Genomic DNA, 115,343 nt, shown 5'->3' with positions numbered 1-115,343 from the left:
ATCGAAATGGTGACCCAAGTATTAAAATCAATACGTTCTAATAATGTGCCATCATGATGTTTGGTTGAATGAATGCCTTTTTCTGCAATATAACGATAAGAACTATTAGGGGCTAAGCTGTCTTTTGCACTATTTAAAGTATCTGCTTCCCAAAAATTACGTTCAGCTTCTATACCATGGCGTTTAACTTTACTTTGTTGGAATACTTTAGAAAAAATGATGTACCACGTACCGATCGACATCAATACCAAAATAAACAGTGTTGTTTTAGCAATAACATCACCTTCACGCCAAAGTGCTTCTAATCCATAAGGGTTATAAGCTTCTTGTTCAGTTGCTGGAAGTGGAGGAGGAGTTACTGTCGTTTGTGTCGTTTCATTCGCCGCAACTGTGGTTATAGCAGTTGTTTGGGTGGTTTCATCTGCCCAGACTGTGCTTAATGGGAGTAAAGTACTCGTTGAAATTAAACCAATAGCCGCGAATCGAGCGATATATTTTGCTGTTTTATTCATCTTAAATTCTCCAAAAATTGTTTAATTCATTTGCTTAATTAGGAAATCGTGAATGTGTATTCGATTTCATACCAGTCTTGTTGAGGAACACCATCTTTCATGGCAGGTGTAAAAGAACACAAGCTGTATGCTTTAGTGGCTGCTCTATCTAGCGCTCTAACACCACTCGATTTGTTCACTTTGGCATCGATGACTTTTCCTGAGCTATCGACCAGTAAACGCATCCGTACCGTACCTTCTTCACCTGCCATTTCCTGTTCACGTGGATAATCAGGCTCCTTACATCCTGCACTACCTTCCGATACTCCACGTGAGATCCCAGCAGGTTTTGGTGCGGGAGCAGGCGCGGCGACCGGTGCTGCAACAGGACTAGGGCTTGGTGTTGCGACAACAGGTGCAGCTGTAGGAGTTGCAACTGTATTTTGTACAGGTGGCGTAGGTGTTGGTTTGGCAACAGGTGTTACTTTTTCCACTTGTTTCGGTGGATCAGGCATTTTTGCCACTTTCTCTACCATTTTGGGTGGTTCAGGTGGTTTTTCCTCTGGCTTGGGCGGAGGTGGTGGAGGGGGCGGTTCAATATCTTGAATAATGAGTAGTTCGACAGGTTTCTCGACAGGCTTGGTCATCTCGGTCGTTAAACTTGTTACTAAAATGTAGGCGATCACAAGATGAAGAAATAAAACCACACCAAGACCAATCAGACGTTTGGCAGATTGATTTTCATTCTCAGCAAAGGGTATGCCCATAATTGCTCCTGAAAATGTAATCGCTGAGTTGTATAAAAGTATTTTGGCTAGATTGAAAATCTTGGTAGCAATTTTTATCTTATATACACATCAGGATTACGTTGAACCACTACAAGATAAAAAAGGAACATCTTGCAGTGGTTAGAGTTTTAGAATTTATAAGTGCCTCTTAGGAAATATGCACGTCCCGTTACGTCGCTATAGCGAGGGTCATAACCATATTGAAAGTTATCGAGCACATTCGAAGCAGAAGGTTCAGCATCAAATAGATTTTTGATACCAGCAGTCAACTCTAGATTTTTAAAACCTTTATACGTTCCTGAAACGTTATATAAGGTGTAATCACTTACGCGGTGGTTATCATATTTCTCATCACCAATTTGGTTTTGATCTTTATAGCCACGGTAGAACTCTTGCTCGAAGACCATTTTCCAGTTTTCGTAGCTCCAGTTAATATTGGCAACGTGTTTCCAACGTAAGATTGCTGGATCATCATATTTACCAACATAGCCTTCCCATGCACCACCTTTCTCTTCTTGACGGTCGTATTTGATAACATATGTGCCATCAATACCGAAGCCAAAGCGACCAGTAGAAGTCATAGGTGAAAGATAATTTAACGCTAAATCAATACCTTCAGTTTTAACTCCACCCATATTTGTTAATGCACTGTTGATATATTCCAATCGACCATCAGCCCCTCGAATGAAACGATTTGCATATTTTTCAGGATCACCGAAAATCATTGCTTCTCCGATGCTGTTAATTAGCCCATCAATTTTGATGTTGTAATAATCAGCCGAGAACACTAAATTTTTGATCGGTTCCACAACAAAACCTGCGGTAATTGAGGTTGATTCTTCGGGTTGTAAGTCTTTTGTTCCACCTTGTGTGCGGTAGAATTGGGTATTACATTCAGTTTGGTATTCTGGTGATATTGCTTTGCCGTTTGGACATAGCATAGGATCATTGTAGCGAGCACCAGTATAAGTTTTACTTTGAGGTGCATTGATATCATATAAGCTAGGTGCACGGAAACCTGTACTGTATGAAGTACGGAACATCAATTGTTTAATTGGTTCCCAGCGGAATGCAATTTTAGGATTAAATGTGTCACCAAAATCACTATAGTCATCATAACGAGCTGCTAGTTGTGCTTCTAAGGTTTTGGTAATTGGAATATGTAACTCTGTAAAAGCTGCAGTAATATCTCTTTTGCCTTTACTTTCAGGTTTACTAGGATCAATACCGCTGCCAGGAACTTGACTGACGATTTCCGAATTCACATTGGCTTTCCAGTCCTGCTTACTAAAACTACCACCAAAGGCAAAGCCTACCTCACCTGCGGGCAAAGTATAAATTGGACGACTAATAGTAAAGTCAAATGTCGTGGCTGTGAGTGTACCCTTGTTGGTATCGCCTTTTACTTCAAAGGACTCCCAAAGTTCTTGATTTTCACTAGGACCGAAAGGGTTGATTGTTCCATTGTTTAAAGCATCTTGGAGTTTACTTTTATTTAAATACCCTCCAGCAAAGCCATCTGTCGCTTCGCTACGCGCATAAGATAAACCTGTGTTTATGTCCCAACCGTAAGCCTCACCTTCTAAAGCAATTAATGCTCGATGTGATTCATTCACTGGATTAGACATACGGTTTCCAGCTTGTGATCTTAAATAAAGCTCAAGGGGTTCACCACTTAATCCTGCAACATCGGGAGTTATGCCTTTACCAGGATAATATTGACTTGTAGAGGGCAGGGTGACAGAACGACTATAAACATCTGGTGCAATTGAAGTAGTAACTTCATTACGTGAATAAATATATTCACCAATTGCATTGAAATTATCATTGAGTTTAAAGGTTCCACGACCTAAGGCGGAGATCGTTTCTGTTTTGGGAACAATACCAATCAAAGCTTGGGTATTTAGATAGCAAAGTCCACCATCAGCAACAGTATTGGGTGCATTATTACAATTGCTATTGCCATAAGGATTACCTAACATCCCGGTTTTGGGGTCACGGAAATTGGCAGGGAAGCCATTTGCTGAACTTCCATCTATACCTAATTCAGGTAATACGCCTCCGCGTCGGCTAGCTTTACGATCCTTTGCCATAATGTCATTGGAGCGACGGTAGTCAACAACCCCCATGAGATTAAAGCCTTGTTCATCTAGATCCCCATACCCCCCAAAAATTGAAATATCTTGTTTGTCACCACCGCTTTGTTCTGGCTGGATAAAGCCTGCGCTAATATTTAATCCTTCAAATGATTTTTTAGTAATGAAGTTAATAACACCAGCAATCGCATCTGCACCGTAAATTGCTGAAGCTCCATCACGTAAAATTTCAATACGATCAACCATTGCCATTGGAATAATATTTAGGTTTGTGGTTGATGTACTAAATGGACTGTACGCTAAACGTCGACCATTCAATAAAATTAATGTTTTATCAGTACCTAATGCTCGAAGATTTGCAGATGAACCCTCGGTATTACTTGCACCAACATTTTGAGCGGTAGAAAATCCTGCTTGATTGGCACTAACTTTAGTTAGTGCTTCCTCGACAGTCGTTACGCCTTGCTTTGCAAGATCATCTGCTCTAATCACCGTAATCGGAGATGCACTCTGTGCTGCTACTCCTTTGATCGATGAGCCCGTAACTGCAACTTTTACAACTTTGGTTGGTTTCTCATCTGTGGGTGATTCTGCTTCGGCCGCATGGGTCATTGTTAAACACAACATACTTAGGCTCAGGGTGCTGAGTTTCAGTATGCTTTTGCTCGCTTTTGGCATAGCACTAGATTGAACGAAATTGGTATTTTTCATTGAATTTATAACCCCTAAATAGATGGTCACTCTACAAGAATGAACAAAATCGATTTAGCAAGACATGTGCCAAATACTATTTTTAGGTCCCAATTTCTTTAAATTTAATTATGTAAAAGCGTTGTAGTTTTATCTAATAAGCGCTTCATATTTTTACTAATTATTAAAAAACAATGAATATACAAAAAATATTTTTATTGTCATTTTTTGACAATAATCATGATTTTTTGTATCGCATTAAAATGTATCAGGATATTTATGTGTTGCTTTGATTTGGTGCGAAACCTGATTTATTTATTTAAAATTATACATTTGTGCTTTTTTATTTTCTAAAGGAAAAATTAATATAAAAGTATGTCGTTTGGCATAATCTTCCGTCTAGTTACTATGACTAAATCTATATTTTTAGAATATTTATTAAAAAATATTTATTTTAGGTTGGTAATTTATTTGAAAAGTGGCATGAATTTGGCAGTGTTTTTTCATCGTGAAATGATTTCTCTTATCTTTGTTATTTATACGAATGGTAAAAATTAATTTTTAGCTTTGTAAAAATATTCGTTGATTCGACAAAGAAGGATAAATCGTTGTGTGACTGGTTGCTATTCGAAAAGACTAGCATTTATTAAAAACAATGATGTGAGCACTGTGTTGAAGTCTAAATTTTCTAGCCTTGCTTTGTTTTCAACGATTATTGCATTTGCCCCAATTGGATATGCTAAAACCCCAGCACAAGCAGATAAAGTGCTTAGGATCGCTTTTGAAGCACCTGATGATGGTTTTGACATGGTCAAAACGTTCAATTTTTATAGTGGCAATGTCGCTGATGTTATTTTTGAAAGGTTGCTACAATATGATTATCTAGCAAATCCCGTCAAGCTTGCCCCATCAACAGCACAAAGCATGCCTGTTATCAAAGAAAATGGGAAAGTTTATATATTTAAAATCAAACCCGGTATTTATTTTACGGCTGATCCAGCATTTAAAGGTCAGCGCAGAGAGTTAATCGCTGAAGACTATGTGTACTCAATCAAACGTATTTTAGATCCTAAAAATCATTCTTCTTCATTTGCCTTTATTGATCAAAAAATTGTAGGTGCAAATGCTTTGGTTGAACAAGCTAAACAGACGGGGCATTTTGATTATGATGCCAAGATCGAGGGACTAAAAGCGCTAGATCGATATACTCTGCAATTTACTTTGACTCAACCTGACTATAATTTTCCTTATATTTTGGCATATAGCACTTTTGGTGCAACTGCTCGAGAGGTCGTTGAATATTATAAAGATCGTTTGGGAATGCATCCTGTAGGGACAGGACCCTATATGCTTAGTAAATATGTGCCACGAAGTAAAATAGAATTAATTGCTAATCCAGATTATCGAGGTTTTGTTTGGGATTTTAAATCTACAGGAACGGCTTGGGATAATCAGTTAGTCAAAGAAATGACTGGCAAAAAGATGCCTCAGATTGGCAAAGTGAATATCAGTATTATCGAAGAAGAGCAATCACGTTGGTTGGCATTTCAGTCGAAACAACTTGATTTCGATAAACTCACTGCAAGCTCCATCCCAAAAGTTTTGGATCACAACAATCAGCTAAAACCAGCAATGCAAACCAAAGGGATTCGACTTTATCCTAATAAAGAGGCTGAGATCACCTATACCATGCTTAATATGCGTGATCCAATCATTGGGGGGACCAGTCTAGAGAAAGTCGCATTACGCCGTGCGATTGCGATGTCATTTAATGTTGATGAATACATTCGTATTTTAAGAAAAGGGCAAGCGGTAAAAGCTGAAATGCTCGTGCCAGCAGGGGTAAATGGGCATAACCCAAATTATAGGAGCAGTATTGGCTATAACCCTGTTTTGGCAAATAAATTACTTGATCATTTTGGATATAAAAAAAGTGCTGATGGTTATCGTACTTTACCTAATGGCAAGGCGTTAACCTTAAAAATCAATACGGAAAGTGGTTCAGCTTCCGTCATGTATTCTGAGTTGTGGAAGAAGAACTTAGATGCAATTGGGATTCGTGTAGATTTCCGAGTAAGCAACTTTGCCGATAATTTAAAAGCAGCTACACAGTGTCAATACATGGTCTGGAGTGGTGCTTGGCATGCTGATTATCCAGAAGGGGAAAATTTCACTCAATTGTTATATGGACCAAATGTTGGGCGAGGCAATCAGTTTTGTTATCGCTCAACGGCATATGATGATTTGTATAAACAAGCGATGCAGCAACCTCCTGAAAAGCGTATGCCATTTTACGAAAAAATGAGCCGGCAGATTGAAGCAGACAATCCACTAATTTTACAAGATACGCGTATTCGAAATTGGGTAATTCAATCCCATGTCCAAGGTTTCAAAGCACATCCGATTATGAACAGTAACTGGCAATATTTAGATATTGCTTCACCACGACAAAAATAAGTGTTGAGTTCAAGATGAAGCAAAATTTTAAACTTTCATTGAAATATTTCAGTTTGGCAATTTGTGTGGGAATCGTCATAAGTTCTACAGTAACTTTTGTTCACGCGAAAAGTCCAGCCGATCCAAATAAAGTATTACGTTATGTTTTTCCTGTTGCAGAAACAGGTTTTGATCCTGCAGGTGTGCACGATTTGTATTCGGCACATGTGAATGGTTCAATTTTTGAGACTTTATATACCTATGATTATTTAGCCTCACCTGCAACGTTAGTCCCTCGTACAGCTGTTGCTTTACCTGAGGTAAGTGCAGATGGACTGACTTATACCATTCGATTACAAAAGGGCATCTATTTTGTCGATGACCCAGTGTTCAAGGGTAAAAAGCGTGAGCTCACGTCTTTTGATTATGCATACACCTTTAAACGTCTACTAGATCCGAACCTGCATTCACCAAACAGTTGGCTGTTGGATGGTCGTATCTTGGGGATGGATGCCATACAGAAGCAAGCTCAAAAGACTGGAAAATTTAATTATGATCAGCCAATTGTGGGTTTGCAGACGCCTGATCGATATACGTTGGTGATTCATCTCACACGACCAGATCCAAATTTTCCAATGCTACTCGCACACCAACCTGCTGGTGCTGTTGCCAGAGAAGTGATTGAAAAATATCGAAACAAAGCTGGTTTCGCGATGGGACATCCCGTGGGCACAGGTCCTTATATGTTGGCACGTTGGACACCTGGGTCACGAATTGTTTTAAAAGCCAATCCTGATTTTCGGAGTTTTGTTTGGAACTTTAAAGCGAGTTCTATTGAAGATCACAAAATTGTTCAAGCTATGCAGGGCAAACAAATGCCGCAAATTGGTGTGATCGATATTCAAGTCATGGAAGAAGGCCAATCTCGTTGGTTATCTTTTAGCAAAGATGAGGTTGATTTATTTCAGCTCGATGGTGAGTTGACTGTTCAAGCTTTGCAGAATGGAGAGTTGAAGCCGGAGTTGGTGAAGAAAGGTGTGCAATTGTCTCGCATCGTTGATCCATCGATTGACTATCATTATTGGAATATGCAGAACCCTGTGGTTGGAGGGCTATCCAAAGACAAAATTGCGCTTCGACGTGCAATTGCGATGGCTTTTTCTGCTGATAACTATATCAATATCTTGCAAAAAGGTGATTCTAAAAAGTTACAAGCCCCAATCCCTGAGGGGATAGTTGGTTACAACCCGAATTATAAATCGAGCACACCTTATTCGGTCAAAGCAGCAAATCTATTATTAGATCGCTATCAATACAAAGTTGGTGCAAATGGCTGGAGAACATTACCAAATGGTAAGCCTTTAGTCATCGAAATGACCGTCAGTGGGAATAGCCTGCGTAGCCAACAACAAGCCGAATTCTGGAAGAAAATTCTGGATAGTCTCAAGATTCAGATGACGACACAATCTTTACCATTTTCAGAAGCACTGAAGTTGGAAAAGCAATGTAAAACCATGTTTAAAGCTTCTGCTTGGGTCGCAGATTATCCAGATGCAGATAATTTCATGCAGTTGTTTTATAGCAAAAATATTCGTGTGACGAACAATAGTTGCATGAATATTCCTGAATTTGACCGTCTTTATGAACAAACTCAAAAAATGATACCCGGTCCAGAGCGTGATGTTTTATATCAGAAAATGTCTCGGATTCTGGAAGTTTATATGCCTGTACAAGTGATAGGTGCACGTTATCGAAATATTTTGGCGCAACCTCGAGTGATTGGTTTTAAAAAGCATCCAATTCTTCCTGCGGAATGGATGTATATCGACATTGATATGAAGAAATAGAAATAAAGAACCGGAGTAATTATGAAATCTAATACTTTTAAATTAACGACATTATGTTTATTGGCGATGGGTATTCACCAGACCGTAATGGCTGAAACTACAAAGCGTCAGATATTGCCAACATTTCAAGCTCAAGATATTGCAGCAATGTGCAATACCAAAATCAATGAGGTAAAAAAACAGTTAAAGTCTGTAGAAACGCGACCATTAAAACAAAATGCACCAGCAGCGCCTGTTCTAGCAGAATGGGATCGTATTTTTGCCGAGTTTGAAGATTTTTATGGTCCGATTGGTTTATATGGAAATGTTTATCCAGATGCGGCTGTTCGCAATGCTGCAGAAGACTGCGAGGTTAAAATTACGCAGTTCCAAACAGATATTTTTCAAAACCCAAAACTTTATCAGCAGTTTAAAAAATTGAAGCCATCTGATGAGATTGATCGCAAGTTTCGGCAAGACATCTTAGATAATTTTGAGGAAAAAGGAATTCTGTTGACCACCAATCAACGAAAACGTTTGAAAGAAATTTTGGATGAACTTGCAACAATTGAACAGGTGTATGCAAGAAATGTACGAGAGAATCCTCAAAAGTTAGAATTTAGTTCTGCTGAGTTAAAAGGTTTACCGCAAAGCTATATTGATGCATTAAACAAAAATGATAAGGGGAATTATCTATTGGGGTTTGAATATCCCGAATACCGTCCATTTATGCAGCTTGCTGAAAGTGATGAGGCACGTAAGCGCTATCAAATTGCATTTAGTCGGCGTGGTGGAGAAAAGAATTTAGCATTGCTTAAACAAGCGATTGATTTGCGTTATGAACTAGCACAGCTCTTTGGCAAATCGAGTTATGCAGAATGGGTTTTGCAAAACCGAATGGCAAAAACACCCGAGGCGGTGAATAAATTCTTAGTAGAAGTTCATACAACAGTAGCACCTTTAGAACGAAAAGAAGTTCAGACCTTACGTGAATTTAAAGCTAAAACCTTAAATATTCCATTACAACAAGCCTCGATTGAGCGCTGGAGCGATGAATATTGGAGTGAAAAACTCCGTCAAGCTAAATACCAAATTGATCAAGAAAAATTGCGTGAATATTTTCCTACACAAGCAACTCAAGATTGGTTGTTTGCTATTTCATCTGATTTATATGGTATTGAATTTAAACCTGTAAATATAGTGGCTTGGCAAGAAGAAGTAGAGTATTACGATGTTATCGATGCAAAAACAAAGCAATTAATTGGCGGGTTGTACATGGATAAATTTCCCCGTGAAGGGAAGTATGGACATGCTGCTGTTTGGAGTGTTTTCGGGCGGAGTCGTTTAACTGAGCGGAAACCAATTTCAGCTCTGGTCACCAATTTTAATCGAAAGGGGCTGAACAGTGATGAGCTTGAAACCTTTGTACATGAGTTTGGACATGCGCTCCATGGCATCTTATCGAATACTCGTTATGCATCACAATCTGGCACTTCAGTAGAGCGAGATTTTGTTGAAGCACCATCACAAATGTATGAAGAGTGGGCGAGACGTAAAGAAACTCTTGCAAAACTCGCAGATTTTTGTAGTCCTGCTTGCCCACGTGTGGATGATGCCTTAATCGCAAAATTAAATGCGGTTCATGGTTATGGACGGGGGCTACATTATGCCCGCCAAACTTTATATGCACAGTATGACATGGCATTGCATGGTAAGGATGCTTTGAAAATACAACCATTAGATGTTTGGAAAAAGATGGAAGCTGCAACTGCACTTGGCTATGTGCCGACTACAGAGTTTCCAGGCCAGTTTGGTCATATTATGGGAGGCTACCAAGTTGGTTACTACGGCTATATGTGGTCTGAAGTTATGGCCTTAGATATGCTGTCAGCCTTTGGTAATAATTTGAACAATTCCGAGGTAGGACAGCGTTATCGTGAAACTATTTTAGCTCAAGGTAGCCAAAAACCAGCACAAGCTTTAGTTGAGGAGTTTCTAGGACGTAAGCCTAGTAACACTGCTTTTTTCAATGAAATTTCAGGTCAACGGATTAAATAAGGGGCATCTTTTATGCTGGCATATATCATACGTCGCATATGGCAGATGATCCCCACAATGCTGGGTGTCGTGCTGCTGATTTTTTTCTTGTTCAATTGGGTGGGGGGCGATCCTGCTTATATTTTGGCAGGAAAAATGTCGAATCCAGAGCAAATTGAAAATATTCGACAACAGTTAGGTGTTGATCAGCCTTATTACATTCAACTTTGGATTTTCATCAAGCAAATTTTGACTTTTGATTATGGCGTGAGTTGGAGTACTGGGGAGTCAGTCTCGCAAATCATAACCACGCGCTTGGGACCATCATTGACGATTTTGATTCCATTGACGATTTTACAAACCGTAATTTCGATCATCTTGGCGTTGGCTATTGCATCTGTACGAGGAAGTTTAACTGATCGTATGGTGATGATGCTTTGTACGATCGGCATGTCGATTAGTATCTTAGTTTATATCATTGTTTTTCAATATTTCTTTGCCTATAAGTTAGGTTGGTTTCCTGTCCAAGGTTGGAGTGATAGCTTCAATGAAAATCTATTCAAGTATGCGTTATTACCTATTCTGATCATGCTTGTTGTGAGTATTGCACCGACTCTAAGACTCTATCGCAGTTTTATTTTGGATGAGGTCAATCAGGATTATGTGCGTACTGCACGTGCCAAAGGTGTGAGTGAGCAACGAGTCTATGGCATACATGTTTTACGTAATGCTTCGATCCCGATTGTGACGGATGTTATGGCGACATTACCTGCTTTGTTGATTGGGGCATTTTTGATAGAACGCTTTTTTGGTATCCCTGGTATTGGTCGAGAGATCATCATTGCTGTTGAGCGTAGTGATTTTCCTGTGATTAAAGCGATAACAGTGTACGTTGCCGCTGCAACCATGTTTTTTAACCTAATTGCGGATCTGATTTATAAGTTAATTGATCCACGTGTAGAGTTGAAATAGGTGACTTATGCTGAGTGTATTATTAAAACGGAAAGCAAATGTTCAACCTAACACTGCATCCTTTGGATTATGGCGTTTGGCTGTACAGCGACTAAAAGCAGATCGTATCGCAATGGCATCATTGCTTGTGGTACTCGGTTATTTCATGGTGTTATTGCTATCGGTTACAGGTGTCATTGCATCCGATTGGAACAAAGAGGTGGCTGTAAGTTACGCACCACCAACGTTTATTGGTGCTGATGCAGAGGATGCTTATCCAACCCCAGTCGCTAAGCAAACGGAAGCTCTGCCTGAAAATCCGGTTGATCCTTTAAAAGATATTCTTCAGGAATTAAATGCTGACATCGTACAACAGCATGCAAACAATACGTCGATTGATGATTACGGTGTAATTGATCCATTAGCTGAAGATATGTGGGCGATCAACCAACAACTCGGAGGACAAATACTCGATCAACAACAAGAATTAAAAACAACTTTGGCATTTGGTGCAGATAAATGGGGACAAGATGTTCTACTCAAAACGATTAAAGGTGCTGAAACATCTATTCTTGTAGGTTTATTATCCGCATTATTAGCAGTTGTAATCGGGACTTTTCTGGGGGCAATCTCTGGCTATTTCGGTGGATGGATAGATGATGTCCTCAACTGGTTCTATAACATTTTTACTTCGATTCCATATTTGTTACTGGTTTTAGCCGTTGCAGCCGTGCTGCAGCAGAAGGGTATTCTTTCGATTGTACTCATTTTAGGGTTAACAGGTTGGACTGGTGTATTCCGACTGATTCGTGCTGAATACATGAAACACAAATCTCGAGAATATGTGTTCGCTGCTAAAGCAATTGGTGTAAGCCATTTCCGCCGTATGTTTGTACATATTTTTCCAAACGTTAGCCATATTGCTTTAGTTCAGATTTCTATCCTTGTTGTCGCTTTTATCAAGTCAGAAGTAATTTTAAGCTTTCTTGGCTTTGGTGTTCCTGTTGGCGTGGTTTCATGGGGCAGTATGTTGAATGAAGCACAAACAGAGTTGATTTTAGGTAAATGGTGGCAATTGGCTGCGGCATCGATTGCGATGGCTGTCTTGGTAACAGCGTTTTCAATGTTTACTGATGCATTACGTGATGCATTAGATCCTAAGTTGAAATAGCGGAGTGAAATATGATGTCAAATACAAATGAAGCGCTGTTATTAAAGGTTGAGAATCTTAAGGTCAGTTTTAAATCAGAGAACAAGCAATGGGTTGAGACCGTCAAAGGGATTTCACTTAGCATTCCAAAGAACAAAACGGTTGCTTTGGTTGGTGAATCAGGTAGTGGTAAATCAGTGACTTCATTGGCAGTGATGGGGTTATTGCCAAAAGAACAGAGTCTAATCTCAGAACAGAGTAGAATTTATTTCGAGGATAAAGACTTACTGACGCTATCTGTTCGAGAACTTCGTGACATTTGTGGAAAGGATATTGCGATGATTTTCCAAGAACCGATGTCATCATTAAATCCCGTTTTTACGGTTGGAGATCAAATTGCAGAAGTTTTGCGTATTCACTTAGGTATGGGACGTAAACAAGCTCGCACACGTGTTTTGGAGTTGTTGAAAGAAGTAGGGATTCCATCTGCTGAAACCAAGATCGATGCCTATCCAAGTCAGTTGTCAGGTGGGCAACAACAACGCGTTATGATTGCGATGGCGATTGCCTGCGAGCCTAAACTTTTGATTGCAGATGAACCGACCACCGCTCTGGATGTAACCATTCAAAAACAAATTATTGAACTATTGGAATCTTTGCGTCAACGTCACGAAATGTCGATGTTGTTTATTACTCATGATTTGGCGTTGGTCGGTGAAATCGCTGATGAAGTGATCGTCATGCGTCATGGTGAAATTCGAGAAAGCGGTGAAACTAAACAAGTTTTAGAACAACCAAATGATGTCTATACACGAGCATTGTTACATTGTCGCCCACAACTGTCTTCTCGCCCATATCGTTTACCTGTCACTAGTGATTTTATGAAGGTAGACAATGGGCATCTTGTTGAAGAAATAAACTTGTCAACGCTTCATTTTCAGGAGCGTACGCGTGGACTGAAGGGGGATGAAAAAATCATTTTGGATGTCAAAGATCTGAAAAAATCATTTTATAGTCGTAAAGGATTATGGGGACGTGATGAATTTCAAGCTGTAAAAGGAGTCTCTTTTAAACTGGCAAAAGGAAAAACATTAGGTCTGGTTGGTGAGTCTGGTTCGGGAAAAACGACCATTGGCTTGTTATTGATGCGGTTACATGAGGCAACAGGTGGACAAGCACTTATTGATGGTAAAGATATTTTTGCTATGTCTGAGAAAGAGTTTGCAAAGTATCAACGTAAAATACAGATCATTTTCCAAAATCCTTATGCTTCATTGAACCCAAGGTTTACGATTGGACAAATTCTACTTGAACCAATGCGTATTCATGGGATTGGTCAGGATGATACAGAACGTAAGAAAATTGCTTTAGAGTTGTTAGAGCGCGTAAGTTTACCTGCCCAAGCTTATGATCGTTACCCACATGAATTTTCAGGAGGACAACGTCAGCGCATTGCAATCGCACGTTGCTTAACTTTAAAGCCTGAGATTTTGATTTGTGACGAATCAGTTTCAGCGTTGGATGTTTCTGTACAGGCGCAGGTATTGAACTTACTTCAAGATTTGCAGGATGAGTTTGGTTTAAGTTATATCTTTATTTCTCATGATTTATCGGTGGTGAAATATATTTCAGATCAGGTCATGGTAATGAATCATGGTGAAGTTGTTGAAATAGCCGATTCGGATGAGTTGTATCTGCACCCTCAACATGAATATACGCAGAAATTGTTGAGTGCGATCCCTAAAGGAATTGCCTAACTGGAAAGTTTGAACAAAAAAAAACGCTCAAATTGAGCGTTTTTCTATTTCTAAATAACAATCAATTAAAACTTCTTAAAGCCTTTATTAAAGCCAATCGTTTTACGACCATTGTTATTATGGTTGCCACCATTGCCGTTTGGACGTTGTTCAGGTTGTTCATCATCACGACGTTGTTGACGTAAATAACCCCCACGACGTGCTGCCATTGGTTTATCCGCCATACGTTCAGTACGACGTTTAGCCATACCAAATAAACCTGTACCTTGGCGTGGTTTTAATTCAACAGATTTTGCTAAGTTATCAATATCCATTTTGTCGAGTTCCATCCAGCGGCCTGTACGTAACTCACGCGGTAAAATCACGGTTCCGTAGCGAGTACGTAATAAACGGCTGACTTTTAGATTCTGCGATTCAAAGATACGACGAACTTCGCGATTACGACCTTCTTTCACGACTACTTGATACCAACGGTTGATTCCATCGCCACCAATTTCAGAGAAAGACTCAAATTTAGCAGGCCCATCTTCAAGTTCAACACCCTTGAGCATGTTATTGCGAATTTGAGGTGTCACTTCACCCATGACACGTACTGCATATTCACGCTCTACTTCGTTTGATGGGTGCATTAAACGGTTCGCAAGTTCACCATCATTGGTGAATAGTAATAAGCCTGTACTGTTGATATCGAGGCGACCGACCATGACCCAACGATCATTGGCGATTTGAGGCAAATGATCAAATACGGTTGGACGTTTTTCAGGGTCATTGCGTGAGCAAATTTCACCCTCTGGCTTATAATAAATTAAAACACGACGACGAATTTCGTCTTCTACTTGGAATTGTACTTTACGTCCATCAATACGAAGTTCATCGCCTGGCTCAATACGTTCACCAACCTGGGCAATACGACCATTGATGCTGACACGACCAGCAGCAATGACTTCCTCCATATAGCGACGTGAGCCAAGCCCAACTCTCGCTAAAACCTTTTGTAATTTTTCACTCATGACAGCACAACCTTAGACATAATGATCAACAGTTCACCTTCTCAAGACTTCGGCGCTTGCGCATCGAGTGTCATGAAAGCTTCCTTGGCGTTCTGCAGGGGAGGCAATTGGCCTAGCGAAGCTAAACCAAATGCATTTAAAAATTGGGGCGTTGTCACTAACAACGCAGGTCTTCCAGGTAAATTTCTGAAACCAGATTCTTTGATCCAGTTCCAGTCAAACAGTGTTCTTAAAATTTGACTGTTATTTGATACACCACGAATTTGCTCAATATCTGCACGTGTTACAGGTTGATGATACGCAATAACTGCGACGGTTTCGAGTAATGAAGGAGATAATTTAGTTGGGCGTTCAGGCCAAACTTGTGCAATGATATTACGATACTTGGCACGTACCTGAAAACGGAAACCTTGAGCTGTTTCGATTAATTCAATAGAACGGCCATGTTGTAACATTGCGAGTTGTTGCAAAAACTGACGTAATTGTTGCTTATTATATTGGTTTTGAAAGGCTTCTTTTAGTCGTGCAAGTGAAACTGGTGAGTCACTGGCGAATAATATCGCTTCAATTTGCAGTAGAACATCATGATGAATATCTTCCAATGACATGCCTTCATTGGAATCAAACTGATCTAAACTCATGCTGAAATTCCTTGAATTGTCAGAGGTGCTTCGATCCCTGTATGAATAATTTGAATCTTTTGTTGACGAGTCAATTCAAGTACTGCCATAAATGTTACGACCATGCCCATACGACCTTGCTTAGGATTAAGCAGCGTGATGAAACTTAAACTTTCACCAGATGCAAGTTGGCTTTCAATATAAGCAATTCGTTCTTCAAGCAAGACAGGCTCTTGAGCAACAACGTGTGTAATGGGTTCTGGACGATTGAATACACAAAATAGTGCATCCCTTAAAACATCAACATCATAACCTTCATAGATCGGGGCAATATGTCCAATACTGACATTCGGACTAAAGGTATCTCGTTCAAAGATGGGCATTTGACCAAGTTTTTCAGCAGCTTGCTTAATGCGGAGGTAAGTTTCTAAACGATCGATGAGTTCTTGTTTAGGATCCTTTTCAAAAGGATCGACAGCAACAGGTTTGGGAAGTAATAAACGTGACTTTAGATCAGCCAGTAATGCAGCCATCACCATATAGTCTGCGGTCAGCTCGATATTCAGCGATTTCATGCTATCCATATATGATAAATATTGTGTCGCAATCGGAGAAATATCTAACTGTAAAAGATCGAAGCCATTCTTTTGAATGAGATAGATTAAGAAGTCCAAAGGACCTTCGAATTGTTCCAATAAAATTTCAAATGCGGCAGGTGGTATATACAAATCTTCAGGTATGGATTCTTGCCACTCGTCAAGCACACGAATGGAAGGAGTTAACTCCAGTGAAGAGGGGAGAATTTGATTCATTACCGTTATATGCCACGCGAATTTTCAAAAGCATGAAAGGATCATTTTTTGTGTTCAAGGGACGACACATGCTACGAGGAGCTTAGCTATTCTAATCGAAATACTTGATTTAATAAATTACTTACTTACAAAAACCTTAATCTTCTCAGGGTATTTTCAGTTTTATATCGAATCCTATGCGATATACAAAAACTTTATGGTTAAATAAGTAATAAGAGTTATATTTTACAGCATTAATAAATTACGATGAAAAACTATTTAAAAACGCAACAGAATGATCTTGGTCAAACCATTGGTGTAGACATTGTGAATTTAAAACCTAGTCAACCAGTTAAAGAAACTATATTTGGGCAAAATGTTCAATTGATCACTATCGATGGAACGATATCTGATTTAGCCCTAGCACAAATTTGGACGTGTGTAAGTTCTGAGCCAAGTGAGGCATGTTGGACTTATTTACCTTATTCAGCACCAACCAGTGCAATGGCATTAAAAGAGGCTTTGCATCATTTATTTGGTTTTTATGGTTCAACACATTTTCTTATTGAGGTAAATGGGGAAGTCCAAGGTTGGATTGCCTTACTTAATCCACGACTTGAACATGGTGCAATTGAAATTGGTAATGTCTATTTTTCTCATAAGATGAAAAAATCCAAAGCTTCGACTGAAACGATATTTCTACTGTTACAACAATGTTTCAAACATGGTTTTAGACGAGTTGAGTGGAAATGTGATAATTGTAATGCTTCCTCTAAAGCCGCAGCCTTACGTTTTGGATTTCAATTTGAAGGCTTGTTCCGCCAAGATCGGATCGTAAAAGGACGCAATCGCAACACAGCATGGTTTTCAATTTTAGATGAAGAATGGGGCGATTTGAAAGGTGCGTATCAAAAATGGTTAAGTCCAGATAATTTTGATGAGCAAGGTTTTCAGAAACGTCGGTTAACTGATTTTACGTAATGGCTTAAGATATTAGGCATCGTGGATTGCATATTCGATAATGTCTTGACATTGATCACGCATACAAAGATTTCGATGCTCAAGACTTTTCAATATTTCTTTTACAATGGAAACCTCTAAAAAATATTCAAAAATTAAGTGATTACTTTCGATTTGGATAAGTCCTATATCTGGTTCTTTTAGAACTTTTGTTTCCGATTCTAATGTCCAAGGTTCAACAACATAAATGGTTTCATCAGCTTGAAAATCATTTATGTTGAGTAAAACTTGAAATAAATCCATTTTATATAACGTTATTCAAATGCACTGACGTCACCAACCCCGCGACGAATAATTTCAGGGTTCTCACCGGACAAATCGACAATACTGGTAGTCGATAAAGTACCAAAACCGCTATCAATAAATACATCAATACGTTTACCGAGCTGATTTTCAATATCATAAGGATCATCAAGTGGATCTTTTTGATCGGGAAGAATCAAAGTACTGGTCAGCAAAGGCTCACCTAATTCTTTCAACAGAGCCTGAGCAACGGGATTACTTGGAATACGTAAACCAATGGTTTTTTTCTTTGGATGCATCAAGCGTTTTGGTACTTCACTGGTCGCGGGCAAAATAAAAGTAGTGACAGCAGGTGTATTATTCTTAAGTAATCGATACATCGCATTATCAACTTTGGCATAAGTTGCAATATCAGATAAATCACAGCACATGATGGCATATTGATGTTTTGGGCCTAAACCACGAATTTGGGCTATACGTTCCATCGCATTTTTATTACCAATCTGGCAACCAATTGCATAGGCAGCGTCAGTCGGATAAACCACGACATCGCCAGCACGAATCCGATCTACAGCCTGAGTGATTAAGCGAGCCTGAGGATTTTCAGGATGAATATGTAAATGCAACATTATTATAACTCCCTGATCTTTATGGCTGAATTTAGTATGAAACGTGATATAGGCATGATGCAAGTACTGGATGTGATAATTTTGTCATTTAATCAAGCTGTTCGCGTTTAAATTCATTGCGTTGTAACGCTAAGCCATTACGCGTACACAAACAGATGTAATAAATAAAATGAGCTGCATCACGTGGCAATTTCGCTTCACCAGAAAAGTAACGTTGAACCTGAGCAAACACATTGTCTTTAAATTGTTGTCCGCTACCGCTGTCACCCGTTAAATTATCTAAAGATACACGAAATTTTCGACCGAAGGCTGTGGCAAATAACCATTCGATCGCTTGTGGTTTGATTTCAACTTGTTCAAATAACGCTTGCTGCTCAGCACTCCGACCATCAGGCGCGTACCAATAACCCAAATCAGGTAACAGTCGACGTTGTGCACCAGAAATCGTCCAATGACTAATTTCATGTAGGGCACTATTAAAAAAACCATGTGCAAATTGGATTCGGGCAGGTTGCTGTTTAGTTGCTGGGAAATATTCTGGTTCAAAATCACCTTTCACAAGTGTCACATTATGGTGGGAAAACCAGTGATTAAAGTGTAAAATAAGCCAATCAACCTGTTCTGATTCTGTTGTTAACTTTTGCCAAGATGAGCGTTGCACTTGATCTGGCGTTAATGCAGGAGCAGAGGTTGAATGGGTGCTTACAAGTAATGAAGTTGTTACTTCAAGTTGCGGCTGCAACAGGTGCATTGCTTAATTTACCCCGAGTTCTGTCTAAAGAAGTGCAAAATTGTATCTTAATCTTTGACAGAGTACCGATGAATTTGTAGAATTGCCGCCTTAATTATGTCAGCAAATACCTTTCCGGCACAGATTGAGCCGTTTAAATGGGCTGAACAGGGCTTTACATGGTCAGGAACACTGCCATTGTCTCGCTTTGCTCGTATTGCCCGTGAAGCTGTTGGATCAATTAATGATCAATTGATCAACATAGACTGTAAGCTATCAATGGATGCCTATCATCGCATTGTATGGTTAGATGGACATATTGATACAAGGGTTCCAATGGAATGCCAACGTTGTTTGGATACTGTTGAAACTGAACTTGTTTCAGATTTTCATTTGGCTTTAATCGATGATGAGTCACTGATAGAGCGCTTGGATGAGGATGCTGATTTCATCGTTTTAGGTGAAAGTGAGTCTTCGAAAAAAGGTGATTTTGATACGCCTGCTTCGATTGATTTGCTCGCATTGCTAGAAGATGAACTGTTATTGTTGATGCCTTTATCTCCTAAGCACGATGCTTGTGAGCATAAACATCGACCTACCATTCAGGATGTTGTCGAAGAAAAACGGGATAATCCGTTTGATGTTTTGGCAAGCTTGAAGGGTAAACTTAACTCATAATTTATGTTATAATGTTGAGTTAAGACAACTGAATTTGTTCTGATCCATTTTTTCGATCTTTGTAAGGAGCCATCATGGCCGTTCAGCAAAACCGTAAAAGTCGCTCTCGCCGTGACATGCGCCGTTCACATGACGCTTTAACCGAGAATGCATTATCTGTAGACCAAACTACTGGTGAAACTCACCGTCGTCACCACGTGACTAAAGACGGTATTTACCGTGGTCGTCAATTATTCGCTAAAGCAGCTGATGCTGAATAATTGAGTCATATGCATTAAGCGTTAGCTTAAAGTATAGAAAAAATGGGAGCGAAAGCTCCCTTTTTTGTTGTTTTTCGCAATTATAAAAAGATTAAATCAATGTTAAATTGCCGCATCGCTAAAGAGTCTATTGTCATTCTCATGTAGAATCATGAACGTTGATCAAATTGGCGATAGACTAATTTAAGGATTTTTATATGTCGACTAAACGACTTGAGCAGGCAGCTCAAGCAACAAAAACTGCATTTGTTTTTCCAGGTCAAGGTTCACAAAAAGTAGGTATGCTTGCTGAACTTGCAGAGCAATTCAGTGTTGTTCAAGAGACTTTTGCTGAGGCATCTGACGCACTCGGTTTTGATCTTTGGCACATTGCTCAAAGTGGTGAAGGCTTAGATCAAACTGAAAATACTCAGCCTGTGTTATTGACTGCCAGTATTGCCTTATGGCGTGTATGGTTAGAGTTAGGTGGTATTACACCGAAATACTTGGCAGGACACTCTTTAGGGGAATATAGCGCGTTGGTTGCTGCGGAAGCGATGACATTGGCCGATGCGGTAAAACTGGTTCATCTACGGGGCAAATTAATGCAGAGTGCCGTTCCTCAGGGTGAGGGCGCAATGGCTGCAATTCTCGGTTTGGTGGACGACAAAGTTGTTGAACTTTGCCAACAAGCCTCTGCGACGGGTCAAGGTTCAGTAGAAGCCGCAAATTATAATGCGCAAGGTCAAGTTGTGATTGCAGGTAGTGCTGCATTGGTTCAACAAGTGATGGCTGAAGCGAAAGAACAATCTGGTAAAGCGATTGCGCTACCAGTATCTGTACCATCGCATTGTTCATTAATGAAGCCAGCTGCAGAAAAGTTTGCTGAAGCTTTGGAACAAACTGCCATTGAGCTACCACGCCTTCCTGTAATACAAAATGTCAACGCGGAAATCGCAACAGATGTGGCTCAATTACGTCAGGCTTTAACGGCTCAATTGTACGAATCAGTACAATGGACGAAAACAATGCAACATCTACAAGAACAAGGTATTCAGTATGTGGTCGAATGTGGACCTGGTACTGTACTAAGTAATCTTGCAAAGCGATTACCGAACATAGAGAAAGCATTTGCCATTGATAGCAAAGCACGTATGGAAGATGCCCTAAACGCAGTGTTAGTGGCAGAAGGAAAAATTGCATGACACAACAACGAAAAGTTGCGTTAGTGACAGGAGCAAGCCGAGGTATTGGCGCTGCTATTGCACAGCAACTCATTCAAGACGGTTTTTTTGTGGTTGGAACCGCGACCTCTGAATCAGGCGCGGAAAAACTGACAGAAAGCTTTGCTGAGCATGGCACAGGTGCTGTACTTGATGTCCGTAACGGCGAAGCAATTGATGCACTTGTTTCAGACATTGAACAGAAATATGGTTCAGTTCTTGTGTTGGTAAACAATGCGGGCATTACCAAAGATAACTTGTTATTGCGTATGTCTGAAGACGATTGGGATGATATTTTGAATATCCATCTGAAAGCCGTTTACCGCTTATCTAAGCGCGTATTGAAAGGCATGACCAAAGCACGCTTTGGGCGCATTATTAACATCAGTTCTGTTGTAGCGCATTTTGCCAATCCGGGCCAAGCAAACTACTCAGCAGCAAAAGCAGGGATTGAAGCATTCAGTCGTAGCTTAGCGAAAGAGATGGGCAGCCGTCAGATTACAGTGAACAGTGTTGCGCCAGGCTTCATTGCGACTGAAATGACGGATCAGTTAAGTGAAGAAATTCGCAAAAAAATGACTGATCAAGTCGCTTTAAATCGTTTAGGTGAGCCTCAAGATATTGCAAATGCAGTGAGTTTCCTTGCCAGCGACAAGGCGAGTTACATTACTGGTACAGTTTTACACGTAAATGGTGGTTTATACATGGCCTAACTGGCGATGTATAAACTTTTAAAAATTTTTATATTCAATTAAACTAGTGGCAAATTAAAACGCCACAAGCAATGAGGAGAATTCCTGTGAGCGATATCGAACAACGCATCAAACAAGCAGTAGCTGAACAATTAGGTATGCGTGCTGAAGAGATTAAGAACGAAGCATCTTTCATGGATGATTTGGGTGCTGACTCTTTAGATTTGGTTGAACTTGTAATGTCTTTTGAAAATGATTTCGACATCACGATTCCTGATGAAGATTCAAATGAAATCACTACGGTTCAATCAGCAATTGATTATGTAACCAAAAAACTTGGTTAATCATATTGCATGATTGAAAAGCCACCGTAAGGTGGCTTTTTCATTGTTTTAATAAGAAAAATTGTAATAACATTGCTCAATATCATTATACATATATTTACAAGACCGCTTTAAATTGAAACCTGTAGCATTTATTTTTTAGGTATAACTAGAAATTAGGTCGATTGAGGCCAATCTTCATAAATAATTACAGAGGAAATAACAATGGGTCTTTTTGATTTTGTAAAAGGTATTGGTAAGAAAAATACAGCACCTGCAGAACCACAAGCTGCACCAACAACATCAGCTGAACCATCAGCTCAAGAGGTTGCAAATAAATTATTAGGTTTAATTAAAAGCTTAGGTTTAGGGGTAGAAGGTCTGTCTGTGACATATAACGGTACAACCGATACTGCTGTGATTAAAGGGCAGGTAAAGAGTCAGGCGGATAAAGAAAAAATCATTCTTGCTGTGGGCAATATCGATCATGTAGCTCAGGTTGATGATCAAATGACAGTTGAAACTGTTGAGCCAGAAAGCAAATTCTATACAGTGAAGTCAGGTGATAATCTGTCAAAGATTTCTAAAGAGTATTACGGTGATCCAAACCAATACAATAAAATTTTTGAAGCAAATCGACCTTTATTGAAAAATGCAGATGATATTTTCCCAGGTCAAGTATTACGTATTCCACAATAATTTGGGAATGTGAAAAAGGCGCTGAATGCGCCTTTTGTTTATTCTGATTCTAGAAATATTTGCTGAAATGCGATTTAAAATGAATAGGTGACGCCAAGTTTGGCAGTACGAGGCTGGCCAGGATAAACATAACGGTTGAATGCACTATCATCATATCTCTTATTAAAGATGTTTTTGATATCGAAACTTAAACGTATATCAGATGTGAGATTGTAATAAGAAATAAAGTCTGTAGTGGCATAGGCACCCATGGTATAGGTGTTATTTGCTGTTTGTCCTTTTCGATTTCCTATATAGCGCTGATTTAGTCCTATTGCTAAACCTTCCAGTGGTTCTGAGTGGAACTCATACATTGTCAAGAAATTGAATGAATCTTTAGGAATATTCGCAAGACGAGTTCCTTTCGCTAAGCTATTGTCCTTGCTCACTGCCGCATCTGTATAGGCATAATTACCAATGACTTTCCATTCAGGGGTGAGGTTACCAACGAGACTGAGCTCAAAACCTTTGCTCGTGACTTCACCTGCAGCAACGCTTTTGGTGCTATCGAGTGGATCTAAGGTGAGAACATTGTCTTTTTTCACATAATACAGGGCATTTTCAAAGGAAAGCTTGTCATCAAACAATGCGAGTTTAGATCCGATTTCATATGAAATACCTTCTTCTGGATCAAAGCCTTGATTGTTTCGATCGGCACCAGAGTTGGGTTTAAATGATTTACTAATATTACTATAGACAGTAAGTTGTTCATTTAAATCATACGTTAAGCCAACACGAGGAATTAGCGTATTGTGTTTGGTTGACCATGAGGTGTTATTCATAAAATTCGTATAATCATGTTGGTATTGTTCAAAACGTAGGCCAATCACGGTGTTAAGTCGGTCTGTAAAACGAATTTGATCTTGGATATAGAACGCTTTGCTGGTGAGCTGCTCATGATCATGTGTCGTGACGTTCTCTAATGCGGGTAATGGTTGTGTACGGTAGGGATGATGGATATTTAAGTCAAATGGGGCAGTGGAACGGATGATGTACGAGCGATAATCATAATCTTCAAACTCTAGTCCAGTGATTAAAGTATGTTGTAGATTAAATAAATCAAACTCACCAACTAAACTTGCTTGGATATTTTTATCATTCCAGTCCAAATTTCGCCAATTATAATTTCGAGTAATGATTTCACCATGACTACCTGCTTTTATCCCATTCGCTTCAACGGCATAGCCATGTAAATTTCCATCTAAATATTGAGTGCCTACATTCAACGTCCATGTGTCATTGAGATGATGTTCGACCCGTAGTTGGAACATATCATTATCGTTATATAAACGGTTTCGATTTTTCCCTGATTCCCACCAATAGTCTTTTGGATTAAAGGATTGTTTTTGTTGACCATCATAGCGGGTAAAGCCTCGATCAAGTGCATGTTGATTTCTTAAAAAGTCCGCCTCTAAGATAACTTTTGTTTGATCTGATGGTGTCCATTGAATTACGGGTGCGATGTTCCATCGTTTTGAGTCCACATGCTCGCGATAAGTATCCCCATTTTCACCCATTAAGTTCAAACGATAGGTAACGCGATCATCTCCAGTGAAAGAACCAGTTGTATCGATGTTACTGCGATAAAGTCCTTTGTCATCAATACTCAGGCCAAGTGTGGTTTTCCGATCGGGTTGAGGTGTCTTACTAACGACATTAAATGTCCCTCCTGGATCACCACGACCATATAAACTCGATGATGCACCTCTTAAAACTTCTACACGCTCAATAGTTGAGCTATCAGGTGCATTAGGATAACCGCGATTGATCGGGAAGCCATTCCGATAATATTCACCACTGGTAAAACCACGAGAGGTGAAGGTGGTGAGACCTTGTCCACCAAAGTTATTTGCTCGTCCCAGTCCTGCTACATCGAGTGCTTCAGATAAGCGAGTTGCTTGAATATCTTCAAGTATCGCTTTATTAATTACAGTAACGGCTTGAGGGGTGTCTTTCAGCAAGGTATTACTACGCATTGCTGCACTTGCAGAAGTCACTTTATAGTCATGTTCTGCATTCTCAGAGGATGCCTGAAAAGTAAGGGTGGGTAGGGTACTGATTTGGTCGTTCCCAAATGCAGTCATAGCACAACTCAGGGGTAACAAACTAGGTAAGATACGGTGCTTCAACATGAGGATTATGATGAAAATTAAAATGATAATTATTATATTTTATTCGTGTGTTTGAATTGATGAATATTTTGCATAAGCGCTCATAAATGAATGACATATTTTCATATAAAACTTAAATTGATTCAAAGCCTTCGGTGAAACTAAAATCAAAAAGTATTTAATGAGCTTTAAGCAAAGCGGTTTAAAACCGCTTTGGAATTTTTTGCCCATGGGCTACTGGTGTTTCAGCATGTTTTAATACGCCGAATAGCCATGTTTCTGCATGTTGTACGGCGATTTTAAGTGAATCACCGAAGGCTAAGCGTCCTGCAATAAAACTTGCCAAAGAGCAACCCGAACCATGATATTCACCATCTAGGCGAGGGCATTGACTTTCAGCAATCATTTTCCCATCAGCATAGAGCACATTACGGATATGATCAGGGGTATCTTCATGCCCACCTTTAACAAGGACTGCTTTTGCACCCATTTCAAATAATGTTTGTGTGGCTTGCTCGATGTCATCAACTCCTGTCAATGCTCTGAGTTCAACTGTATTGGGGGTAATGACTGTTGCTAGGGGAATTAACTCAACAAATGCTTTTACCAAAGTCGCTTGATCTCCCAGTGAACCACCGCTATTGGCAACGAGAACAGGATCTAGTACATATAAATACTCTGGGTGTGCACGTAAAAACTCAGCTAATGCAGCAATATTATCGGTTGTGCCTAACATACCTGATTTTACGCACTTAATCGGTAAATCACCGACCACAGCATTTGCTTGAGCCAATAATAGTTCTTTGGAAGTTGCTTCAAAACCAAATACTTGCTGAGAGTTTTGAATGGTTAAAGCAGTACAGGCAATTGCAGCATGTGCACCACTTTGTCCAATCGCTTCAATATCTGCCTGTAGACCTGCACCGCCTGATGGATCTAAACCTGAAAAACAAAGTACGGTCGGACGCACTACAATTTCCTTTTATGTTTTCATTTACGTTAGTATAGGGGAGTTTCGAGAAACTCTCGACTATGTTGTGTAAGGCTTTAAGAGATTGAACGAATGACGATCAAAAACATACTGATTGATTTAGATGGGACATTAACCGATCCTAAAACAGGAATTCATGGTTCGATTCGTTATGCGTTAGAAAAGCTCAATCAACCATTGGCGGATGAAGTTGATTTAGATTGGACGATTGGCCCACCTTTGAAAGCCTCATTAGCAAAATTATTAGATACTCAAGATGATGATTTGGCCGAACAAGCTTTAGCTGCTTACCGCGAGCGTTTTTCAGTGACAGGCTTATTTGAAAATGAAGTCTATCCAACAGTGGAAGGGACTTTACGGCAGCTACAAACACAAGAATATCAATTATTTCTTGCAACAGCGAAGCCCACAGTTTATGCAAAACAAATTTTGGCTCACTTCCAGTTAGATCAGTATTTTACTGAAATGTATGGTAGTGAGTTAACAGGGGAGCGTACCAATAAAGCAGATTTAATTGCTTATATTCTTGAGCAAGAGCAGTTGAATGCTCAGCACTGCATTATGGTGGGAGATCGTCAATATGATGTCATTGGTGCACGCGCAAACGGGATCGAAACTATTGCTGTGAATTATGGTTATGGAACAACGCAAGAGTTAGCTCAGGTACAACCTGTTGCATATATTTCTGAATTTGGCCAATTGATTGAGGTGGTTGATCAATTAAATATTGAGCGAAAGGTTTCATAACTATATTGATCAAAAAGCCTCGAATGATCGAGGCTTTTATTAATTAAACATTATGTTTTAAGCGGTATTGGACTAATTCTTCAATACTGATCACCGTCAGACCATGGGTTTGTGCATAAGCAAGAACTTGAATGCCAGAGGCCATTGAGCCGTCTGGATTGGTTAATTCGCACAACACACCTGAAGGTTTTAAGCCTGCTAAACGGGCGAGGTCAATCGTTCCCTCAGTATGACCACGACGAGTGAGCACACCACCATCACGTGCTCGTAATGGAAATACATGTCCTGGGCGACTGAGGTCACTTGCTACAGCACCGTCTTGAGTCGCGGCGAAAACAGTCGTCACGCGATCTTTGGCCGAGACACCTGTGGTTACACCTTGAGCTGCTTCAATTGTTACCGTAAATGCGGTTTTGAACTGACTTGAGTTATCCACGACCATAGGCGGAAGAGCTAAATGATCAGCCAATGCTTCAGTTAGGCATAAACAGACGATGCCTGAACCATCACGAATCATTTGTGCCATGACTTCGACTGTTAAAGTTTCAGCAGCAATGATTAAATCGGCCTCATTTTCACGGTCAAAATCATCCATCACCAACACGGGTTTGCCTTGGCGAATGTCTTCTAAAGCTTGTTGAATACGTTGTTCAGCTGGGGAAAGGGCTGAAAAGAAAAGTTCGGGTTGAATTAAACTCGACATAATGAAACGCTCTCGTAAATAAGCTACGGTTGAACATTTCAGGACTGATGTAAAAATAAGCGCGTACCAAAACAAACCAAAAGATTGTTTCGGTGGTTTCGTCTTCTTTCATCCGGACTATACCGTCGGCTTTGGCATCTCACCAAATCTGCGAGTATATAAACATATATACCAGCTCGTGGGCTGATTAGGTCATTTATGTTTAATGCCTAACTTACCACCGGTGGGGAATTTCACCCCGCCCTGAAGCGATGTAATTTGATTATAGCTAAAGTTGCTCTGAAAAAGAGAACTTTTTATAGAATGAATCGTTCTATAAAAATGAAAAAATATGATGATGGGGGGGCAATGTTTTTATTTTTTGCAAAGTTACCAATATTTTTTAATTCAGCTTACACTGAACAGATAAAACAACAATAACACGGAAGAATGGAAGATGAGCAAAGAACCAACAAAAGAACAAACAGTAGCCTTAGAGCAGCTTGCACAGCAACTTAGGCGTCCTGTGATGAGCTTTCAAGATTTTTCACAATTATCTGAGCAGCATCTTGTTTGGCTCAATCAGCAACTACAGCAAACCATTGAAGATGAAAATCGGAAAATCAATCAGCATTTGTTTCAAATGCCTTTTTTTCTTCGAGCCTTGTTTCGATCAAGAAATGACAATCGGTGATGTATATGACTCGATTAGCTGTACATGCAGAAATCATAAAGCTTGCTCATATCTTGAAAGTATCAGAGCAGCAATTGGATTTTTTACAGTCACTTGCACCAGAGAGTTTAAGACAATTTCGTTTTGCAGTTATTGAGTTGCTGCAAGATCAACAAAAAACACGTTTTCGTTATTTGGCATCGTGGGTGAGTTGGTTACCCAATCGATTTAGTGTTTTCTTAGTAAAAAGATTTTTAGATCCTCTGATTGTGGCGCAAATCGCCGTACATTTATCGACGGAAAATTTATATCAGATTGCGAAGCATCTACCTGCAGATACGCTTGCTGCTATTTCAGTGTATTTAGATCCGAGATTGGCGAGAGAGTTGTTGGTCTATTTTACGACACATCAAATTAAGGACATTGCCAATATTCTGTTGCAACAGCGTGATTTTGTCACCATGGGGCGTTTTGTTGGGATGTTAGCAGATGATGTTGTTCAAGATGTTGCGCAGATGATTGAGCAAGAAAGTGATCTGCTTGAGATTGCATTTTATATTGAATCTAGGGAGCGCATAGATCATCTTGTTCATGTCTTACCCAAAGTACGAATTGAGAAAGCACTTTTGATCATTTGTGATCCTGCACAACGGTTGGTTTGGCCTAAGTTATTGGCGTTGATGAGTCATATTGGTTATGAGTTAAAGCGTGATCTAGGCGATTTAGCTGTAAAACAAGGGGAAAAAGTCATCAATGCTATTATTCAGGCAGCGCAAGAAGATCAGTTGTGGGAGGATATGTTACCAGTGGTGGCATGTTTATCTGATCACGCTCAACGTTATGTTGCGAATCTACCCGCACTAAGACAGGCTGATATTATTCAAAGTATTGTGGCTGCAGCGGATCATTGTGACTTATGGCCAGATATGTTGGTTGTTGTAAATTATATGCAAGATGAGGCAAGAGAAGCTGTTGCAAAAGCAATTGCACAGATTGATGAGGAGGTGTTACAACACATTGCATATGCTTCTTTGGTTCGTTCCCAATGGAATGTCACTTTTGATGTTGTACGACGGATGCCACCGGAAAAACAACAGCAGTGTCAAAGGATTTTAGATGCATATATGCAAGAGTTGGATCTGGAAACTTATCAATATTTAGATCAATTGATGGATCATTATCAGATACAAGCACCAAGAATAAATAACATTTAGACATGGGGGAGTGTATCTCGAATCGGGAGTAGTGTTTCTATTGCATGTTGATATCCTCGTTCGACCAGTTCATCGAGTTTATTCCAGTCAAACATGCCAATACCTTCGATGGGCATACGAATATGTAAATGAGCACGTTCAATTGCGGCTGTTTGAATCATGGTGTCGCTTGCCAGAGTTGCAGTACGCATTAAAATTTCAGCGAGTTTAGGTGCTGGTAATAGCTTATCTTTAATTAGTTTATTCCAGTTGAGTAAGGCACTTTGATCAGGTTCATCTAAACCAATTCCTGGGACACGAATGTCATCATTTAAACTGACATTGCTTGCGATAATTGTTCCTCTCTCGAGGTTTTGCATTACATCGGTAGGCAGATTGTTGATCACACCACCATCACATAATAAATTTTCATGCCATGCGACAGGGGGAGCGACACCAGGAACACTCATACTGGTGCCCACCCATGTTGCAAGCTCCCCTTGATCATGGATGACGGCTTGCCCTGTAGACAAATTAGTTGAAATACAATAATAACTTTGTCTGAGTTCTTCGATACGACGTTGCCCAAAAATAGCCTGTAACCGACTATGGAACCTTTGACCGCGTATTAATGACACTCTTGGCATGGTGTAATCATTGAGATAATTGCGTGCAACAAAGGTCTCATAAGCAATATGGGTCATTTCAACACTATCAAAACCGCATGCCACTAAGGCTGCTACAAAGGCTCCCATACTCGTTCCACCGACGATATCAATGGGAATATGCAGTTGTTCCAATGCGCGTATGAGACCAATATGAGCAAAGCCACGAGCACCACCTCCACCCAGAACCAGTCCGAGTCCTTGGCTTGAAATCTGTCGAGCCACAGCACTGATATCAGCTCGTGCCCATGGATGGATAAAATAATGAGCACGGGCTCGATAGAGCCGTTTCCATTCTAGTGTATGTGGAGAGGGATCACCCTCCGAACGTAATACAACCAATTCAATTGGACTTTGCCATTGATGTTGATTTAATACATCCACTAAGGGAGTGTGTATTGGCGTTAAATTTGCTTCGGCGAGAATTAAAATACGGTCTGCTTGATGTAAACAACGCTTTGCCCATTCATCAGAATGACTGTGGGCTGCGTATAACACATAACAATGCTTTTCTTCTAAACTGGCTAACCATAAACGTAATTTTAAATCATCAGCACTGTAATCCAAGGGTGTTTGGCTAAAGCCACTGCCAAATAATGCATCTACATGCGCTGCTGTAATAAGACGAACATGTGGCCAACGTTGCAGATGTTCAGTTAGTTTTTCGGCAAGATGAATTGCGGGTATCTGCGGTGCTGTGGGAACAATTGATAATGTGCGGCTATGACTCATTGCATGGGTATGTTGTAACTCTGGTTGTGAGCGAGCAATGATTAATCGAGATAGCGCCAATAACACATTTGGATGCTTGTAGATAAAATCAATAAACTGTTGTTGAGGTATAGTCAGTAGAGCGGTATCTCGTATTGCATGTACTGTACCGTGATGTGGATGTTCGGAAATGACACCCATTTCTCCGATGATTTCGTGATGTCCTAAGTAGGTTGACAATCCTGTTGTGGATGTGAGTTTGAGACGTCCATAGACAATAATATACACATGATGTGCTGGATCATGCGCTTGATAAAGTCGCTGACCTGTATGTAAATATTTGATTCTACATTCACTTGCTAGGTCTTGCAGTACCGCATCATCAAGCTCTGCAAGTATAGTGACCTTACGGAGTGTTTTAATCATATCCATATATTTAAAATTATCGTTATTTTCTATTTATTTAATAAATACTGATCGCGTATTGCAAGTCTGGTTGAGTAAATTAGCAGGGCATTTGTAGGTGTTTTTGTATGTTGGTCGGGTGATTGAATAAAATCCAATAAAAAAGCCAGTTCATTTTTGACTGGCTCTTTTGGAATCTTTAAAGCTTATGCAATTTGGACAGGAATACAGTTTGCTGTGTGATTTACTGTATTGTCTGGGTTTGCATAAACTAAACGTGGTTTATGTGCATTTGCTTCAACTTCAGTAAAGTCACCAAAAGTTGCAATAATGACTAAGTCGCCTACATCAGCTTGATGTGCTGCACCACCGTTGACTGAAATGATACCTGAATCATCTTCACCACGAATTGCATATGTCGTGAAGCGTTTGCCATTAGTTACGTTCCATACGTGAATTTCTTCGTATTCACGGATCCCTGCTAAATCCATCAACACACCATCAATTGCGCAAGAACCTTCATAATGAAGTTCAGCATGTGTCACAACTGCACGGTGAATTTTACATTTTAATAAACGAGATAGCATGGCTAGCGTCTCCTGAGTAAGACCTAAGATGAATATCTTATGGTTGACTTGTCACGTTTTCCGCAGGCTATAGGCGGTTTGATGCGCATTTTGCGCCTAAATGAGCAATATGGCAAGCGTGATTGTTCAACAATTCAGTTCAAGGTTAAGCGGGTTTGTAAGCATTAATTTGATTCATGGCGAGTGAAACTTGTCCATCAACAAGTAGTTTCACCTTTGACAGTGCATGATCAATAGCAGCATCCATCAAGTGTTGTTCGCTGCTTGGTGCTTTATTCAGCACGTGGCCTGAAACACGCTCTTTGGAGCCTGGGTGTCCAATTCCAATTCGTAAACGATGAAAATTAGCACCAATATGAGGAACAATATCACGTAGACCATTGTGTCCGCCGTGTCCGCCACCTGATTTTAAACGAATTACGCCAGGATCCATATCAAGTTCATCATGAGCAACGAGAATTGATTCAGGAGAAATTTGATAAAATTTAGCGAAAGGGGCAACACTGTGACCAGAACGGTTCATAAACGTTGTTGGTAATAATAAGCGTACGTCATGACCTTCAATCTGACCACGACCGCTGAATCCATGAAATTTTGGATCTGCTTTTAGAGAAATACCATAACGATCAGCAAGTTGTTCGACGAACCAAAAACCTGCATTGTGACGGGTCTGGGCATATTCCTTTCCAGGATTGCCCAAACCAACAATTAGCGAAATTTTTGACACTAATTTACGCCTTTAACACTTATGCGCGTTTGAAGTCAGCGTGCATAGGTGTGTTTTTAGCTGGGTGACGTTGTAACGCTTGGATTTTAACGCTTTCAACTTTGTCACCGATTTTGATTTCGATTACTTCTTCAAAGAAAGCGTTATTTTCTAAAGCTTTAACGATTTCACGAAGTTCTAAAGTGATTGCTACAGGCTCAGCACTACCACCGTAGATGATTGCTGGAATTTGAGCTGCGTGACGAAGGCGGCGGCTCGAACCTTTCCCTTGTTGTGCAGCTTCACGTGCTTGAGCATTTAATACGAAGTTTGCCATGGGCATATCCTCATTGGAGTTTAATGAACTAAACTTGCGACCAGTTTAGTGATAGAAAACCCCGCCAAAAGGCAGGGCTTGAAAAAAGCTGGGCTATTATAGATAACTATCGAACATTGCGCTAATAGATTCTTCGTTATTAATACGACGAATTGTTTCAGCAACCATGCTAGCAACAGAAACTTGGCGAATTTTACCTAAGTTCATTGCTTCATCTGAAAGTGGAATGGTGTCAGTGACAACCAATTCATCAATCACAGAATTTTGTAGGTTTTCAATTGCTTTACCTGATAAAACAGGATGAGTTGCATAAGCAATAACACGGCGTGCACCAAATTGTTTAAGTGCATCAGCAGCTTTGCAAAGCGTTCCTGCGGTATCTACCATATCATCAACGATGACACAGTCACGATCTTTAACATCACCGATCAAATGCATCACTTGTGACTCATTTGCTTTTTGGCGACGCTTATCAATAATTGCTAAATCGATATCACCTAATTGTTTGGCAACAGCACGCGCACGAACAACACCACCAACGTCAGGTGAAACCACCATCAAGTTATCATGTTGTTGTTGACGTAAGTCAGCAAGTAATGCTGGCGTACCGTAGATGTTATCTACAGGGATATCAAAGAAACCTTGAATTTGGTCTGCGTGTAAGTCAATCATTACCACACGGTCAATTCCAACAGTTGTTAGCATGTCAGCTACAACTTTAGCTGTAATTGGTACACGAGCAGAACGTGGACGACGATCTTGGCGTGCATATCCGAAGTAAGGAATAACCGCCGTAATACGACCCGCACTTGCACGACGCAAAGCATCAGCCATGACCAAGATTTCCATCAGGTTATCATTGGTTGGCGCACAAGTAGATTGAACGATAAAAACGTCTTTACCACGTACATTTTCAGTGATTTCAACTGAAATTTCGCCATCAGAGAACTTGCTAACTGAAGCAGCACCTAAAGGGATATGTAAATGACTTACGACTTTTTGAGCAAATTGTGGATGAGCACTTCCACTAAAAACGACAAGATTGGGCATGAAGCACCTGAGCGAGGATTACGTGAAGCAACGCTTCACCCGAGCGCAAGAGAAAAATCTATGATTTTCCAAAGAGGGCTATATGAAGAATACTTCACCCAAGCGCTAAAGAAAAATTAAAAATTTTTCCAACGGGTAGTTTAAAAAGCAATCTATTATATGGCAGGGGCGGCTGGATTCGAACCAACGGATGGCGAGATCAAAACCCGCTGCCTTACCACTTGGCGACGCCCCTAATGCGGCAGAACTTTAATCGTTTTACTTGATATTGTCAATATATTTGATCAAACATCGATATAAAACAAGTCTGTCTAAAGATATGGCAGGGGCGGCTGGATTCGAACCAACGGATGGCGAGATCAAAACCCGCTGCCTTACCACTTGGCGACGCCCCTAAATTTGATGATCTGTAATGGCAGGGGCGGCTGGATTCGAACCAACGGATGGCGAGATCAAAACCCGCTGCCTTACCACTTGGCGACGCCCCTATTACATACATCATTTACAGGTGAAAATTGGCAGGGGCGGCTGGATTCGAACCAACGGATGGCGAGATCAAAACCCGCTGCCTTACCACTTGGCGACGCCCCTAACGTGCAACTTTGAAATGTCTTAACGGTGATTCTGTCAAACTGCTTACCAAGTAAGATTTACAAGGTGCATTTTTCAAGATTAACTCGACATTCATTTCATCAGTTACTTCAGTAAAAACACAAGCACCTGTACCTGTAAGCTTTGCTAGACCAAACTGATCTAAATATTGCATTGCTTCTTCAACTTCGGGATATAACGATCGAGCCAAAGGTTCAAAGTTATTTCCAAAACTGGAAGGTTCTAACTGATAGGCGCAAAATTTAGTGATCTTAGAGTCTCTTGTCAATGTTTTTTGTGAAAATAACAATTGAGTGCTGATAAAACAGTCAGGTTTTAGGATTATGAATTTTTTTTGAGCTAAGTCTATGAATGATAAATGTTCACCGATACCTTCAGCCCATGCATTACGTCCAAACACAAAGATCGGTACATCAGCGCCAAGTTGCACACCATAGTCGGCAAGTTGCTGCTCATTTAAGTCACATTGCCATAGTTGATTCAGTACGATGAGTGTCGTTGCAGCATTGGAAGATCCTCCGCCTAAACCCGCACCCATCGGAATATTTTTTTCAATATGAATCTTCAAGCCACAAGGTTTTTTTGCATGTGGACGTAATAGTTGTGCTGCACGATAGATTAAGTTTTGTTCGAGTTTTACGTCTGCTAAGCCTTCAATTTGAATTGTTTCGCTTACACAGGGTTCAAAACTCATCCAATCATATAAATCAATCAGTTGGAAAATAGTTTGTAGTTCATGATAACCATTTTCACGGCGACCCGTGATGTGCAGAAACAAATTCAGCTTAGCAGGAGAAGGTACTTTAATCATATATCTAAGTTATCGATTTTGAATGACCATTGTAATACGGTTTTCTTTGCTCTCTTCAAGTGCTTGTTTGAGCAAGAGCTTATTTGGCAAGGTTTGACCATCGTTGTAGCTAAAATCAACTGTCCAACCATCTTCGATGATTTGCTTTAAACGATTGGCATCATCTCGTGCTACTTGAGCATGTAGGGTAGCTGGTTTAGCCTGTATCCAATGTGTGAGGTGCATGATTGGAGCTTGCCAGCCTGTTGCTTTTTCTAAAAGCTCTTCAGGTGAGCTTGCTGTGATTAAACCTGTTTTCGAGCTATTGAGTGTAACCTCACCAGGTTTGCCTTGGATCTGAGTTTTTCCAACACCTAAAATTCCTGTCAGTTCAATATCAAACTGTTCTTGCTGCTGGATCCATGTGAAAAATGCGCTACCAGATTGCTGTGGGGTCCGCACACCAATTTTCCCTTGTAAACTGAAATTATTTTCATCTTGGATTTGTGGCGAAATAATCGTTTTTTTAGGTTGGCTTAGATGCTGACAACCTGAGAGTAACAAAATGCTACTGCTACATAATGCAATGCATAATTTAGGGAAAAAACGCATGGATTTAACTCTTTTTTACAGTGACAGGTAAGATTAAGCTATCAAGTTGTTGTAATTGTGGGGCATTCGCATGTTTTTGTTTCAATTGCTGTAACACCTCGCTAAATTCAGTGAGTGACCCTTGCATATAGAGTGCTTTGGCATATCGAACACCGATATTGATATTTTGACTGAGTGAGTATGCTTGTTCGAGTACATTGACTGCTGTATCAAAATCATTTTGTAAAAATGCAATATAACCCAGCGTATCTAAAATAGAGGCTTGTTCGGGTGCATATTCAAGTGCGAGTTCAGCATATTTACGCGCTTCTTTGAGACGGCGGTTTTGTAGTGCTAATGTGTAGGCATATGCATTCAGATAGGTTGGACTATTGGGTTCTATACGTAAAAGCTGTTTGAGTGCTTTATCTAGTTTATCGCGATCAGTGTAAGGATCAAGCAGTAACACTTCCGCGTAAAGTAGCTCTGGATCATCGGGAATATTCTTAATCGCCTCATCAAGTAGCGCTAATGCCGCTTCTTTATTATCCATTTTCTTTAAAATATCAGCTTGTGCCTGATATAAAAAACTCGCATGTTGTGGATAATTAACACGCTCTTGTGTCAAAAATCTTAAAGCATCATTGAGTTGTTGTTGTTGCTCAAAAATTGCAATCATGTTGCGACGAGAAACGATATACAAGTTCCCATCAACCAAGCGATAGTACGCTTTGGCTGTTTCATAGTGCTGTTTACGTTGTGCATTGATAGCAAGGTAGTAATAAGCTTCATTTTGATATTTTTCAGAGTTACGCAATTCAACCAAATATTGTTCAGCAAGCTCGTATTGTTTTAAATCAATACTGGTTAAACCTGCAATAAATAAAGCTTCTTCAGCATGGGGATGATCTTTAATAATTGCTTGCAGCTTATCAAAGGCTTGCTGCTGTTGATTCATTTGAATGTAATAGCGTGCTTCAGCCAAACGAATATCTAAATTATTTTTATTTTTTCTACTGGCGCGGGCCAACCATTTTTGTGTTGCCGTATCATCACCCAAAGCCATCAAAATATTGGCTTTCATTAAGATGAAACTTGTTGACTTTGATCGTTTTCGTAGTGCACGGTTGATATTTTTGAGTGCTTGTTCATACAAATTATCTTGTGCTTCTAGACCCGCAATTAATGCCAAAATCGAGGGATTATTTTTTTCCTTACTCGCACGTAATGCATTAAGTAAGATTTCTCGATCCTGTGCTTGTTCTGGTGCAATCCCTGCTAGAATTTGCTCTAAATCAGCAGTAGCATCAATATTTAAAATCTTGTCTAGGGTTTTCGCAGCGAGTTCATACTCATGTGTTTTTAAAGCGATATGTGATAAGTAGAATAAAGCAGGAACATCTTTTGGTTCTTGTTCTACCCAATGCGTTGCAATATCTAATGCAGCTTGCAAATCATCATATTCCAGTGCAATGTCAAGTGCACGTTGTTTGATCGTGGTGGAGTTGCTGCGAATTGCCAGTACGGTATAGTTATGTAATGCGGTTGGAATATCATCGTAAGCAAGCGAAAACTCCGCAACCATGCTCTGTTTAAGGGCATATTCAAAGCTCTGATCCGCATACATGTCGTGTATTGCTTGTGCAGAGACGTAAGCACTCATACTACCTAACAATAAGATTGTGGTAGAATACCGTCTAATCGTCTTGCCGCTAAACTGGATGCGGCGAAATAGCTGACGCAATTTTTATTGATCCAAAGTAATGCTTTTTATGACACCGATGTTGCACAATAACATAAATTTAGCGAAATGATGATCTGATATGTCTTTCTTTGCATTGGGTGTCAACCATCAAACAGCTTCTGTCGAATTACGTGAGCAGATCGCTTTTAATGCAGAGCGGTTAGCTACGTTATTGCATGAACAGCACCAACACTCAGCCCTTAAGGATTTAGTGGTGGTGTCGACTTGTAATCGAACAGAAGTCTATGCCATGACGGAGGATGCGGATAGCATCCTAAATTGGCTTGCCCAAGTGAATAATATTGATGTAAAACAGCTTATTCATCATGTTTATCGTTACGAAAATGCTCAAGCAATTACACATTTAATGCGTGTCGCAAGTGGTTTGGATTCACTTATGTTGGGTGAACCACAAATTTTAGGGCAGGTCAAAAGTGCTTTAGCTTTATCAAAAGATGCTGAAACGGTTTCTCCTGAGCTGAATGGGATTTTTGAATACGCTTTTTATGCAGCAAAGCGTGTACGTTCTGAAACATCGGTTGGTAGTCATGCAGTCTCAATGGGTTATGCCGTTGCTCAGTTAGCATCTCAAGTGTTTAGCCATCCAGAAAAACTCACGGTCATGGTGGTTGCAGCAGGAGAAATGAATAGTCTTGTTGCAAAGCATTTGGCTGAAATGGGTGTTGCGAAGATTATTATTTGTAACCGCAGTCGTGAACGAGCGGATCAATTAGCACAAGAAATTGCACATCAAGTTGAGATTGAAATTATTCCATTCGCAGCATTGGCGCAAAATTTGCACAGAGCAGATGTAATTTCAAGTTGTACAGGAAGCTTGCATCAAGTGATTGAATATAAAGATGTTAAGAGTGCATTGAAAAGTCGTCGCTATCAACAAATGTTAATGGTGGATTTGGCTGTTCCGCGTGATATCGATCCTAAAGTTGAGTCATTAGATAATGTTTATTTGTATGGCGTTGACGATTTACAAAGTGTTATTGATGAAAATCTAGCACAGCGTCGTCAGGCTGCGGTTGAAGCAGAGTTTATGGTCAATCAATTGGCGACCCAATTGATGACCCAGCAAAAAGTGAAAGAGGCGAGTGGTACGATTCAGGCCTATCGCCAACACAGTGAAGAAATTAGCCAAAAAGAATTAACCCATGCTTTGGAAGCTTTACAGCATGGGCATGCTGCTGAACAAGTATTGCAAGAGTTTGCACACCGTTTAACCCAAAAGCTTATGCACCCGACTTCGATCTTATTAAGAGAAGCTGCTAAAGCAGAAAACCCTGATTATTTTGAATGGCTGCAGCAGCATCTACAAGATGTGTTTGAGCATGAGCGTAAGCCAAAGCATTAATTTAAATTTACACCTAAGACAACAACTTCAAACTGATTTGTTTCGTCAACTCATTTAATTGCTGACGTAAATTACGTGATTCAATGAGTGAAATTGGTGATTTCAATTTTAATCTTAAATATTTCTCTTGTAAGTTTAATGAGAAATCTCGAGCTAATTTATCCGCAACTTCCGGCGCTTGTGTTAAAGACTGAATATTAGTACGTTGCATGATATCTGCAATTTCATGGCTGTAGCTACTACACGCACCGAGTACATAATAGGTTGCCAGCTCCTGATCATCGGGTAGATCATCAAATACAATATTTAATACAGCTAAGATCTTCGCCAATAGTTCATTTTGATCGATGACTGCACGCAGCTCTTCAAAGTGGATATAAAGAAATGGGTGGTGCATCAAGATTGCTATTGCAAAATCTTCATCTTTAGTGTGAATGTTAAAAGACAAAGATGCATCATGGCTAATTTGTGGGGTAAAGCGTTTGCCTAGACCCAGTTTTTCGCGGAACGATTGAGTGAGCAAATAACGAAATGAGCCTTGCTTAGGGAGTAGCTCGGTCAACTCACGGAGTTCACCCATGACTAAGCTTTTACCTTCAGGGGTGCTAATATCGTGCTGCCCAGTTAAATGAGCAAATACAAAATCAGACAACAATGGCGCTTGTTGTAGCAATTTTTGGAAATTTTCCAAACCCTCTCGACGAATCAGCGAGTCCGGGTCGTGTTCATTGGGGAGTACAAAGAATTTTAACTCACGCCCATCATTCAGTAAGGGCAGTGCAATTTCTAAAGTTCGTCGAGCTGCTTTTTGTCCCGCCGCATCACCATCAAAAGCGATGGTAATACGAGAGTTTTGTTTAAACAGGGTATTCAAATGGTCTGCATTACTTGCTGTTCCAAGCGTTGCGACAGCACCATTGATGCCGTATTGCTGTAGGGCAATCACGTCCATATAGCCTTCAACCATCAACCAATCATTGGCTTTGAGTTTACGGCCTTCATATAAACCGTAAAGCAGCTGGTTTTTATGGAACACTTCTGAATCTGGGGAGTTGATGTATTTGGGCTTAATGTCATCGTTTAACGCACGCCCACCAAAACCGACCACACGACCTTTATGGTCACGAATCGGAAAAATCACACGATCCCGTAATAAATCAAAATCTCGACCACTGTCACTAGAGCGAATCAATCCGATTTGTTTTAAGCCTTCTATATCCTGAGGAAATGCTTTTTCTAAGTGTTGCCAATCTTCTGGTGCATAACCTAAACGCCAGAATTGAATGGTTTGAGCCGATAAGCCACGGTGTTTGAAATAGTTTTGCGCTTTTTGGCTATGTGGAAGTTGACGTTCATAGAACTGTGCCACATTTTCCAAGAGGTCATATAGATTGCCTTCTTGTACTTGTTCATCCATGCTGAAGCCTAGATCAAATTGTGCAAAAGGATCATCCATAAACCGGTCCATATCAACAAAATGCTCATCCATAGATTCATGAATTGAGTGATCTGTTGTTGATGGGGGAGATATCTTTTCAGGCGGAGAAGGTGGTGTCTGAGGACTACGTTTATAGGATAGTTTTTTGTTGTCGTGGTTATCTTTGGGTAGCTCTATTCCAGTTTGCTTAGACAAGTCCTTCATTACATCGACAAAGTTACGATTGTCGATGTCCATTAAGAAGCGAATTGCATTTCCATTGGCTTGGCAGCCAAAGCAGTGATAATACTGTTTATCACGATAGACGTGGAAAGAAGGTGTTTTTTCTTGGTGGAATGGGCAACAGCCAGAATAAGTACGCCCAGTTTTTTTCAATTTCACACGTTGACCGATCAAATCGACGATGTCGGTTCGATCTAGGATTTGATCAATCGTATGTTGTGGAATTGCCATGCGTGGTTACCATTTAAAAACTGGGTAGAGCGTGTGAGTGAATGCAAAAATGTTTGTTATCATTGTTGCATAAAATGAAAAACAGGCAAGGATTAACTTGCCTGTTCGTATGATCAGATCGGGGTGTGTTGATATTTCAACCATGCATTGCGTTATAGGTTAAAATCACACCCTAATACTTATAAATTAATTTGCTGCATCTTCTTCACTGGTTTGTTCGCTTTCCGGTTTATCAAATAATCCAAAACTCAAACGATTGGTCAAACTGCGGCGAGGTGATTCGATTTGCGGTTCATCATTTTCGACATCAATACTTTGTGACTCACGACCTAGTAAACCTAAGGTTGCGCGGTTAACCCAACTACCTTCTTTACGCGCTGCACGTAAATTGACTTCACCATTTGATTTGACAAGGTTTGGATAGTTTAGTTTGAGAATCTCGATATATTGTTGAGAGGTCGCTTTATCTCCGAGTTGTTGATAGCAATATGCTAAAGTCGCCAACGCTTCAGGAGTTTGAGGCGTCTGTGGATAGTGCTCTACTACCCATTGAGCGCGCTCAGCTGCTGCTAACCATGCTTTACGTTGAATGTTAAAACGCGCTGCATTCATTTCGTTTTCAGCAAGCTCTTGACCAATATATTTCATACGTTGTGCGGCATCGACAGAATATTGGCTACTTGGAAAACGACGGATTAAATCAACGAAGTTTTGATAAGCAACTTTAATATAGCTTACATCACGATGTGCCTGCTTTAATGAAGTGTAGCGAATTAAACTATCGTAGTTCATTTCCATATTCGCAACACCACGGACATAGTATGCGTAGTCGACGTTGGGATGCTGGGGATTTAGACGAATGAATCGATCTGCAAGCGCAATGGTCCCCTCATAATCTTTTTGTTTGAATTTTGCATAGAGAAGTTCAAGTTGAGCTTGTTGTGTATACTGACCTGTTGGAAAGTATGTATCTAAAGCTTCTAACGATTTTACTGCATCTGTATATTGATTACGTTCAAGAGATTTGAGTGCTTTTTCAAAATAGACTTGTTCACTTGATTGTGGTCCTTTATCAACCACTTCTTTCTTACTCGGATTGCTGCTACAGCCCACAAATGCAGATGCTACACCTAAAGAAAGTGCGAGCACTGTAATTTTATAACGTGGTAGCGACATAAAAACTCCTCTGTTATTCTGGGCAATGAGCTACAATGGTACTATTAAACCATTTTTGTACCGATCATCAAATGACTTCAGCACAATCTTCCAATTCAAACTTCTCTGAAACAGATTTCTTACTCGAAGATTCTGTCGATGCAGATAATCATAATTCTGACTCAACTGCAACACGTTTATCGTTGCAAGTTCAACTCGATGAAAACTATTTAGGTCAACGTATTGATCAGGTGGCCGCATTGGTGTGGAGTGAGTTTTCACGTGAAAAACTTAAGCAGTGGTTGAAAGATGGGCATCTGTTGGTAAATGGTAATATTGTAAAGCCTAAATACCGTTGTGAAGGAAATGAGCTACTGACGCTTGAGGTGGAGCTAGAGGCACAAACTTCGAGTCAACCTGAAAATATCCCTTTAAATATTGTTTATGAAGATGACGATATTATCGTGATCAATAAAGATGTGGGAATGGTCGTTCATCCAGGTGCAGGTAATCCTACAGGTACATTAGTCAATGCATTGCTTTACCATGAACCGAAACTTGCTGAGCTAGCGCGTGCTGGTTTGGTTCATCGTATTGATAAAGATACAAGTGGATTGTTGGTTGTCGCTAAAAATTTAGAAGCACAATTTTCATTGAGTAAACAATTAGCCAAGAAGACAGTTTATCGTGTCTATGATCTTGTCGTATATGGAAATATTATTGCAGGTGGAACAATTGATGAACCAATCAAACGTCATCCTGTAGATCGCGTCAAAATGGCAATTCTGCCAGGAGGGCGTGATGCTGTAACCCATTACAATGTGAAAGAGCGTTTCCGTGACTTTACCCGTGTTCAAGCACAATTAGAAACAGGGCGTACCCATCAAATTCGTGTGCACTTTAGTTATTTAGGGCATGGATTAGTGGGTGATCCTGTGTATGTGAATCGTGTTCGCTTTCCTGCTGGAGCTTCAGCTAAGTTAACTGATATGTTGCGCAGCTTTAAACGTCAGGCATTACACGCAGCAAAATTGGGATTAGTCCATCCACGTACAGGTGAAGAAATGATGTTTGAAGCGCCGTGGCCAGAAGATTTTACCCAGTTGGTTGAAGTTTTACGTACTGAAAATGAAGCGTATTAAGTATAAGGTTCTCTTTTATAAAGGGTGATTGATTCAGCTCCTCCCTTTGAAAAGGGAGGTTGGGGAAGGGTTTTATGGAATTTGTACAGGGTTTGCCTGCAGGTGTTTTTGTTGGACAAACACGTATTGTGAATGACCAAACGATTGCCACATCCAATATAAATTTAGCTGGATTTAATTTGGCTTTACATGTCAATGATGATGCGCAGCGTGTGCAACAACATCGTATGGTGCTGTTGAATCAGTTATCTAAATTTGGTGTCAATAAACTGACATGGTTGACTCAAACTCACAGTACAATTTGTCATACCGTAAATGAACAGATCTTATTTAATGCTTCTGAAGGTGATGGCCTAGTCACGCGACGTAAAGGTCATGCACTCATGATGATGACGGCTGACTGTCTCCCTGTGGTTTTAGGGAATGCTGAGGGGACGGAAGTTGCTAATCTACATGCGGGTTGGCGCGGCTTAGCGAATGGCATTATTGAAAATACAGTCGCTGAAATGCAATCTTTGCCTACATGGGCATGGTTAGGTGCAGCCATTAGCCAACCTTGCTTTGAAGTCGGGGCGGAAGTAAGAGCTGCTTTTTGTGATAAATATCCTGAATTGGGATCTGCATTTATTGACGGGAAGGTTGAAGGTAAATATTTGGCAGATCTTTATGCAATCGCTCGCTTTATTTTAAAGCGTTTGGGGGTAGAGACTGTTATCGGTGGTGATCAATGCTCGTATCAACAAGCTGAGGATTATTTTTCACATCGCCGTAATAGTAAAACAGGACGAATGGCAACTTTTGTATTTATGCAATAAATTGCATTGTTTTCAATTGTGATTCGCCTTGCTTGGGCGAAAAATGTTAAACTTGACTCAATTCATTGGTTTTAAAAGTTTCCATGTTTGTTCTTGATTCTGCTACTCCCAAAGTTAAAGTTTGTGTGGTTTATCATAGCCCCTATGGTCATACTGCTAAAGTTGCACAATACATTGCCCAAGGTGCTGAGCAAGCAGGTGCAGAAGTTCATTTGCTATCTGTAACAGCAGTTCAATGGGAACTCTTAGATCGAGCTGATGTGATTGTGATCGGGTGTCCAACCTATATGGGAAGTCTGACCTCAGCTTTAAAACAGTTTATGGAAGATTCTTCGAAACGTTGGCTCGCACGAACATGGCAGGGCAAACTGGCAGCAGGTTTTACCAATGGCGGCGGTTTGAGTGGTGATAAGTTGGCGGTATTGCAGCAAATAAATTTATTTGCCATGCAACATGGCATGTTATGGGCTGGTTTACCTTTTATGCCGACTGGACGTAGCCCTTTAGATATTAATCGTATGTCGAGTTTCTTGGGTTTAATGACGCAATCAGATAATGCAAGTGTTGAAGTAACCCCACCTGAAGGTGATTTGGAAACAGCACGAAAGTTTGGTAAATATTTGGCAGAATTAAGAATAAAACACTTAGAAGCTTAATATTGAAAATAAAAAAAACCTCCATAAATTGGAGGTTTTTTTTATTTATGCAACATCCGTGCTTTATCACGTTGCCAGTCACGGTCTTTTTCTGTGGCGCGCTTGTCATGCAATTGCTTACCTTTTACTAAAGCAATTTCGAGCTTCACCAAATGCCCTTTCCAGTAGCATGCTAATGGTACACATGAATAGCCTTTTTGATTCACTGCACCCATGAGTTTTTCCAGCTCTCGACGGGAAAGAAGCAATTTACGCGTACGTGTTGCTTCAGGTACTACATGTGTTGAAGCCGATAATAAAGGCTGAATTTGTGAACCAAATAAAAAGGCTTCACCATTTTTAAAAATGACATAACTTTCAGTTAAGCTCATACGGCCAGCACGAAGTGATTTTACTTCCCAGCCTTGTAAAGACATACCCGCTTCAAACTTTTCTTCGATAAAGTAATCGTGACGTGCTCTTTTATTTTGAGCAATCGTGCCACCATTATGTTTTTTAACTACTGTTGCTTTCGCCATAATTCAAACTTCCACAATTGCGCTTATTGTGCCGCAAAACGTAATCTTTTTCCATCATTTAGGAATTTAGCGTTTAGGCTGAACTTTTGTTAAAATACGCACCTTATCTCATTGACGCAGAGTACAACGCATGTCTAAAACACGTGTGATTTATCCGGGAACGTTTGATCCAATTACCAATGGACATGTTGATTTGGTGGCTAGAGCATCAAAAATGTTTGATGAAGTTGTTGTAGCAATTGCAATTGGACATCATAAAAACCCCGTGTTTAGTTTAGAAGAACGCGTTGAATTGGCGAAGATATCATTAAGTCACTTAGATAATGTTGAATTTGTTGGTTTTGATGGCTTATTGGTGAATTTCTTTCGTGAACAGCGTGCAACAGCCGTCCTTCGTGGTTTAAGAGCAATATCCGATTTTGAGTATGAGTTTCAGTTGGCAAATATGAACCGTCAACTTGACCCTCAGTTTGAGTCGGTTTTCTTAACACCATCAGAGCAATACTCATTTATCTCATCGACTTTAGTGAGAGAGATTGCACGTTTAAAAGGTGACGTAACTAAGTTTGTGCCTGCTGTCGTAGTAGAGGCCTTTGAACGAAAACATCAACAGGGTTGGTAGCGTGTCATTATATATTACAGATGAATGCATCAATTGTGATGTCTGTGAGCCTGTATGTCCAAATGAAGCGATTTATATGGGAGAGTTGATTTATGAGATTAATCCATCACTTTGTACCGAGTGTATAGGACACTTTGATCAGCCACAGTGCCAATTATTTTGCCCAGTGGATTGTATTCCTCTCGACCCTAAACATGTGGAATCACATGATGAGCTTATGGATAAATACAAAAAATTAACAGCGCAAAAAAAATCGAGCAATTAACGTCGAACTTTGATAAGATGCGCCACGAAGTGGGCTGGACGGTCGCTGCTGTGGAGGTCTCCGTGACTGAAGCAGGGGAGGAAAGTCCGGGCTTCATAGGGCAAGGTGCCAGGTAACGCCTGGGCGGTGCAAACCGACGGAAAGTGCAGCAGAGAGTAGACCGCCTCATTCGTGAGGTAAGGGTGAAAGGGTGCGGTAAGAGCGCACCGCGTGTCTGGTAACAGTACACGGCATGGTAAACCCCACCAGAAGCAAGACCAAATAGGAATCCTGAGGTACGGCCCGTACTGGATTCGGGTAGGTCGCTTGAGCGTATGAGTGATTGTACGCCTAGAGGAATGATCGTCCTCGACAGAACCCGGCTTATAGGCCCACTTCTAAGATTTTTTGAAAATTATGCTTGACGAGTGTAGTGAAAGTTAAGATAATGCGCCCACAGTTTTTGGCTATGTAGCTCAGTTGGTTAGAGCACCGCACTCATAATGCGGGGGTCACAAGTTCAAGTCTCGTCATAGCCACCATTTTATAGACCACGCTCCTGCGTGGTCTCTTTTTATCTACTACTTTTTAGTGGTCGTGCTCTCTTTGCTTTTGATTGTTTTTATAAAATAGAATCGCGAAATATTCGAGTGAATTATTCTATTTGCTGAAAAATAATCAATTGATATCCTTATGCATAAAAAGTGCTCATATGTTTTGTTTTTTCAAGGTCATAGGCTTGACCTGCATAACATAACACTAGATAATGCGCTCACAGTTTACGGCTATGTAGCTCAGTTGGTTAGAGCACCGCACTCATAATGCGGGGGTCACAGGTTCAAGTCCCGTCATAGCCACCATTTTATAAACCACGCTCCTGCGTGGTTTTTTTTATTGTTTATTTGATTGCATAATGGGGTGTTTGCTAGTCATTGCATTGAATACTTTGACCAGCAAATATTAAAGATGTTTTTCTATGATCGCCAAAGTTTGGGTGCTTTGATAGAATGGTTTTAAAATTAAAGTGATGAGCGGCTCAAGAACATCATGTTTATCTAAAGCTACAACAACTTTAGGATAAAATCTGACTGCCTCGTTTAATAAATCCGTTTCTTCTAATCCAATTGCTGCAAAAACATCTTCTAAGCTCTCGTCTTTATAAAAGTCATAGAAAACTTTAACACCATACAAAATTAAATCTTGTAAAAAAGCAGATTGGCGTAATTCTTTCCAATATTCATAAATCATGACAAAGAATTCTTCTACATCAAGTGGTGTGACTTGTTTGGTATATTCAGATAAAGGTTTTGCTTTATTGTCATCCCAAATGTTACGAGCAAGACTCTCCAAATCATCGTTAGAAAGCAGGCTCAAATCAGCCAATTGTTCTTGAATAAAACGGGCAATCCCTTCTTCTATTTTGTGTTCAATACGTTGTTGTTGACGATATGAGAAGGTTTTGAGTTTCTGTTGCCATTCGTACTTACTGTCAGCAATTCGTTCCTCATCTATTTGTGAAAATAGTTTGGGTAATTTGTTCTGCAAAGTTGTTGTTGCAATGTATTGACATAACTGCTGAATAGAAGGGCTTTCTTTTAAGAAATGATTGAGATAATGGCGAATATTTTCAAGTTCTAAAATTTTGGATAACCAGATTTCAAATTGATGATCTGAGAAAACATCTTGTAATTGAGCGGAGGATTGTAACGAAAAGACATGAAGCTTTTGTGCGATCTCACCAATAAACTCTAATAATCCTGCACCAAGTTGCATTTCAAATGCATAGCGTTTGACTACAGCTTGAATTTGCTCAAGCTCTATGACTTCTTTGAGTTTGATATTCGGTGCATGTTGTAAAATGAGTTGAATAAATTGCTTGAAGAAATCAGCGGAAAGTTGTGTTGTGAGTTGATTTTTATAAAATGCCACTTGCTCAAGCAAAAGTGCTTGAGCAAGTGTTTGTGACTTTTCAGAAACAACTTTTTCAGTCATTCGTGGTCCATCCATTGACGATAGGGTAGCGTCGTTCACGACTAAATGCACGCGAGCTAATACGTGGACCAATCGCGCCTTGACGACGTTTATATTCATTGCGATCAACCAAGCGAATCACTTTTTCAACCACATCAGCTTCATAGCCTTTTGCGATAATGTCTGCTTGGCTTAGATCTTCTTCTATATAAGCATATAAGATTGCATCAAGTACATCGTAAGCAGGCAAAGAATCTTGGTCTTTTTGGTCAGGACGTAATTCTGCTGATGGTGGACGAGTAATCACGCGCTCAGGAATAACAGGCGTTTCGCTTAGACTGTTACGATATTTTGCTAATTCAAATACGATGGTTTTATACACGTCTTTAAGCACAGAGAAACCGCCGACCATATCGCCGTACAAAGTACAATAGCCGACCGAGATTTCAGATTTATTACCTGTAGATAGGACAAGATTACCAAATTTATTAGATAAACCCATGAGTAAAGTACCGCGTGCACGCGCTTGTAAGTTTTCTTCTGTTGCATCGGTAGGGGAATTTCCAAAAAATGGAAATAGTGTTTGCATAAAGCTACTTACGATTGGATGAATTTCGGCAATTCCGAAAGTTACTCCCATACGACGCGCTTGCTCAGTTGCATCTTCTACACTCATTTGTGAGGTGTAGGTATAAGGCATCATCACCGCTTGTACCTTATCAGCACCAATCGCATCAACAGCAATGGCAAGTGTTAAAGCTGAATCAATACCGCCAGATAGACCTAAGATCACACCAGGAAAGCCAGAGCGCTGTACGTAATCACGGGTGGACATAACGAGAGCTTGATAAATTTCAGCAAAAGTATCTAATGCAGGAATCGCATCAGCTTTTTTAAATTGCTTTTGCGTCACGTCATACTCTGTAAAGTAAACAGCTTCTTTAAAGCTTGGCGCCTGCAAAGCGAGTTCACCGTTATGGTTATTGACGAAACTAGAGCCATCAAAAATGAGATCGTCTTGGCCGCCGACCTGATTCACATACACAATATTCAGGTTTAGTTGTTTTGCGAGCTCACTTAAAGTCTGAATACGGTGTTGTGGTTTTCCAACCTCGTAAGGCGAAGCATTTAAGATCAAGACTGTTTCAACATTTAGTTGGCTCAGTTGTTTTACTGTATTCAATGACCAAACATCTTCACATATGAGGACACCAAATTTATGACCGAGATACTCAAACACTAAATGCTGATGGCCTTCTTGGAAATAGCGTTTTTCATCAAACACACCATAATTGGGTAAATTATGTTTGTTATAGATGCCTAAAACCTGACCATCTTTCATCACTGCAGCTGAGTTATAGCGATGACCATCTTCTGTTTGGTGAACAAAACCAAAGACCATAACGATGTCTTTTACTTCGCTTAATTGAGCAAACGCTTTTTGCGTACGTTTTTGTAAATTCGGGCGAAGTATAAGATCTTCCGCTGGATAGCCTAGTGTGGATAGTTCTGGAAAGACGATCAAATCAGCTTGTTGTTGTTTCGCTAAATTAGCTTGTTCAACCATCTTTTGAGTATTTGCGTCAATATTGCCAATATGCGGAGAGAATTGAGCAAGGGCAATTTTAAAATTTTTCATTCAAACCTAATCCTAAGTCTTAACTAATGATGATATGCAAGTTTTTGATTTGTATAAGTATAGTTTTTAAAAACAAATGCATATCATGGTGTCAAACGTTCTGTATCTTAAAGAAAAATGACAAGTTCACTAATATATACTAAATGCACATTTTTCTGCGTAAAAATAACAAGTTTTTCTGTATAAAACACCAAGATTTGTTGGTGGAATTTAGCATTTCTCAATATTTATGTTGGACTGAAGCATGATTGTGAATAAATTCTGTTGCCTGAGCGCTTTTTATCATATTTTTTCAAAATTAAATGACATTCCAATGACCACTATTGTGCTGAGCGGGGTATATAAAGCAAAATTTGTTTAAAAAAAATACATAATACTATCTTGCAATATAACTATATAAAATTATTAGTTTAATTACTTCAATGTGTTATTTGTTTTGCTTGTTTTTTATACCGTTCGTCGGGAATCTAATTGCGACACTTGAGTGTACATTTGTGCACTGCTATTATCCTAATTAATGTGAACGGGTGTACACTGTTAAGCATGCTTATCGAATGCCACCCAACATAAAGAGAGGTAACACATATGTCAGTTTTATTTTTTCTTGTGATCGCATCTATCTTGGCAATTGTTGTCGGTCGTGTCGGTACAGTTTTACTTCAAAAAACTGAGTTTGATCATATTTAGGAGATGAACATGTCAATTATATTATTTCCAGTTGTTGCATCTGCTTTAGCAATCGTTGTTGGTCGGGTAGGCACAATTTTATTGCAACAGCAAGATGAATCGAAGTAATACGATTTTAACTGTCACCTATAAATTAAATTAGAGAGGTAACAATAATGATGGTTCCTATGATTTTATTTCCTGTGGTTGCGTTGGGTTTAGCAATTGGTGTAGGACGTGTTGGTACAATTGTTAAAGATGCAATGCGTGTAGATTTTACGACTGAAATGGATGATGGTCATGAGCTCAAATCTGAAAGCGAAAAAGGTTCTGCTGCGTAAAGTAGATTCTGATTTACTTACTTAAAAAGCCCTGTGGATAAAATAACAGGGCTTTTTATTTTTTAAGAATAATATTAGGGATTTTTTTGAGGAAAATATCACGAGCGATGTCTCCCTGTTGTTCAATATTGTATTGAGTAAATGCCTTACCCTCAACAAACTGATATTTATAGGGGTTATATAGTTTTAGACTTAAATAATAACCCAGTTGTAATAGAGCGCCTTTTAAAATGACATTGGTTTGTTGTTGATATTGAAGAATATGGGTAAGTTCATGAATAAAGATGCTTTGTAAAGTAATTGAGCATCTTGAATAGTCTGAATGGAAATACTTTTGATGGACATATAAATTCCCGTTTGGCGCAATAAAAATATTAGCGGGTTGCCAAGGTAAGTAGGGAATATTAAAAATTCTAATTTTTGAATAATCAATAAGATCACCAAAGACGGGGCGAGCCATCTCAATCTCTGCTTGAGTGAGTCCGCGATAAGCAAATTCATTTATCTTAAAATGAACAATCAAACTAGAAATGAATCTCGCTTTTAATTCTTGAGTCAATCGATACCAAAGTTTGAACATTTTGAGAATCTAAGGTGGGTGGTGTTTAAGAAATTATCTAGTTTTTTAATAGAGCATCTAAAGAAAAACCCCAGTTAAAACTGAGGCTTTACAACAACTAAAATGATAATCGCAAATAAAAGTAGTGTTGGCATTTCATTGAAAAAGCGCCAAAACTTATGCGATTTGTAGTGTGCGTTACCAATTAACTTTTTGCGATAATAACCACACACAAAATGGTAAATCACCAATAATCCAACCAAGCCGACTTTAAGATAAAACCATATTGCCTCATGGTAATGTCGGGTTGCATCGCCCCATTCAACGAGAAAGTGGGCAGTCACTAATGTGGCAATCATAGACGGCCACATAATGCCGCGATACAGTTTACGTTCCATCACTTCAAAGCGTTGATGACTAATCGTATCTTCACTCATGGCATGATAAACATAAAGCCGTGGTAGATAGAATAATGCCGCGAACCAACATACCACAGCGATAATATGTAATGCTTTTACCCACAAGAAAGCATCAGAAGGTGCATCCATCGATAGTCCTACGTGTGTATTTCACGTGGGATTAGGCATCCCACTTCTTGAAAATAAGGCAGGCGTTAACACCGCCAAAACCAAAACTGTTACTCATTACAGTATTCAGTTTCGCATCACGTTTTTCAAGTACAATATCGAAACCTTGTGCGCCTTCATCTAACTCAGTCACATTAATATTTGGCGCAATAAAATCATTTTGCATCATTAATACAGAATAAATTGCTTCTTGAACGCCTGCTGCGCCTAAGCTATGACCTGTCATTGATTTAGTTGAACTAAATGCAGGTACTTGACCTTCACCAAATGCACGTTCCATCGCTTTAAGTTCAGTAATGTCACCTGCTGGTGTAGATGTACCATGTGTGTTGACGTAATCAACTTTTTCTACACCATTTTGTTTAGCTTCATCCAACGCCATGAGGATACAGCGCGTTGCACCTTCACCTGATGGTGCAACCATGTCGGCACCATCGCTATTTGCTGCATAGGCAACAACTTCTGCCAGAATGTTTGCTCCACGCGCTTGAGCATGTTCAAGAGATTCAAGGATCACGAAACCGCCACCACCAGCGATGACAAATCCGTCACGGTCTTTTGAGTATGGGCGTGATGCTGTTTCAGGTGTGTCATTGTATTTAGAACATAACGCACCCATGGCATCAAACAATAGACTTTGTGACCAATGATCTTCTTCACCACCACCTGCAAGCATTAAATCTTGTTTGCCTAGTTGAATGAGGTTATAAGCATAACCAATTGCATCAGCAGAAGTTGCACAAGCACTCGTAATCGAGTGAGCAATACCTTGTAATTTTAAAGCGACACCAACGTTTGCAGTGATGGTATTACTCATGTTACGAGGAACGAAGAATGGTCCAATTTTACGTGCACCTTTTTCTTCTAATAATTTAACCATCTCTGCAACAGAAGCAGTTGAGTTACCACCACTACCACCTGCAATACCGTAACGTGGGTTATTTGCTAAATCTTCTGGTTTGAGGCCAGCATGTTCTACTGCTGCGATGGCAGCGTTATACGCATACATCGCGCATACACCCATAAAGCGTTTCAGCTTACGGTCAATTCCCTCAAAATCTTGTTCGGCAGCTGCACTGACATGACTCTTAAAGTTAAGTTCAGCATAAGTTGGGTTAAAACGTGTCCCAGAGATTCCATTTTTTAAAGAATGAGTCACCTCTTCTAAAGAGTTACCGATGCATGAGTTAATGCCCATACCAGTGATTACAACACGTTTCATTTACAGATCCCTTTTATGGTAATACTAAGCCATGTATATCATCACTATGTGAAATAATGAGGAGAAGATAATGATTAAAACGGCTTATGTGTGAATGACATCATGATAGCAGAAAGGTTTTTTATTTCTTATGGCAAATTTTATGTCTATTTTCAGTTGTGTAAATTTTGGTAAAGATCAAGTATATGTGAATAAAAGATGATGAATGTACTCAGATAAAAGTTGAGATAAATCTGTATTCAACCTAGTATTTACTTAGAGATGCACACAATATACTACAGAGGTACTTGATGACAAAATCTAAAAACAAACCAGCTTCAGGTTTATTTGCACAAGCCTTTGGAGTGGCTAAAAAGCTCAGTTCTGAATTGCAAAAACTTCAGGTTGCCCCAACGACATCGGGTAAAGAGCCTGAGCGTGTTGCAAATGTAATAGAAGGAAATGCTCGGATTAAAAGTCCATTTGAAGTGGAAAAATATGAAAGTCCACAACAGATGTTGCGTCAACAATTTCCTAAACTTTCTCATCAGTTGTTAGGGCGTCATTATACTAAAGTGAATAATGTCGCATCTTTTATTTCACCAGACTTAAGTGAGAAGGTTTCTGATTATTTATTTCAATGGCTAAATGAATTTAGTTCCAATAGTTCATTAACCGAAAAAATCTTAGATGAAGCTGGTGTCACAGACATTATGGAGCTTACCAAAGACACAGGTCGCTCCCAGCGTTTAAGTCAAGCATTAATTGAACAGAATAAATTAATCGCAGCTGCGCAGGGTGTCGTAACTGGTGCGACAGGTGTCTGGGGGGCTGCGATTGATATCCCAGCATCTATTGTTTTAGCCTTGAGAACAATATATCAAACAGGGCGTTCACATGGTTTTGATTTGGCTGATGAAGCTGATCAGGATGTGGTGGCATATATTTTTAAAGAAATTGATTTAGGTTTAGTTGCTGAAAAACAAACTTTGTTATTGGCATTGAAAGCGCTAAAATCAATGTTAGAAACCCATGACTTACAACAGTTCCAACAGCTTCTTGGGTCAAATAATGATGTAGAGTTGGTGAAACAGTGGTTGGTCGATGAGCAAGGTCAATTCAAATGGGGGTGGTTAAATCACATACCCCAAGTTTCAGTAATAGGGAAATTAACCCCCATTGCTGGTGCGGCACTAGGTGGTTTTTATAGTTGGAAACTGTTAGAAGATGTCGGACATAAGTCTCAATCCGTATTTGGTGCAGCACGCTTTTATCTGAATGAACATCCGAATGAACAGGTTTCAGCACTAGATGCATATTTTAAGGCTGAAACCTTGCTGCGAAAACAGCCTTCTAAGTATTTGAGTGATATGGATAATACATCATTAAAAGCAAATGATTTGAAGAATGATGTGATTACTCATGTTGCAGTACAGCTGAAAAAAGATGAGTTAGCTCCTAATGACGATACAGTAGGTGAGGGGTTGCAGCAGCTTGCTGAGCAATATGTAGTTGAACATGAACATACCGAACAACAACCTGCTTTAAAAGCCGAAGACAATGATGAATCGTTAGTAAATGAACAGAATACTATTGATGAGCAATCAATGATTGATATAGAACCAGCGTCAACAAAACATAGTTAATTGCTACATGATGTTTTAGTCAGCAAAAACACAACAAACATCGAAAATGGTCAACACTTGCAATGTTGACCATTTTTACTTCTTCGCTTACAATTATGTGCCCTTGAAAAGAGGTGCTTTTCCTTTTTTTGAGGTTGTTTAATAACGGGAGAATTGCCAAATGGCAACAACAAATCAGTTGATCCGTAAGGGTCGTACAACTTTGATTGAAAAATCAAAAGTTCCTGCGTTGAAGGCTTGTCCACAACGTCGTGGTGTATGTACACGTGTATACACAACTACTCCGAAAAAACCTAACTCAGCAATGCGTAAGGTTTGCCGTGTTCGCTTAACTTCTGGTTTTGAAGTATCTAGCTACATCGGTGGTGAAGGTCATAACTTACAAGAGCACAGTGTTGTTCTAATCCGTGGTGGTCGTGTTAAAGACTTACCAGGTGTACGTTACCATACCGTTCGTGGTTCTTTAGACTGTGCTGGCGTGAAAGATCGTAACCAGTCACGTTCTAAATACGGTGCGAAACGTCCTAAGAAGTAATTCTAGGAAATTTGCCCAAGCAACCCTTTAGCGTTTCGCTTGTTTGAATTCTTCATAGATTTGTAATTCAAGCGACGTATAGTAAGGCCAGCGTCGTGTACATGACACTTGTACAAACTGCTGGATCATCCTGAAGTGTCATAATATTAGGTGTATTAAAATGCCAAGACGTCGCGTAGTCGCTGCTCGTGAGATCCTTCCAGATCCAAAATTTAGCAGCCAAACAATCGCTAAATTCATGAACCACGTAATGCAAGATGGTAAAAAATCTATTGCTGAAAGTATCGTTTACGGTGCTTTAGATCGCGTTCAAGAAAAAAATAAAGTAGACCCGGTTGAATTCTTCGAGACTACTCTTGAAAAAGTTCGTCCTATGGTTGAAGTAAAAGCACGCCGTGTTGGTGGTGCTACTTATCAAGTACCTATGGAAGTACGCCCATCCCGTCGTACTGCCTTAGCGATGCGTTGGTTAGTAGATGCTGCTGCTAAGCGTTCTGAAAAAACGATGGCTTTACGTCTTGCTGGTGAGTTGCTTGATGCAGCTGAAGGTAAAGGTGCAGCGATCAAAAAACGTGAAGACGTGCATCGTATGGCTGAAGCCAACAAAGCCTTCTCTCACTACCGTTTCTAAGCGGATAAAACAGTCCCTAATCAGGAGAGTATTCATGCGTACTGCGGCTCGATTTAACATCGCTCTTTATCAAAGTGGGAGCTTTGCGGGTATTTAAGTTGTCTGCTTGGATATTCGTGCGCATCAATATAATTGGTGCGTCCTGTTTTAAATATAACATTTAGGAATGTAGACATCATGGCTCGCCAAACCCCTATTACTCGTTACCGTAACATCGGTATTTCTGCGCACATTGACGCAGGTAAAACAACTACAACTGAACGTATCTTGTACTACACAGGTGTATCTCACAAAATCGGTGAAGTACACGATGGTGCAGCTACAATGGACTGGATGGAACAAGAGCAAGAGCGTGGTATTACCATTACTTCTGCTGCTACGACTTGTTTCTGGTCAGGTATGGCTAACCAATTCCAACAACACCGTATCAACGTAATTGATACACCGGGACACGTAGACTTCACAATTGAAGTTGAACGTTCTATGCGTGTTCTTGATGGTGCGTGCATGGTTTACTGTGCAGTTGGTGGTGTACAACCTCAGTCAGAAACTGTATGGCGCCAAGCAAACAAATATCAAGTTCCTCGTTTAGCATTCGTGAACAAGATGGACCGTACTGGTGCAAACTTCTTCCGTGCTGTTGAGCAAGTTAAAACACGTTTGGGCGGTAACCCTGTACCAATCGTTGTGCCAATCGGTGCTGAAGATACTTTCCAAGGTGTTGTTGATCTTATCGAAATGAAAGCGATTATCTGGGATGAAGAATCTCAAGGTATGAAGTTTGAGTACGGTGATATTCCAGCTGACCTCGTTGATACTGCCCAAGAATGGCGTACTAACATGGTGGAAGCAGCTGCTGAAGCATCTGAAGAGTTGATGGATAAGTACCTTGAAGAAGGTGATCTTTCTAAAGAAGATATCATCGCTGGTTTACGTGCTCGTACATTAGCATGTGAAATTCAAGTAATGCTTTGTGGTTCTGCGTTCAAGAACAAAGGTGTTCAACGTATGTTGGATGCTGTAATTGAATTCTTACCATCACCTACAGAAGTTAAAGCGATCGAAGGTATCCTTGACGACAAAGACGAAACTAAAGCGTCTCGTGAAGCATCTGACGAAGCTCCGTTCTCTGCGTTAGCGTTCAAAATCATGAACGACAAATTCGTAGGTAACTTAACATTCGTACGTGTTTATTCTGGTGTTCTTAAACAAGGTGATCCAGTTTATAACCCAGTTAAATCTAAGCGTGAACGTATCGGTCGTATCGTACAAATGCACGCAAACGAACGTCAAGATCTTGATGAAATTCGTGCAGGTGATATCGCAGCGTGTGTAGGTCTTAAAGACGTTACCACTGGTGATACATTATGTGATGAGAAAAACATCATTACACTTGAGCGTATGGAATTCCCAGAGCCAGTAATTTCATTGGCTGTTGAACCAAAAACTAAAGCAGACCAAGAAAAAATGTCGATTGCTTTAGGTCGTTTGGCGAAAGAAGATCCATCATTCCGCGTTCGTACTGACGAAGAATCTGGTCAAACAATTATTGCTGGTATGGGTGAGCTTCACCTTGACATCATCGTTGACCGTATGAAGCGTGAATTCGGTGTTGAAGCGAATATCGGTAAACCAATGGTTGCTTATCGTGAAACGATTAAGAAAACTGTTGAGCAGGAAGGTAAATTCGTACGTCAAACTGGTGGTAAAGGTAAATTCGGTCACGTATATGTACGTTTAGAACCGCTTGATGTTGAAGCTGCTGGTAAAGAATACGAATTCGCAGAAGAAGTTGTAGGTGGTGTAGTACCTAAAGAATTCTTCGGTGCGGTAGACAAAGGTATTCAAGAGCGTATGAAGAATGGTGTCTTGGCTGGTTACCCAGTTGTAGGCGTTAAAGCTGTTCTTTATGATGGTTCTTACCATGATGTCGACTCTGATGAATTGTCGTTCAAAATGGCAGGTTCATATGCTTTCCGTGACGGTTTCATGAAAGCGGATCCTATCCTTCTTGAACCAATCATGAAAGTTGAAGTGGAAACTCCAGAAGATTACATGGGCGATATCATGGGTGACTTAAACCGTCGTCGTGGTATGGTTCAAGGTATGGACGATCTTCCTGGTGGAACAAAAGCAATTAAAGCAGAAGTTCCACTTGCTGAGATGTTTGGTTACGCAACTCAAATGCGTTCTATGTCTCAAGGTCGTGCGACGTATTCTATGGAATTCGCTAAATACGCTGAAACTCCACGTAACGTGGCTGAAGGCATCATCGCTAAGTTCCAAGCTGGCGGTAAAAAAGGTGACGACGAGTAATCTTTCGATTACTATATTACCCAACTAAAATTTAGTTAAAAAACCAAGCGCTCATGAGCGACCCTCATGAGCAGTTTATAAAGGAAGATCATCATGGCTAAAGCCAAGTTTGAACGTAATAAACCACACGTAAACGTGGGTACAATTGGTCACGTTGACCATGGTAAAACAACTTTAACTGCTGCGATTGCAACAATCTGTGCGAAAACTTACGGCGGTGAAGCAAAAGATTACGCAGCGATCGACTCTGCACCTGAAGAAAAAGCGCGTGGTATTACCATTAATACTTCACACGTAGAATACGATTCTCCAACTCGTCACTACGCTCACGTAGACTGCCCAGGCCACGCCGATTATGTTAAAAACATGATTACTGGTGCTGCTCAGATGGACGGTGCAATCCTTGTATGTGCAGCGACTGATGGTCCAATGCCACAAACTCGTGAACACATCCTTCTTTCTCGTCAGGTAGGTGTACCTTATATTCTTGTATTCTTGAACAAGTGTGACCTTGTTGATGATGAAGAATTACTTGAATTAGTAGAAATGGAAGTTCGTGAACTTCTTTCTACTTATGACTTCCCAGGTGATGACACTCCAGTAATCCGTGGTTCTGCGCTTAAAGCGTTAGAAGGTGATGCAGGTCAATACGGTGAGTCAGCAGTTCTTGCGCTTGTAGAAGCACTTGATTCTTACATTCCAGAGCCAGAGCGTGCAATCGACAAAGCATTCTTGATGCCAATCGAAGACGTATTCTCAATTTCTGGTCGTGGTACAGTAGTAACAGGTCGTGTTGAAGCTGGTATCATCAAAGTTGGTGAAGAAGTTGAAATCGTAGGTATCAAAGACACAGTTAAAACAACTGTAACTGGTGTTGAGATGTTCCGTAAACTTCTTGACGAAGGTCGTGCAGGTGAGAACTGTGGTATCTTACTTCGTGGTACAAAGCGTGAAGAAGTACAACGTGGTCAAGTACTTGCTAAGCCAGGTACAATCAAGCCGCACACTAAATTTGATGCAGAAGTATACGTACTATCTAAAGAAGAAGGTGGTCGTCATACTCCATTCCTTAACGGTTACCGTCCACAGTTCTACTTCCGTACAACTGACGTAACTGGCGCGATCAAATTACAAGATGGCGTAGAAATGGTAATGCCTGGTGACAACGTAGAGATGTCAGTAGAATTGATCCACCCAATCGCAATGGACCCAGGTCTACGTTTTGCGATCCGTGAAGGTGGTCGTACTGTAGGTGCTGGTGTTGTTGCGAAAGTAACTGCATAATTGCCCTAGAGTGATAAAAAAACACCCCTTTGGGGTGTTTTTTTATATCAATTGTTTGACAATTTTATTGAATAGTGTCCCAAACTGATACTTTGCTGTCCTTAACTGCACTTAATTGATTCATATAAAAACGTAATATAAAACTCAAGAAAATGAACAATAGAACTAAGTGGAATGCTCCACTTAAAAGGAGTTGGCGGCATGAATGCTAAAGTGAATATTTCCAACCGTGCAGGCGCAAGTTTTCCAGTACGTCGTATGAATTTTGATTTTGATCAAGTCCCTGAGTATTGGATGAATGGGTCAGCTGGACTGACACATTTTATGACGGCATTATCTGCATTATTTCCAGATGGTGAAAAATTATTTATCGATGCTGTGCGTGCTGTACGTTATCACCCAACAATTAAAGATGATGCTGAATTACAGAAAGAAATCAGTGCATTTATTGGTCAAGAAGCGATGCATACACAGGAGCATGTAAACTTCAATGCTTCTGCACAAAAATACGGTCATGATGTTCGATCACTAGAGCAAATAACAGGGCGCTATATTCAGTTTGCGCTTAAAAATTTTTCTAAAGTAGTGAAGCCATTTGGAATGACTAGAGAAATGGTCGACTTAACAGCAACCACAGCTTTAGAACATTTTACTGCAACGATTGCTTCTGAATTACTTCGTAATCAGCATATTCAGGACTTAATGACCGATGACACCATGTCATATATGTGGTTCTGGCATGCTGTAGAAGAAAATGAACATAAAGCAGTTGCTTATGATGTCTATGAGGCTGTATTTGGTAAAGGTCTTAAAGCTTATAGTTTACGTACTACAGCACTAGTCTTTGCGATGGCATTGATTTTTATACTTCAGTCATACTTTACTCTACGTTTGCTTCAACAAGATAAGAAGTTGAATTTAAAAGAGCTTGGTATGATTTATAAATATGGCTATAGTCCATCAAAAGGCATTATTACGGGTATGGCTAGTGAAATGTTGGCCTATTTCAGACCTCGTTTTCATCCAAATGATTTGGATACGGTACAATTACTGAAAGATTGGAAAGCGAAACTAGGTTTATAATTTTGTATTTTGAACTTTGTATGAGAGAAGGGCACATTATTGTTGCCCTTTTTTATTTAGGGGATGCTCTAATTTTGACATAGTGACATGTCCTAAGATGATGCTTTTGTGACCTTATATGCACTTATTTCATGCATGTGAATCAGCGTATAACTATAAATAGATCCTCATTATTCAAAAAAGTTTTAGGAGAACGGTATGAACGCTAAAGTCAATATTTCAAACCGAGCTGGTGCAAGTTTCCCTGTGCGTCGAATGGATTTTGAATTTGGTGAAGTACCACGCTATTGGGCAAATGGTGATGCGGCATTGACACATTTTATGACCGCCCTTTCCGCACTTTTCCCAGAGGGTGAGCAATTTTTTGTAAATAGCACACGTGCTGTTCGAAATGATCCTAAACTCGCAGATCCTAGATTACAAAAAGAAATCAGTGCTTTTATTGGTCAAGAGGCTATGCACTCTAAAGAGCATTTAGCTTTTAATGCATCTGCACAAGCGTATGGTTATGATGTGCGTAAATTGGAAGCACAGACTGGAAAAGTCATTCATACAGCAACAACGATTATTTCGACTGTGATGAAACCATTTGGTTTTACCAAAGAGATGATTGGTTTAACGGGGACATGTGCTTTAGAGCATTTCACCTCTACGATTGCGGAAGAACTGTTGAGCAATCCAGATATTCAGGCAATGTTCCAAGACGAAACGATGTATCATCTTTGGATGTGGCATGCAGTAGAGGAAAATGAACATAAAGCTGTTGCCTTTGATGTGTACGAGGCAATGTATGGTCAAGGTGTTAAAGCTTATTTTATGCGCTCGTTAGCTTTGGTCATTGCGATGGGACTTATCTTTATCACTCAATCCTATTTTACAGCGACATTACTTAAAACTGATGGTAAGTTGACATGGCGTGATACCAAATACATGCTGAAGTTTATGTATGGTTATAAAGGCTTTATGACACGTCAAATACCAACATTACTTGCATTCTTACGACCAAATTTCCATCCTAATGATGATGATACGACTGAACTATTAAATAAATGGCGTGCGGAATTAGGTTTTAATCCGAACTAAAATGATGGGCAATTTAGATTGCCCATTTTTTTATTCAAATTTTGGCTTAAATTGCTGATAATCTGCATCAGTATTTTATAGAGTAATAAGTCGTGATTCGATTGATGCAGGAAAGTGATTTAGAAAGCGTCTTCACAATTGAGCGTTTAGTGCAAACTCATCCATGGTCGAAGCAGCAATTCCAAGAGTCTTTAGCTTCTTATCAATGTACTGTATATGAACAGGCTGACCAGATAGTCGGATTCTGTATTTTGCAGCCTGTGTTAGATGAAGCAAACTTACTACTGATGGCGATCCATCCAAGTCAGCAGGGTAGAGGTCTTGGATACGAGTTGCTCGATTATTCTATTCAGCACTTAAAGAATGATCCGATTCAGATTTTTTTAGAAGTGCGTGAAAGTAACGCAGCGGCAATTCGTTTGTATGAAAAGTCAGGTTTTCATCAAATTGATTTACGTAAAAACTATTATCCAAATGTCGATGGTTCAAAAGAGCATGCCGTGATTATGGTCAAAACATGCACTGATGATTTTGCGGTGTTATTTAATAATTAAATTGTTCCATTCTGATGGGAGAGTACTCATTAAAGAACTTCCTAGTTGCTGAATTTCATTGCTAGAAAGTGGGCGATTGAGTCGACGCCATTGCCCATCAAGTAATAACTCGAGTGGTGTGTATTGTGATTTATAATTCATCTTGGATGAATGAGGAACCCAGTAACCTAGATAGAGGTAATCGAGATTCAGCGTTTTGACATATTCGATTTGCTTAAGAATCGCAAATACACCCAATGAGCGACGTTGTTCATCTGGATCAAAAAAAGTATAAACTGCAGATAAACCATCATCCATCAAGTCACAGGTTGAAACACCAATTAATTTTTGATCTTTCCAGAGCTCAATGAAGAAGCTTTCTGTGCAGCTGTGCACTAGAAATTTTTCAAATTGATCTAAACTCGCAGGATACATGTCGCCATCAGCATGCCTTTCGTTAATATAACGTTCGTATAAATCATAATGCTGTTGTGTGGCCTGAGATGTTGGCAAAATGCTCATCTGTAAATCTTGATTGCGCTTCCAAGCCTTTTTTTGGCTACTGTTCATTTTAAATTCTTGAATTGGTACGCGACAAGATAAGCATTGGCGGCATAAATGACATTCAGGGCGATAAATAAAATCACCGCTACGGCGAAAACCGACACGTGAAAGTTCTGATAACGTCACCACATCAATGCGGTGAATGGGGTCCAAAAATACCATACGAGCTGATTTGTTATCCAGATAACTACAGTCGTGTGGTGGAGTAATGTAGTACTGTAAGTCATTTAAAAGGGACTTGGGTTGGTATGATTTCATGAATCTGTCCCTCCAAGGTGTTCATCCGTTAACCGTCTAATTTCGCAAAAACTGCTATTGTTTTACTTGAAAATACACGTTCTTGATAACTTTTCCAATTGATAGAGGGGGCAATAATTACATCTTGTAACGATTTTAGATAAGCTTGGCGAGAAATTGTACTGGCACCTAGGCTTAACAAGTGGTCATTGACGAGTTGACAATCTATCCATGGTATTTGATTCTCTTGACCAATCAACATTAAAGTATAAAAAGCCATTTTAGAAACATCTGTTTGAGTGCTAAACATGGACTCGCCAAAGCAACCTTTGCCAATGCTCACACCATATAAACCACCAACAAGTTGCTCTTGCTGCCAAACTTCAACACTATAGGCATAACCTGCAGTGAATAATGCACAATAACCTTGAATAATATCTTCGCTAATCCATGTCTCGTCAGCATAACTTCGTGGCAATGAGCACGAGCGAATAACATCTTCAAAAGCATGATTAATGGTAATTTGATAATCATGCTTTTTCATATTGCGAATGAGCGATTTACTCGGTTTATATGTCTGTGGCTCAATGATGCAACGAGGTTCTGGACTCCACCAACAAATGGGTTCGTCCTCATTAAACCAAGGAAATAAGCCATGTGTATAAGCTTCAAACAAAGTAGCAGGGGAGAGGTCAGCACCAATACAGATTAGGCCTTGGCCATCAGGATCAGCTTCAATAGGGTTTGGAAAGATAAACTCGGATGGGGGAAGTGGTTGCATGATTCAATTAAGTAAATAATGACATGCTTAAACTATCTGAATGGAGCAACGTTGACAATCGCTTAGATTGTCAACGTGGATTGAACAATATGATTAGTTCAAATTGTCTAAATATTTTTCTGCATCCAATGCAGCCATACACCCAGAACCAGCTGAGGTGATCGCTTGACGATAAATACTATCAGCTACATCACCTGCGGCAAAAACACCTTCTACAGAAGCCGCTGTTGCATTGCCTGCTGTACCACTATGTACTTGAATATAACCATCGCGTAAGTTGAGTTGGCCAGCAAACATATCTGTATTTGGTTTATGTCCGATCGCTACAAACAGACCCTGAACTTGGATATCTTGAGTTGTTGCATCTTGAGTCGATTTGATACGAACTGAAGTGACACCTGTATTATCGCCAAGTACTTCATCGACTTGATGGTTCCAAATAATGCTGATTTTGCCTTCTTTTTCTTTGGCAAATAGGTGATCCTGTAAGATCTTTTCAGAACGTAAAGTATCGCGACGGTGTACAAGAGTCACATGTGCAGCGATATTTGAAAGATAAAGTGCCTCTTCAACAGCGGTGTTACCACCACCGACAACCATCACATTTTGGTTTTTATAGAAGAAACCATCACATGTCGCACAAGCACTGACACCTTGCCCCATAAAGGCAGCTTCAGACTCAAGACCTAAATATTGTGCAGTTGCACCTGTTGCAATAATTAGCGCATCGCAAGTGTATTCTTCCATATCGCCTTTTAAAACGAATGGGCGAGTTTTTAGATCCACTTCATTAATATGATCATAGACAATCTCTGTACCAAAACGTTCAGCATGGGCTTGCATACGTTCCATTAATACAGGGCCTGTTAATCCTTCAGGGTCACCTGGCCAGTTATCAACTTCAGTGGTCGTTGTAAGTTGACCACCAAGCTGCAAACCAGCAATCAGGGTTGGTTTTAGGTTAGCACGTGCCGCATAAACAGCTGCACTATAACCTGCAGGACCAGAGCCCAAAATAATTAACCGTGAATGTCGAGCGCTCATTAAAGAACATCCTTTTTATATTGAAACTGCTAAAATTATACGTGAAACCAAAGACGAGTGGGTTAAATCCATCAGGATAATATTGATTAACTTAATCGAATTAGGCTATATCATTCCTGACGAACAAATTATTGCAAAAATACGTGTCGGAAATGTGAATAGCTCCCGATGTTAACAACAACAGTAAATAATCGTGCATCTTTTTTGTAAGAACGAGTGCATAATATTAGACTTATTGATTAGGGTCGCTAAGGCCTTAAGTAATATACCAACAAATAACGAATTGGGTTACAGGACTGTATATGACTGCGGTGTCAAGTGTTTATGCACAACGCTTTTTAATGACATTATTTTTGATTTCTTTTGGCATTTATTTATTTCTTGCCACAGTAACTTATACACCATTTGATCCGGGCTGGATGCATATATCGAGTGATACCCAACATGTTTCAAATGCGAGTGGTGTAGCAGGTGCTTGGATCGCAGATTTGCTCTTTGGCTTTTTAGGCTGGGCAAGTTTGTTACTTCCATTGTTTCTGTTTATAGAAGCGATCCAAGTCTGGTGGCCAAGAAGCTTTTTGAATCGCCCATTTCGTTACGCAGCACAGTTTTTCTTAATTCTGTCGATATCTAGCCTTTTGTATTTACATTGGAATACACCAGCTGACACCTTAGATAATGCCGCTGGAGGTATTATTGGTTATGAGTTAGGGCAAAGTTTGTCGCAAATTTTGACCATCTATGGGGCGACCATTTTTTTATTTGCTTTTAGTGTATTGCTATTAACATTGGCTTTTGGAATCCAATGGGATAAAACTTGGAGCGTCTTGAAAAATACTCCTGTGTATTTACAGGATTTATTTTACCGAAATGTACCTCAAAATGAATCAGCTTATGATCGTACTGAACAGTTGGTTGCAGTTGATAATACTAAAGAAAATAAGCAAGCAGCCAGTTCAGTTGATTCAATTGAATTAGACGTAGATCAAACAAATTTAAATCCTGATGAAGATATTGTTGTCGAAAAATCAATCAAAACGGATGATCGTCATCACCAGCAACTTGCTGAAAGATTATTTGCAGATGTTGCAGCAAAAGAGTTACGAGATAATACTCAATCTAAAGAAATACAAAAACATGATGATTTTGAGCAAACATTGCAACGTGCACATCAATTGGAAACAGAGAGTCAGCGTTTAGTTCAAACAGGTGAAGTGTGGCGTGCATTGCAAAGTGATGATGCCAATCATAAGCAAGAAATTGATGCACTTCTCAGAGCTGCAGAAGATGATATGAATCCTTCTAAAGAGCTCCCATCACAACCACAAACAAGACAGGTGACTCAACAAAACCATCATGACGGATTGGATTGGAATGATGATCAAATTTTTGATGAGTTACTTGCTGCTGTGCCGAATAGTAAAACAGCATCAGATGCGCATACGCCATTTACACAGCAACAAGAAATGCCATCCAATGTGACCTCTCATATTGAAGAGGCAGCATTCGATCGTGAAATCAATGCGTTGATTACTGAGTCAGAGAAGACAAACGTTGTACCATCACATAATTCTCGTGTGCAAAATACAATCCAAGATGACAAACATGCTGCTATGGCAGAGGATTTTGATGATTTTAATGACCTTCTTGTCGATGACGAAAATGAGAAAATCATCTCTCAACCTACAAATTATGCTCAATCATCTGCATTTGTAAAAGCACCGATCGATGTGAATAAACCGAAAGAGGCATTATCTAAAGAAGCATTTATTGAAGCTTGGCAGGAAACTGCGGGTAAAACTGAGTCTGATTTAGATGTCGATATGGATGATGACTTTGATCTCGATGCGCCATTAACAGATGCCTTTGGTCGTCCAATGTCACGTGCGATGCAAGTGGCACAGAAACGACGTGATTTGCCGACTTTACCAGGGTTAGAGTTACTGGATGATGTTGATCCAAATAAAAAAGTGAATTTTACTGCTGAACAGTTGGCCCGATTATCAGAACTTTTAGAGATTAAATTACAAGAATTTAATGTCAAAGCTCAGGTGGTTGAGGCACAACCAGGTCCTGTCGTTACACGTTTTGAACTTGACCTTGCACCAGGTGTTAAGGCATCTAAAGTTACCAATATTTCTCGAGATTTGGCTCGTTCTATGTCGATGGCATCGGTCCGTGTGGTTGAAGTTATCCCAGGTAAACCGTATATCGGAATTGAAGTACCAAATAGTACGCGTGAAATGGTTCGTTTGATTGAACTTTTGGAAACACCGGCTTATCGTGATCCAAATGCTTTGATAAGTATGGCGATGGGTAAAGACATTTCAGGAAATCCGGTACTGACTGATTTAGCAAAAGCACCACATATGTTGGTTGCAGGAACCACAGGTTCTGGTAAATCCGTTGCAGTTAACTCGATGATTTTATCGATGTTATTGAAATATACACCAGACCAACTGCGCTTGATTCTTATCGACCCAAAACAGCTTGAATTAGCCAACTACAACGACATTCCACACTTATTAACGCCTGTTGTAACCGACATGAAAGATGCCGTCAGTGCATTGAATTGGTGTGTAAATGAAATGGAACGTCGTTATAAGTTGATGTCGTTCTTAAAAATTCGTAAATTGAGTGACTATAACCGTAAGGTTGAAGAAGCGATTGCCAATGGTGAGGATTTGATTGATCCGACTTGGAAGCCAAGTGATTCGGCTACCCAAGAACGTGCTCCACGTTTAACACCATTACCATCAATTGTAATTGTTGCCGATGAATTTGCAGATATGATTATGCAGGTTGGTAAAAAGGCTGAAGAAATGATTACCCGTCTTGCACAAAAATCTCGTGCAGCAGGGATTCATTTACTGCTTGCGACTCAGCGACCATCTGTAGACGTGATTACGGGTTTGATTAAGGCGAATATTCCTACGCGTGTTGCCTTACGTGTGAACAGTAAAATTGATTCACGTACGATTTTGGATGCGGGTGGGGCTGAAGACTTGCTTGGGCACGGTGATATGCTGTTCTTGGGACCTGGTAAAATTGAGCCTGAACGTGTTCATGGGGCATTTATTAGTGATGATGAAGTAAACCGTATTTGTGATGCATGGCGTGAGCGTGGCGAGCCAGACTATGTTGATGAAATCTTAACGCCATTTGATGAAGAACCAAGTTCTCGTGGTTTTGAAGATGGGGATAGTGATCCAAACCGAGATGCGCTCTATGATCAGTGTGTTGCTTTTGTGCTTGAAACCCGTAAAGCTTCTACATCGTCTCTACAGCGTAAATTTAGCTTGGGGTATAACCGTGCTGCACGAATCATTGATCAAATGGAAGAGAATGGTATTGTCAGCGCGATGGGTGCAAACGGGAAGCGAGATATTTTAGTATGATTTTATTTTAACGATAATAATCCACTAAGAAAGCCTTAGTTTTGAGGCTTTCTTTTTTATATTTATTTATTTTTATATGGTAAAAATCACATTTTTTATTTAAGCTTGGCCTTTCAAATCTCAACTTTGAGGTGAGCTGTGTTAGTTGCATTAAGTACACTAATTTTTATTCATTTTTGTGCATTAATTACGCCTGGACCAGATTTCTTTTTGGTTTCACAAACTGCAATTAGTCGCTCTCGAAAAGAAGCGGTGTTAGTTGTCTTAGGTATTTGCATGGGAGCAATGCTATGGTCACTGCTAGCACTGATGGGGCTTAATATCATTTTTGAAAAGATGGCTTGGTTAAAACAAGGTCTTTTGATTGCAGGTGGCCTCTATTTGTGTTGGCTTGGGTATCAAATGTTGCGTTCTGCTTTTTCAAAAAGTAATCAAGCCGTAAATCCGATTACCTTACCGCAATCACCTTATCTGTTCTTTATGAAGGGTTTGTTGACTAATCTTTCAAACCCTAAAGCCATTATTTATTTTGGTAGTGTATTTTCTTTATTTTTAACCAATCCTTTATTCGATCAACATCATTCTCTACTTTTTATCATTGTTTCAATTGAGACAGCTTTGTGGTTCATGTTGGTGGCTTTTGTTTTTTCATTACCGGCATTTCGTACCGCGTATCAAAACTTTGCAAAATGGATCGACGGTGTTTCAGGCGGAATTTTCACCTTATTGGGTGTATATTTGATTGGAAGTCGATAATTCTATTAAAAAAAAATGCCTGCATTACGCAGGCATTTTTTTTAAGCGAATTTTGCTAAAACTTCTAGAAATCCATCTTTTTGGCGAGGAAATTGTGCAATCACGTCATGAATGCGTTGTCCTTCAGGGTTGGTCGCATTTAAATCACGGCCATCAGCTAGAAACTGAGTAATTAAACGCTCATAATCATGTGGACGCATATGTTTGAATGCATGATAAAGCACATGAAAGTCAGCATTTACACCTGTTGGAGGAAGTTGGTTAAGGTAGGCAAAAACACGCTCATCTGACCATTCTTCGTTGAAAGTTGCTGGCTGTGATAATGCCATATCAATCTCCTCAGTTTTAAAATAATAAAGGCAAAAACCGAAGGGTATTTTGCCTTTATTTGAAAAAAATCGCTAATGAAAAAACTTCTATCGATCTTCAGGTAAATTGATATTCATTTCTAACATTTCGATATTTGCTTCTGAACGGACTTGCATTTGGATATGTTGTTCGTCCACACCGCGCACATAACGACTAACGACTTGCATGATTTCTTTTTTCATTTGGTCGATTTTGTCTTGGCTTAAACGGCGACCTAAACCTTGTTCAGATGCAACGATCACCTTCAAACGATCTTTGGCAGTTTGTGCACTTGATGGTTTTTCTTCACTGCTAAATAGTTTACTCCAGAATCCTGCCATCATTACGCTCCAAATAGTCTAGCTAACCAACCTTTTGGCTGTACCACAATGTGTCGATATGGACGTTCTTCACCAAGAAAACGTGCCACTAAATCATCATACGCTTGCCCAGCTTTAGTGTCTGAGTAAAGAATAACCGGTTTACCTTCATTTGATGCTTGTAGCACGCTTGGGCACTCCGGAATTACCCCTAAAGTTGGTACACGTAAGATATCTTTAGAAATATCATCTATCGTTAACATTTCTTGTCGATCAGCACGTTCGGGATTGAAACGAGTGATACATAGATGTTTGCGAATACGGCCTTCATTTTGCTCTACCTTTTTGGTCTTACTATCAAGCATACCAATAATACGGTCAGAGTCACGAACAGATGAAATCTCTGGGTTTGTTACGATGATTGCTTCATCAGCGTGATACATCGCTAAAATTGCGCCACGCTCAATACCCGCTGGTGAATCACAGATGATGTAATCAAATTCTTGAGAGAGTTCATCGATTACACGTGCTACGCCTTCATCACTTAAGGCATCTTTGTCACGAGTTTGTGATGCAGGTAAGATATATAAATTCTCAATTTCTTTATCACGTATAAGTGCTTGTTGTAAGCGTGCTTCATTATTGATGACATTCACAAAATCATAAACTACGCGGCGTTCGCAGCCCATGATCAAATCAAGATTACGTAGACCTACATCGAAATCAATTACAACAGTTTTATGACCACGTAGGGCTAAACCTGTTGCAAAAGATGCACTTGTTGTAGTTTTACCTACACCACCTTTGCCTGACGTTACGACAACAATTTTGGCCACCGAATCCACTCCTATTTATGGTCATACACCCCTGAAAGGGCTTTTTTGGTGTTTATAAATTAAAACTGCAAGGCTTCAAATTCAAGTTCTTGCTTGTTATTTAAATAAATATGTACTGGCTTTTGAATCATATCTTTCGGTATGTCATCAGCTACACAATAGGTTCCAGCAATAGAGACTAGCTCTGCTTCAAGTGAATTGCAAAAAATGCGTGCTGATGTATGTCCGCCTGCACCTGCAATGACTCTACCACGAGCATTGCCATAAATGTGAATATTTCCAGATGCAATGACTTCCGAGCCACTGTTCATACCCGCATTTAAGATAATATCGCCTTGATCTTGTACTAAACATTGTCCAGTACGCAAAATCTCATCATGATAAGAGGTGATATGCGTACTCGCTGTATTTTTTTGTGGTGTTTGTATTGCAGAACTATTGGCTTGATCTTTGGCTTCATGTGCAATGACTTGCTCTTTTGATGCTTTGATCCGTTGCAAAGGTTGGTCTGCAGGTAAAACAGGGAATTGGATTGCACGCGCTTCGTCACCTAAAATACCATCAATTACAGCCATTGGTTGCAAACCAAGATCAATCAAGAGCTGAATCAGAGCGATTAACTCTTGCTCGACGGTACTGTCTATAATGACTAAAGTTCCTAAATAGGAACCTTCATTTAATGTGCTTGTTAATTGCTGTCGGATCGCATTGTGGTCATTTGTGTCGAATACCAATCGACTAAAATTCACCATTCTGCCCGTAATCCGTATATCAGCCATAATGTATCCTTCAGGGCTTTAAGCACTCTAGTGTGTTATAAATAAAAGCAAATGCTAGAACAAATTACATCAATTCTCTAGCGTGATTGGTAAATTTTCTTGTAATCATTCCGCTTTTTTGTGCAATTGATCATTTTCGGAGAGCATTTCTTGCCATTGTTTTACTCGAACTTGTTTTTGTATCGCATCAATACTTTCAAACACCACTGATTTCACAAGTTCTTCTAAATATTGATTGTCAATATTGATCTCACTGACTTTTTCTGCGATTAGTTGAAAATTTTCATTAGGTTGTTGCGGCGTGCCTGCGGTAAAAGGTTCGATTAAACCTGCACTGATATTTTCTCCTAAACGCTGTCCGATACTTTGAATCTGTTGCTCAATCCGTCCACCGACGATTGGGATAAGTCGTAATAGCTGTGTTAATTCAGGTGTGTCCTCAATGGCTTGATTCACAATTTCACCGACTTTCTTCGTGATTAAGGGTTGCTGCTGTTGGAGTGCCGTTGCTAATGATTCTTGTAATAATGAGGACAGTGTGATGACAAAGAGTTGCCGATGATGATCCACTAGATCATGAATCGTTTTTTGATGGCTACTATTGGTTTTTAGTTCATGTTTCAAACCATCTAAGACTGTAATGACCACGCGATCAGACAGTTCTTCCATTACGACACGATAATAGAATAAAAGTGTCCGTTGGATTTTTTCTGGAATCACTTGATAACCCATTTCATATAAGCGATAGGCAATAATCCCTGCACGAAATAGGCGTAAAAAACGTAAGAAGGGGATAATGGCTAAAATTTCATAGAAATGAATAAATGGAAACCACCACCAACGTGCATGGTGCTTATATATTATTGCGACAATCCAACGAACCACTAACTCAGCGATGAGAAAAATAATAAACCAAGCTTCGGTGGTAATCACCCATGGATGTAGATAGGTCCGGTAGAACTCAAGGACATTAAGGAGATGGATTTGTTGGAATAACCATTCTCCTAATGAACTCATTAAAAAAAGGTTCATCCCTAAGCAGAATAAGTTAAACACAATAATAAACACCATAAAGATGTCATAGATCAGAAACAATCGGAAAGCCCAACTGTTTTGATCAACACGATGGTATTTAGACTTGGGTTTTGTATTCTGTTGAACCATCTTTTACTCAACCTGTGATGCTGCGGAGTATTTTGCTTTCATTTCACTAATGAGTTGGTCTTTTTCTGTCCATATTTGGTCAACCCATTTTTGGAAACGTTCGCGGTATTGGGGATCATCTTCGTAATCACCGCCGATTACCCATTGAGGAATTTCAATTTTACGAATATCTACAGCAATACGGGAAACATCACCTAACCAAAAATCACTATATTCAGGTGCACCATCTGGATAAACAATAGTCATATCGACGAATGCATCAATTTGATCACCTAAGATATTTAAAGCAAGTGCCAAACCACCAGCTTTAGGTTTGAGTAGGTTTTTATATTTGGATTGTTGTTTATCGTGCTTTTCAGGTGTAAATCGCGTGCCTTCTAAATAGTTGAGTAGGGTAAAAGGCTGACTTAATAGCTGTTCACAAGCTTTACGTGCTTCGAGCATATCTCTCGATTTTAGTTCAGGATTTTTTGCGATTTGCTCTTTGGTATGACGTTTCATCATTGGGAAGCCTAGAATTTTAAAAGCTTGACCAACGAAAGGAATGAAAATGAGTTCCCATTTTGTGAAGAAGCGTGTTAGGGGCATACGAGTTAAACCAAAATATTGATTCACTGTTGTATCAACCCAGCTTTGATGATTACAAACCATCAAGTAACGTCCTTGTAAATTAAGGTCTAGGTTTTCATCTATACTGATATCCCAATGTAAATCAGGTAATACATTGTCAATTAACCAATTATTTACACCTAACCAGCTATTGGTAATTTGGATATTGGTTTCATCGACTTTTGCTGACTTCTTAAACAATTTTGTCAAACCTAAAGCAAGTACAGGTGGACCATGTAAGAAAGTGCTTCCTGTGATGACTGAGCCAACAGTTAATCCCTTACCAATTTTTTGCAAAAAGGATGCTTTTTTATTTGCGGTAGACATAAATCGAACCTTGAGTGCAGCTGTTTTTAAAATGAGATGTTCCAACTATAAACAACAGAAATTGAAATACAACCGTATATTTGACGAACTGATAATTTTTATCTCTTGTGTTGAGCATTAGATATATGAAGCATAGAAAAATGTGTGAACGATTGAAATATCAATGCATCAGAAGTTATACAATTGTATGGCAGCAATTTGTTAGGCTTTAAACAGATGGGTAAAAGAGAATAACAATGGAGAAAATGTGATGCTTTATGCAAGTAAAATGCATCAAAGTATTACAAAAATATAAATAAACCGTTTATTATTAACAAAATATCAATGGTGTGCTTTTATTTTTTGATTCATCATTTACCAAGACAACAAAATACATAGACAGGAGCTACGCAATGCGTGCATTAATGATTTCAACACTCGTAGGGGCTGGATTGGTTCTTTCTGGTTGCCAAACTACAGGTAATAATATTGGCGGCGTAGAATATGATAAAGCTGCTTTAGGCGCATTGATTGGTGCTGCTGCAGGTTACGGTGTTTCTAAAGGAAATGCGAATACCAGTAAACAAAATAACCGTGCTGCTGCAATTGGTGCAGTTTTAGGTGGCGCAGGTGGTTTATATCTTGACAATAAAGAGAAAAAACTTCGCCAACAAATGCAGGGTACTGGTGTAGATGTAGGTCGTAATCCAGATGGTTCTGTTCAATTGATTATGCCAGGTAGCATCACTTTTGATACGAATAAATCAAACATCAAACCTAACTTCTACGCAACTTTAAATAAAGTAGCGCAAGTTTTAGGTGAAGATAACCAAAGCGCGATTTTAGTGACTGGTTATACAGACAACACTGGTAATGATTCAATCAACATTCCTTTGTCTCAAGCACGTGCACAATCAGTTAAGAACTATTTAACTGGTCAAGGTATTGCAGGTAGCCGTATTGATGCACAAGGTTATGGTTCATCAAACCCAATTGCAGATAATAGTACTGCTGCTGGTCGTGAACAAAACCGTCGTGTTGAAATCAGTATTTATGCGAAACAATAATTTGTTTTGACTAATTAAAAACCACCTTCGGGTGGTTTTTTTATGCGGAAAAAAATCATAGCGACAAGCTATGGCGTAATCGTGGCTATGACTCATCATAATTTATACATATCCCAAGATTTATTATTGGGATTATAAAAAAGAGATGACTATAATTGTGCTCGGAAAATCAGGCTCGGAAACGAGAGAGGAATTACAAGATGTCATCTGCCAGTCAATTGAATGACAAGCAACTTGAAGCCATGAAGTATGTTCAGGGGCCATTGTTGGTGCTTGCAGGTGCAGGTTCGGGTAAAACTTCAGTGATTACACGAAAAATTGCTTTTTTAGTACAACAGTGTGGGATCCCAGCGTATCGTATTACTGCGATGACATTTACTAATAAAGCTGCACGTGAAATGAAAGAGCGTGTGGGTAAATTACTGTCACGTGAAGAAGCCAAAGGGCTATCAGTTTCGACTTTCCATACTTTTGGCTTGAATTTATTACGTTTAGAGCTAAAAAACTTACCGCTTAAAGCTAATTTTTCTATTTTAGATGCAGATGATTGCAAACGTATTCTGATGGACTTGATGCAACGAGATAATATGTCAGGTGCAGAAAGTAAAGAATTGATTGCAAAGGCCATGAAGAAAATTTCAGATTGGAAAAATGATCTGATCTTACCAGAGCAAGCACATTCAACTTGTGAAACTGTAGAAGATGTACAGCTTGCTCATTTATATCAGTTATATGAGCGCAATCTACGTGCTTACAATGCTGTTGATTTCGATGATTTGATTGTGATGCCAACACGTTTACTTCAAGAAAATGCTGAAGTTCGTGATAAATGGCAAAATCGCGTTCGTTACTTGCTGGTCGATGAATATCAAGATACCAATACTGCCCAATATACCTTAGTGAAGCTTTTAGTCGGTGTCATGGGGCAGTTCACTGCGGTAGGCGATGATGACCAGTCCATTTATGCGTGGCGTGGTGCAAAACCTGAAAATATGGCGTTATTGAAAGATGATTTCCATAATTTAAAAGTCATTAAGCTTGAGCAAAACTATCGCTCAACCAGTCGTATCTTAAAGGCTGCCAATGCTGTAATCGAAAACAATCCTCACATATTTGATAAAAAATTGTGGAGTGATAAAGGCCATGGCGAAAATATTCGTGTCATCACTTGTTTGAATGATGATGATGAAGCAGAGCGTGTTGTGAAAGATTTGATCACGCATAAGTTGATGAATGGCAAAAGCTGGAAAGATTATGCTGTGCTTTATCGAGGTAATTTCCAAGCACGTGTGATTGAAACCCAACTACGTCAAATGCAAATCCCATATAAATTGTCTGGTGGTCAATCATTCTTCGCCCGAGCAGAAATTAAAGATGTAATGAGCTATTTGCGCTTAATCATCAACCCTGAAGATGATAGTGCATTTTTACGTATCATCAATACGCCAAAACGCGCGATTGGACCAGTGACTTTAGAGAAGCTTGGATTATTTGCGCAAGAAAATACCTTATCCTTATTAACGGCTTCATCAGACCAGCGTTTATCGATGGTCTTACCAAAGAAAGCTGCAACACAGCTTCATGAGTTTGCTGATTTTATTGCAACTTTTACCCGTGAACTTCTCGATGATGATGAGCCTGTTCCTAAAGTTCGTCAGATGATCAATGAAGCTGGCTATATTGATTACGTTCGTGAGCAGGCGGCGACCCCTGCACAAGAAAAAACCAAAATCGACAATATTGAAAGTCTCTATACCAGTATTCAAAATTTGATTAATCGTACTGATGATGTAGATGAGAAAAACATCGAGAGTGTGATTCGGAAACTGGTGTTGCTCGATATGTTGGAGCAACAGCAGGAAGAGGAAGATACCGATAAGGTCAATTTGTTGACGCTTCATGCAGCAAAAGGTCTGGAATTTCCATATGTTTATATGATCGGTTTAGAAGAAGAGCTGCTACCGCATAAGAACTCGATTGCTTCAGAAACCATCGAAGAAGAGCGCCGTTTGATGTACGTAGGGATTACCCGTGCCCGTCAAGGCTTAACCTTGACCTTAGCAGAGCAACGTAAAAATGGTGGTCAAATGCGTCAAATGACGCCAAGTCGTTTCTTGGATGAATTGCCCCAAGATGATTTGGAATGGCATGGGCGTAAAAAGAAACTTGCTCCGAATGTAGATCCAAAAGAGCAAGCACAGCAGTATCTTGCTAACTTAAAAGCTTTATTGAAACGTTAGAAAATTGTAAATAGGAAGTCGGAATGAAAGTCCAAGTTAAAGTATTAGATGCACGTTTAGGTCAAGAATGGGCAATGCCTGCATACGCAACTCATGGTTCAGCAGGTTTAGATTTACGTGCATGTTTGGATGAAGCGATTGAGATTGCTGCAGGTGAAACTGTATTAGTTAAAACGGGATTAGCGATTTATATCGAAGACCCTAATTTTGCAGGGTTGATTTTGCCTCGTTCAGGCTTGGGTCATAAGCACGGTATTGTTTTAGGAAATTTGGTTGGTTTAATTGACTCTGACTATCAAGGAGAATTGATGGTATCTGTTTGGAATCGTGGACAGGCGACTTTCCGTTTAGAGCCAGGTGAACGTTTAGCGCAATACGTGCTCGTTCCAGTCGTACAGGCTGAATTTGAACAAGTGAATGAATTTGTCGCGACTGAACGTGGAGCAGGTGGATTTGGCCATACTGGTCAGCAATAATTTTAATCTTTGTTAAATTATTTAATGCAATGTTCTGTGACGGGGCGTTGCATTTCTTATATTGATTGTTCCTGTGATTTATATTACAAAGCAGCTGACCGACTATTTTAATTTTTCTCAACAAGGGTTAGCAAATTTCTTAATAGTATTTTGTTTCTGCAATAATTTTGATATATAAAAATAGGGGCTTATTGTGAACATAAAACATAAATTTCCTCTGAATATTTTTCGTGCTTATGATATCCGTGGAAAATTGACTAATCTCACACCAGCGATTATTCGTTCAATCGCTGTGGCTTTGGCAGCCCAATACGTTGAAGCAGGGCAAAAACAAATCGTAATAGGGTACGATGCGCGTTTAACTAGTCCAACATATGCCAATATTATTCAACAGATATTTGAGCATCAGGGATTGGAAGTCATTAACATCGGGTGTTGTTCAACACCGATGATGTACTATATCGCACGAGATTATGCTGGTAATGGCATTATGGTGACAGCCAGTCATAATCCTAAGTCTGACAATGGAATTAAATGGATTTTAAAAGGCGAGCCACCAAGTCCTGAAGCGATACAGCAGGTTGGCTTATATGCTGAAGGTTTCACTGATCAAGTAATCGAACTCCCAAATTTAGACCATTTCCATAAAATCATTCCCCAGTATTGTTTAAAGTATCAGCAAGCTTTGCTCAGCGATATTCAGTTATCTCAGCCTTTGAAAGTTGTTTTAGATGGTTTACATGGCTCCGCTGGTCGCTGTGCAAAGTCTGTTTTAGAGAAGTTGGGATGTGACGTTATCGCATTGCGTTGTGAGGCGAACGGACACTTTCCTGATCATGCACCAGATCCATCACATGCTGAACATTTAAAACACTTACAGCAGGCTATTATTTCTGAAAAAGCGGATATAGGGATTGCTTTGGATGGTGATGGCGATCGTGTGGTTTTGCTCGATGAGCAAGCACATATTATTAGTCCGGATCGTCTATTATCATTATTTGCACAGATGTGTTTACAGCAGCATCCACATAAAGAAATTGTCTTTGATGTTAAGTGTTCGCGAATGGTGGCAGATACTGTGGAGCAACTCAACGGAAAAGCTAAAATGATTCGTACAGGCAGCAGTTTCTTGCGCTCGTATTTATCACAATCGAATGGCCGAGCAGTATTTGGTGGGGAATATGCAGGTCATTATGTTTTTAATGATGGTCGTGGTTTTGGTTATGATGATGGTTTATACGCAGCACTGCGCGTGATGGAATATCTCACTCAATCTGAGGCAACAAGTTTATCTGAGTTATTTACCGCTTTCCCTGAGCGTTACTGTACAGAAGACATATATATCAGCACCCACGATGCTTCACCACAGCAAGTTTTAAATAATATTGAGATTATCAGTCATCGTTTGGCAGCACGATTAAGTAAAATTGATGGGGTAAGACTTGATTTTGACGATGGTTTTGGCATTATTCGAGCATCTAATACCGGTGAATACTTTACCGTCCGTTTTGATGCAGATAATCCAGATCGGTTAGTTGAAATTCGCCAGAAGTTTATTTCTATGTTGCAGGATCAATATCCACAAATTGCACAAGAACTTGCACAGTCTTAAGAAGGAGAGATTCATGCCACATGAGCATATCGGCATTGATAAAGCAAAAATTTTGATTGAAGCTTTGCCGTATATCCAACGCTTTGCTGGTAAAACGTTGGTCGTTAAATATGGTGGTAATGCCATGACTGATCCAGAGTTGGAAAGTTCATTTGCTCGTGACATTGTGTTGTTGAAAACAGTTGGATTAAATCCAATTGTTGTGCATGGTGGTGGACCTCAAGTTGACTCGCTACTAAAGCGTCTAGGGCAAGAGTCTGATCGTATTGATGGAATGCGTGTGACTGACCAAGCAACGATGGAAGTCGTTGAAATGGTATTGGGTGGTAGCGTAAATAAATCGATTGTCAATTTGATTAATCAGCACGGTGGTCGTGCGATTGGTTTGACTGGTAAAGATGGTAATTTATTACGTGCCCGTAAATTATTGATGGAAAAACAAGAAGCTGATGGCTCAACATCTCAAATTGATTTAGGGATGGTGGGGGAGGTCACTGGTGTAAAAACAGATGTGTTAGAGATGTTTACGCAAGGTGATTTTATTCCAGTGATTGCACCTTTAGGTGTGGATGAAGAAGGCAATACCTACAATATCAATGCTGATCTTGTTGCGGGTAAGGTAGCTGAAGCGCTGAGTGCAGAAAAGCTGATTTTATTGACCAATATCACAGGGGTATTGGATGAAAATAAAAACTTATTAACTGGATTGACTACGCAAGAAGTTGATCGCCTGATAGAAACAGGTGTGATTTATGGTGGTATGATCCCTAAAGTCGGCTGTGCTTTAGATGCAGTTAAAGGTGGTGTTGTGAGTGCTCATATTGTAGATGGACGTGTACCGCATGCAACGCTTTTGGAGATCTTTACAGATCATGGGGTCGGGACTTTGATTACTAATCGGGCGAAACACTAAAATACCATATAAAAAAATAAGACCTGCTATATAGCAGGTCTTATTTTTTTATATGGTATGATATTTATTTAATATTAAATAAATAACCTAATACGTACGGAAAAATTATGTTTTTTAAGAAAAGAATATTAGCTATTTTAGTTGTAAGTAGTTTATTAGTTGCTTGCGGTGGGGGCGGTGGTGCATCTACTGGAAATGATAATAATAAGATTGTTGAAAAGGGTGTTTCGGTAAAAACGATTAAAGAAATATCATTTCGCCCAGAATTATCAGAGTATTCAGTAAGTCTTGATAAAATTATTGCATATGATCAATCTTTAGCGACCTTAAATATTGTAAATAGATTGACTGCATCTACAGTCAGAATTCCGTTATCTGATTCAGCTGAAGTGATAAAGTTAAGCCCAAATGGTAAAAAGGCAATTGTTATTCATCCAAATCACATATCATATATTGATTTGGAAAAAGGCCAATTGCTTAAAACTTTCCCGAATGAAGGACCATATACGGATGGATTTCTTACAGATCAAGGGATTGGGTTCTTTTTAGGCATTAAAGATAGCCAAGCTTTTAGTAATGGTGTGGTGAAGCTTAATTTAAATACTGGTGTTAAAGAACTTCAGTTAAGTTCTAACAATTTTGGATTCTTCTCAGAATTAAAAGGGATTTACTCAGAAAAAACCAATAAAATTATCTTTACATACTTTGATGTTAGTCCGCGAGATTTAATTAGTATAAATCTTGATAAGAGTTCTACAAATGCAATCTCAACCAAGGATTCTCCATATCATGGCGATTATCCAATTGGGGGGAAGTTATTCTTTGACCAAAAACATGAGTATGTTTACAGCAGTGAAGGAACTTATTTTTATACGGCAAACTTGAACTACGGTGGAAGAATAAAAATGTTGCAAGATACATTTATTATTTCATTGATTCAAGATAAGTCTGTTAGTGATTTAAGAGTGTTGCCAGCCGTATATGGGACTTGGGAGCAGGAATTGAACTCTTATGTACCAGGTTATTTGAAATATTCGGGTTACGGTTATGGTGTTGTCACAGCTTATAATTTACCAGAGATTAATGGTGTTCAAAGCTATGGTATGAAATTGTTCCAAACAGCAGATAATAAAACATTAGCATTGGTTCAGATCGGTTCTAGTTTACCTTACGCTGCTAATTTAAAATATTATATTTTAACTTTGCAAGATTGATATTGAGTACATAGGCTTATAGGTACATCCTATAGGCCTTGCTGTCATTATCTCTTCATTTTTCATTCACTAAAATGTCATTAATACGATTTAAGGTAATTCTAGTCATAAGGAGCTTTCATTATGCTAGAAAAATTAAATCAATATCGTCAGACATTGACTCTACCATTACGTCAAAAACAAACTCAGAACCAATTCAGATTTGAGTGGGTTGATAATTTAAAAGAATTACAAGAAGTACAACGTTTTAGAGCAACACAATTTAGCCATCAATTTGGTATCTTGTTTGAAGATGGTCTAGATCAAGATTTATATGATTTTGGCTGTGAGCACGCGGTACTGCGAGAAAAATGGACCGGTGAAATTGTTGCTTATACTCGATTAAAATTATTCCAAGGCAATGAAATTGGGCAAAGCTATAGTGCTCAAGAGTTCGAGATAGTTCCTCATTTATCGCATTTACCGAGTGTTTTAGAAATTGGACGAACGTGCGTACATCCGAAGTTTCGTTCAGGTAAAGCATTATCTACTTTGTGGTTAAATTTGGTGCCGAAAGTGCTTTGGTCGATGCGTGCAAAATATTTAATGGGCTGTGTGAGTATCCATCTTGAAGATAATATCGCACGTGCGTATTACACACATCGTCAGATTCAACAATTAGCAGATCATCAGACCATAGATATTCGTTCGAAACGAGCATTTGAGCCTGAACGTCCAGATTTTAGTTTTCCACAAGATGAGCGTATGCCAAAATTATTCCAAACTTATCTTGGTATGCAATCAAGACTTTCAAAGCAAGCATATTATGATGAGGACTTTAAATGTCTCGATTATTTTGTGTTTTTGGAAGTGAATAAGATCGCAACATCTTTTGTTATGAATAAAATGGTGCAACGTTAATCAGATTCTACTAATAGTAAGCACATATTCAGATTTACAAGCGATCTATACCTCATGCACAATAGGCATAGATGTTATAAAGTTCAAAAGATATGTGCCAACTATTAGGAATGAATTGCGCGACACCCACAGATATCACTTTTTCATTTCGTGGATTTTCTCAACGAGCTGGGGTGACGTCTGATCATAGTGATGGTTTTGGTATTGCTTTTTTTGAAGATAAAGCATGTCGTTTGTTTGTCGATAATCAATCAGCAGTTGAATCACCAATTGCCGATTTGGTTCGAAACTATCCAATAAAATCACGTAATGTGATTGCACATATTCGTAAAGCGACACAAGGTAAAATCACCTTAGAAAACTCTCATCCTTTTTTGCGTGAGCTATGGGGAAGGCATTGGATTTTTGCCCATAATGGGGATTTATATGATTTTAATCCTAAGTTAAGTGGTCGATTTGAGCCCGTTGGAAATACAGATAGTGAACTTGCCTTTTGCTATTTATTAGATCAAATGGTTGAGACCTTTGGATATACTGAACCAAGTTTAGAGGATTTGTTTACGCTCTTAGAGCAAATTTCTCCCCAAATTGCTGAACATGGAACCTTTAATTTCTGTTTATCCAATGGACAAGCATTATTTAGTTATGCGACAACCAAATTGCATTGGTTGGTCCGTGAATATCCTTTTCAGAATGCGCATCTAATTGATTTAGATGTTGAGGTTGATTTTAGTGAGGTAACTACACCAGAAGATAGAGTCGCTGTGATTACCACTGAGCCATTAACTCATAATGAAACATGGACTGCTTATCAGGCAGGTGAAATGATTTTGTTTCAGCATGGTAAACCGGTTAAACATGCTTTAACCCGTGTGGAGCGTTTAATTCGTGAAGCTCAAAATCCAGCATTAAAAAGGATAACGAAAGCTGATCAATATTAGTCATACTTTTCAATAATGATATAAGCTTTATTGTTAAAGTATAACCAAGTGATTTAGTAGTTTTTTAAAATAAATCATATAGATGTCGCTAAGTTGGTTAAAAAATACTTGAGTGTTTTAATAGGTGAAAAAATTAAAATAAATATAAAACAATAGGTTAATTTATTTATTTGAAAAATATGTATAATCTGACAAAAACACTTTGTTTTTATTTCATTATTTTGTCTATATTATGATTCTTATTCAATCAATAACATTGAATTTGGGGATTATGGGGATGAAATGGTCTGTTGATTATAATACTGGTATAGAGGTTATTGATGAGCAACATCGTCGTATCCTCGATTATATTAATCAAATCGATGAGTTAAAGCATTGTAATGATCGCGTAAAAATTAAAGAAGTACTTGATAATATTATTGATTATACTCAGTCTCACTTTACCTTCGAAGAAAGTTTACAAGAAGAAGCAAACTATAAGTATCGTGTTCCACATAAACGTGTACATGATTTATTTATTAAAAAAATAGAAGTGTATCGTGAGCGTTTTGAATTGGGGCATGAAATTGAAACTGAGCTCCATGAGGCTTTGTCAAAATGGTTAATTAATCATATCCGTCATGATGATGCTGATTATGTTGGAGCTGTAAAAGAAAATATGCTCGGAATTATCAAGGAAAATGAAAAGAAAAAAGGTAAAAATTGGTTTTCTAGATTTTTTTCATAATTAGAAGATAATAAAAAAAGCCCCCTTTATTATAGAAAAATAATAAGGGAAATATGAGTGAAAATAAGGGGGCTAATAAAACATAATAATAAATCATGCGCAGCAAATCATCTTTGGATGGTTTGCTTTTTTCTTTCGATATCTTTTGTTTTGATTTTCAAGTCTGAGAAGGGCAAAATAGATTGAATATTTCATTGTAAACTCCATAAAGAAGTGCAGTGAGTTCAAAGATTTTTCAAGGATTGCATTATGCAGGACACAACTCTGTCACGCTGGTTTTCTCCAGTGATGGCGTTTTGCTTATCTTTTGTCATGATTACCACATTGGCCCCAACGGTTGGTATCCAGATTGATCGACAATTGGATTTTTGGTTGCTATGGCTTGGGACAATGTTTTTATTAGCATTACCAATTGGTTATTTAGAAATTGCTTTAGCAAAACGTTCACAAACAACCGCATTACAAGCGCTCTCAGCATTAACGCGTGATGCAGATGCTTCACCAAGATGGCGTATTGTTGGATGGTTGGCTGTTGTGTTTGTAGCGTTCTTTGCAGGAAGTGTATTAACGACAGCAAGTCATGTGGCGAGTCAGCATGTTGCCTCAACGCTTTCCAACCAAGCCTTTTTCGCTATTTTTGCTGTGATTGCATTCGGCCTTTCTTTTGTGTCACGGCAATTGTTAATTGCAGTGACTGCTCTTGGGGTAATTGCTACATTTATACTTGCAAATGTGATGGGAACTGAACTTCCAGCATGGTATTGGACCAATGTTGAGTTCAAAGAGTGGGGCAATGCAACTGTTCTTGCTTTAGTAGCAAGTGGTTTGGGATTGGGTTTATATTGGCAAAATAGTTTATCTGTCGTGAAGAAACAACCTGCTGCGACTACTGCTGTATTACCTATTTGGGTTGCACAATTATTAGCGGTCATTGCATTTGGCTTTTTCTCAGTTCAAGCACAAATCCCTGCTTTAGTTTGGGTATTGGCAGCTATCGTTTCCTCTGCGTTGTTGATACAGCTTGCTAAAGAGCAATTGGCGCAGCGTCAACTCGCTTTAGTGGTTCAATGGGCAGTTATCATTGCCGCAATTGCAGTTTGGTTTGTACCGCAATTACAGCAGTTATTTAATCTTGCTCTCATGTTATGGGGCTTAATCATTTGTCTAATCTATGCCGTTTTTGCGGGTTGGATCATGAAAATTAGCCATCTACGTAAGGCGATGGGATTTAGTAATGAGTTATTTTATAACTTATGGCGTGTTGCAGTACGTTTAGTATTGCCGATTTCTATTGTTATCGCCATGATTGCAGTCATTGGGCAAATTATATAATGGAGCAGCTTAGACAGGTTTGGGTTGCATATGCGACTCCTGAGCAACAATTTCATATTGCAGTCGATTTTATCGATGGAATGACTGCAATGGATGCAATTGAAAAAAGTGAACTTGCTCATTTGCTTCGTTTACCAGAGCCATTACAGCTTGGTATTTTTGGTGTGAAGGTTGAAGCAACAACACTGCTACAGGCTGGTGATCGTGTTGAAATCTATAGAGCATTAACAATTAATCCCAAAGATATTCGGCGTAAACGTGCAGCGCAGAATCCTGTGGGACGGTTTATAAAAGGCAATCGTTTCAAGCAATCAAGTTGATAAATAAAACCCCTCACCAATGATTTGATGAGGGGTTTTATTTTATAGGGAAGCGGTTATAGTGGTGGAGCAGTTAAGATTGCTTCTTTTGATGCTGGCAGGCCAGGTTGTGATTCTGGGATGGTTTCTAAACCTTCGATACGTTCGACATTGCCATCTGCATCAAAGTAAATTTTCAAATGCTGGCCATGTGCAGCAGGAATTTTTGCTTTTTTTGCATAAGTGCCTGGGATATAGTTGTAGATGTAATCCCAACGCTGAGGATTCAGTGGATCTGAAACGGTTGGGCTACCTAACAAGAAACGGACTTGCTGAAAGCTCATGCCGACTTGTACTTGTGCTGCTTGTGCCTTGGTTAAGGGCGTTCCTTGTGGAATGTCAACTTTATAAACACCAAAGACTGAACAACCGCTTAGTACTGAAGTGACGAATAACGTCAGCATGATTTTTTGCATTTTGCTACACTATCCTGATAAATGATGATGCATTTGATCCAAGGATAGATCATACTGCATCTAAACTCTATTTCCTATTCCAACTTAAGATTTGTTGAGAGACCTTTTTTCATGCCTATTTCCAATCAAGACTTACGCAAAGCTGGACTTAAAGTCACCCTTCCTCGTATTAAGATTTTGGAATTATTAGAAAATTCAAAACAACACCATTTAAGTGCTGAAGATATTTATAAAACTTTGCTTGAACAAGGCGAAGACGTAGGTTTAGCGACGGTTTACCGAGTGTTAACACAATTTGAGGCAGCTGGGATTATTCAGCGCCACCATTTTGAAAATAATCACTCTGTTTTTGAGATCATGCAAGAAGATCATCATGATCATTTAGTTTGCCTGAACTGTAATAAAGTGATTGAATTTACTAATGATATTATTGAAAGTGAACAACATGCAGTTGCAGATCAGCATGGTTTCACACTCACAGGACATTCATTGAATTTATATGGCTATTGTAATGATAATGAATGCCAAGAAGCTTATCGTAAAAAATAAGCACAATTTCGTTAAAAATGAATAGGTTCACTAAACATGAACAAACAAAAAAGGAAGGTTACAAAAACCTTCCTTTTTTGTTTAATTATTGACCATCAAAGGTAATGTTGCGGCTTGCATTCAATAATTGATCGGCACCTTCTTCGGATAACTTGATGGTGAGACGTAAGTCATTTGGTGAGTCTGCATGTTTAAGCGCATCTTTGTAAGTGATTTGTCCTGCTTTATAAAGATCAAACAAAGCTTGGTCAAAGGTTTGCATACCTAATTCACGAGAGCGTTTCATTAGATCTTTGATCTCATGAATTTCACCCTTACGGATATAGTCGGCTAATAATGGGGTATTAATTAAAATTTCAATCGCAGCTCGACGTGCATTTCCGTCAGGTGTTGGAATCAATTGTTGAGCAACCAATGCCTTTAAGTTAAGGGATAAATCCATATACAACTGGCTATGACGATCTGCTTCAAAGAAGTGAATAATACGATCGAGGGCTTGGTTGGCGTTGTTCGCATGCAGGGTGGCGAGGACTAAATGACCCGTTTCAGCAAAGGCGATCGCATAGTCCATGGTTTCGCGTGAACGAATCTCACCAATCAAAATGACATCTGGCGCCTGACGAAGTGTATTTTTTAATGCAACTTCAAAAGATTCTGTATCAATCCCGACTTCACGTTGCGTCACAATACAGCCAGCATGTTGATGGACAAATTCAATTGGATCTTCGATGGTAATAATATGCCCTTTAGAATTTTGATTGCGATAACCAATCATTGAAGCTAATGAGGTTGATTTACCCGTACCTGTTGCACCAACGAAGATAATAATACCTCGTTTAGTCATCGCAAGTTCTTTGAGTACTTCTGGTAACTTTAAATCATCCATGCTTGGAATATGGGTTTCAATTTTACGTAAAATCATTCCAGGCATATCGCGTTGCTGAAATGCACTGACACGAAAGCGTGCTGTTTTTTCACGATTGGTAATCGCAAAGTTACATTCGTGTGTCTCCGCAAACTCCTCACGTTGTTTGTCACTCATAATTGAATTGACAAGTTGCCCCACAATATCCGCAGATAACTTGGTTTTAGAGACAGGCACAATTTGCCCGTTAATTTTCATTGATGGTTCAACATCAGCAGTGATGAATAAATCAGATGCATTTTGTTGAATCATCAAATTGAGTAAATCATTAAAATCCATGTTTTTTCTCTAATCAGTTTTATATTTTTTATAGGAATGATTCTGGTTGTTTTGCGACAGTACGTGCTGTTTGTGGACTAATAAGACCTTTAGATACAAGACTTTTTAGACTTTGATCTAAGGTCGTCATACCATAGTTAGCACCTGTTTGAATTGCAGAATACATTTGCGCGACTTTGTTTTCACGGACGAGGTTACGAATCGCTGGAATTCCGATCATGATTTCATGCGCTGCAACACGACCGCCGCCATTTTTTTTCAATAAGGTTTGAGAAATTACTGCTTGTAATGACTCAGAGAGCATAGCACGAACCATGTCTTTTTCTTCAGCAGGGAATACATCGATGACACGGTCAATGGTTTTTGCCGCTGAGGTGGTATGCAGTGTACCAAATACGAGGTGACCTGTTTCTGCTGCGGTGAGCGCAAGGCGAATGGTCTCTAAGTCACGCATCTCACCAACTAGAATAATATCTGGATCTTCACGCAGTGCTGAACGTAGTGCCTCGTTAAAACCATGCGTATCACGATGCACTTCACGTTGGTTAATTAGGCATTTTTTTGATTGATGTACAAATTCGATTGGATCTTCGACTGTTAAGATATGGTCATAACGATTTTCATTAATATAGTCGATCATCGCAGCCAAGGTGGTTGATTTACCAGAACCAGTAGGCCCTGTGACCAGTACGATGCCACGTGGATAGTCACAAATTTCTTTGAAAATTGTGCCTAAACCCAAGTCTTCCATGGTTAAAACTTTCGATGGAATGGTACGGAATACTGCACCAGCACCACGGTTTTGGTTGAATGCATTCACACGGAAACGGGCGATGTTTGGAACTTCAAATGAAAAGTCTGTTTCAAGGTCTTCTTCGAAATCACGACGTTGCTTGTCATTCATAATGTCGTACACTAAACGGTGTACATCTTTATGTTCTAATGCTGGTAAGTTAATGCGACGAACTTCACCATCGACACGAATCATCGGTGGCATACCTGCTGAAAGGTGTAAATCTGAAGCACCGTTTTTCACTGAAAAGGCGAGTAATTCTGTAATATCCATAATTTCCCCGAAACAAATTAAAATGTCTCATTATTTTGTAGAATAATATACGGCTTTCATTCAGGCTTACCAACACCTTATAGAATGTGGAAGCAAAAAAAGATTTCATAAGTGAGAACTGTGTCAATGAATCAATCGCAACAAGCCCATCAACACGTTTTGAGTCTAATAGAGCAAGCATGTCAGCATGTTCATCGTGATCCTAAATCTGTGCAGTTGTTGGCTGTATCAAAGACACATCCGAGTCAGAGTTTGCGAGAGATGTATCAGATTGGACAGCGCTGTTTTGGTGAAAATTATTTGCAAGAAGCCTTAGAAAAAATTGAAGAATTACAAGATTTACAGATCGAATGGCACTTTATTGGTCATGTTCAACGAAATAAAACCAAGCATTTGGCTGAAAAATTTGACTGGGTGCATGGAGTAGATCGCCTAATTATTGCTGAGCGTTTATCGAATCAACGCCTAGATAGCTATAAACCATTAAACATATGTCTACAAATCAATATTGACGGACAAGACTCTAAAGATGGTTGTCAGCCAGAAGAGGTTGCTGAATTGGTAAAACAAATTAGCCAACTGCCAAATCTACGTTTACGTGGTTTGATGGTTATTCCAGCACCTGATAATATTGCTGCATTTGTTGATGCTAAAACTTTATTCGATCAAGTCAAATCATTACATGCACAACCGCAAGATTGGGATACCTTGAGTATGGGCATGTCTGCTGATTTGGATGCTGCAATTGCTGCAGGGTCAACCATGGTGAGAGTTGGGACTGCGTTGTTTGGGAAGAGGGATTATTCAGCTTAGTCTTGATTATCATCTAATTCGGTGAGATAACTCCAGAATTTAATATGTTTTGGAGTTTCCTGTGCTTGATTATAGAGCTTTTTATCGAGATTAAATTCATTACAAAAGTAATTTATTAGGTTTGTTCCATAATAAATAATATCTGTTTGCATTATTGAAAACACAGGATTTCCGCTTTCAAATGGTGTGGTGGGAATATAACGATGAGCATAAATTGGGATCATTTGCGGATAAGCCTTAAAATTATCCTCAAATATTGCCAGACGGTCTGAGATTTCCTCTGGTGCTGCTCCCCATCGATCTAACCAAAAGCCGTTTTGAATATCGAACGCAATTCCTTCCTGAGGCCAACTGAGTTTTTCCATAAGAATATGTTTTGCTTTATCTTTATAAAGTGCTTCTCTCCAATGAGGAAATTCCCATTCATTTTCCGATATAGGCAGTCCATGCTTTAAAAAATCCTTCAAATCAGGAGGAAAGTGGAATGCAAAAAGTTGTTCTATTGCTTCAAGTTCTAAACTTGTGAGGCCGACTTGAAAGCAGATTCCTTTATTTAACATTTCATTGTGCAGTAATTGGATATTCATTTTCACCCCACCACTTCAATCCGACTTGATCCTGAACCAATCGGCTGTACCTGAATCTGCACAGGGATACGTTCATGCATTTCCTGAATGTGTGAGATTAAAATGACCTTACGTCCTTGGCTTTGCAGTTGATCGAGTGCATTCATCACCATATTTAAGGATGATGCATCCAAGGTGCCAAAGCCCTCATCAATAAACAGCGATTCGATTTTCATCGAACCTGATGCCATATTGGCAATCGCCAATGAAATGGCGAGGGCAGTGAGGAAAGATTCCCCACCAGACAAAGAAGCAACTGAACGAGTTTCGCCATCCATATCATGATCAATAATGGCAAGACTGAGTGAGTTATCCAAACGTTTTAAAGTATAGCGTTGAGACAACATCGACAGTTGTTGATTGGCATATTCAAGTAAAATATCGAGATTGTATTGTTGGGCTAAATCACGGAATTCTTTACCTTTTGAATCGCCTATAATACTAGAAATTTTATTCCAACGATGTTCTTGTTGCTGGATCTGTTGAATCTGATCGGCAAATTGCTTTTGTTTGGCTAAGTTTTGTTGATGCACTTCCAATTGAAGTTTAAGTTGATCTCGTTGATCTGTTGTCTGTTGCAAAATTTCTTGATTGGCATTTATCAATTCAGTGAGTTGTTCAACCTGAATATTGGGTTCTGATTGAAGATGTACATTCAACTGTTCTTGCATGGTTTTCAGTGCAGAATTTGCTTCACTCAAAGCACGATCCGCTTGTTGTATTGCATTTCGAATCTGCTGTTCTTGAGTTGATGAAATCGCAAGTAATTCGCTGAGTTGATCTTCTGCAAAATTTTGCTGCTGAGCTAACCAATTAGTGATTTCAGTTTTACATTGTTCAAGAGAACCATGATTCTGTTGTTGCTGTGCTTTGAGTTGTTCAAGTATATTTTTCTGCTGCTCATAATTCTGACGAGCTTGTTCAAAACGCTGCTTTAACTGCTGATACTGGTTCTGCAATTGCTGACGTTGTTGATCATGCTGTTGTAACCATTCATTGGCTTTGATTTCAGCTGAACCTGTCATCGTTATAATCAGTTGGTTAGCAGCATCAGTATTTTGTTTGCCTTTAATTTCGATGTCTTTTAATTGTTGCGCGCACTCTGCTTGTTGCGTAGTGAGTCCTGCCAAATTGGTCTTTAATACATTCAACTGCTGATCAATTTGGTCTTTTTGTTTGATGAGTGATTCTGCATGCTCTAGTTGTTGGCTACGTTGTTGCAATGCCTTTAATACGTGTTGTGAGAATGACGCGCCTTGTTTAGACCAAGCAGTTTTATCGTCTCTATTGAGACAATCTACGATATGCTGAATCTGTTGCTCTAAGTGCTCTATGGTTTGGAGTTGATGACGCGTATTTTGAATGTTTTGATTGAGCACATGCTGATCTTTATTGGCTTGATTAAGTTGTAATAATTCCTTTTCAAGCTGCTGTTGAGCCTGTGATGTTTCTAAAACGAATGTTTGCATCTGAGCCCTGATGCTATTTTCATTTGGGGCATTCTCAGTGAGATTGAAATCGAGTTGAATATTCAACTGTGATAAATGTTGCTGTAACAGTTGATCGTGGGTTTTTAATTTGTCATGCAATTGCTGCAACTGCTGTTGCAATTGATTGTGTTCAGTATGGCTTTGGGTGAATTGTTGTTGAGCTTTTTGCCAAAGTTGGAAAAGCTGTTGTTCCTGTTGAATCGCTTGCTGTTCTTGTTGTTGCTGTAAGGCATATAATGTTTTAGAGATTTGGCTCTCGTCATCACGATAAGGATGTTCAGTACTGCCACAGACAAGGCAGGCTTCACCGTGCTTGAGTTCAGCACGTAGATGTTCAATATTTTCAGCATGTAATAGACGTTGTTGTTGCAAAACCAGTTGTAGTTTCTCACGTTCAGTTTTAGCAGCGTGATAATCTTGTTCAGTTTTTTTGCTGCATTGTTCTAGCTGTTGAACTTGCTTTTGTAGAGCTTCAAATTTGTTTTGCTGCGTAAGCACTTCATTTTTTAATTCAAAATAATGCTGAAGTTTTTGTTGAATTGCATCCAATTGATTGATGCGAATTTGTTGGGTTTCTTTTAGTTTCGACTGTTGCTCAATACGCTGTTCAATTTGTTGGGTGACACCAAATTGAGTAACTAAATTGTTGAATGTGTTTTGATCTTGCTCAAGTTGAGTCTGTGCTTGTTGAATAGAGCCTAACGTGTTTTCTACTTTTTGATATTGCTGAATAAATTGCTTGAGTTGTTGAATATGGGCATTTAAGCCTTTATCCAAAGGGGCGTATTGAGCACTGTGTTTTAATTGTTCTAAGCAAGCCGTATGTTGCGCACTCAAGTTTCGAATGCTTTGTTCAAGCTGTTGTTGTTGCTCGATGAGTGGTTGCTGCTGACTTTCCAATTGAGTCAGTCGAATTTTGGTTTTCTTATATTCTTCAGCAATATAGTCACGTTCTTGCACAAACTTGCGAACTTGTGTCAGTTCAGTTTGATGCTTTTGCTCGAAATCTTGAAATTGATTGAGTGTTGTTTCTACTTGTGTATAAAGCGTTTTTTGTTGCTCAAATTGACTGGTTAAAGCACTAAACTCATTGTGCTTTTGTTGAATTTGTGGCGCGAGTTGTTGTAATGTTTTTTGCAATTGTTGTTGTTGAAATACAATAGGGCGTATCTCAGAAAACGTCTCTAATTGACCCAGTAATCGGCGTTCTTTGGCAATGTTTTCTTGCGCTTTAAGTTGCAGATCATACTGTTGCTGTTTCAATCCAATTTCAAGGTTGATTTTATTGCGTTGTTCAAACCATTGTTGTTGTTGCTTGAATTGATTTTTTTCATTTTCAAGTTGTTGCACGTGTTGCTGTAGCTGTTGGAATTGCTGTTGTAACTCAGCGATTTCTTCATCAGAACGAATTTCAATATGACCTAAAACACTTTCTAATTTTTCTCGTTGTAAGCGAACTTCTTTGGTTTTTTCAAAAGCCAATTGCCCAATTTTGGCAAAAATACTTGAGTTGGTGAGGTACTCTAAGAGTTCACCACGTTCATTATCACGTGCTTTTAAAAAAGCGGTTACTTCGGATTGTGCCAGTAACACGGCGCGCGTAAATTGTTCAAAACTGAGCTGCGTAATTTGTTGAATGTGCGTTTCGACGGCTTTGGTTTTATCTGCGACAACTACGCCATCGGTGAGGCATTTCAATGAGCGTTGTACACTTTGTAATTTACCATTGGCATTTTCACGGGCACGTTTAATTTCCCAACGTGCTAAATAATGTTTTTGATCCTGTGCGACAAAACACAGCTCAGCAAATCCATGACCAGTACCACGACGTAATACAGTGAGAGGAGAGTTGGTTAACAATTCTGAACCATCTACATCTAACAATTTGCCATCACTGTCTTTGAGTCTCGGAATTTTATTAAATAGGGCAAGACACATCGCATCTAAAATGGTGGATTTACCTGCACCCGTTTTTCCTATAATGGCTATCAATCCAGCATGTGCTAAAGGCTCACTTTCAAAATCAATAAAATGCTCACCTGCAAGAGATGCCAGATTTTTTAGTCGAATGGATAAAATTTTCATGGCAAATCCTTAAACTGTTTGACCATCTTCAAGTTTTTTCTCTGCTTCAGCAACTAAGCTTAAAAAGTCTTTGGTGACTTCATCATCAGCGCTGTAGCCTTTTTTCTCCCAAATTTGTTGAAACAGTTTTTCGGGTGTTGGTGGTTCTAAACTGATTTTTGATTCGCTCTCAGCATTAGTTTCATTAGATAAATATTGTCTTGAAATTCGCACTAAACGGTAACGATCTTTAGGTAGGGCATCTTCAAATTGTTGTCTAAGATTTGGCTGGGGAGGCGTTGCTGTGTGATATTCAATATCGACATATTCACGATGATCAATACATTCAATGACACCTTGTGGCAGATTTTTGAGCCGCTGCATGACGTCGTTGAGTTCACCTTTAATTTTGTGTAATTGAATCGCTCGCGGAATGGCAATTGCCTCAAACTCAACTTGATTGTCAGTTGCATTGGGATCGATCGTGACTTCAACCACTTGGTGTTTATAGTTAATTTCACTAAATGATAAAGGGATCGGAGAGCCACTATAACGAATGTGATCATGTCCGACTTTTTGTGGTTTATGCAGATGCCCTAAAGCCACATAATTTATCTCGTCGTCAAACAGCGTGGTTGAAAGCGCCTCTTCATTACCAATAATAATTGGGCGTTCAGAATCTGAGGTTTCACCACCTTGCATATGCGCATGTGACATCAGAATTAAAGCTTGATTATCGATTTTACGGCGTTTTGCTTCAGCGATTAAATGTTGATGCAGATAAGCAATCGCATTTTGACTGTTAGTCGTGTGTTCATTAAAGCCTGTGATTTCAGCTGAACGTAAGAAAGGCAGTGCAATACACCATGCGACAATCTGTTTTTGCTCATCATAAATCGGCAAAATTAAACGATCTAAATCTAAGCTTTTATCTTCATTCCAGCGAATCACTCCGACTGTTTTGGCATTGTATTTTTCAAGTAAGGGTTCAACTTGTTCAATGCGATAGCCTGAGTCATGATTTCCTGCGATCATCAATGTTTGCATCTGTGGTGCAAGATCATGCGCATCGGCAAGGAATTGATAAAGCTGTTTCTGTGCTTGTGAACTCGGATTGATCACATCAAAAATATCACCTGCAATGAGTAAAGCATGTGGTTGTTTAATTTTGATTTGCTCAAGTAACCATGCAAGAAATTGTTCATGTTCGTAGTGGCGGGAATGGTTGTAAAAAAACTGTCCCAGATGCCAGTCAGACGTATGAAAAAAACGCACGGTCATGAAATGGAAAACCCCAAAATTTTGAATAGGGATAAGGTAGCATAAATTACTGCTAGAAAATGCTTACTGTGCTTTGAATGTAGGATGTCCGGTCAAATAGAATCTATGACTGTTCAGCAAAGTAGTAGAATACTTTGCTGAACGTTTTATATCGTGGTTTTGAAAATTAATGATGTAAGTCGTTTTCCATTTTCCAAGGCAATGTTTTTGGCGAAATATGCAAGAAATGAAGGTATTTTTCAAATTGATTCAAAATATCATTAACCAATGAGTTTTGATCGAATCCATAAACATCATAAGCACGTCCTCCACGGAGTAAGAAAACCTCAGCGCGATAATATTTTTCTTGGTTCGCGTATTCTTTAGTTTTTAACTCTTTCATATAGGTAGGAGTCGTGTACTCACACATCCGAATTTCATAGACAAATTCGACATCATTGGGTTCGGATAGTTTGAGCTGGATGCGTGAATTGACATCATCATAAATCAATTCAAATGGCCAATCTTTGTCTTGAAATCCTTGTTTAACTGCTTCCATGCTTTGATATGCTGTCGATGCAATAAACTCACGAACTTGCTCTTGTGTTGGGAAAGCGACTAAATAATTGAGACGCCGTTGTATGAGTGCTTGAGGATCATCATGTTTGGTTGAACTATGTTGTGTAGGTTGATGGTGGACTAAACTTGTATTTCGATGTTGCTCAATAACTAAGGCTCTACATAATCCAATAATTGCGATGAGCATAATAATGGTAAAGGGCAAGGCACTCACAATGGATGCTGTTTGTAAGGCGGTCAATCCACCTGCAAGTAATAAAGCTGAAGCAATCAACCCTTGTGTTGTTGTCCAAAACACACGTTGCCAAATCGGTGTATTTGTAACACCACCTGAACTTAATGAATCAATGACTAAAGATCCAGAGTCCGCAGAGGTCACAAAGAAAGTAATAATTAGAATTACACTTAAAAAGGATAATAAAGCAGTGAACGGTAAATGTTCGTAGAGCTTAAATAGCGCTATTGCTTTGTCCTGCTGCACATCTTGAACAAGAGAGTGGTAGCCTTCGACCAAAATTAAATGGAGTGCTGTATCTCCAAATACAGAAAACCATAAGAAGGTAAAAATGGTTGGGATGAGCATGATACCAACGATGAACTGTCGGATCGTCCGACCTCGACTAATTTTGGCAATGAATATGCCGACAAAAGGTGCCCATGAAATTGTCCATCCAAAGATAAATAATGTCCAGTTACCAATCCAGTCATTGGCAGTGTAAGCCTGTAAGTTAAAAGTTCTCTCTACCAAATTACTTAAATAGCTTCCTGTATTTTCAACGAATGTTTGTAAAATGAATAATGTTGGTCCAACTACAAAGACAAAAATCATCAGTGCAATGGCTAATCCAATATTGAGTACGGAAAGGCGTTTAATTCCTTTATCCATACCTGCAACCACCGAAAAAGTCGCCAATAATGTGATAATTAAAATGGTTACAATCTGAACTGGAATACTGACGGGAATTGTAGGTAATAAATAATTCATCCCTGTATTAATTTGGGTGACAGATAAGCCAAGTGTGGTTGCTATACCAAACAATGTACCCAACACTGCAAAAGTATCTACAGTATGTCCCATCCAGCCATTTATTCGATTTCCGATCAAAGGGAAAAGTGTGGAACGCATGGCAAGTGGTAATCCATGCCGGAATGTGAAGTAAGCCAGTGACAAACCAACTACCCCATAAATTGCCCAAATATGAAATCCCCAGTGGAAATAGGAAATTTGCATTGCTTGTTTTGCTGCTTCAATTGTTCCAGGAGTTCCTTGAGGTGGGGCACTAAAGTGTAAGACAGGCTCTGCTACCCCAAAAAATAGTAGAGCGATACCATAACCGGCGGAAAACAGCATAGCAAACCATGATAAGAAGCTATATTCAGGTTCTGCATGATCTGGACCGAGCTTGATATTTCCCCAGTTACTCATTGCGATTCCAACGATAAAAATGAGAAATGTTGCAACGGCAAGCATATAGAACCAACCAAAGGTGTTGGTTACATAGTTAAGAACTTCTGAGAAAAATTGTCCTGCTAATTCAGGATTACTAATCGTACCGAGTAGAACTAAGACGATAACGATAATGGTTGGAATAAATACGGGAAATAAAATTGCGGTTTTTAGAAAACCTTTTGTATCTGTAGATGTCATATAAAACCTTGCGAATTCGATATTCTTTTTAAATTTCTAAGTCGATCGAGCGTTTATATAACATCAGTGATAAATGATATTGCGTTTGAATCTATAAGAATTTGAGTGTGCTTGAGCAAACATAATTTTCTTCATGTTGAACATAATATCGTCAAACAATGAATTGTACAAATCCACCAGACCTGAAAAACAAGTAGTTAAATAAAATGAAAAGAGGTCATAGATAATAAAAAAACATCTAAGTGTTTGTAATTATGCTGATTCAAGGTCCGATTTTTTAGGATTGCATCATCGCTATTTCTAGACCCATGATGTATCGATTATTAAATTGATGGTTTTGTTGTAAGCTGAATCTATGACCATACACGATATACATTGATCATTTTAAAATGGTCAACTAGTTTGATATTGAAATAATTAAATAAAAGGAAGAAGAAAATGAGTTTAGGGAAAGTAAGCCGTGAAATTATTGATCATATTATGTTGATCGGTTTAGATCGGGTGGCAAAACGTAATGCATTTGATAGTCATATGATTGAGGATTTATCTTTAGCATTAACAGAATATGAGAATCATCCTGAATTACGCTGTGCTGTCATTTTTGCGCATGGTGATCATTTTACTGCTGGTCTAGACCTAGTGGAATTACAACCTAAAATTCCACATGGCATTTTTAATTTTGAAGAAGCACAAATCAATCCTTGGGGCGTTGGTGGTCGACATAGAACCAAACCAGTTGTGGTTGCAGTACAGGGTTTTTGCTATACCGCTGGTGTTGAGTTAATGCTGAATGCCGATGTGGTGATTGCTAGCGAAGACACGATATTTGGTCAACTCGAAGTATTACGTGGAATTATGCCTTTTGGCGGTGCGACGATTCGTTTTGTACAGGCAACTGGTTGGCAAAAAGCCATGCCTTATTTGCTTACAGGCAAAACCTTTGATACTCAAAAAGCCAATGAGTTGAATCTTGTTTCTGAGGTAGTAGAAAAAGGTAAGCAACTTGAGCGTGCAATCGAAGTTGCCAAAGAGATTTGCATTGCTGCGCCGCTTGCTGTGCAGGCTTTGTTAGCTTCGGCAACAGATGGTGTAACTTTAGGACAGACGGTTGCTTTTAATAAAATGGATAATTACCTCAAACCATTATTTGAATCTGAGGATGCTCAAGAGGGTGTTCGAGCCATGCTTGAAAGACGTTTACCACAGTTTAAAGGTCGATGAAATAGCGGCTGACTTGGTACGGTAGTTTATATTGCATTCTCATCTATTTCACATATACCAAAGACATTATTGTCTAGGTCGAGAAAATAGCCTTGCCAACAACGATCAGGAATCGCAAATTTTTCCATGGCGACGATACCACCCAAGCTTAAAATTCTAGCTGCGGTTTCGTCAAAATTGTCTACTTCAATAGTACAGGTATAGGCATTGGTACCGCATTCTGTTGGTGGTGTAGTAACAGGACGTTTTAACAGCCCCCCGTGAATCCCTTTTGTTTCGATACGATAATATTCAATGGGTAAACCTTCGACTTTTTCAAAATTCCAGCCAAAAATAGATTGATAAAAAGCAGTATCTCGTTGTGGGTTTGTAGATTGGATTTCAAAATAAATGATGCTATTCATAATTTTATCCGTTTTATTTTTTTGGGTATTATAAAAAAATAAAACCGACGATTCGAGTGATGAGAAATCGTCGGTCAAAATCTTTATCAAAAGTTCTGGCTGCTAACAAAACCATTGTTAAAGATGGAGAGTCATAATGAAAGGTCACCGAAAAAAACTGCGGATGCCGTGCAATGTTCGTCGGTTGCTGCGACCTTATACCCTATATAACGACATGAGTTTGGCTTTGGTTGACATTAAAATGAAAAAAAATTGAAAAAAACTTATAATTATTTTTCGAAACCAATCTTATAAGGTTATCTGTATGATTTCATTGCGTTTGTATTATTTATGGTTTTTTATAATTTGTTTGGTTTTGACTTTGCTCACAGGTGTACTGGCAGCATTTTTACCAAATAGTATAGGTGGTATCCTCACCGCAATGCCTTATTTGATTGCGATCATTTTAGTTTTATTCAAGTTTTTAAGACAACAGCGCCGTGCACCAACAGCTCAAGAGCAGAAACGGTTTACATTGGTTTTCTCTTTGATTTTTTGGGGATATAACCTGATCGGTTTGATGGCTGGACTATATTTCTTTTCGCGAAGAGATCCCCAAGTATGGCAAAATTTCTTATTGTACTTACAAGAACCTAAGTTCTTACTTACTGTTTTAGCCATGTGGTTGATGTTAGCCATCCCATTATATCTGATCACCTATTGGTTTTATGGTAAACAAGCACAACGTATGGCAGCTAAAATGTTTGCTTAATTTAAGCTGACTTGTAATTCTTCGATATTCTGCTATAGCTATTTATAATAAGTATTATGCTGAGCAGGCCGTACCATGCAAAAAATGACGGTATTGGTAACAGGTGGGAGTGGATTTATTGGCTCTCATCTTTTACCTTTTTTATTAGAACAGCAATATCATGTGATCGCACTGACACGACAAAAGCAAAAAGTATCTCAACACCCCCAGCTTAGATGGGTCAATGATTTAGAACAAATAACCACCTCAAAAATAGATTTTGTAATTAATCTTGCGGGTGAAAATATCGGTGAAAAGCGTTGGACTGAAAAACGTAAACAGCAATTGATTGAAAGTCGAGTCAACATGACGCAGCGGCTGTATGACTGGTTAGAGCGTCAAAATATTTATCCAAAGTGCATTATTTCAGGTTCAGCGATCGGTTATTACGGGATTGATCCACAAGAACAATGGACTGCAATCTGTGATGAAAATACCCCCGCACAAGCGATTTTTATGTCTGAATTGTGTCAGGCATGGGAGCAAACAGCACTTAAATTTAGACAGCAAAATACTAAAATTATCCGTTTAGGTGTTGTTTTTGGTCGTGGTGGAGGCATTCTGCCGCAAATGCTTTTACCAATTAAACTGAATATGGTTGGAAAAATTGGTACAGGGCAACAACCTGTTGTCTGGGTGCATATTCAAGATGTATTAGATGCAATTTTATTCTTGATGCATTTAGACAGCGCTCAAAAAATTTATAATGTGGTCGCACCAGAGTTGACAAATCAGCAGCATTTTATGCAAACAGCATCTAGGCTATTAAAACGTAAGCCATTTATTCCTATGCCAAAATGTGTTTTTGAAATCATTTTGGGTGAACAGTCTCAGTTGATCTTGAACGGGCAATATGTCCAGCCTCAAGCCTTATTGACACATGGTTTTAGATTTAACTATCCAAGTTTACAAGATGCCTTAACTCAGATTCTCACGGATTGCTAATTGAGCACATGCCAATCGGTCAGGTGAGTAGGCGTGTGGGTCAACAAAAGTTTTTTGGTCTAACATGAGCTGCGCCAAGAGTTTTGCTGATCCTGCACCCATACATAGCCCATTGCGGAAATGCCCGAAATTTGCCCAAAGACGATTCAGCTCAGGCATCGCACCGATGTAGGGGATGCCATGTGGCGAACTTGGACGTAAACCGGCCCAGCGTTTTACAATCGGGAATTGTGCTAACTCAGGGACCATTTCCAAACAAGCAGATAAAATATCTTGTTGGGTTTGTGCATCGACGGCTGTACTAAATCCGCATTCAGACATACTTGATCCACAAACAATATGTCCGTCCTGACGTGGGATTAAATACATGACGCGATTCATACACATCGTCGGTAACCAATTCTCAGGGCTTTTAAATAACAACATTTGACCTTGTACAGGATGTACAGGAATCTTTCGCTGAACTTGTTGTTGCCAATAATTGCTCCATGCACCTGAAGTGAGTACCACCTGATCAGCAAAATATTGTTGATGATCTTCAGTTTCTATACCGTGAACGGTTTTATTTTTAATGATCAGTTTCTCAACGATACAATGTTCAAAAAAGCGAACGCAAGGATGTTGCTTTAAATAATGAATCAAAGATTGTAATAAGCGAGGATTGCGAACATTGGCAAGTTGAGGAAAGTAAATTGCTTGATCAAACTGTTTTGAAATATGTGGATTTACGGTTTCGAGCTGTATGCGATTGAGCAGATCACATTGCTGCATCGGTTCATTGTGTTGTGTCGCGTAATTTAATCCAGTTTGAAAATCTTCTTGATCGAAGATCAACATACCTGTGTTGTGGATTTGAAAATCTATACCTGTAATTGGGTAGAGTTTTTCATTCCATGATTGATAGAGTGATTTGCCGTATTGGGCAAGTTGATTGACCTCTGGTGCATATCGCCAAGGATACATTGGAGAGAGGATGCCACCACCTGCCCATGATGCGGCCTGACCAGCTTGTTGTTGATCAAAAATATCGACGGAACAGCCGTGTTCAGCAAGCTCAAGTGCAGTCATTAAGCCGCTAATTCCTGCACCAATGATGGCAATATGCATAATAAAGGTAAACCAAAGTCATAGTTTAATTTCAGCTTAATTTAAACCATTTTAAATTACTAAAATTAAGAGCATGGCGGAGTCATGCCGAGTTTATATCGTATTGCAGGATAAGCTTTCAGCTGGACTTACTTTGGTTTCGCCCAAATGAGAAGCAACGCTTCGCAAGAAAGGCATCTTGCGCTGCTATATCGCAGCTCACCACAAAACTCGTTGACTGTCATTTGCTTGATTAATAGATCGCAGAAACAATACATTTTTAAATGTAGTCCTGTCTCGAACAGTTGCGGATGACTTTTCTGAGTATCCAATCTCAGTATAAGGTTTTATACTGAAGTTATATTAATCATTTCATCTCTTTCAGTTTACGAGCTGCTTCTTCAGCAAAATAGGTCCAGATACCATCTGCACCTGCACGACGGCAGCACATCAATGATTCTAAAATCACACTGTCAGATAACCAACCATTTTGAATCGCGCCCGCAAGCATGGCATATTCGCCACTCACCTGATAGATGAATGTCGGCACGCCAAAAGTGTCTTTCACCTCACGAACGATATCAAGATAAGGCATACCCGGTTTGACAATCACCATGTCTGCGCCTTCTTGAATATCAAGGGCGATTTCATGCAATGCTTCGGCACGGTTGCCGATGTCCATTTGGTAATTATATTTATTGCCGCCTTTTAAGTTGCTTGCTGAACCGACTGCATCGCGGAAAGGACCATAAAAGCTTGATGCGTATTTTGCTGAATACGCCATGATGTTGGTATAAATAAAACCATTTTGTTCCAACGCTTGGCGAATGGCAGCAATTCGTCCATCCATCATGTCACTTGGGGCAACTACATCTGCACCCGCTTCCGCATGACTTAGTGCTTGTTTGACTAAGCATTCAACTGTTTCATCATTTAAGACATAACCTGTCTCGTCAATAATACCGTCTTGACCATGTGTTGTATAAGGATCAAGTGCGCCATCTGTGATGAGTACCATTTCTGGTAGTTCTTTTTTTAATAAACGGCAAGTGGTTTGCACTAGACCATTTTCATGCCATGCCGCTTCTGCGGTTAAGCTTTTGTCTTCTTGGGGGGTAACAGGGAAGAGTGCCAGTTTTGAAACACCCAGTTCTAATAAGCTTTCGGCTTTCTTGAGCAGTAAATCAGCTGATAGACGTTGCACATTTGGCATGCTCGGAATGTCTTGTGTTTGTTGTTGTCCTGGCAATACAAATACTGGATAAATCAAGTGATCGGTCGTGAGTTGTGTTTCACTGACCATTGCTCGGAGTTGGTCGTTTTTACGGATACGGCGCATGCGAGTCGCAGGGAACGCGGGACGATTGAACGTATAAGTCATAACAATCTCGATGTTCAGTATTACACTATAGGTATAATTGAGTTTTGTAAGTCATGCTAGGGAGAGCTTAGCAGCTTAAGTCAATTAAAAACTTCGCTATTGTAGCCCTATATTTTTAGATTTGTACAAAATAATGGGGTTATTTATCGTTCCCTTGGATGTTATCAGCGTATGAATGATGTAAAGAGAAACTGGACTGGAAATATTCAATTAGGCGTAAAAGCTGATCATGATGTAGTCTTGAAACAGCTCTGCAAAGCATTTAATGCCTGTCCTTTTTTTAGGTACAGTGGCATGGTCATGCGTGTGGTAGATGATCAGATCGAAGGGTATTTTGAAATGCAGCCTGAATTGATCGGCAATGTGGCATTCCAAATTTTGCATGGTGGTGTGGCTGCAACGATGTTAGACAGTATCGGTGGGGTCGTTGCGATGGAGCAACTTTACCGTCGTTCATCACCTGAAGATTTACCAGATACGATTAAAAAAGTCTCACGCTTGGCGACAGTGGATATGCGAGTGGATTACCTATCGCCTGGTCGAGGTAAATATTTTATTGCTCGTGCAGAAACCTTACGTCTAGGGCGTAAGGGATGCACGATGCGTATGACCATGGTCAATGATGAAGAGAAACCGATTGCAACGGCTATTGCTTCTTATGCATTCTAAGTTTGAAATTGAATATGAAAGCGTCTTGTGGCGCTTTTTTTATGCTAAAAAATCTACGAAAAATAATTATAAATATTAACAATTTAATGTTTTTGCAGTGGCATTGCTGATTTTCAGAGTAGTTAAAGCATCTTATATGTCTTTTGAGTTCAATTTTAACATTCAGTTAAGTTTCCAAAATTAAGCTGATCGGCTGATTAAACCAAAAGTTAAAAAGTCGTTTTAATTTTCAGGAATAACGTATGAATGATGCTCAAGCAAATCAGCAGAATATAAGTTCAGATGTTGCAACAGACAATGCAATGAAAGTAAAGCGTAAAAAATTTCTTGGGTTCTTTATGCTTATTCTGATTCTCGCTGCTATTTTGTATGCAATTTGGGCATTGTTTTTCAATCATTCGGTAAGTACAGATAATGCATATGTTGGTGCAGAAACCGCACAAGTGACCTCAATGGTTAACGGGCAAGTGGCTGAAGTGCTGGTTAAAGATACGCAACAGGTCAAACGGGGTGATGTATTGGTCCGAATTGATGAGCGTGATGCCAAAATTCAGTTAGCGCAAGCACAAGCTGAACTAGCCAAAGCACAGCGTCAATACAAACAAAGCCAAGCCAATAGTCGTTCTTTAAATTCGCAAGTGGTGGTGCGTAATGACGAAATTAGTAGTGCACAAGCACAAGTCACTAAAGCTCAAGCAGATTATGACCGTGCTTCATTAGAACTCAAACGTCGTAATGAGTTGGCTGCTACGGGAGCAATTTCAAAGGAAGAATTGAGCAAGGCACAAAGTGCGGTATCAACCGCGAAGGCGAGCCTTGAGTTGGCAGAAGCAGGTTTGGCTCAGGCAACTTCAAGTCGTAAAGCTGCCGAAAGTACCTTGGCGGCAAATGAAGCGTTGATTCAGGGTGTAAATGAGGCTTCAACACCTGACGTTCTTGTGGCAAAAGCACATGTCGATCAAGCACAACTTGATTTAGAACGGACGCTTATCCGCGCGCCTGTTGATGGTGTGATTGCACGCCGTAATATCCAGATTGGACAACGTGTTGCACCAGGTACCGTGATGATGTCTGTTGTCCCAGTTTCTGATTTATATGTAGATGCCAATTTTAAAGAAAGCCAACTTGCCAAAGTAAAAGCTGGGCAAAAGGTTTCTTTAACCTCAGATCTGTATGGTGGTGATGTGATTTATCACGGGACAGTGCAAGGTTTTTCTGGGGGTACTGGTGCAGCTTTTGCATTGATTCCAGCTCAAAATGCAACAGGTAATTGGATTAAGGTGGTACAGCGTTTGCCTGTGCGAATTTCGCTTGATCCTAAAGAACTGGCTGAACATCCATTGAGGGTGGGGTTGTCGATGCAAGCGGATATTGATCTCGCATCGAAGTAATCAGCTATGAAAACTCAAAATCCTTTTGCTGAACTGAGTGGTGGGCGCTTACTGCTTGCTGCTTTTGTCATTGCACTTTCAAATTTTATGGTGGTCTTAGATACCACAATTGCCAATGTTTCAGTTCCACATATTACAGGGAATTTGGCTGTTTCCAGCTCACAAGGCACATGGGTGATTACCTCTTATGCTGTTGCGGAAGCGATCTGTGTGCCCTTAACGGGATGGTTAGCAGGACGCTTTGGTACCGTTCGTGTTTTCATCTTTGGATTAATTGGTTTTACTATTTTTTCATTCCTTTGTGGCTTGGCGACTTCACTGGAAATGTTGGTGTTTTTCCGCATCGGACAGGGGGTATGTGGTGGTCCACTCATGCCTTTGAGCCAAACTTTGTTGATGCGGATATTCCCACCAGAAAAGCACTCACAAGCCATGGGTCTTTGGGCGATGACGACCGTGGTTGGGCCGATTTTAGGGCCTATTCTTGGTGGTTTAATTAGTGATAATTTGTCTTGGCATTGGATATTCTTTATTAATATTCCTGTCGGTATTTTCTGTGTATTCGCTGCAAGTCGTTTATTAAAAGTGGCTGAAACCAAAACTGAAAAACTACGGATTGATGCGATAGGTTTAGGTTTGTTGGTGCTGTGGATCGGAGCATTGCAGTTGATGCTTGATCTTGGACATGAGCGAGATTGGTTTAACAGTAGCAGTATTATTATGCTCGCTCTAGTCGCCGTAATCGGTTTCATCGTGTTCATGATTTGGGAGTTGACCGAAAAGCATCCTGTTGTAAATTTATATGTGTTCCGGCATCGTGGTTTTAGCATTTCTGTACTTGCTTTAGCCTTTGGCTTTGGCTCATTCTTTGGCAGTATTGTTTTGATTCCCCAATGGTTACAAATCAACTTGGGCTATACCGCTACATGGGCAGGTTATCTGACTGCAACTATGGGGTTTGGTAGTTTAACCATGTCGCCGATTGTGGCAAAACTGGCAACGAAATACGATCCACGTGCATTAGCCAGTTTTGGTTTAGCCTTGCTGGGTGTCGTGACTTTGATGCGCGCATTTTGGGTCACAGATGCCGATTTTATGGCGTTGGCATGGCCACAGATTTTGCAGGGTTTTGCTGTACCATTCTTCTTTATTCCTCTGTCCAATATTGCGATGGGTTCAGTCTTGCCTCAAGAAATGGCATCTGCAGCAGGTTTAATGAATTTTTTAAGAACGATGGCAGGAGCAATCGGCGCATCTATTGCTGTCACGATTTGGGATGATCATGCCAAAGTCACGCGTAGTGAAATGGTCAATAGCTTACATCCGCAGGACGTACAGAATACTTTGATGCAAAATGGGTTTTCCTCTGATGCAACTCTAGGCATGATTGCAAATTTGGTAGATAAAGAGGCCATTACTATCTCAGCCAATCATGTATTTATGATTCTGGCTATTGTGTTTGCATTTGCCAGTATTTTGATTTGGTTAAATCCTAAACCGAAGCGGATAACAGAGAATTTACCCACACACTAACAATTTAGAGAGAAATAAGAAAGCATCTCTTTTGAGGTGCTTTTTTTATGTATAAAAATAGTGTCATACCTCAGAATTGATAGATTTTGCTTGTTTTATTTTAAAGAAAGCATGCCAGAATCTTATCGGAAGCTATAAAGATAGTACGTAAAATATAAGGAGGAGTATCGCTGAATGTTGGATATAAAACTCAAAATCATTGAATATTATTAAAAGTTAATTTTTATCAGATATTAAAAACTGTCATGCCTGAAAATAAAGAAACTTGCATGACAATTGCATGGATAGGCAAGTTTATATAGTGGAGTTATCACGTGAATCCTAGATATTTAGTTTTTTTCAGCAGTTTATTCGCTGTTGGTTTATTACCAGGATGTGGGAATAACTCCACATCAGATCAATCAAATAATGGTTCAAATACTGGCAATCCTACAAAACCAAACCTAATGATTGATCAAGACCCAACCAGTTGTAGCAAACTGATACAGGATGGCTCGAGTGTTGTTGTGGGATCAGATCAGAATGGCGATCCAGCGGCACCGGAAGGGGCTTCAGGTTATCGTTTAAACAATACAGTGAAATATGCAGATAAATATATGGTGGTTGCAAATACACCACTCGCAGTAAAAGCAGGATGTGAGATTTTAAAAGCAGGAGGAACTGCTGTTGATGCAGCTGTTGCTGTACAAGCTGTCTTGGGGTTAGTTGAACCACAATCGAGTACCATTGCAGGTAGTGGTTTTATGATGTACTACGATGCAAACACTAAACGTGTAACTGCTTATGATGGTCGAGAAACCGCACCAGCTGCAGCGAATGAGTATTATTTAATTCGCCAAAATCTGGATGATCCAAATTCGCCAGCGCCTGTACCCAGTGCCCGTCGTAGTGGTCGATCGATTGGTGTACCAGGTGTAATGCGTTTACTAGAACAAGCTCAGAAAGAACACGGTAAACTTAAGTGGAACCAGCTTTTTGATGAAGCAATTCACTTGGCCGACAATGGTTTTCGTATTCCGGGACGTTTGGCGGATGCGATCGTAAGTAATGCAAATAATTTGTCGCTCGATGCCAATGCGATGGCAACTTATTTTTATCCAGATGGTACACCTAGAAAGGTAGGTGAAACCATGACGAATAAAGCCTATGCAAAAACACTTGAAGCATTGGCCTCACAAGGTGCAAAAGCCATGTACAGTGGACCCATTGCCCAGAATATTGTTGCTAAAGCAGGACAGACAATAGGAGATGATATCGCTCGTACACCGATCACTCCGAGTTTGATGACTTTACAGGATTTGTCGAATTATCAAGTTAAAAAGCGGACACCAATTTGTACAACTTACCGTGACCGTTATTATGTTTGTACCATGCCTCCTCCATCATCAGGCGGGATAGCTGTAGCGCAAACGCTCGGTATTTTAGAAAACTTTGATATGGCTAAGTATTTACCCCAAAATCCAGAAAATGAGGGGGGAATACCTGATGTAATGGGAGTTCATTTTATTTCTGAGGCTGAGCGCTTGGCATATGCTGATCGAGATAAGTATGTGGCAGATACCGATTATGTTCCTCTGCCAGCAAAGGGTATTGTGAGTTTGCTTGATAAAAATTATTTAAAACAACGCGCCGGGCTGATTGATCCGAATCAAAGTATGGGGATAGCACAAGCAGGCAACTTCGATTCAAATTCGGGGATTGATACCACAGTTGAACATGGTACTACTCAGTTCACTATTGTAGATACCTATGGCAATGTGGTTTCAATGACATCAACAGTCGAATCGAGTATGGGTTCATTCCATATGGTCGATGGTTTCTTATTATCAAATCAATTAACTGATTTTAGTGCTTATCCTTATGACAATACAGGCGCACTGGTTGCTAACCGTGTAGAAGGTGGTAAACGTCCACGAAGTACAATGGCGCCAACATTGGTATTTAAAGGAACGACACCTGATGAGTTTTATATGGCAACTGGTTCACCAGGTGGAGGTACAATTATTCAATATGTCGTGAAAACGTTGATTGGTGTATTAGACTGGGACTTAAATGCACAACAGGCTACATCTTTGGTTAACTTCGGTGCAACCAATAGTCCAAATACTAATATTGATAGCTCTAATGATCAATTGTCTTTGCTTGAGCTGATTGAAGGTTTGAAGGCAAAGGGACATGGAGTCTCTAATACAGCACAAACGAGTGGGATTGCTACGATTATGAAAGTGAATATTGATAATCAAAGCAAATATGCAGGTGGGGTAGACCCTCGCCGTGAAGGAATTATTTTAGGAAATGGGGCGTTATAGCTCACATTAAAAAAAGCTGCCTTTATGAAGGTGGCTTTTTTTATATGTAGACCTTGAAATAACAAGTTGAGGAACGATATAGGAATATAAGCGCATATTTTGCTGATTGGTTAGAAATTAAGATTTTAATTCTGGTGATCTATGCTATGATTGCGCTGTACTTTGGGGGTGTCTCTGGCTTCGACGCTGGTGATGAAACTCATAGATGCATGCCGAGAGCGCATTTTCTCTCGTAAATAAAATTTGCATTTAAATAGTCGCAAACGACGAAACTTACGCTCTAGCTGCCTAAGGGCCGCTTGTCCGCTTCCTAGAATACTTGTGGTCTAGGAACCCGACCGAAGCGCACGCACACAAGTCCGTATAGAGTCAAGCCTCGGGGCTTTATACCAAACTTAGAGGATCGCACTTTGTACCCTGTTCGTCGGGTCACTTGGTGTTAAAACAATAGACGATATCTAAGCATGTAGTATTCTCGAGTGTAGTGCTGGCGGACGCGGGTTCGACTCCCGCCACCTCCACCAAATACTTAAACTTATATACCATTATATGATTGTATATGAGTTATAAAGCCTTAATCATCAATGATTAGGGCTTTTTTTATACCGCTATATGGCGTCGCATGAAAGAATCTATTGTGGAATAGTATTTATTTGTTTAAAAGTCGTCGTGACCAAAGTAAACCTATATCTAACAATATGTTTAATAAAGCCCTAAAGAGTATTAGTTATCAAGGTAAACAAATACTTCATGGCTTCAAACATATCTTTTCAAAAGAACTGAGAGAATTAGATTTTGCTCGTGATTATGTAGAAGCGGCTTTAGCTCATAAGGGGTAGCATTTAGGGTACTTACAACAAGCTATTTATGTTGAATCCCTTCAAGCGCGGCGGATGAGGTCGTGGAAACTCTAGCCAAAAATGGGTGAGTATGGATATTTTAATTAATAGTGTGTTTTGAAGTGCTTAGATAAATTATATATAAATTTAAATATTTTTTAAACTTAAAGATATTGAGTAGTTTTATTTACTCTGTATCTTTTGTTTAATGATGGAACGAGATTTAAACTCTGATGATTTTCTAATTTTTTTTGGAAATTGAGTGGATCTAATGTTCAGGGAGTATGCTCTTAAATTTTGGTCTAAATAAAAAACAATATTTATTTTTGTATATAGGATTTTTTAATTTATTGCTTTATTTCTAAGGTTGATTTATGGCTAAAATGTTCTTGATATCACGATTTTTACTTTGAATAAAATGAATTATATAAATATATAATCATTAATATTGTTTATTTTTTACTGTTTTTGTAATTTGCTATATTTAGGGGAATTTATCTATTTAATGAAAAATGCTATTGGAAATAGAATTTCCACGTCACAAGAGAAGGGAAAACATGCCAAACTATATTTCACCACTTCGTGATATAAATTTCGTTTTAAATGACTTTATAAATTTTGAGAAGATTTATGAAAGATATCCACAAAGTAAGGATAAGATGAATTCTGAAATTGTGGATCAATATTTACAAGTTGCCGCTGATTTCTGTGAAAACGAATTATATCCATTGAATCGTGTAGGGGATCAACAAGGTTGTAAACTAAGAAATGGAATCGTAACTACACCTGATGGTTTTAAAGAGGCTTATAAAAAATATGTCGAATTGGGTTTTCCAGCATTAACGGGAGATGAAGCTTATGGTGGACAAGGTTTTCCATCTTTATTGTGGATCGCAATCTCAGAAATTCTAACTTCATGCAATTGGGCTTGGGGAATGTATCCAGGTCTATCACATGGAGCAATGAGTACGATTGAACATCATGGAACTGACGAACAAAAGAAAAACTATTTACCAAAATTAATTTCAGGTGTATGGACAGGAACTATGTGCCTCACAGAATCACATGCGGGTTCTGATTTAGGACTAATTAGAACAAAAGCGCTTCCAAATAATGACGGCAGCTATGTTATAAGTGGCGAAAAAATCTTTATTTCAGCTGGAGAACATGATTTATCACAAAATATTGTTCACATTGTATTAGCTCGCTTACCGAATGCTCCTGCTGGTACTAAAGGTATCTCTTTATTTATTGTCCCAAAATTCAATATAGATCAAGATGGTAATATTTTAGATCGAAATGGGGTTGTTTGTAGTGCTCTTGAACATAAAATGGGAATACATGGAAATGCAACATGTGCTCTAAGTTTTGATAATGCAAAAGGATTCTTGATTGGCCCTGAAAATCGTGGATTACATTGTATGTTCACATTTATGAACTCGGCTCGTATTGGTACTGCTATTCAAGGTTTAGCAGCAAGTGAATCCTCATATCAAGGGGCCTTAGCTTACGCTAAAGATCGATTGGCAATGCGCTCATTATCAGGTCCACAAAACCCTGAATTATCAGCCGATCCAATTATTGTGCATCCTGCTGTACGTAATATGTTATTGACCCAAAAAGTTTTTGCAGAAGGATCACGTGCATTAGCTTATTACTTATCTGTTTATGTTGATATTGCTAAATTATCTAATGATGAGTCCGAAAAGAAAATTGCTGAGGATAAATTGGCTCTACTTACACCTATTGCTAAAGCATTTATGACAGAAATGGGGGTTGAATCTGCAAAGAATGGAATGCAGGTATTTGGGGGGCATGGCTACATCGCTGAACATGGTATGGAACAAATTGCACGAGATGTCCGTATTTCAACATTATATGAAGGCACTACGGAAATTCAATCAATTGATTTATTATTTAGAAAAGTTTTAGGAAGTAAAGGGGAATTAATTAAATTGCTCATAGAGGAAATTAAGGAAGAAACACAGCATATACCACAGCATGAAGAAATCGCCTCTATGTATATAAAATTAGAGAACTTAGTAAAAGAGTGGCATGAACTAACAACATATATCCAAGAGGAACTGTCTAGTAACCCTGTTGAGGTGGGAACAATTTCTGTAGATTATCTCTATTTTTCAAGTTATGTTATTTTTGCATATTTATGGTTGAAAATGGCGATGGCTGCTCAGGATAAAATCAGCCAAGAAAGCACAGATGAATTTTATCCAGCAAAAATCGCTACCGCAGAATTTTACTTTGAGCGAATTTTACCAAGGACTTTAGTACATGCTGAGTTGATAAAAAGCCAAACAAAATCCTTGTTTAAATTATCTCCACATCAGTTTAAGTTTGATTAAGGTATAAATTTACAGCAAATATTGTGTTTTATTTGCTGTAAATTTAAATCAATATTATCTGTTTTTCTTGCGCATTAGGCTTTCTTGAATAGTGCTACAAACTAGTTTTTCATTTTGCCAAATTTTCCCAAAATTTAGACCTTTACCTTGGCTGCTTGTCGAACAGTCAAGCTCATAAAGAGACCATTCATCGGTACGGAAAGGTCGATGAAAATAAATAGCATGATCTAAACTAGCACTCATTATATTATTAGAGAGATAGCTTAAACCATGCTGTAATAGAGAAATTGAAAGTAGGTTGTAATCTGAGTAATAAGCCGTAATAGCTTGATGTAAAATAATAGAATCTACCTCAGATGGTATTTCATCATATGTTTTGAAATATTCTGCGTAATTGTCTACCTTTTCAGGTGCAAAGGGATTTAAAAAATGAGTAGGATGAATTTTAATTTGAAAAGGTTCTATAAAAGATTTTAAATTAGAATCTGGAACGTGATCAATGATTTTAATTTTATGTTCTTGTTCACTAATTAATTTATCAGGGTGGAGATATTCATTTTTTTGTTCACATTGATAATCTAGACCAAGTTCATTATGGGTAAAAGATGCGAGTGCTATAAAAATCACTTTTCCATCTTGGATAGCCTTAATCTCTCTTCGTGCAAAACTTTTTCCATCTTGCAGTTTTGCGATTTGATAAATAATAGGTTTATTTGTGACGCCACTTTGTAGAAAATAGGCATGTAAAGAATGGGCAGGTTGATGAGTCGTTCTTGCTGCTGCAATCAGAGCTTGCCCCAATAACTGGCCACCAAATAAATGAGAACCAAATATCTGAGTACACTGTCCTTGAAATAACAAATCATCAACTTTTCTAAGATTAAAAAGTTCGATCAATTCTTGAGTAAGGTTATTCATCTGTATATTCATATTTTTATTTAATTCTCAAAAGCTTTGATGCAAGAAAAATTTATCTTAACTCTTTACGCAATATTTTACCGACATTAGATTTTGGAAGTTCCTCTAGGAATTCTATATATTTAGGTTGCTTATATGCTGTCAATTTATCAGAAATAAATTCAAAAATATCATCTTTAGTTAAGTCAGTTTCTTTTTTTACAATAAAAAGCTTGGGAACTTCACCGCTTTTTTTATCAATGACACCTATTGCTGCAACTTCTAAAACTTTAGGATGTCTACTAACAACTTCCTCTATTTCATTAGGATAAACATTGAAGCCAGATACTAAAATCATATCTTTTTTTCTATCAACAATTTTAATAAAACCCTGAGAATCCATTACCCCAATATCACCAGTACGGAAATAACCATTTGAGGTCATTACCTGAGCTGTTTCTTCAGGGCGATTCCAATAACCTTTCATTACTTGGGGACCTCTAATCGCGATTTCGCCTTCTTGGTTTAATGGAACATCTTGTCCATTTTCATCAACGATAGAAATTTCGGTAGAAGGAAGAGGAATACCAATTTTTCCTGTAAATGAATAAATATTAGGCGGATTGACTGTTGCTACAGGTGACGTTTCAGATAAACCATAACCTTCAAGTAAAGGTTTATTCGTTAAGCGATGCCATGCTTCGGCAGTTGATGGAAGTGTTGCCATACCTCCACTTGTTCCCAACTTGAGATGACTAAAGTTTACTTTTTTAATAGCTTCATGATTGATTAAAGCATTGGTTAGTGTGTTTACAGAAGGGAACAATACAGGGGGATATTTAATCATTTCATTTATAAGACCACTCGTATCTTTTGGGTTCAAGATTAATACACAAGCGAAACCTACATATTGTGAAACCATTGAAAGTTGGAAAGCGAAAATATGATACAAAGGTAAAGCACAAATCATATTCTGCTGATCTTGATTGCCTGAAAGTAATACTGGTCCGAAAATAGCATTATTTTGTAAGAGATTAGCAACCAAATTTAAATGAGTTAATTCAGCTCCTTTTGAAACGCCAGTTGTGCCACCTGTATATTGTAATACTGCTGTATCGGCTAATCCTATTTCAGGTTTACAAAAGCCCTCCTCGGGATGTTCTAATACCGATGTGAAAGAAAAACAACCCGTTACTTGATCATGTTGGACAATTTCATCTTCAACTAAGTCTGTAATTTCTGTTGTGATAACATACTTTATGGATGTATTTGCAGAAATCTGATCAAAGGTGTTTTTCAGAGTATTTAATACAATTAAGACTTCTGCACCCGAATCTTTTAATTGATGTTCAAGTTCTCTCGGCGTGTAAAGTGGATTGACATTGACCAAAATTAAACCTGTGCGGAGAATACCCATTACTGAAATTGGATACTGTAAGAGGTTGGGAAGCATTACTGCCACACGAGTGCCTTTTTTTAGTCCTAGAGATTGAAAAAAAGTGGCTAACCGTAATGACGCTTTTTCTATTTGTAGATAACTCATCTTTTTATCCATGAAAATGTAAGCGGTTTTATGACCAAACTCCCTACAATTTCTTTCAAAAATATCTACTATAGAGGTATTCTCAGCAGGTAAGCTAATTTCTTCTGGAATACCAGCGTCGTGATAAGTGTTCAACCAAACTTTTTTCATTAATACATCCTATCTTCCTTGAGATTCAATGGAGCTTAATATTTTTTTAAGGATGAATAAAATGAATATCATTGATAATAAATTATGCATGAGAGTTATCTTCTAAGATTTCTCTTTCTATATAGATAGTCATGAAATTAGCTTTTTAAAAATTATTTTTTAGCTAAATAGTGATGAATTCTCCACTCTCATTATTTTGATTTAAAAGAGCTTGTAGTTCTTTCATAATCTCTAAGAGTTGAGTTTTACACCAAATCGTTTCTTGTTCATTGGACTTTTCATCATCCCAATATAGATTCATTTCATATCCTTCTATATTTATAGGTAAAGGGCGAATCTCTATATCAGCATGATGTTTTTTAAGATGGAGTGCTTGGCAGTTTGATATTGTTAATAAATATTGCGATTGAGCTAACATTTTGATGGCGGTTTCGTATTGTTGACAACGTAGTCTAATTAATCTCTTTAAACCTTGTTTGGATAGAATGAAATCTTCAAAAACTCTACCAGTTGGACGTGTCGAAACCGTTATGTGCTGTGATGTTAAATAGTTATCTTTACTTAATCCTTGTTTTAAAATTGGATGTTGTGATTGACACATTATGACAAATTTATCTTTCATACAGCGTTCTTGCGCAATCCCTTTTTCTATTGTGTGAGTAACATCAATTGCAAAATCAATTCGTCCTGAGGAAAGTTCATGTCTTAAATTTTTTCGATCAATACGGACACTAATCACTTGTAGATCTGGTATGAATTTAGAGAACCATTGAACAATTCTAGGAAAAATAATAGGTTCAAACTCATCATTCATTGCTATTGTTAATTGTTTTAAATCTCGTTCGGGTTCGAAATTATGAGTGCTTTGAAGAGCTAGATGTATAAGATTGAGTGCTTCTGATATTTGTGGCCATAAACGTTTGGCCAATGTAGATGGTACTACGCCATGACCA

The 115,343-nt window shown here is 39.1% G+C and carries 105 protein-coding genes, 6 tRNA genes, 2 other RNA genes and 1 riboswitch (2 of these 114 running past the window's edge); of the genes, 59 read left to right on the top strand and 54 right to left on the bottom strand.

Features of this window, described 5'->3' with window-relative positions:
* From F2A31_RS11735 to F2A31_RS11725, 3 genes are all read right to left on the bottom strand, one after another.
* Positions 1-512, bottom strand: the 5' portion of a protein-coding gene (locus F2A31_RS11735; protein WP_115736636.1) for a MotA/TolQ/ExbB proton channel family protein. The gene continues 364 nt to the left of window position 1, outside the view; 512 of the gene's 876 nt are visible here — the first part of the coding sequence; the start codon lies at positions 510-512; the stop codon falls past the left edge of the window.
* Positions 513-550: 38 nt separating this feature from the next.
* Positions 551-1,258: an energy transducer TonB gene (locus tag F2A31_RS11730; protein WP_150026522.1), complete on the bottom strand. Its 708-nt coding sequence runs from the start codon at positions 1,256-1,258 to the stop codon at positions 551-553.
* A 149-nt stretch (positions 1,259-1,407) separates the two neighbouring features.
* Positions 1,408-4,086 carry a TonB-dependent receptor gene (locus F2A31_RS11725; protein WP_171490599.1) on the bottom strand — a complete coding sequence of 893 codons (2,679 nt, stop codon included), beginning with the start codon at positions 4,084-4,086 and terminating at the stop codon, positions 1,408-1,410.
* Positions 4,087-4,737: 651 nt separating this feature from the next.
* Between F2A31_RS11725 and F2A31_RS11720 the strand changes: the two genes are divergently transcribed.
* The 6 genes from F2A31_RS11720 to F2A31_RS11695 are packed head-to-tail and all read left to right on the top strand — an operon-like array spanning position 4,738 to position 14,222.
* Positions 4,738-6,522, top strand: coding sequence for an ABC transporter substrate-binding protein (locus F2A31_RS11720; RefSeq protein WP_150026521.1), 1,785 nt, complete (start codon positions 4,738-4,740; stop codon positions 6,520-6,522).
* Positions 6,523-6,536: 14 nt separating this feature from the next.
* Positions 6,537-8,348, top strand: coding sequence for an ABC transporter substrate-binding protein (locus F2A31_RS11715; RefSeq protein ID WP_150026520.1), 1,812 nt, complete (start codon positions 6,537-6,539; stop codon positions 8,346-8,348).
* Positions 8,349-8,369: 21 nt separating this feature from the next.
* Positions 8,370-10,385, top strand: coding sequence for a M3 family metallopeptidase (locus F2A31_RS11710; protein WP_150026519.1), 2,016 nt, complete (start codon positions 8,370-8,372; stop codon positions 10,383-10,385).
* A 12-nt stretch (positions 10,386-10,397) separates the two neighbouring features.
* A complete protein-coding gene (locus F2A31_RS11705) occupies positions 10,398-11,336 on the top strand; it encodes an ABC transporter permease (protein WP_150026518.1) in 939 nt (312 codons plus the stop codon).
* A 7-nt stretch (positions 11,337-11,343) separates the two neighbouring features.
* Positions 11,344-12,486, top strand: a complete 1,143-nt coding sequence (locus F2A31_RS11700; protein ID WP_150026517.1) for an ABC transporter permease — start codon at positions 11,344-11,346, stop codon at positions 12,484-12,486.
* An 11-nt stretch (positions 12,487-12,497) separates the two neighbouring features.
* A complete protein-coding gene (locus F2A31_RS11695; protein WP_171490598.1) occupies positions 12,498-14,222 on the top strand; it encodes an ABC transporter ATP-binding protein in 1,725 nt (574 codons plus the stop codon).
* A 65-nt stretch (positions 14,223-14,287) separates the two neighbouring features.
* Here the strand turns inward: F2A31_RS11695 and rluB are convergent, their stop codons facing one another.
* From rluB to F2A31_RS11680, 3 genes are read right to left on the bottom strand one after another with little or no spacing between them, the layout of a single operon-like run.
* Positions 14,288-15,232, bottom strand: coding sequence for a 23S rRNA pseudouridine(2605) synthase RluB (gene rluB / locus F2A31_RS11690; protein ID WP_150026516.1), 945 nt, complete (start codon positions 15,230-15,232; stop codon positions 14,288-14,290).
* 41 nt (positions 15,233-15,273) lie between these two features.
* Positions 15,274-15,873, bottom strand: coding sequence for an SMC-Scp complex subunit ScpB (gene scpB, locus F2A31_RS11685; protein ID WP_004638126.1), 600 nt, complete (start codon positions 15,871-15,873; stop codon positions 15,274-15,276).
* Positions 15,870-16,664 (bottom strand): segregation and condensation protein A, encoded by a 795-nt coding sequence (locus F2A31_RS11680; RefSeq protein WP_150026515.1) that lies wholly within the window; start codon positions 16,662-16,664, stop codon positions 15,870-15,872. Before F2A31_RS11680 ends, scpB begins: the two co-directional genes overlap by 4 nt.
* Positions 16,665-16,910: 246 nt before the next feature.
* On the opposite strand from F2A31_RS11680, the gene F2A31_RS11675 reads away from it, so the two are divergent.
* Positions 16,911-17,624 carry a GNAT family N-acetyltransferase gene (locus F2A31_RS11675; protein ID WP_150026514.1) on the top strand — a complete coding sequence of 238 codons (714 nt, stop codon included), beginning with the start codon at positions 16,911-16,913 and terminating at the stop codon, positions 17,622-17,624.
* Between the two features lie 12 nt (positions 17,625-17,636).
* Here F2A31_RS11675 and F2A31_RS11670 read toward each other — a convergent pair whose 3' ends face one another.
* The 3 genes from F2A31_RS11670 to F2A31_RS11660 all read right to left on the bottom strand — a co-directional run bounded on the left by F2A31_RS11670 (position 17,637) and on the right by F2A31_RS11660 (position 19,286).
* Positions 17,637-17,906 carry a hypothetical protein gene (locus F2A31_RS11670; protein WP_150026513.1) on the bottom strand — a complete coding sequence of 90 codons (270 nt, stop codon included), beginning with the start codon at positions 17,904-17,906 and terminating at the stop codon, positions 17,637-17,639.
* A gap of 11 nt (positions 17,907-17,917) precedes the next feature.
* Entirely contained in the window at positions 17,918-18,535 is a 618-nt protein-coding gene (locus F2A31_RS11665) for an L-threonylcarbamoyladenylate synthase (RefSeq protein WP_150026512.1), read from the bottom strand.
* Between the two features lie 88 nt (positions 18,536-18,623).
* Entirely contained in the window at positions 18,624-19,286 is a 663-nt protein-coding gene (locus tag F2A31_RS11660; protein ID WP_150026511.1) for an elongation factor P hydroxylase, read from the bottom strand.
* Between the two features lie 96 nt (positions 19,287-19,382).
* On the opposite strand from F2A31_RS11660, the gene F2A31_RS11655 reads away from it, so the two are divergent.
* The 6 genes from F2A31_RS11655 to lysM all read left to right on the top strand — a co-directional run bounded on the left by F2A31_RS11655 (position 19,383) and on the right by lysM (position 23,119).
* Complete coding sequence (locus tag F2A31_RS11655; RefSeq protein ID WP_150026510.1) at positions 19,383-19,943, top strand: YceD family protein; 561 nt, start codon at positions 19,383-19,385, stop codon at positions 19,941-19,943.
* A gap of 74 nt (positions 19,944-20,017) precedes the next feature.
* The gene (rpmF, locus tag F2A31_RS11650; RefSeq protein WP_004638135.1) at positions 20,018-20,203 is read left to right on the top strand and encodes a 50S ribosomal protein L32; all 186 of its coding nucleotides are present in this window, start codon (positions 20,018-20,020) and stop codon (positions 20,201-20,203) included.
* A 197-nt stretch (positions 20,204-20,400) separates the two neighbouring features.
* A complete protein-coding gene (fabD, locus tag F2A31_RS11645; protein WP_150026509.1) occupies positions 20,401-21,387 on the top strand; it encodes an ACP S-malonyltransferase in 987 nt (328 codons plus the stop codon).
* On the top strand, positions 21,384-22,118 hold the full coding sequence (fabG, locus tag F2A31_RS11640; protein ID WP_109440203.1) for a 3-oxoacyl-ACP reductase FabG: 735 nt from the start codon (positions 21,384-21,386) through the stop codon (positions 22,116-22,118). The genes fabD and fabG overlap by 4 nt, the downstream gene beginning before the upstream one ends.
* A gap of 86 nt (positions 22,119-22,204) precedes the next feature.
* Positions 22,205-22,441, top strand: a complete 237-nt coding sequence (acpP, locus tag F2A31_RS11635; RefSeq protein WP_004655272.1) for an acyl carrier protein — start codon at positions 22,205-22,207, stop codon at positions 22,439-22,441.
* Between the two features lie 204 nt (positions 22,442-22,645).
* Positions 22,646-23,119 carry a peptidoglycan-binding protein LysM gene (gene lysM, locus F2A31_RS11630; RefSeq protein WP_150026508.1) on the top strand — a complete coding sequence of 158 codons (474 nt, stop codon included), beginning with the start codon at positions 22,646-22,648 and terminating at the stop codon, positions 23,117-23,119.
* Between the two features lie 74 nt (positions 23,120-23,193).
* On the opposite strand, the gene F2A31_RS11625 is transcribed toward lysM, so the two are convergent.
* Both F2A31_RS11625 and F2A31_RS11620 read right to left on the bottom strand, forming a co-directional pair.
* Positions 23,194-25,242, bottom strand: coding sequence for a TonB-dependent siderophore receptor (locus F2A31_RS11625; protein WP_171490597.1), 2,049 nt, complete (start codon positions 25,240-25,242; stop codon positions 23,194-23,196).
* Between the two features lie 229 nt (positions 25,243-25,471).
* Positions 25,472-26,239 carry a hydroxymethylpyrimidine/phosphomethylpyrimidine kinase gene (locus F2A31_RS11620; RefSeq protein ID WP_150026506.1) on the bottom strand — a complete coding sequence of 256 codons (768 nt, stop codon included), beginning with the start codon at positions 26,237-26,239 and terminating at the stop codon, positions 25,472-25,474.
* 93 nt (positions 26,240-26,332) lie between these two features.
* Here F2A31_RS11620 and F2A31_RS11615 point away from each other — a divergent pair, with 93 nt between their 5' ends.
* Positions 26,333-27,007, top strand: a complete 675-nt coding sequence (locus F2A31_RS11615) for an HAD-IA family hydrolase (RefSeq protein ID WP_005081494.1) — start codon at positions 26,333-26,335, stop codon at positions 27,005-27,007.
* A gap of 43 nt (positions 27,008-27,050) precedes the next feature.
* Here F2A31_RS11615 and ribB read toward each other — a convergent pair whose 3' ends face one another.
* Positions 27,051-27,710: a 3,4-dihydroxy-2-butanone-4-phosphate synthase gene (ribB, locus tag F2A31_RS11610; RefSeq protein ID WP_005081497.1), complete on the bottom strand. Its 660-nt coding sequence runs from the start codon at positions 27,708-27,710 to the stop codon at positions 27,051-27,053.
* A 96-nt stretch (positions 27,711-27,806) separates the two neighbouring features.
* Positions 27,807-27,964, bottom strand: a riboswitch (FMN riboswitch).
* A gap of 182 nt (positions 27,965-28,146) precedes the next feature.
* Here ribB and F2A31_RS11605 point away from each other — a divergent pair.
* Both F2A31_RS11605 and F2A31_RS11600 read left to right on the top strand, forming a co-directional pair.
* Positions 28,147-28,383, top strand: coding sequence for a hypothetical protein (locus F2A31_RS11605; protein ID WP_150026505.1), 237 nt, complete (start codon positions 28,147-28,149; stop codon positions 28,381-28,383).
* Positions 28,384-28,388: 5 nt separating this feature from the next.
* A complete protein-coding gene (locus tag F2A31_RS11600) occupies positions 28,389-29,576 on the top strand; it encodes a hypothetical protein (protein ID WP_171490596.1) in 1,188 nt (395 codons plus the stop codon).
* Here the strand turns inward: F2A31_RS11600 and F2A31_RS11595 are convergent.
* From F2A31_RS11595 to F2A31_RS11540, 12 genes are all read right to left on the bottom strand, one after another.
* Complete coding sequence (locus F2A31_RS11595; protein WP_150026503.1) at positions 29,573-31,363, bottom strand: patatin-like phospholipase family protein; 1,791 nt, start codon at positions 31,361-31,363, stop codon at positions 29,573-29,575. The genes F2A31_RS11600 and F2A31_RS11595 overlap by 4 nt on opposite strands.
* Before the next feature lie 179 nt (positions 31,364-31,542).
* Positions 31,543-31,923 carry an aspartate 1-decarboxylase gene (panD, locus tag F2A31_RS11590; protein ID WP_004638150.1) on the bottom strand — a complete coding sequence of 127 codons (381 nt, stop codon included), beginning with the start codon at positions 31,921-31,923 and terminating at the stop codon, positions 31,543-31,545.
* Positions 31,924-32,068: 145 nt separating this feature from the next.
* Positions 32,069-32,650 (bottom strand): aminoacyl-tRNA hydrolase, encoded by a 582-nt coding sequence (pth, locus tag F2A31_RS11585; protein WP_150026502.1) that lies wholly within the window; start codon positions 32,648-32,650, stop codon positions 32,069-32,071.
* A gap of 19 nt (positions 32,651-32,669) precedes the next feature.
* Positions 32,670-32,966, bottom strand: a complete 297-nt coding sequence (gene rplY / locus F2A31_RS11580) for a 50S ribosomal protein L25 (RefSeq protein ID WP_150026501.1) — start codon at positions 32,964-32,966, stop codon at positions 32,670-32,672.
* A 96-nt stretch (positions 32,967-33,062) separates the two neighbouring features.
* Positions 33,063-34,016: a ribose-phosphate pyrophosphokinase gene (locus F2A31_RS11575; RefSeq protein WP_004638154.1), complete on the bottom strand. Its 954-nt coding sequence runs from the start codon at positions 34,014-34,016 to the stop codon at positions 33,063-33,065.
* Between the two features lie 160 nt (positions 34,017-34,176).
* Positions 34,177-34,251 (bottom strand) — tRNA-Gln (locus F2A31_RS11570).
* Positions 34,252-34,336: 85 nt separating this feature from the next.
* Positions 34,337-34,411 (bottom strand) — tRNA-Gln (locus tag F2A31_RS11565).
* Between the two features lie 18 nt (positions 34,412-34,429).
* Positions 34,430-34,504, bottom strand: a tRNA-Gln gene (locus F2A31_RS11560).
* Between the two features lie 28 nt (positions 34,505-34,532).
* Positions 34,533-34,607 (bottom strand) — tRNA-Gln (locus tag F2A31_RS11555).
* Positions 34,606-35,439 carry a 4-(cytidine 5'-diphospho)-2-C-methyl-D-erythritol kinase gene (gene ispE, locus F2A31_RS11550; RefSeq protein WP_150026500.1) on the bottom strand — a complete coding sequence of 278 codons (834 nt, stop codon included), beginning with the start codon at positions 35,437-35,439 and terminating at the stop codon, positions 34,606-34,608. The genes F2A31_RS11555 and ispE overlap by 2 nt, the downstream gene beginning before the upstream one ends.
* A 9-nt stretch (positions 35,440-35,448) precedes the next feature.
* Positions 35,449-36,030 (bottom strand): lipoprotein insertase outer membrane protein LolB, encoded by a 582-nt coding sequence (gene lolB, locus F2A31_RS11545; RefSeq protein ID WP_150026499.1) that lies wholly within the window; start codon positions 36,028-36,030, stop codon positions 35,449-35,451.
* Between the two features lie 4 nt (positions 36,031-36,034).
* Positions 36,035-37,753 (bottom strand): tetratricopeptide repeat protein, encoded by a 1,719-nt coding sequence (locus F2A31_RS11540; RefSeq protein ID WP_150026498.1) that lies wholly within the window; start codon positions 37,751-37,753, stop codon positions 36,035-36,037.
* 79 nt (positions 37,754-37,832) lie between these two features.
* Between F2A31_RS11540 and hemA the strand changes: the two genes are divergently transcribed.
* Positions 37,833-39,116 carry a glutamyl-tRNA reductase gene (gene hemA / locus F2A31_RS11535; protein ID WP_150026497.1) on the top strand — a complete coding sequence of 428 codons (1,284 nt, stop codon included), beginning with the start codon at positions 37,833-37,835 and terminating at the stop codon, positions 39,114-39,116.
* Between the two features lie 13 nt (positions 39,117-39,129).
* Here the strand turns inward: hemA and F2A31_RS11530 are convergent, their stop codons facing one another.
* Positions 39,130-41,007 carry a DNA primase gene (locus F2A31_RS11530; protein ID WP_150026496.1) on the bottom strand — a complete coding sequence of 626 codons (1,878 nt, stop codon included), beginning with the start codon at positions 41,005-41,007 and terminating at the stop codon, positions 39,130-39,132.
* A 186-nt stretch (positions 41,008-41,193) separates the two neighbouring features.
* Complete coding sequence (locus tag F2A31_RS11525) at positions 41,194-42,183, bottom strand: outer membrane protein assembly factor BamD (RefSeq protein WP_150026495.1); 990 nt, start codon at positions 42,181-42,183, stop codon at positions 41,194-41,196.
* A 71-nt stretch (positions 42,184-42,254) separates the two neighbouring features.
* Here F2A31_RS11525 and rluD point away from each other — a divergent pair, with 71 nt between their 5' ends.
* From rluD to F2A31_RS11510, 3 genes are all read left to right on the top strand, one after another.
* The gene (gene rluD / locus F2A31_RS11520) at positions 42,255-43,304 is read left to right on the top strand and encodes a 23S rRNA pseudouridine(1911/1915/1917) synthase RluD (RefSeq protein WP_150027797.1); all 1,050 of its coding nucleotides are present in this window, start codon (positions 42,255-42,257) and stop codon (positions 43,302-43,304) included.
* A gap of 74 nt (positions 43,305-43,378) precedes the next feature.
* On the top strand, positions 43,379-44,119 hold the full coding sequence (gene pgeF, locus F2A31_RS11515; RefSeq protein ID WP_150026494.1) for a peptidoglycan editing factor PgeF: 741 nt from the start codon (positions 43,379-43,381) through the stop codon (positions 44,117-44,119).
* Positions 44,120-44,202: 83 nt separating this feature from the next.
* Positions 44,203-44,775 carry a flavodoxin family protein gene (locus F2A31_RS11510; RefSeq protein ID WP_150026493.1) on the top strand — a complete coding sequence of 191 codons (573 nt, stop codon included), beginning with the start codon at positions 44,203-44,205 and terminating at the stop codon, positions 44,773-44,775.
* 41 nt (positions 44,776-44,816) lie between these two features.
* Here F2A31_RS11510 and smpB read toward each other — a convergent pair whose 3' ends face one another.
* Complete coding sequence (smpB, locus tag F2A31_RS11505; protein ID WP_150026492.1) at positions 44,817-45,293, bottom strand: SsrA-binding protein SmpB; 477 nt, start codon at positions 45,291-45,293, stop codon at positions 44,817-44,819.
* A gap of 130 nt (positions 45,294-45,423) precedes the next feature.
* Here smpB and coaD point away from each other — a divergent pair, with 130 nt between their 5' ends.
* The 5 genes from coaD to F2A31_RS11480 all read left to right on the top strand — a co-directional run bounded on the left by coaD (position 45,424) and on the right by F2A31_RS11480 (position 47,019).
* Entirely contained in the window at positions 45,424-45,915 is a 492-nt protein-coding gene (gene coaD / locus F2A31_RS11500) for a pantetheine-phosphate adenylyltransferase (protein WP_109440189.1), read from the top strand.
* 1 nt (position 45,916) lies between these two features.
* Positions 45,917-46,180 (top strand): YfhL family 4Fe-4S dicluster ferredoxin, encoded by a 264-nt coding sequence (locus F2A31_RS11495; RefSeq protein ID WP_109440188.1) that lies wholly within the window; start codon positions 45,917-45,919, stop codon positions 46,178-46,180.
* 26 nt (positions 46,181-46,206) lie between these two features.
* An RNA gene (gene rnpB, locus F2A31_RS11490) (RNase P RNA component class A) lies at positions 46,207-46,562 on the top strand.
* A 62-nt stretch (positions 46,563-46,624) separates the two neighbouring features.
* Positions 46,625-46,701, top strand: a tRNA-Met gene (locus F2A31_RS11485).
* A gap of 241 nt (positions 46,702-46,942) precedes the next feature.
* Positions 46,943-47,019: transfer RNA gene (locus F2A31_RS11480), tRNA-Met, on the top strand.
* A 100-nt stretch (positions 47,020-47,119) separates the two neighbouring features.
* Here the strand turns inward: F2A31_RS11480 and F2A31_RS11475 are convergent.
* Positions 47,120-48,151 (bottom strand): hypothetical protein, encoded by a 1,032-nt coding sequence (locus F2A31_RS11475; RefSeq protein WP_150026491.1) that lies wholly within the window; start codon positions 48,149-48,151, stop codon positions 47,120-47,122.
* Positions 48,144-49,769, bottom strand: coding sequence for an NAD+ synthase (locus F2A31_RS11470; RefSeq protein ID WP_150026490.1), 1,626 nt, complete (start codon positions 49,767-49,769; stop codon positions 48,144-48,146). Before F2A31_RS11470 ends, F2A31_RS11475 begins: the two co-directional genes overlap by 8 nt.
* 842 nt (positions 49,770-50,611) lie before the next feature.
* Here F2A31_RS11470 and F2A31_RS15830 point away from each other — a divergent pair.
* Positions 50,612-50,776 carry a hypothetical protein gene (locus F2A31_RS15830; RefSeq protein WP_171490541.1) on the top strand — a complete coding sequence of 55 codons (165 nt, stop codon included), beginning with the start codon at positions 50,612-50,614 and terminating at the stop codon, positions 50,774-50,776.
* 55 nt (positions 50,777-50,831) lie between these two features.
* Here F2A31_RS15830 and F2A31_RS11465 read toward each other — a convergent pair whose 3' ends face one another.
* The 3 genes from F2A31_RS11465 to F2A31_RS11455 form a co-directional block, all read right to left on the bottom strand.
* On the bottom strand, positions 50,832-51,356 hold the full coding sequence (locus tag F2A31_RS11465) for a hypothetical protein (protein WP_150026489.1): 525 nt from the start codon (positions 51,354-51,356) through the stop codon (positions 50,832-50,834).
* A gap of 74 nt (positions 51,357-51,430) precedes the next feature.
* Entirely contained in the window at positions 51,431-51,883 is a 453-nt protein-coding gene (locus F2A31_RS11460) for a CopD family protein (RefSeq protein ID WP_150026488.1), read from the bottom strand.
* Between the two features lie 31 nt (positions 51,884-51,914).
* Positions 51,915-53,144, bottom strand: coding sequence for a beta-ketoacyl synthase N-terminal-like domain-containing protein (locus F2A31_RS11455; protein ID WP_150026487.1), 1,230 nt, complete (start codon positions 53,142-53,144; stop codon positions 51,915-51,917).
* A gap of 290 nt (positions 53,145-53,434) precedes the next feature.
* Between F2A31_RS11455 and F2A31_RS11450 the strand changes: the two genes are divergently transcribed.
* The 8 genes from F2A31_RS11450 (at position 53,435) to rimI (ending at position 62,255) form a co-directional block, all read left to right on the top strand.
* Positions 53,435-54,769, top strand: coding sequence for an EcsC family protein (locus tag F2A31_RS11450; protein WP_150026486.1), 1,335 nt, complete (start codon positions 53,435-53,437; stop codon positions 54,767-54,769).
* Between the two features lie 160 nt (positions 54,770-54,929).
* Positions 54,930-55,304, top strand: a complete 375-nt coding sequence (gene rpsL, locus F2A31_RS11445) for a 30S ribosomal protein S12 (protein ID WP_004638184.1) — start codon at positions 54,930-54,932, stop codon at positions 55,302-55,304.
* Positions 55,305-55,464: 160 nt separating this feature from the next.
* The gene (gene rpsG, locus F2A31_RS11440; protein ID WP_004655203.1) at positions 55,465-55,935 is read left to right on the top strand and encodes a 30S ribosomal protein S7; all 471 of its coding nucleotides are present in this window, start codon (positions 55,465-55,467) and stop codon (positions 55,933-55,935) included.
* 177 nt (positions 55,936-56,112) lie between these two features.
* Positions 56,113-58,251 carry an elongation factor G gene (fusA, locus tag F2A31_RS11435; RefSeq protein WP_150026485.1) on the top strand — a complete coding sequence of 713 codons (2,139 nt, stop codon included), beginning with the start codon at positions 56,113-56,115 and terminating at the stop codon, positions 58,249-58,251.
* A 93-nt stretch (positions 58,252-58,344) separates the two neighbouring features.
* Positions 58,345-59,535 (top strand): elongation factor Tu, encoded by a 1,191-nt coding sequence (gene tuf / locus F2A31_RS11430; RefSeq protein WP_150026484.1) that lies wholly within the window; start codon positions 58,345-58,347, stop codon positions 59,533-59,535.
* A gap of 201 nt (positions 59,536-59,736) precedes the next feature.
* Positions 59,737-60,618, top strand: a complete 882-nt coding sequence (locus F2A31_RS11425) for a metal-dependent hydrolase (protein WP_150026483.1) — start codon at positions 59,737-59,739, stop codon at positions 60,616-60,618.
* 198 nt (positions 60,619-60,816) lie between these two features.
* Positions 60,817-61,701, top strand: a complete 885-nt coding sequence (locus tag F2A31_RS11420; RefSeq protein ID WP_150026482.1) for a metal-dependent hydrolase — start codon at positions 60,817-60,819, stop codon at positions 61,699-61,701.
* 92 nt (positions 61,702-61,793) lie between these two features.
* A complete protein-coding gene (rimI, locus tag F2A31_RS11415) occupies positions 61,794-62,255 on the top strand; it encodes a ribosomal protein S18-alanine N-acetyltransferase (RefSeq protein WP_215899254.1) in 462 nt (153 codons plus the stop codon).
* Here rimI and F2A31_RS11410 read toward each other — a convergent pair.
* The 3 genes from F2A31_RS11410 to trxB form a co-directional block, all read right to left on the bottom strand.
* Complete coding sequence (locus F2A31_RS11410) at positions 62,241-63,056, bottom strand: arginyltransferase (protein WP_150026481.1); 816 nt, start codon at positions 63,054-63,056, stop codon at positions 62,241-62,243. The genes rimI and F2A31_RS11410 overlap by 15 nt on opposite strands.
* 28 nt (positions 63,057-63,084) lie before the next feature.
* Positions 63,085-63,816: a leucyl/phenylalanyl-tRNA--protein transferase gene (gene aat / locus F2A31_RS11405; protein WP_150026480.1), complete on the bottom strand. Its 732-nt coding sequence runs from the start codon at positions 63,814-63,816 to the stop codon at positions 63,085-63,087.
* A gap of 93 nt (positions 63,817-63,909) precedes the next feature.
* Positions 63,910-64,860 (bottom strand): thioredoxin-disulfide reductase, encoded by a 951-nt coding sequence (trxB, locus tag F2A31_RS11400; RefSeq protein WP_150026479.1) that lies wholly within the window; start codon positions 64,858-64,860, stop codon positions 63,910-63,912.
* Between the two features lie 302 nt (positions 64,861-65,162).
* Here trxB and F2A31_RS11395 point away from each other — a divergent pair, with 302 nt between their 5' ends.
* Both F2A31_RS11395 and rhtC read left to right on the top strand, forming a co-directional pair.
* Entirely contained in the window at positions 65,163-68,258 is a 3,096-nt protein-coding gene (locus tag F2A31_RS11395; RefSeq protein WP_150026478.1) for a DNA translocase FtsK, read from the top strand.
* A 138-nt stretch (positions 68,259-68,396) separates the two neighbouring features.
* Positions 68,397-69,014 carry a threonine export protein RhtC gene (gene rhtC, locus F2A31_RS11390; RefSeq protein WP_150026477.1) on the top strand — a complete coding sequence of 206 codons (618 nt, stop codon included), beginning with the start codon at positions 68,397-68,399 and terminating at the stop codon, positions 69,012-69,014.
* Between the two features lie 41 nt (positions 69,015-69,055).
* Here rhtC and F2A31_RS11385 read toward each other — a convergent pair whose 3' ends face one another.
* From F2A31_RS11385 to F2A31_RS11360, 6 genes are all read right to left on the bottom strand, one after another.
* A complete protein-coding gene (locus F2A31_RS11385; RefSeq protein ID WP_150026476.1) occupies positions 69,056-69,343 on the bottom strand; it encodes a PA4642 family protein in 288 nt (95 codons plus the stop codon).
* Between the two features lie 87 nt (positions 69,344-69,430).
* Positions 69,431-69,703 carry a cell division topological specificity factor MinE gene (gene minE, locus F2A31_RS11380; protein ID WP_150026475.1) on the bottom strand — a complete coding sequence of 91 codons (273 nt, stop codon included), beginning with the start codon at positions 69,701-69,703 and terminating at the stop codon, positions 69,431-69,433.
* Positions 69,704-69,705: 2 nt separating this feature from the next.
* Positions 69,706-70,518: a septum site-determining protein MinD gene (gene minD, locus F2A31_RS11375; RefSeq protein ID WP_150026474.1), complete on the bottom strand. Its 813-nt coding sequence runs from the start codon at positions 70,516-70,518 to the stop codon at positions 69,706-69,708.
* 59 nt (positions 70,519-70,577) lie between these two features.
* The gene (gene minC, locus F2A31_RS11370) at positions 70,578-71,297 is read right to left on the bottom strand and encodes a septum site-determining protein MinC (RefSeq protein WP_150026473.1); all 720 of its coding nucleotides are present in this window, start codon (positions 71,295-71,297) and stop codon (positions 70,578-70,580) included.
* Between the two features lie 105 nt (positions 71,298-71,402).
* Complete coding sequence (locus F2A31_RS11365; RefSeq protein ID WP_150026472.1) at positions 71,403-72,461, bottom strand: preprotein translocase subunit SecA; 1,059 nt, start codon at positions 72,459-72,461, stop codon at positions 71,403-71,405.
* 3 nt (positions 72,462-72,464) lie between these two features.
* Positions 72,465-73,397, bottom strand: coding sequence for an acyltransferase (locus F2A31_RS11360; RefSeq protein ID WP_150026471.1), 933 nt, complete (start codon positions 73,395-73,397; stop codon positions 72,465-72,467).
* A gap of 392 nt (positions 73,398-73,789) precedes the next feature.
* On the opposite strand from F2A31_RS11360, the gene F2A31_RS11355 reads away from it, so the two are divergent.
* The 11 genes from F2A31_RS11355 (at position 73,790) to F2A31_RS11305 (ending at position 85,118) form a co-directional block, all read left to right on the top strand.
* The gene (locus F2A31_RS11355; RefSeq protein WP_150026470.1) at positions 73,790-74,443 is read left to right on the top strand and encodes an OmpA family protein; all 654 of its coding nucleotides are present in this window, start codon (positions 73,790-73,792) and stop codon (positions 74,441-74,443) included.
* Between the two features lie 200 nt (positions 74,444-74,643).
* Positions 74,644-76,683: a DNA helicase Rep gene (gene rep / locus F2A31_RS11350; RefSeq protein ID WP_150026469.1), complete on the top strand. Its 2,040-nt coding sequence runs from the start codon at positions 74,644-74,646 to the stop codon at positions 76,681-76,683.
* Positions 76,684-76,706: 23 nt separating this feature from the next.
* Complete coding sequence (gene dut / locus F2A31_RS11345; RefSeq protein WP_150026468.1) at positions 76,707-77,159, top strand: dUTP diphosphatase; 453 nt, start codon at positions 76,707-76,709, stop codon at positions 77,157-77,159.
* Positions 77,160-77,352: 193 nt separating this feature from the next.
* Positions 77,353-78,771 (top strand): phosphomannomutase/phosphoglucomutase, encoded by a 1,419-nt coding sequence (locus F2A31_RS11340; RefSeq protein WP_150026467.1) that lies wholly within the window; start codon positions 77,353-77,355, stop codon positions 78,769-78,771.
* A 13-nt stretch (positions 78,772-78,784) separates the two neighbouring features.
* On the top strand, positions 78,785-79,684 hold the full coding sequence (argB, locus tag F2A31_RS11335; protein ID WP_150026466.1) for an acetylglutamate kinase: 900 nt from the start codon (positions 78,785-78,787) through the stop codon (positions 79,682-79,684).
* A 107-nt stretch (positions 79,685-79,791) separates the two neighbouring features.
* On the top strand, positions 79,792-80,898 hold the full coding sequence (locus tag F2A31_RS11330; protein ID WP_150026465.1) for a hypothetical protein: 1,107 nt from the start codon (positions 79,792-79,794) through the stop codon (positions 80,896-80,898).
* Positions 80,899-81,021: 123 nt separating this feature from the next.
* Entirely contained in the window at positions 81,022-81,798 is a 777-nt protein-coding gene (locus F2A31_RS11325; protein ID WP_150026464.1) for a GNAT family N-acetyltransferase, read from the top strand.
* A gap of 92 nt (positions 81,799-81,890) precedes the next feature.
* Positions 81,891-82,739, top strand: a complete 849-nt coding sequence (locus F2A31_RS11320; protein WP_150026463.1) for a class II glutamine amidotransferase — start codon at positions 81,891-81,893, stop codon at positions 82,737-82,739.
* 271 nt (positions 82,740-83,010) lie between these two features.
* Positions 83,011-83,466 carry a bacteriohemerythrin gene (locus F2A31_RS11315; protein WP_150027793.1) on the top strand — a complete coding sequence of 152 codons (456 nt, stop codon included), beginning with the start codon at positions 83,011-83,013 and terminating at the stop codon, positions 83,464-83,466.
* Positions 83,467-83,715: 249 nt separating this feature from the next.
* The gene (locus F2A31_RS11310) at positions 83,716-84,798 is read left to right on the top strand and encodes an SLC5/6 family protein (RefSeq protein WP_150026462.1); all 1,083 of its coding nucleotides are present in this window, start codon (positions 83,716-83,718) and stop codon (positions 84,796-84,798) included.
* On the top strand, positions 84,798-85,118 hold the full coding sequence (locus F2A31_RS11305) for an RnfH family protein (RefSeq protein WP_150026461.1): 321 nt from the start codon (positions 84,798-84,800) through the stop codon (positions 85,116-85,118). The genes F2A31_RS11310 and F2A31_RS11305 overlap by 1 nt, the downstream gene beginning before the upstream one ends.
* Before the next feature lie 56 nt (positions 85,119-85,174).
* Here F2A31_RS11305 and F2A31_RS11300 read toward each other — a convergent pair whose 3' ends face one another.
* Positions 85,175-85,573 carry an outer membrane protein assembly factor BamE gene (locus tag F2A31_RS11300; protein WP_150026460.1) on the bottom strand — a complete coding sequence of 133 codons (399 nt, stop codon included), beginning with the start codon at positions 85,571-85,573 and terminating at the stop codon, positions 85,175-85,177.
* Positions 85,574-85,684: 111 nt separating this feature from the next.
* On the opposite strand from F2A31_RS11300, the gene fur reads away from it, so the two are divergent.
* A complete protein-coding gene (gene fur, locus F2A31_RS11295) occupies positions 85,685-86,122 on the top strand; it encodes a ferric iron uptake transcriptional regulator (RefSeq protein ID WP_075316014.1) in 438 nt (145 codons plus the stop codon).
* A gap of 85 nt (positions 86,123-86,207) precedes the next feature.
* Here the strand turns inward: fur and F2A31_RS11290 are convergent, their stop codons facing one another.
* Positions 86,208-87,326 (bottom strand): PilT/PilU family type 4a pilus ATPase, encoded by a 1,119-nt coding sequence (locus F2A31_RS11290; protein WP_150026459.1) that lies wholly within the window; start codon positions 87,324-87,326, stop codon positions 86,208-86,210.
* Positions 87,327-87,354: 28 nt separating this feature from the next.
* Positions 87,355-88,392, bottom strand: a complete 1,038-nt coding sequence (locus F2A31_RS11285) for a type IV pilus twitching motility protein PilT (protein WP_004638216.1) — start codon at positions 88,390-88,392, stop codon at positions 87,355-87,357.
* A gap of 126 nt (positions 88,393-88,518) precedes the next feature.
* On the opposite strand from F2A31_RS11285, the gene F2A31_RS11280 reads away from it, so the two are divergent.
* Positions 88,519-89,205 (top strand): YggS family pyridoxal phosphate-dependent enzyme, encoded by a 687-nt coding sequence (locus F2A31_RS11280; protein WP_150026458.1) that lies wholly within the window; start codon positions 88,519-88,521, stop codon positions 89,203-89,205.
* Here F2A31_RS11280 and F2A31_RS11275 read toward each other — a convergent pair.
* From F2A31_RS11275 to F2A31_RS11260, 4 genes are all read right to left on the bottom strand, one after another.
* Positions 89,202-89,792 carry a hypothetical protein gene (locus tag F2A31_RS11275; protein ID WP_150026457.1) on the bottom strand — a complete coding sequence of 197 codons (591 nt, stop codon included), beginning with the start codon at positions 89,790-89,792 and terminating at the stop codon, positions 89,202-89,204. The two genes, F2A31_RS11280 and F2A31_RS11275, sit on opposite strands and share 4 nt — an antisense overlap.
* A 2-nt stretch (positions 89,793-89,794) precedes the next feature.
* Complete coding sequence (locus tag F2A31_RS11270; protein ID WP_150026456.1) at positions 89,795-93,406, bottom strand: AAA family ATPase; 3,612 nt, start codon at positions 93,404-93,406, stop codon at positions 89,795-89,797.
* A gap of 9 nt (positions 93,407-93,415) precedes the next feature.
* Complete coding sequence (locus F2A31_RS11265) at positions 93,416-94,666, bottom strand: exonuclease SbcCD subunit D (RefSeq protein ID WP_150026455.1); 1,251 nt, start codon at positions 94,664-94,666, stop codon at positions 93,416-93,418.
* Positions 94,667-94,832: 166 nt separating this feature from the next.
* A complete protein-coding gene (locus F2A31_RS11260; RefSeq protein WP_150026454.1) occupies positions 94,833-96,872 on the bottom strand; it encodes a BCCT family transporter in 2,040 nt (679 codons plus the stop codon).
* Between the two features lie 438 nt (positions 96,873-97,310).
* On the opposite strand from F2A31_RS11260, the gene F2A31_RS11255 reads away from it, so the two are divergent.
* Positions 97,311-98,093: a crotonase/enoyl-CoA hydratase family protein gene (locus F2A31_RS11255; protein WP_150026453.1), complete on the top strand. Its 783-nt coding sequence runs from the start codon at positions 97,311-97,313 to the stop codon at positions 98,091-98,093.
* A 26-nt stretch (positions 98,094-98,119) separates the two neighbouring features.
* Here F2A31_RS11255 and F2A31_RS11250 read toward each other — a convergent pair whose 3' ends face one another.
* Complete coding sequence (locus F2A31_RS11250; protein WP_150026452.1) at positions 98,120-98,497, bottom strand: VOC family protein; 378 nt, start codon at positions 98,495-98,497, stop codon at positions 98,120-98,122.
* A gap of 304 nt (positions 98,498-98,801) precedes the next feature.
* Between F2A31_RS11250 and F2A31_RS11245 the strand changes: the two genes are divergently transcribed.
* Together F2A31_RS11245 and F2A31_RS11240 are read left to right on the top strand one after the other, a co-directional pair.
* Positions 98,802-99,248, top strand: a complete 447-nt coding sequence (locus tag F2A31_RS11245; protein ID WP_100833388.1) for an ABZJ_00895 family protein — start codon at positions 98,802-98,804, stop codon at positions 99,246-99,248.
* A gap of 75 nt (positions 99,249-99,323) precedes the next feature.
* Positions 99,324-100,232 (top strand): TIGR01777 family oxidoreductase, encoded by a 909-nt coding sequence (locus F2A31_RS11240; protein ID WP_150026451.1) that lies wholly within the window; start codon positions 99,324-99,326, stop codon positions 100,230-100,232.
* Here the strand turns inward: F2A31_RS11240 and thiO are convergent.
* Both thiO and hemB read right to left on the bottom strand, forming a co-directional pair.
* On the bottom strand, positions 100,206-101,339 hold the full coding sequence (gene thiO, locus F2A31_RS11235; RefSeq protein ID WP_150026450.1) for a glycine oxidase ThiO: 1,134 nt from the start codon (positions 101,337-101,339) through the stop codon (positions 100,206-100,208). The two genes, F2A31_RS11240 and thiO, sit on opposite strands and share 27 nt — an antisense overlap.
* A 346-nt stretch (positions 101,340-101,685) precedes the next feature.
* Positions 101,686-102,699 carry a porphobilinogen synthase gene (gene hemB, locus F2A31_RS11230; RefSeq protein WP_150026449.1) on the bottom strand — a complete coding sequence of 338 codons (1,014 nt, stop codon included), beginning with the start codon at positions 102,697-102,699 and terminating at the stop codon, positions 101,686-101,688.
* 171 nt (positions 102,700-102,870) lie between these two features.
* Between hemB and F2A31_RS11225 the strand changes: the two genes are divergently transcribed.
* From F2A31_RS11225 to F2A31_RS11195, 7 genes are all read left to right on the top strand, one after another.
* Positions 102,871-103,368 (top strand): thioesterase family protein, encoded by a 498-nt coding sequence (locus F2A31_RS11225; RefSeq protein WP_150026448.1) that lies wholly within the window; start codon positions 102,871-102,873, stop codon positions 103,366-103,368.
* A 242-nt stretch (positions 103,369-103,610) separates the two neighbouring features.
* On the top strand, positions 103,611-104,759 hold the full coding sequence (locus tag F2A31_RS11220; protein ID WP_150026447.1) for an HlyD family efflux transporter periplasmic adaptor subunit: 1,149 nt from the start codon (positions 103,611-103,613) through the stop codon (positions 104,757-104,759).
* Between the two features lie 6 nt (positions 104,760-104,765).
* Complete coding sequence (locus F2A31_RS11215; protein ID WP_150026446.1) at positions 104,766-106,292, top strand: DHA2 family efflux MFS transporter permease subunit; 1,527 nt, start codon at positions 104,766-104,768, stop codon at positions 106,290-106,292.
* A 314-nt stretch (positions 106,293-106,606) separates the two neighbouring features.
* On the top strand, positions 106,607-108,601 hold the full coding sequence (gene ggt / locus F2A31_RS11210) for a gamma-glutamyltransferase (RefSeq protein ID WP_150026445.1): 1,995 nt from the start codon (positions 106,607-106,609) through the stop codon (positions 108,599-108,601).
* 164 nt (positions 108,602-108,765) lie between these two features.
* Positions 108,766-109,125: a transfer-messenger RNA gene (ssrA, locus tag F2A31_RS11205) on the top strand.
* Between the two features lie 129 nt (positions 109,126-109,254).
* A complete protein-coding gene (locus F2A31_RS11200; protein WP_215899253.1) occupies positions 109,255-109,440 on the top strand; it encodes a hypothetical protein in 186 nt (61 codons plus the stop codon).
* A 557-nt stretch (positions 109,441-109,997) separates the two neighbouring features.
* The gene (locus F2A31_RS11195) at positions 109,998-111,800 is read left to right on the top strand and encodes an acyl-CoA dehydrogenase C-terminal domain-containing protein (protein WP_150026444.1); all 1,803 of its coding nucleotides are present in this window, start codon (positions 109,998-110,000) and stop codon (positions 111,798-111,800) included.
* Between the two features lie 54 nt (positions 111,801-111,854).
* Here F2A31_RS11195 and F2A31_RS11190 read toward each other — a convergent pair whose 3' ends face one another.
* The 3 genes from F2A31_RS11190 to F2A31_RS11180 all read right to left on the bottom strand — a co-directional run.
* Positions 111,855-112,718 carry an acyl-CoA thioesterase gene (locus F2A31_RS11190; RefSeq protein ID WP_150026443.1) on the bottom strand — a complete coding sequence of 288 codons (864 nt, stop codon included), beginning with the start codon at positions 112,716-112,718 and terminating at the stop codon, positions 111,855-111,857.
* A gap of 52 nt (positions 112,719-112,770) precedes the next feature.
* A complete protein-coding gene (locus tag F2A31_RS11185) occupies positions 112,771-114,390 on the bottom strand; it encodes an AMP-binding protein (protein ID WP_150026442.1) in 1,620 nt (539 codons plus the stop codon).
* Positions 114,391-114,553: 163 nt separating this feature from the next.
* A protein-coding gene (locus F2A31_RS11180) for a LysR family transcriptional regulator (protein ID WP_150027791.1) crosses the window boundary here: on the bottom strand, positions 114,554-115,343 show its 3' portion. The gene runs 191 nt beyond the window's last position; 790 of the gene's 981 nt are visible here — the last part of the coding sequence; its start codon lies off the right edge, out of view; its stop codon occupies positions 114,554-114,556.

The organism is Acinetobacter suaedae (assembly GCF_008630915.1).
GTDB classification, from domain to species: domain Bacteria; phylum Pseudomonadota; class Gammaproteobacteria; order Pseudomonadales; family Moraxellaceae; genus Acinetobacter; species Acinetobacter suaedae.
This window is presented reverse-complemented; position numbering and strand designations above follow the sequence as displayed.

Bases quoted from the DNA above. Each gene is read 5' to 3' on its own strand.
- F2A31_RS11280 (WP_150026458.1), top strand. From the start codon at position 88,519: ATGAATCAATCGCAACAAGCCCATCAACACGTTTTGAGTCTAATAGAG.
- thiO (WP_150026450.1), bottom strand. From the start codon at position 101,339: ATGCATATTGCCATCATTGGTGCAGGAATTAGCGGCTTAATGACTGCA.
- rluD (WP_150027797.1), top strand. From the start codon at position 42,255: ATGACTTCAGCACAATCTTCCAATTCAAACTTCTCTGAAACAGATTTC.
- rpsG (WP_004655203.1), top strand. From the start codon at position 55,465: ATGCCAAGACGTCGCGTAGTCGCTGCTCGTGAGATCCTTCCAGATCCA.
- scpB (WP_004638126.1), bottom strand. From the start codon at position 15,873: ATGAGTTTAGATCAGTTTGATTCCAATGAAGGCATGTCATTGGAAGAT.
- F2A31_RS11315 (WP_150027793.1), top strand. From the start codon at position 83,011: ATGGGGATGAAATGGTCTGTTGATTATAATACTGGTATAGAGGTTATT.
- argB (WP_150026466.1), top strand. From the start codon at position 78,785: ATGCCACATGAGCATATCGGCATTGATAAAGCAAAAATTTTGATTGAA.
- F2A31_RS15830 (WP_171490541.1), top strand. From the start codon at position 50,612: ATGATGGTTCCTATGATTTTATTTCCTGTGGTTGCGTTGGGTTTAGCA.
- F2A31_RS11425 (WP_150026483.1), top strand. From the start codon at position 59,737: ATGAATGCTAAAGTGAATATTTCCAACCGTGCAGGCGCAAGTTTTCCA.
- ispE (WP_150026500.1), bottom strand. From the start codon at position 35,439: ATGATTAAAGTACCTTCTCCTGCTAAGCTGAATTTGTTTCTGCACATC.
- F2A31_RS11670 (WP_150026513.1), bottom strand. From the start codon at position 17,906: ATGGATTTATTTCAAGTTTTACTCAACATAAATGATTTTCAAGCTGAT.
- hemB (WP_150026449.1), bottom strand. From the start codon at position 102,699: ATGACTTATACGTTCAATCGTCCCGCGTTCCCTGCGACTCGCATGCGC.
- F2A31_RS11285 (WP_004638216.1), bottom strand. From the start codon at position 88,392: ATGGATATTACAGAATTACTCGCCTTTTCAGTGAAAAACGGTGCTTCA.
- F2A31_RS11255 (WP_150026453.1), top strand. From the start codon at position 97,311: ATGAGTTTAGGGAAAGTAAGCCGTGAAATTATTGATCATATTATGTTG.
- F2A31_RS11465 (WP_150026489.1), bottom strand. From the start codon at position 51,356: ATGTTCAAACTTTGGTATCGATTGACTCAAGAATTAAAAGCGAGATTC.
- minE (WP_150026475.1), bottom strand. From the start codon at position 69,703: ATGGCAGGATTCTGGAGTAAACTATTTAGCAGTGAAGAAAAACCATCA.
- F2A31_RS11195 (WP_150026444.1), top strand. From the start codon at position 109,998: ATGCCAAACTATATTTCACCACTTCGTGATATAAATTTCGTTTTAAAT.
- fur (WP_075316014.1), top strand. From the start codon at position 85,685: ATGCCTATTTCCAATCAAGACTTACGCAAAGCTGGACTTAAAGTCACC.
- F2A31_RS11530 (WP_150026496.1), bottom strand. From the start codon at position 41,007: ATGGCAATTCCACAACATACGATTGATCAAATCCTAGATCGAACCGAC.
- lolB (WP_150026499.1), bottom strand. From the start codon at position 36,030: ATGCGTTTTTTCCCTAAATTATGCATTGCATTATGTAGCAGTAGCATT.
- F2A31_RS11510 (WP_150026493.1), top strand. From the start codon at position 44,203: ATGTTTGTTCTTGATTCTGCTACTCCCAAAGTTAAAGTTTGTGTGGTT.
- F2A31_RS11600 (WP_171490596.1), top strand. From the start codon at position 28,389: ATGACTCGATTAGCTGTACATGCAGAAATCATAAAGCTTGCTCATATC.
- F2A31_RS11470 (WP_150026490.1), bottom strand. From the start codon at position 49,769: ATGAAAAATTTTAAAATTGCCCTTGCTCAATTCTCTCCGCATATTGGC.
- fusA (WP_150026485.1), top strand. From the start codon at position 56,113: ATGGCTCGCCAAACCCCTATTACTCGTTACCGTAACATCGGTATTTCT.
- smpB (WP_150026492.1), bottom strand. From the start codon at position 45,293: ATGGCGAAAGCAACAGTAGTTAAAAAACATAATGGTGGCACGATTGCT.
- F2A31_RS11605 (WP_150026505.1), top strand. From the start codon at position 28,147: ATGAGCAAAGAACCAACAAAAGAACAAACAGTAGCCTTAGAGCAGCTT.
- fabG (WP_109440203.1), top strand. From the start codon at position 21,384: ATGACACAACAACGAAAAGTTGCGTTAGTGACAGGAGCAAGCCGAGGT.
- F2A31_RS11730 (WP_150026522.1), bottom strand. From the start codon at position 1,258: ATGGGCATACCCTTTGCTGAGAATGAAAATCAATCTGCCAAACGTCTG.
- trxB (WP_150026479.1), bottom strand. From the start codon at position 64,860: ATGAGCGCTCGACATTCACGGTTAATTATTTTGGGCTCTGGTCCTGCA.
- F2A31_RS11190 (WP_150026443.1), bottom strand. From the start codon at position 112,718: ATGAATAACCTTACTCAAGAATTGATCGAACTTTTTAATCTTAGAAAA.
- F2A31_RS11320 (WP_150026463.1), top strand. From the start codon at position 81,891: ATGTGCCAACTATTAGGAATGAATTGCGCGACACCCACAGATATCACT.
- rplY (WP_150026501.1), bottom strand. From the start codon at position 32,966: ATGGCAAACTTCGTATTAAATGCTCAAGCACGTGAAGCTGCACAACAA.
- F2A31_RS11715 (WP_150026520.1), top strand. From the start codon at position 6,537: ATGAAGCAAAATTTTAAACTTTCATTGAAATATTTCAGTTTGGCAATT.
- panD (WP_004638150.1), bottom strand. From the start codon at position 31,923: ATGCTATCTCGTTTATTAAAATGTAAAATTCACCGTGCAGTTGTGACA.
- F2A31_RS11615 (WP_005081494.1), top strand. From the start codon at position 26,333: ATGACGATCAAAAACATACTGATTGATTTAGATGGGACATTAACCGAT.
- F2A31_RS11290 (WP_150026459.1), bottom strand. From the start codon at position 87,326: ATGGATTTTAATGATTTACTCAATTTGATGATTCAACAAAATGCATCT.
- pgeF (WP_150026494.1), top strand. From the start codon at position 43,379: ATGGAATTTGTACAGGGTTTGCCTGCAGGTGTTTTTGTTGGACAAACA.
- F2A31_RS11250 (WP_150026452.1), bottom strand. From the start codon at position 98,497: ATGAATAGCATCATTTATTTTGAAATCCAATCTACAAACCCACAACGA.
- F2A31_RS11385 (WP_150026476.1), bottom strand. From the start codon at position 69,343: ATGGCATTATCACAGCCAGCAACTTTCAACGAAGAATGGTCAGATGAG.
- F2A31_RS11575 (WP_004638154.1), bottom strand. From the start codon at position 34,016: ATGCCCAATCTTGTCGTTTTTAGTGGAAGTGCTCATCCACAATTTGCT.
- F2A31_RS11695 (WP_171490598.1), top strand. From the start codon at position 12,498: ATGATGTCAAATACAAATGAAGCGCTGTTATTAAAGGTTGAGAATCTT.
- F2A31_RS11660 (WP_150026511.1), bottom strand. From the start codon at position 19,286: ATGCACCTGTTGCAGCCGCAACTTGAAGTAACAACTTCATTACTTGTA.
- F2A31_RS11260 (WP_150026454.1), bottom strand. From the start codon at position 96,872: ATGACATCTACAGATACAAAAGGTTTTCTAAAAACCGCAATTTTATTT.
- F2A31_RS11365 (WP_150026472.1), bottom strand. From the start codon at position 72,461: ATGGTTCAACAGAATACAAAACCCAAGTCTAAATACCATCGTGTTGAT.
- F2A31_RS11700 (WP_150026517.1), top strand. From the start codon at position 11,344: ATGCTGAGTGTATTATTAAAACGGAAAGCAAATGTTCAACCTAACACT.
- F2A31_RS11710 (WP_150026519.1), top strand. From the start codon at position 8,370: ATGAAATCTAATACTTTTAAATTAACGACATTATGTTTATTGGCGATG.
- rluB (WP_150026516.1), bottom strand. From the start codon at position 15,232: ATGAGTGAAAAATTACAAAAGGTTTTAGCGAGAGTTGGGCTTGGCTCA.
- aat (WP_150026480.1), bottom strand. From the start codon at position 63,816: ATGCAACCACTTCCCCCATCCGAGTTTATCTTTCCAAACCCTATTGAA.
- F2A31_RS11455 (WP_150026487.1), bottom strand. From the start codon at position 53,144: ATGAAACGTGTTGTAATCACTGGTATGGGCATTAACTCATGCATCGGT.
- F2A31_RS11450 (WP_150026486.1), top strand. From the start codon at position 53,435: ATGACAAAATCTAAAAACAAACCAGCTTCAGGTTTATTTGCACAAGCC.
- F2A31_RS11220 (WP_150026447.1), top strand. From the start codon at position 103,611: ATGAATGATGCTCAAGCAAATCAGCAGAATATAAGTTCAGATGTTGCA.
- F2A31_RS11355 (WP_150026470.1), top strand. From the start codon at position 73,790: ATGCGTGCATTAATGATTTCAACACTCGTAGGGGCTGGATTGGTTCTT.
- dut (WP_150026468.1), top strand. From the start codon at position 76,707: ATGAAAGTCCAAGTTAAAGTATTAGATGCACGTTTAGGTCAAGAATGG.
- fabD (WP_150026509.1), top strand. From the start codon at position 20,401: ATGTCGACTAAACGACTTGAGCAGGCAGCTCAAGCAACAAAAACTGCA.
- F2A31_RS11245 (WP_100833388.1), top strand. From the start codon at position 98,802: ATGATTTCATTGCGTTTGTATTATTTATGGTTTTTTATAATTTGTTTG.
- F2A31_RS11265 (WP_150026455.1), bottom strand. From the start codon at position 94,666: ATGACCGTGCGTTTTTTTCATACGTCTGACTGGCATCTGGGACAGTTT.
- F2A31_RS11420 (WP_150026482.1), top strand. From the start codon at position 60,817: ATGAACGCTAAAGTCAATATTTCAAACCGAGCTGGTGCAAGTTTCCCT.
- F2A31_RS11310 (WP_150026462.1), top strand. From the start codon at position 83,716: ATGCAGGACACAACTCTGTCACGCTGGTTTTCTCCAGTGATGGCGTTT.
- F2A31_RS11475 (WP_150026491.1), bottom strand. From the start codon at position 48,151: ATGACTGAAAAAGTTGTTTCTGAAAAGTCACAAACACTTGCTCAAGCA.
- F2A31_RS11225 (WP_150026448.1), top strand. From the start codon at position 102,871: ATGAATGATGTAAAGAGAAACTGGACTGGAAATATTCAATTAGGCGTA.
- F2A31_RS11240 (WP_150026451.1), top strand. From the start codon at position 99,324: ATGCAAAAAATGACGGTATTGGTAACAGGTGGGAGTGGATTTATTGGC.
- F2A31_RS11395 (WP_150026478.1), top strand. From the start codon at position 65,163: ATGACTGCGGTGTCAAGTGTTTATGCACAACGCTTTTTAATGACATTA.
- coaD (WP_109440189.1), top strand. From the start codon at position 45,424: ATGTCTAAAACACGTGTGATTTATCCGGGAACGTTTGATCCAATTACC.
- F2A31_RS11625 (WP_171490597.1), bottom strand. From the start codon at position 25,242: ATGACTGCATTTGGGAACGACCAAATCAGTACCCTACCCACCCTTACT.
- rpsL (WP_004638184.1), top strand. From the start codon at position 54,930: ATGGCAACAACAAATCAGTTGATCCGTAAGGGTCGTACAACTTTGATT.
- F2A31_RS11675 (WP_150026514.1), top strand. From the start codon at position 16,911: ATGAAAAACTATTTAAAAACGCAACAGAATGATCTTGGTCAAACCATT.
- F2A31_RS11595 (WP_150026503.1), bottom strand. From the start codon at position 31,363: ATGGATATGATTAAAACACTCCGTAAGGTCACTATACTTGCAGAGCTT.
- F2A31_RS11725 (WP_171490599.1), bottom strand. From the start codon at position 4,086: ATGAAAAATACCAATTTCGTTCAATCTAGTGCTATGCCAAAAGCGAGC.
- hemA (WP_150026497.1), top strand. From the start codon at position 37,833: ATGTCTTTCTTTGCATTGGGTGTCAACCATCAAACAGCTTCTGTCGAA.
- F2A31_RS11705 (WP_150026518.1), top strand. From the start codon at position 10,398: ATGCTGGCATATATCATACGTCGCATATGGCAGATGATCCCCACAATG.
- F2A31_RS11275 (WP_150026457.1), bottom strand. From the start codon at position 89,792: ATGAATATCCAATTACTGCACAATGAAATGTTAAATAAAGGAATCTGC.
- F2A31_RS11665 (WP_150026512.1), bottom strand. From the start codon at position 18,535: ATGTTGCATTTACATATTCATCCTGAAAATCCTCAGGCTCGCTTAATC.
- rpmF (WP_004638135.1), top strand. From the start codon at position 20,018: ATGGCCGTTCAGCAAAACCGTAAAAGTCGCTCTCGCCGTGACATGCGC.
- lysM (WP_150026508.1), top strand. From the start codon at position 22,646: ATGGGTCTTTTTGATTTTGTAAAAGGTATTGGTAAGAAAAATACAGCA.
- F2A31_RS11655 (WP_150026510.1), top strand. From the start codon at position 19,383: ATGTCAGCAAATACCTTTCCGGCACAGATTGAGCCGTTTAAATGGGCT.
- F2A31_RS11185 (WP_150026442.1), bottom strand. From the start codon at position 114,390: ATGAAAAAAGTTTGGTTGAACACTTATCACGACGCTGGTATTCCAGAA.
- F2A31_RS11680 (WP_150026515.1), bottom strand. From the start codon at position 16,664: ATGAATCAAATTCTCCCCTCTTCACTGGAGTTAACTCCTTCCATTCGT.
- rep (WP_150026469.1), top strand. From the start codon at position 74,644: ATGTCATCTGCCAGTCAATTGAATGACAAGCAACTTGAAGCCATGAAG.
- F2A31_RS11270 (WP_150026456.1), bottom strand. From the start codon at position 93,406: ATGAAAATTTTATCCATTCGACTAAAAAATCTGGCATCTCTTGCAGGT.
- ribB (WP_005081497.1), bottom strand. From the start codon at position 27,710: ATGTCGAGTTTAATTCAACCCGAACTTTTCTTTTCAGCCCTTTCCCCA.
- F2A31_RS11360 (WP_150026471.1), bottom strand. From the start codon at position 73,397: ATGTCTACCGCAAATAAAAAAGCATCCTTTTTGCAAAAAATTGGTAAG.
- tuf (WP_150026484.1), top strand. From the start codon at position 58,345: ATGGCTAAAGCCAAGTTTGAACGTAATAAACCACACGTAAACGTGGGT.
- F2A31_RS11410 (WP_150026481.1), bottom strand. From the start codon at position 63,056: ATGAAATCATACCAACCCAAGTCCCTTTTAAATGACTTACAGTACTAC.
- F2A31_RS11525 (WP_150026495.1), bottom strand. From the start codon at position 42,183: ATGTCGCTACCACGTTATAAAATTACAGTGCTCGCACTTTCTTTAGGT.
- F2A31_RS11300 (WP_150026460.1), bottom strand. From the start codon at position 85,573: ATGCAAAAAATCATGCTGACGTTATTCGTCACTTCAGTACTAAGCGGT.
- F2A31_RS11305 (WP_150026461.1), top strand. From the start codon at position 84,798: ATGGAGCAGCTTAGACAGGTTTGGGTTGCATATGCGACTCCTGAGCAA.
- F2A31_RS11330 (WP_150026465.1), top strand. From the start codon at position 79,792: ATGTTTTTTAAGAAAAGAATATTAGCTATTTTAGTTGTAAGTAGTTTA.
- F2A31_RS11215 (WP_150026446.1), top strand. From the start codon at position 104,766: ATGAAAACTCAAAATCCTTTTGCTGAACTGAGTGGTGGGCGCTTACTG.
- minC (WP_150026473.1), bottom strand. From the start codon at position 71,297: ATGGCTGATATACGGATTACGGGCAGAATGGTGAATTTTAGTCGATTG.
- F2A31_RS11325 (WP_150026464.1), top strand. From the start codon at position 81,022: ATGCTAGAAAAATTAAATCAATATCGTCAGACATTGACTCTACCATTA.
- F2A31_RS11460 (WP_150026488.1), bottom strand. From the start codon at position 51,883: ATGGATGCACCTTCTGATGCTTTCTTGTGGGTAAAAGCATTACATATT.